This is a genomic window from Isoptericola halotolerans, from assembly GCF_013149785.1.
GTDB lineage: Bacteria > Actinomycetota > Actinomycetes > Actinomycetales > Cellulomonadaceae > Isoptericola > Isoptericola halotolerans.
The window spans coordinates 852,176-940,926 of the sequence record NZ_JABEZU010000002.1; the positions used below are offsets into that span (position 1 = coordinate 852,176).

The following is an 88,751-nucleotide window of genomic DNA, read 5'->3' on the forward strand; positions in this document are numbered from 1 at the left end:
GCTGGGTGCTGTGGGACTGGCCCGCCACGCTCTACCCGCCCCAGGACGCTGTCACGAACGACGACTACTGCCCCTCCGGCAAGCCGGCCGCCGCCGTCGTCGCGGAGACGTACCGGCGTCTGGCAGCGGGGCCCCGGCCGTGAGCATCGTCCACCTGCGGGCCGGCGGGGTGAGCCTGGTCCTGGACGTCACCGGTGACCGGCTGCCGGTGGTGGTGCACTGGGGAGCCGACCTCGGCGACGAGCCGGACGAGGTGCTGCAGGAGCTGCGGACCGCCACGCAGCCCCAGCCCTTCGGCTACCCGGTGGACGGCCCCATGCCGGTCTCGCTGCTGCCCGAGGCCTCGGCGGGCTGGCCCGGCGCGCGCGGGGTGACCGGTCACCGGGCCGGAGCGGCGCCGTCGACCCGGTTCGTCGTGTCCCGGGTCGACCACGCCGGACGGGACGCCCCGTGGGCGACCGGCGTCGTCGTGCACGCCGGTGACGACGCGGCCGGGCTCGACCTGGTGCTCGAGGTCGAGCAGGCCCGCAGCGGGCTCCTGCGGCTGCGGGCCACCGTGACCGCCCGGGGCGACGTGGCGGGCACGTACGACCTCGGCGGCGTCCTGCCCGCGCTGCCCGTGCCGGCCCGAGCCACCGAGCTGCTCGACTTCACCGGCCACCAGCTCCGCGAACGCGCCCCTCAGCGCCTGCCCTTCGCCCACGGCACCCACGAGCGCAGCGGCCACCGCGGCCGTCCGGGGTTCGACTCCGGGTACCTGCTCTGCGCCGGGGAGCCCGGGTTCGGCGCCCGCTCGGGCGAGGTGTGGGCCGTGCACGCCGGCTGGTCCGGCAACCAGCGGATGCACGCCGAACGCTCGTACCACGGTGTCTGCCTGCTGGCCGCCGGCGAGCTCCTCGAGCCCGGCGAGGTCCGGCTCGCGCCGGGCGAGAGCTACGTCGCGCCCTGGACGTACGCCACCTACGGCACCGGGCTCGACGACGCGAGCGCCCGCGTGCACGACTGGCTGCGTGCCCGACCTGGACACCCGCGCACACCTCGACCCGTGGTGGTGAACACCTGGGAGGCCGTCACGTTCGACCACTCCCTCGACCGTCTCACGGCGCTCGCCGACGCCGCCGCATCGGTCGGCGCCGAGCGGTTTGTGCTCGACGACGGATGGTTCGGCGCCCGGCGGGACGACCGGGCGGGGCTGGGCGACTGGACCGTCGCGCGCGACGTCTACCCCGAGGGGTTGTGGCCGCTGGTGGACCACGTGCGCGGGCTCGGGATGGACGTCGGGCTCTGGGTCGAGCCGGAGATGGTCAACCCGGACTCCGGCGTCGCCCGGGCGCACCCCGAGTGGTTGCTCACAGCGCCCGGGGGCCGCGCACCCGGACAAGCACGGCACCAGCAGGTGCTCGACCTGGCCGACCCGGGGGCGTACGCCCACGTGCTCGGTCAGCTCGACGCGCTCCTCGACGAGTACCCCATCGCCTCCCTCAAGTGGGACCACAACCGGGAGATCGGTGAGGCCGGGCTGCCGCCGTCGGGCCGCGGTGCGGTCCGGGGACAGACGCTGGCCGTCTACCGGTTGATGGACACCCTTCGCTCACGCCACCCGGGGCTCGAGATCGAGACCTGCGCCTCCGGCGGCGGTCGCGTGGACCTCGGGATGCTGTCCCGCACCGACCGCATCTGGGCGTCGGACTCCACCGACGCCCACGAGCGCGCCGCGATCCAGCGGTGGACCTCCCTGCTCGTGCCGTACGAGCTGCTCGGGGCGCACGTCTCCGCGCCGGTGGCGCCGACGTCGGACCGCGCGCTGCCGCTGGACTTCCGGTGCGCGGTCGCCCTGTTCGGGCACTTCGGGATCGAGTGGGACGTCACCGAGGCGACCGAGGCCGAGCGGGAGCGGCTCGCCGCCTGGGTGGCGTGCTACCGGGAGCGCCGCGGGCTGCTGCACTCGGGTCGGGTGGTGCACGCCGAGGTGCCGGACCCCGCGTACGACCTGCACGGTGTCGTCGCGCACGACGGCTCCGAGGCGCTGTACGCCTGGGTGTGCACCGCGTCGTCGGACACCTGGCCGCCGCCGGCGGTACGGCTGCCGGGGCTGGACCCGGACCGGACGTACCGCGTCGCGCTCGACGGCCCGGCGCGCGACCTCGAGGGTGTCGCCGCTCGTTGGGGAGTGTCGCTGCCGTGGGTCGACGCCGGGGGAGCGGAGCTGCCGGGACGGCTGCTGGCGGAGGTGGGGCTGGCGATGCCGGTGCTGTTCGCCGACCGCGCGGTGCTCCTGCGCGTCAGTGCGACCAGCTGAGCACCCGGTCGTCCGATAGCCACGCTGGCAGTGAACGCCGGCGGGATAGTCACTGCTCTCCGCCGAGGCCCATGTGGGTGCGTCGCCGACTAAGTTCGAAAGATTGCCCCATTCTCGCCACTATGAGCTCGGCCTCCGAGGCAGGCCTGGACAGCAGTCGTGGTGTCCTTCACGAGCCGTTGAAACGACGGCAGGCTAGAGACGGGACCGTCCGGGTCGAGGCGCTCCAGTAAGGTGCTGCGATGGAGTCCGAAGTCGCGGCGCACGCGCCGCAGACGCTTGCCGGAACTCTCGCTGGCGGCTACGCAGGCGCGCGCAAGTATCTCCTTCGGTTGCTTGGCGGCCTCAATGCGTTGGAGTTTCGGGAGTCCCAGCGGAGTCTTCCCGGACGGGCGCCCCACGACGTCGCGGATGGCCTGCTCATCGGTCAGGAGCCAAGCTTCCGTCTCCTGTACTGGAACAACGGGAACGCCGGCAACTCTGGCCTCCGCAAAAGCGCTGTTTACTTCGGCGAGGCGCGGGCCCGAGTCTTCAGTGTCTGCATCGCGATGTAGGAATACTAGGTCATACGGGGTTACCATCTCGGCGAGAAGGGAGTCGACCTTCTGTCGAGATGTCCCGCTGCACGGAAACGGCACACCGGTCACCTCGTCGGCGCCGGCGCGGCGCACTAGTTCCCGCAGTACGACCACCACGGACCGGTCGCTCGGACCTTCGCCGATGAAGGCGAATGAGATCGTGCTCGACGACATCAGGCGTCGTCCTCGTCTCCACCAGCTCCCAGCTGGAACGCCAACTGGTCTCCAAGGTTAGTCTTCAGGTAGTCAACTACGTTGGACTTTGTCATCACCGTCACTGCGGCTGATGCACGCCATGACTCTTGCATGGGATGTAGGCGAACTGTGGTCGCTGCACGTCCACCGCGCGTTACGGGTGTAGGCATCGCAAGGACTAGATCGTCCTTGTCCTGCTTCCGTACAAACATCGGTGAATGTGTGTTGACGATGACCTGACGCATTGGATTCTCGTCACCTGGCGCTTCGTCGGGATCAACGGCGAGATCGTGCACGAGGTCTACCATTGCTTGGATTCTCGCTGGATGGATCCCGTTCTCGGGCTCCTCCATGCAGATTACGCCATCGAATTCCGGGTCAGCTTCCATGATGCTCAACGCAAGAAACCGCAGTGTACCGTCTGAGAGGTTGCGTGCGGGGATTTCCGGGCCGGCACCGATGCCAGCCTTCAAGGTGAGGAGCTCACGACGCTCGTCGAAATCGACCCGAATACTCCGGACGTCAGTTAGGGCTGACGCTGCCGCGGCAACCCGTGAGTTGATGTCAGTATCGGCGGTACCCATGCGCAGTAGGGCCGCGGCCAAGTGGGCTCCGTTTGGCGATACCGATGTAGGCGCGGTAACCTCGTCCGGCTGTCGCATTGCGGAAGGTTCGAGTGCAAGCAAATGCCACCGCCTCATTTCGTTCCGCGCAGCAAGGATCGTCGGAGCATCAACAGTGGTAGTAGTGCTAACAAGCGTCCTTGGCGCGCTGGCCGCCGGTGATTTGCGTGGCTGTCCCCGGCTTCCGCCATCTTGGTGGACGTTAATCGTAATATCACCGCTGTCGGTCTCTGCGGTCGAGATGAAATCTGCGTTGCGGCGGCGGTTGTAGATTGCCGTATCTCGGAATGATTTCTTACCTCGCGTCCATGGCATACGTTGCACCGCTTGGCCTGCTCGCATGCTCTCCAAGTTTTCCTCAAGAAGTCTGATGGTTGCGCTCCGCCCGAGCGGTCCGGTTTGCGCGGCGGGATGATATTCAAGTACGAGTTCATAGCGGAGCCAGGTGGTCGTAGCAGAACCCTGTCGGCCGAAATCGTCCGTTACATCGCTCGGAACGATCATCTCTGCGGCGAGTCGCATGCGACGCGGGCCATTATTGCCATCGTCGAAGAAGAGCATGCCCGGGTCCGCAGGTCCCCCGTCGGTGGACCGGACCATAGCCGCTGCCTCGACAAAGGTCCGATCGGCAAGAAGTGAAAGAAAAACGATAGCGTCAAATATGTTCGACTTTCCGACTGAGTTTGGCCCCGCAATGCATGTATACGGGCCAAAGTCGGAACTGAACCCCAAAAGATTCTTGAACCCATCGACTTCGAGTCGCGTCAGCATGCCCATGACCCTACAGAACAATCTGGGCGCTCGGGAGTCCGACGCGCGCACCGTGAACCATGTTGCTGCGGCTTCCGTGTCGGCATCGGATCACTAGTGGGGTCGGCGTGTAGGTCATGTCCGGCGACCGGCGGGTAGAAGTGGGCTCGGGGCGATTCGGTGGGTGGTTCCCGTTCTGCACGATCGCGTGGCAGCACTAGTCTCGGCGTGGTCGTACCGCTCCAGCGTTGCTTGGGAGGGCGGTTTCCGACGGCGTGCCGTCAGGCAACGCCGTGTCGCGGACCTGCAGGGCGTCTTGCGGGCCAGGAGCACGGCTGGGAAGCACGACGTCGCACCGGGATCGGACCGGGCCAAGAACACCACAGAACCAGCATGGTTCGTTGTGGATGTTGGTGCGCGAGGTCTCCAGTCGGCCCGTTGCGACAGGTTCAACCCACCCTGTGTGACGATGTTGCAGAAGAGGGCTCTTTGCCGTGGCAGGTCAGATAGTCAGCACCCGGTCGACGGCGCCGAGCGGGATGGGCAGCCACTCCGGGCGGTGGTGGGTCTCGTAGACGACCTCGTACAGCGCCTTGTCCAGGACCAGCGCACGCAGCAGCAGCTCCGCGGTGCCGTCGTCCATCAGGGCGCCGGGCCCCGACGCCGTCGCCGCGGCCGTGCGGTACCCGTCCACGAACGCCCGGGTCGCCTCCGCCTGCCAGGCGGCCGGGTCCGGTGCCGCCCCGATCGCGGCCGCGTAGTCGAACGACCGCAGCATCCCGGCCACGTCCCGCAGCGGCAGGTCGGGTCGGGTCCGCTCGGCGACGGGACGTTGCGGCTCGCCCTCGAAGTCGAGCACCTTCCAGGCGCCGTCGCCGAACAACGTCTGGCCCAGGTGGAGATCGCCGTGGACGTGCTGGGTCGGCAACGGGTGGGGCAGGGCCGACAGCCGCTCGACGAGCCGGTCGAACAGCGCGGCGATCTCGTCGGCGCGGTCCGCCACGGACGGGGCGTCGCCGACCGCGCGCTCGGCCCGCGCACGCAGCCCTGACACGAACGACGCCGCGTCGAGGGAGGGGCCGGGCGGCAGCACCCGGACCATGCGTTCGTGCAGCTCGGCGACCAGCCGTCCGAGGTCGTGGGCATGACCCGCGAACGACTCGCCGCGGCTCGCCACGTCGCAGGCCAGCTCGAAGCCGTCGGCCGCGTGCGGCACCAGCTCCGACACGATGGCCAGGTGCACCGGCAGGCCCACCGAGTCTGCGGCCGCCACGTCGATCTCCAGCGCGCCCAGGAACCGGGGCACCCCGTCCCAGCCGTCCTCGGTCAGTGCCTGGGGGACCACGACGTCGGGGTGCGGCCCGTCGGCCACCGTGCGCAGGATCTTGAGCATCCCACCCGCTCCACCGGGCGACGGGACGCCGGGCAGGATCACCGAGGTGTTCGACTGCTCGCCGGCCAGCACCCGGCCCCGCTCCGTGAGGGACTCCGGCCGGCCCTCGACCCCCATCGCCCGCAGCAGCGTCAGCCAGCAGACCGGGTGGGCGCCGCCGTCGTGCACGGCGACCTCGCCGGACGCCGTGGTGACGGTGTCGATGAAGCCCGGGCCGGGCGTCGCCGGGTCGGTGAGCACCAGCGGGACCTGGACGGTCACCTCGCCGCCCGGCAGGGCGGCCCCGACCAGGCGGGTGAGAAGCAGCACGACGTCCGCCGACGTCGCGGCCAGGGCCTCGCCGTCGGGCCCGGTGGTGGTCTCTTCCTCACCGTTCGCCTCGAACGTGACGGCGAGCCACGGGTCGGCGCGGACCTCGCCGTGACCGGGGTACCAGCGCCGTGTGGGCAGCCAGGTGGCCAGCAGGGCCTCGATGTTCGGGTCGGGTCCCTCGGCTGCGGTCCGCACGGCGACGTCGATCATGGCGGTCAGGCCTCCGTGTCCGTCGCTGTGCGGGCCCCGCCGTCGGGCGGCGTGGCCACCAGCCAGTAGAAGTCGCGAGACCCCCAGGAGAGACTGACCCGCCCGTCGGGGCCGACGGGCGGGAACTTCCCGCCACCGAACAGGTCGGTGAGCGACCACCCCTCGAGGCCCGGCGCCTCGATCGTCGCCGACCGGGCGGTGGCCGACAGGTTCGCGGCCACCAGGAGCGTCTCGCCGTCGGTGCGGGTGAACGCGAGGACCGACTCGTCGTCGGCCGCCAGGGCCGCGAACTCGCCGGTGCCGAAGGCCGGGTGCAGACGGCGCACGGCGAGCATGCCGTGCACCCAGTGCAGCAGGGAGCTGGGCTGCGCCAACTGTGCTTCCACGTTCGTGTGCTGGTAGTGGTGCACCAAGGACTGGTTGAGCGGCAGGTACAGCTTGCCCGGGTCGGCCGTGGAGAAGCCCGCGTTGCGGTCCGGCGTCCACTGCATGGGGGTGCGCACGGCGTCACGGTCCGGGAGCCAGATGTTGTCACCCATGCCGATCTCGTCGCCGTAGTACAGGCACGGGCTGCCCGGCAGGGACAGCAGCAGGGCGTGCGCGAGCTCGATCTCCTTGCGGGAGTTGTCCAGCAACGGGGCGAGCCGACGCCGGATGCCGACGTTCGCGCGCATACGGGGGTCCTGGGCGTACCACCCGTACATGGCGGCGCGCTCCTCGGTGGAGACCATCTCGAGGGTGAGCTCGTCATGGTTGCGCAGGAACGTGCTCCACTGCCCGCCGGGGGCCGGGATGTCAGGGGTGTCCGCCAGGATGTCCAGCAGCTGGGTGGCACGCTGGTCCTTCAGCGCGTAGTAGATGCGTGGCATGACGGGGAAGTGGAAGCACATGTGGCACTCCGGGTCCTCGGCCGTGCCGAAGTACTCCACCACCTCCTGCGGCCACTGGTTCGCCTCGGCCAGCATGATGCGGCCCGGGAACTCCTCGTCGATCATCCGCCGGACGCGACGCAGGAACTCGTGGGTGCGGGGCAGGTTCTCGCAGTTGGTGCCCTCCTCCTCGAACAGGTAGGGCACGGCGTCCAGCCGGAAGCCGTCCACCCCGATCCGCAGCCAGAACCGCGCGACCTCGAGCATCGCCTCGGCGACCTTCGGGTTCTCGAAGTTGAGATCGGGCTGGTGGCTGAAGAACCGGTGCCAGAAGTACTGGCGGCGGACCGGGTCGAACGTCCAGTTCGACGTCTCGGTGTCGACGAAGATGATGCGCGCGTCCTGGTATCGCGTGCTGTCGTCGGACCAGACGTAGAAGTCGCCGTACGGCCCGTCCGGATCGGCGCGCGAGGCCTGGAACCAGGGGTGCTGGTCGCTCGTGTGGTTCATGACCAGGTCGACGACCACCCGGATGCCCCGGGCGTGGGCGGCCTCGATGAGCTGCTGGAAGTCCTGCAACGTCCCGTACTGGGAGGCGATCGCGGTGAAGTCCGCGACGTCGTACCCGCCGTCGCGCAGCGGCGACGGGTAGAACGGGGGCAGCCACAGGCAGTCGACACCGAGCCACTGCAGGTAGTCGAGCCGGTCGACGATGCCCCGCAGGTCTCCCGTGCCGGCGCCCTCGGTGTCCGAGAAGGCGCGGACGATGACCTCGTAGAAGACCGCCTTGCGGTACCAGTCCGGGTCGTCGGTCAGGCCTGGCTTGGCCAGCGGGGGCGGCTCCGGCTGCGCCCGCGGCGGGAGCGCCTGGACGGGGATCTGACGCGTGATGGGGCGCGGCACGTCGACGCCCCCTGCGTTCACCGAGGCGTTCATGCCGGGCCGATCCTCAGCACGTGGGCCACCTGCTGCTGCGGGTCGAGGCGGACGAAGGGGTGTGCGCCCCAGGGGTACGACTGCCCGGAGAGCAGGTCGTGGGCGGTGAAGAAGGGTTGGTCCTCGACGCCCTCGGGTCTGACCAGTCCGAGGGCCTCCAGGTCGAGAAGCACCGTGGACTCCTGCACCTCGTGAGGGTCCAGGGTGAGGACCACGAGGACGACGTCGTCCTGCGTCGCGCCGGGGCGGCCGGTGGCGGGCAGGTGCTCGGCGCGGACCCGTCGGGAGAACGCGACCACCTGGTCGTTCGTGGTGGGGTGCACCGAGAGGTTGCGCAGCTGCTGCAGGGCGGGGTGCGCCCGGCGGACCTCGTTGAGCTTGCCGAGCAGCATGGAGATGCCGATGTCGTCGGCCTGCGCCCAGTCCCGGGGTCGGTACTCGTACTTCTCGTTGTCGATCTGCTCGTCGGCGCCGGGACGCGGCACGTTCTCGACGAGCTCGTAGCCGGAGTAGATGCCCCACGTCGGCGCCCCCGTCGCGGCCAGGACGGCACGGATCGCGAAGCCGGCGACGCCGCCCTCCTGCAGGTACGGCGGCAGGATGTCGTGCGTGGTCGGCCAGAAGCTGGGTCGCATCACGGCACCGGCCTCGCCGGAGACCTCCTGGAGGTACTCCAGGACCTCCTCCTTCGTGTTCCGCCAGGTGAAGTACGTGTAGGACTGGTGGAAGCCGATGCGGGCGAGGGTGGCCATCATCGCGGGCTTGGTGAACGCCTCGGACAGGAAGATCACGTCGGGGTCGGTGGCGTGGACCTCCGCGAGCAGCCACTCCCAGAAGTCCAGGGGTTTGGTGTGCGGGTTGTCCACCCGGAACAGGGTGACGCCGCGGTCGATCCACAGGCGGACCACCCGCAGGACCTCGGCGTAGATCCCCGCCGGGTCGTTGTCGAAGTTCAGGGGGTAGATGTCCTGGTACTTCTTCGGTGGGTTCTCGGCGTAGGCGATCGACCCGTCGGCGCGCACCGTGAACCACTCGGGGTGCTCGGTCACCCAGGGGTGGTCCGGCGAGCACTGCAGGGCCAGGTCGAGAGCGACCTCGAGCCCGTTCTCGTGGGCCTCGGCCACGAACGCCTTGAACCCGCGCTCGGTGCCGAGCTCGGGGTGGATCGCGTCGTGGCCGCCGTCGGGCGACCCGATGGCGTACGGGCTGCCCGGGTCGCCGGGCTGCGCCTCCAGGGTGTTGTTGCGGCCCTTGCGGAAGGTCGTGCCGATCGGGTGGATCGGGGTGAGGTAGACGACGTCGAACCCCATGGCCGCGATCGCGGGCAGCCGCTTCGCCGCGGAGACGAACGTCCCGGACCGCCAGGTGCCGTCACGACGCTGCGTCGCGCCCTCGGACCGCGGGAACATCTCGTACCAGGCACCCGTCAGCGCCAGCTCACGATGCACGCGCAGGGGATAGGTCGGGCTCGGGCTCATCATCCGGCGCAGCGGGATCCGGCGCAGCGCGTCCCGCACGGCCGTGGTGGTGGCCATCGCCAGCCGGGCCTCGGCGGGCCGGGTGGTGTCGGCCAGCTCGCGGGCGACGTCAGCGAGCAGCTCGGCGTCCTCGGGTGTGCGGCGCCGCTGCAGGCTCTTGGCGGTGATCTGCTCGAACAGCAGGGCACCTTCGGTGAGCATCAGGTCGACGTCCTGCCCGGCACCGACCTTGATGACGGCGTCGTGCGCCCACGTCGCGTACGGGTCGGACCACGCCTCGACGCGGAACGACCAGTCGCCGGTCGCGTCCGGCTGCAGGAACCCGCGGAAGCGGTCCAGGCCGGGGGAGACGTCCTCCATGGGCGCCCACGAGTGGACCTTGCGGTCCGGGCCGAACAGGACGGCGGTGGCGTTCACGGCGTCGTGCCCCTCCCGGAAGACGGTCGCCTCGACGGGCACCACCTCGCCGGGGGTCGCCTTGGCCGGCCACCGGCCTCCTTCGATCACGGGCGAGACCTCGATCACGGGGATGCGACCGACGGGACGGGGTGGTGCTGGCTGGGGCGACGTCACACCCCCACGCTAGTCACGGCACCGCAGGTCTGCGCGACAACATGCCCGACGCGGCGTACCTTCCTTCGCCCGCCACCCGCCATCCGCGAAGTAGTACCTCCGGTTCTCCGGAAGTACACCGCGGGTACTTCCGGAGAACCGGAGGTACTACTTCGCGGCGTGCAGGCGGGTTGTCCACAGGCTGTCAGTGCCGACGGCGTCAGAACTGACAGCATCCCGGCATGGACGACACCGGCTCACCGACCCCCGGCCGACCGGAACGCGGGCCCTCCGGACGGCGCGGCCCCCGGCCCTCCATGACCGGCCCGCCGCAGGCGCCCGGCACCCGTCGTCCGGCTCGGCGACCCGGCGACACTGCGGTGCCGGAGCCACGCGCCCTGCCGGAGGTGGTGCGGTTCGACCCGGCTCGGCGCTCCGTCATCGAGCGATCGCTCCGGCGCGGTCAGCTGCGTCGGGTGCGGCAGGGCGTCTACCTCCCGGCGGTGGTGGACGACGGCGGCCCCGCGCTCCGGCGTCAGCGCCGCGTCCTGGAGAAGGCGGCCGCCGTCGCCGCGACCCTGAGGAGCGACGTCGTGTTCAGCCACGAGACGGCCGCGCTGATCCACGGCCTGGCTCTCTACCGACTCGCTGACGAGGTCCATGTCACCCAGCGGACCAAGCCGAGGGTGCGCAAGCGGTGGGACCCGGACCTGCGTCGGCACGCTGTCCCGCTGCCCGACCGGGACCGGACGGTGGTCCGCGGTCGGGCCGTCACGACGATCGAGCGCACCCTCGTCGACTGTGCGCGGTGGCTGCCCGGCCCGCAGGCGTTGGTGATCGCCGACTCCGCGCTGCGAGCCGGAGCCGACCTGCGTCGGGTCGGCAGGATCCTCGCCGAGGCAGCGGGCCGGCCAGGTGTCCGCCAGGCGCGGTGGGTGGTCGACCTCGCCGACGCGCGGGCGGAGTCGCCGGGGGAGTCCCTGGTGCGGTGGCACCTCCTGGACCATGGTCTGGCCGCTCCCGATCTGGCGGTCCCGGTCGCGACCCGACGGGGGACGAGCTGGATCGATCTCGGTTGGCCCGACCTCCGGGTCGGGATCGAGTTCGACGGTGCGGTCAAGTACTCGGGTGGAGACTACGGTGACCCGCACGAGCGGCTGGTGGCGGAGAAGATGCGGCACGACGCCCTCGTCGAGGCGGGGTGGTTCATCCTGCGTGTCACCTGGGCGGACCTCGGGGATCCGGCCGCGCTGGTGGGTCGCGTCCGCACCGCGCTCGCGGAGGCCGGGCGCCGTCGTCGCCTCGTGTCCGCGAAGTAGTACCTCCGGTCGCCCGGTAGTACGCCGTGGGTACTTCCGCAGCGCCGGAGGTACTACTTCGCGGTCAGGCGGTGGCCGCGAGCGCCCGCCCGGTGACCCGCCCGGTGTGCAGGCAGCCCCCGAGGAAGGTCCCCTCGAGCGCGCGGTGGCCGTGCACCCCACCGCCGCCGAACCCTGCGGCCTCCCCGACGGCCCACAGCCCGTCGAGCACCGAGCCGTCGTCGCGCAGCACCCGACCGGACGGGTCGCACCACAGGCCGCCGAGCGTCTTGCGCGTCAGCACCGACAGGCGCACTGCCAGCAGCGGCCCGTCCTTCGGCGTGGTCAGGGGCCGGGGCGGCGAGACACGGATCATCCTGTCCACGCGGAAGGTGCGGGCGGCGCGGGTGGCCATCACCTGGGGGTCCTTGCCGAGCCCGGAGGCCACCTGCGCGTCGCGGGCGCGGACGATCGCGGCCAGCCCAGCCGGGTCGACGTGCCCGCGGGACCCCGGGGTCGCCTCGGTCAGCGCGTTCATCCGCCCGGCCAGCTCCTCGGGGGTGTCGGCCCACAGGAACTCGGGGGACTCCTCGGCGAAGCGTGCCACCGGTCCGACGGCGCGGGGGAGCACGCGTTCGGCGAGCAGCCGCACGTCCTTGCCGGTCAGGTCCGGGTTCTGCTCCGAGCCGGACAGGGCGAACTCGGCGTCCATGATCGCCTTGTTGAGCACGAACCAGGAGTGGTCGTCGCCCCGGGTGGTGACGTGCTGCAGGGCACCCAGGGCGTCGAACCCGGGGAACAGCGGGGCCGGCAGGCGCCCGCCGTCGGCGTCCAGCCAGAGCGAGCTCGGTCCGGGCAAGATGCGGATGCCGTGGTTCGTCCACACCGGTGAGTGGTTCGCGATCCCCTCCGGGTAGTGCCACATGCGGTCCTCGTGGACGAGGGCGGCTCCGGCGTCCGCGGCGTGGCCGAGCATGAGGCCGTCGGTGGAGTCGGGGACACCGGAGAGCATCCGTTCGGGCAGGGTTCCGGCGTCCGGGCTCCAGCGGGCGCGGGCGGTGTCGTGGTTCGCCCCGATGCCGCCCGAGGCGACGACGACGGCGCCGGCCGAGATCTCCTCGGTGCCCACCGCCTCGCGGGACGAGGGGGCACCGCGCACCGCGCCGTCGTCGGCCAGGACCTCGGCGCGCAGCCCGGTGACGCGACCGTCGGTGACCACGAGGCCGGTGGCCCGACGGCGGAAGCGCAGCTCGAGCAGACCGGCCGACCGCGCCTGGAGCGCGGCGGCGACGAACGGCTCGAGGACGGCCGGGCCGGTGCCCCAGGTGACGTGGAACCGCGGCACGGTGTTGCCGTGGGCGGTGCCGTGGCCAGGGCCGAACGCATAGCCGCCGCGCTCGGCCCACTGCACGAGGGGGAACCAGCGCACCCCCTTGGCGTGCAGCCACGAGCGCAGGTCGCCGGCGGCGGCCTCGACGTAGTGCTTCGCCCAGGCGTACCCGTGGCGGTCCGGGCCGTGGCCGTCCTCGGCACCGGGGGCGAAGCGGGCAGAGCCCAGCCAGTCGGACCAGGCCAGCTCGGCGGAGTCGTGGACCCCGAGGCGGCGCTGCTCGGGGGAGTCCACGAGGAACAGCCCGCCGAACGACCACCAGGCCTGGCCGCCGAGCGAGGCCTCCGGCTCCTGGTCGAGCAGGATGACACGGCGTCCTGCCGCGGTCAGCTCGGTCGCGGTGACCAGACCGGACAGGCCTGCTCCGATGACGATGACGTCTGCGTCTGCCATGCGGGCAGTCTGTCAGAGGTCTCGGCGCGATCCCAGGGGTGGATCAGCGCCGCGCCACCAGCACCTCGACGCTCAGCGACTCCAGGGTCACGTGACCGGGTTCCTCGAACTCGTCGCCCTCCTCCGGTCCCGAGGGCGCGTCCCACGTCGAGCTCCACACGCGTTCCCAAGGGCCGGCGCCGGCCAGTGGTTCGGGGAGGGTGACGTCGGCGTCCTCCAGCCCGCCGTGGAGCAGCAGCAGCACGTCGGCCTCGTGGTCGTCGGGGCCGGGACGCAGCATCTGGATCACCCGGCGACCGCCCACGCCCCATGCCTCGTGGTCCATCGCGGCACCGGAGGCGTCGAACCACAGCAGGTCCGGCACCTGCTCACCGGGGCGTGGCGACCCGAGGAAGAACGACTCGGCGCGCAGGGCCGCGTGCTCGGCCCGCAGGCCCGTGAGGAACCGTGCCGTCGCGAGCAGCTCCGTGCCGGCCTCGTCCAGGTCCCAGTCGACCCACGACACGGGCGAGTCCTGGGTGTAGGCGTTGTTGTTCCCGCCCTGGCTGCGCCCCAGCTCGTCCCCGGCGGTGATCATCGGGGTGCCGGCCGCCAGGAGCAGGGTGGCCAGCAGGTTGCGCTGGGAGCGGCGCCGCAGCGGCACGACGGCGGACCACGGCTCGGTCGTCGCGTCGTCGCCGTCCGGCGCGTGCCCCTCCACGCCGTGGTTCCACGAGCGGTTGTCGTCCGTGCCGTCGCGGTTGTCCTCGCCGTTGGCGCGGTTGTGCTTGCGGTCGAACGCCACCAGGTCCGCCAGCGTGAAGCCGTCGTGGGCGGTGACGTAGTTGACCGAGGCGACCGGGCCGCGCATCAGGGGCGGGTCGGAGCGCCCGAAGAGGTCGGCCGACCCGGCCAGCCGGGTCGTCAGCTCCCGCAGGCCGTGCATGGGCTCACCGTGGGATCCCTGCCGGGGGGCCTCCAGCCAGAACGACCGGGCGGCGTTGCGGAAACGGTCGTTCCACTCGGCCATCGGCGCGGGGAACTGGCCCGTCTGCCAGCCGCCCGGCCCGACGTCCCACGGCTCGGCGACGAGCTTGAGGCCGGAGAGGACAGGGTCGGTCTGCAGCGCGACGAGGAACGGGTGGTCGGGGGTGAACCCCTCGTGGTCACGGCCCAGGGTCACCGCGAGGTCGAAGCGGAAGCCGTCCACGCCGACGACCTCGGCCCAGTAGCGCAAGGAGTCCAGGGCCAGCTGCACCACGCGGGGGCGCCGGAAGTCCAGCGTGTTGCCCGTCCCGGTGACGTCGGCGAGCGCGGCCGGGGAGCCGCCGTCGTGCAGGTAGTACAGGGGGTTGTCCAGGCCTCGCCAGGACAGGAAGAGCGCGTCGTCGCCGCCCTCGCAGGTGTGGTTGTAGACGACGTCGAGCAGCACCTCGATGCCCGCGGAGTGCAGCAGGTGGACCATGCCGCGCACCTCGTCGAGCACGGCGGCGGGGCCGGCCTCCTGCGCCGCGCGGGTCGCGTAGGCCGCGTGGGGCGCGAAGAACCCCATCGTGGAGTAGCCCCAGTAGTTGGACAGGCCGCGGCCCGCCAGCCACGGCTCGGCCGTCGAGGCATGGATGGGCAGCAGCTCCAGCGTGGTCACCCCGAGCGCGGTGAGGTGCTCGATCATGGCCGGGTGGGCCACGCCCGCGTAGGTGCCGCGCAGCTCCTCCGGCACGTCGGGGTGCTGCATCGTCAGGCCGCGCACGTGCCCCTCGTAGACCACCGTGTCCGCCCAGGGGACCCGGGGCCGGCTGAGCGCGGGCGGTTCGGGCAGGTCCGCGACCACCACGGCGTGCGGGACGAACGGCAGCGAGTCCTGGTCGTCCGGTCCGCCGTCGTCGGCCGCTCCACCGCCCAGGGTGGCCGGCACGTACGCCAGGTCCCCGTCATAGCCGCGGGCGTAGGGGTCCAGGAGCAGCTTGGCCGGGTTGTGCCGCATCCCGGCGCCCGGGTCCCACGGTCCGTGGACCCGGAACCCGTATCGCTGGCCCGCTGCGACGTCCGGGACGTGGCCGTGCCAGACGCCGTACGTGGGCCCGTCGAGGGGCACGCGTCGCTCGGAGTACCGCGCGGGGTCGTGCGCGTCCTTCTCGGGGGCGACGACGTCGATCAGGCACAGCTCGACGCCGGTGGCGTGGGAGGCGAGCACGGCGACGTCGATGCCGCCGTCCGGCGTGGTGCGCGCACCGAGCGGTGGGACGTGGCTGCGGGTCCGGTTGGGACGGCTCAGCGGGGTGACCTTGGGGCGGGCTTGCATGGGCCCATCCTGGACCAGCGGACCGACAGCCACGAACCGCACGGGCACGTGTCGCGCGATACGGACGACGGCAGGAGGGACGGTCCGGGCCGAGTAGGCTCGGCCCAGGCGGCCGCGCGTCGCCTGCGTCCATCCGTCGAGCACCTGGATCGGAAGGTTCCCCGTGCGCATCGTCGTTCTCGTCAAGTACGTGCCGGACATCAACGCCGAGCGGAAGTTCGCGGACTGTCGCGTGGTGCGCGACCCGTCCGAGGGGACGCTCAACGAGCTGGACGAGAACGCGCTCGAGGCGGCCCTGCGCATCGTCGAGGCCCTGCCCGACGACGAGCGCGAGACCAGCGAGGTCGTCGCCCTGACGGTGGCACCGCCCGCGGGTGACGTCGCCCTGCGCAAGGCCTACCAGATGGGGGTCGACCGCGGGGTCCGCGTCTCCGACGAGGCGCTGGCCGACTCGGACTACTTCGGTACGACGACGGCGCTCGCCGCCGCGGTCCGCCGGCTGGAGACCGAGGGCCCGGTCGACCTGGTCGTGACCGGCATGGCGGCCCTGGACGGGCTCGGCTCCGTGGTGCCGGCGCTGCTCGCCGCCGACCTCGGGCGGCCGTCGCTGACCTTCGCCAAGACGGTGACGGTCGCCGACGGCGCCCTGACGATCACCCGTGAGACGGACGAGGCGGCCGAGACGCTGACGGCGCCGCTGCCGGCCCTGCTGTCCGTCGCGGACACCGCGAACACCCCGCGGTTCCCCAACTTCAAGCTCATCATGGCGGCGCGCTCCAAGACGATCGAGGAGTGGTCGGCCGCCGACCTCGGCCTCGACGCGGCGACCGTGGGCGCCGCCGGTGCCCGCACCGCGACGACCCAGGCGGCGCCGCGTCCCGAGAAGCCCGAGGTCGAGCTGGTCCAGGACAAGGGTTCTGGTGGCCGCGAGCTGGCCGAGTACCTGATCCGCAACGAGCTGGTGTGAACGGAGTCGCCATGTCTGAGCCCACGCACAACCGCACCGTCCTGGTCCTGCTCGACCCTGCGACCGAGGTCCGCTCCAGCGTGCTCGAGCTGCTGACCATCGGCCGCTCGCTCGGTCGGGTCGAGGCCGTCACCCTGGAGGCTCCGAGCGTCGAGGCGCTGGCCCAGCTCGGCGCGTACGGCGTCGAGACGGTTCACCAGGCCGAGCTGCCCGCCGAGCTGCGCGGCGACGCCCGGCACCTGTCCGCCGTCGTCGCCGAGGTGCTGGCCGCCGCCGTGCGGCTCACCGACGCCGACGTCGTGCTGGCGCCCTCCACCTTCGCCGCCAAGGAGGCCGCGGCCCTGGCCGGACGCGCTCTCGGCGCGGGGGTCGTCATCGACGCCGCGGGGGTGACCTCGGGGACCGACGGCCGCGTCGTGGCGACCAAGCGTGTCTTCGCCGGGTCCTGGGACACGGCGTGCGAGGTCACCACCGACGTGGCCGTCCTGACGGTCCGCGCCAACGCCGTCGTGGCCCAGCCGGCCGAGGCCGCGGTGGCCACGGAGGTCGAGGGCTTCGCCGTCACCGTCGACGCCCCGCTGCCCGCGGTGGCCGCACGGACCGCCACGGCCCGTGACGCCGACCGGCCCACGCTGGAGGAGGCGGCCATCGTGGTCGCCGGGGGCCGGGGCACCGGCGGGGACTTCGGTCCGGTCACCGAGCTCGCCGACGCCCTGGGCGCGGCCGTCGGGGCCTCGCGCGACGCCGTATTCGAGGGGTGGTTCGACCGGTACGTCGGGCAGACCGGCGTGACGGTCGCGCCTCGGCTCTACATCGGTGCGGGCATCTCGGGCGCGCCGCACCACCGTGGCGGCATGCAGGCGTCGCAGGTGGTCGTCGCGGTCAACAACGACCCCGAGGCGCCGATCTTCGAGATCTGCGACTTCGCCGTCGTCGGTGACCTGAGCGACGTGCTCCCGCAGGCGGCCGAGGTCATCCGCGCCCACAAGCAGCAGGCCTGACCGCGAGATCGCAGGTGCGGCTCAGCCGCCGGCGAAGGGCGGCAGCAGGTCGAGTCGCGCACCGTCGGGCACGACGTCGCCCGGGGCCGCCCGGCGCCCGTCCAGCAGCACCGAGCAGCGGGACAGCACCGCCGCGGCCTCCGGCGACCTCTGCGTGAGCCGCCCGACGACGTCACCGACCGTGGCGCCGTCGTCGACCACCAGCGTCTCGCCGGGACGGCCCAGGGCTGCCCGGGCGGCGGCGAAGTAGCGCAGCTCCACCATGCCCCTAGCCCCCGATCGCGCTCATGGTCCGGTCGGGCTGGGTGAACGACGGGTCGTCCATCCCGTGCCCGGCGCCCTTGCCCCACATGGCCGTCCGCCACAGGTCGGCGAGCTGTGCGTCGGTGGCGCCGGCACGCAGCGGACCGAGCAGGTCGGTCTCGGTGTGCGCGAAGAGGCAGTCGCGCACCCCGCCCTCGGCGGTGAGGCGGGTGCGGCGGCAGTCGGCGCAGAACGGCTCGGTGACCGACGCGATGATGCCGACGCGCCCCCACCGCTGCCCGGTGGCGAGCGAGCGCACCTCGAAGCGCTCGGCGGGGGCGCCGTCGCGGGGCTCGTCGTCGGGCGCCAGCGCGAACCGGCGGCCCAGCAGCCCGCGCACCTCGGCCGCGGTGACCATCGCCGAGCGGTCCCACGAGTGGTCCGCGTCCAGGGGCATCTGCTCGATGAACCGCAGCTCGAACCCGCGCTCCAGGCACCAGGACAGCAGGTCGGCGGCGTGGTCGAGGTTGACCCCGCGCACCAGGACCGCGTTGATCTTCACCAGGTCGAACACGCGGGCGGCGGCGTCGATGCCGGCCAGCGTCCGCTCGAGGAACGGGCGCCGGGCGAGGGTGGCGAAGGTGTCCGGGTCGAGCGTGTCGAGGGAGACGTTCACGCGGTCCAGGCCGGCGTCGCGCAGCGCCTCCGCCCGCGTGTCGAGCCCGACGGCGTTGGTCGTCAGGCTGATCTCGGGCCGGGGCTCGAGGGCCGCGACGTCGCGGACGACGTCGACCAGGTCGCCGCGCAGCAGCGGCTCGCCCCCGGTGAACCGCACCTGGCGCACGCCGAGGTCGCGGGTCGCCACGCCCACCAGGCGCGTGATCTCGGCGCGCGCCATGACGGCGTCCCGCGGCAGCGCCGGCAGGCCCTCGGCCGGCATGCAGTAGGTGCAGCGCAGGTTGCACCGGTCGGTCAGGGAGACCCGCAGGTCGGTGGCGATCCGCCCGTACCGGTCCACGAGCCCGGGCCCGGCGGGACGTTCCGCGGGCAGGGTGCGCGACCGCCAGGCGGTGGGGACCTGCGGGATCCCGAGGTCGACGGAGGTCATGTGTCTCCTCGCGTCGACGCGGGCTCCCAGCCGAGTGCCAGCCGGGAGGCCTGGGCGGCGAGCTGGTCGTCGGGCTGGTCGTCGGGCAAGCGCGGGCCCGCCCCGGCGGCGAGCCCGCGCGCGTAGCCCACGAGGTAGGTGGTGACCGGGGCAGCGGGGCGGGCGACGTGGTGCGCGGCGTCGCGGGCGAGGTCGAGGACCTCGGTGACGTCCACGCTCCCGGCGGGCAGCTCGAGCTCTGCCTCGACGGCCTCGACCCACCGGGCGAGCACGGTCGGCGTCTCCTGCGTCATGGTGATCTCTCCTCGGCGTCGTCCGTCGCACGGCGGTCCGCCAGCCGTGCGGTGAGTCTGTCCCTATCGTCCCAGGTGTCGACGTCGTCGCTCATCCCCGTCTCGTCGGGCACCGTGACCAGGTGCAGGCCGGCGGCCAGGGTCCGCACCGGGGCTCCGTGCGGGTCCGTGCCCTGCAGGGCCGCGGCCAGGGCGTCACGGCGGTAGAGGCCGACGAGCCACTGGGCGCGGCCGGCCCGGACGAGGTGGGCACCGTCGGCCTCCGGGTGCCGTGCGACGGCGGCGTGCAGCGCGGGCAGGGCGGCGGCCGCCCCGGGGACGTCGACGGCCAGCACCAGCACCCACGGCGGTGCACCGGGCCGGCCCAGCGCACGCAGACCGGCGTCGATCCCGGCCACGGGGCCGCCGAAGGGCGGATCCTCGCGGGTGACGACGAGCGGCCCACCGCCCGTGCCGAGGATCTCGTCGGGTCCGACGACGGCGGTCAGCTCGGCGTCGGCGGTGGCGGCCAGGGCATGCTCCAGAAGGGTGGCGTGCCCGACGACGACGCGCGGTTTCGGGGTCCCGCCGAGACGGGCGGCGCGACCTCCCGCGAGGACGACGGCGTCGTACCTCATGGGCACCACGCACCCAGGGGGTGGACGGTCACCTCGTCGCCGACGGCGACGCCCAGCGTCCCGGCCGGGACCACGGCGAGGGCGTCGGCCCGGGGGAGCGCGGACAGGTGGTGCCCGTCGCGCGCGGCCGGGGTGACGCCGTCGGGGCCGGTGACGACGGGGAGCACCTGCTCGGCGTGCGGCGGGCACGACCACGCGCTCGCGGCGCGCACCGTGCTGGCCGGAGGAGGCCCGTCCCGGCCCGCGAGCCGTCCGACGGCGGGCCGGGCGAACAGCGCGAAGGACACGAGGGCGCTGACAGGGTTGCCGGGGACGGCGATCCACGGCACCCCCCGCCAGGTGGCGAGCGCCTGGGGTCGGCCGGGCCGCATGGCGACCGCCGCGACGTCCACGCCATCGGCCGCCCCGGAGGCCAGCACCTCGCGGACCACGTCGCTCGCTCCGGCGGAGACGCCCCCCGAGGTCACGATCAGATCCACTCCCGGATGTTGTGGGCGCGAAACCTGGCCCGAATCATCCCGTTCTGCGGCATGAATGGGCACGGAAATCGCGCCCACAACCCTGTCGAGGGCGGTAGTCAGGGAGTCGGCGGCGTCGGGGACCGCGCCGACGCGGACGACGTCCGCCCCGGCCTGCCGCGCGAGGGCGGCCAGCATGAGGGAGTTCGAGTCGGGGATCGTCCCCGGGGCGGTCGATCCGAGACCGGCGAGCTCGGTGCCGGTCGAGAGCACGGCGACGCGCGGTCGCCGGTGCACGGGCAGCGCGGTGAGACCGGCCGCGGCGGCGGCGGCGACGAGACCGGGGCCGACCGTGGTGCCGGAGTCGGCCAGCACCTCGCCGGCGGTGATGTCGGTACCGGCCCGCCGCACGTGGTCGCGCCGCTGGCGCCCCAGCGTCACCGTCCGCTCCGTCGTCGGGCGGCCCGCGACGAACCGGCCGGTCGAGGTGCGCTCGACGGGCACGACGGCGTCGAACCCGTCGGGCAGGGGTGCGCCGGTCATGATCCGCACCACCCCCGGATGTTGTGCACCCACAGCATCGAGGGGGTGGCCGGGGCGGGCGTCGGCGAGCACCGGCAGCGTGACGTCCGTGCCGTCGTCGGGCAGGTCGGCGCTGCGTACGGCGTAGCCGTCCATCGCGGAGTTGTCGAACGCCGGGACGGGGGCTGCCGCGACCACGTCACGTCCGACGACCAGGCCGATCGGGTCGGCTGCGTCCAGCGGCACGTCGATCACCTCGAGCGGGCGCACCAGGGCGAGCGTCGCCGTAACGTGCTCGGCGATCGTGCGCGGCGTCGGACCGGTCATGCGCTCACCGTAGGCCGCCGATGTGTCGCCGGTGCAGCGACGACCTCACAGTGCGCCCCAGCCCCCTGAGAGAATCGCCTCATCGAGAATTCACGGCTTCACACCGCGCAGCGAAACACCGCGTTCCTACTGTCGTCCTCACCGGCACGACGTCGAGCCGGTCCGGCTCCCGACACCTGTCGGTGGCCGCGGCCTCGCCCGGCGTCACCGGGCACGAGCACGGATGGGAGAACGACGATGGTTGCTCCGACGAGTGGGACCGCATCGTCCGACGCGGCGCCGACCAGCGCCGCCACCACGACGGCCGAGGCCACCGGCCCGGCCGGGACGGACGCTCCACCGCGCCGCCCCGTCCACCGCTCCGGGCGGTGGATCGACCACTGGGACCCCGAGGACCCGGTCTTCTGGCGCGACGGCGGACGCCGTATCGCCCGCCGCAACCTCGTGGTCTCGATCTTCGCGGAGTTCCTGGGGTTCTGCGTCTGGGCCATCTGGTCGATCGTCGTGCCGCAGCTGCCGGCCGCGGGCTTCGCGCTCACCGCCGACCAGATGTTCTGGCTCATCGGGGTCCCGGCGCTCGTCGGCGCCACCCTGCGCATCCCCTACACGCTCGCGGTGCCCGTGTTCGGCGGGCGCAACTGGACCGTCATCTCGGCTGCGCTGCTGCTCATCCCGACACTCTCCCTGGCGTTCATCGTGCAGCGTCCCGAGACGTCGTTCGGCGTGCTGCTGCTGGTCGCCGCGCTCGCCGGCCTGGGCGGTGGCAACTTCGCGTCGTCGATGGCCAACATCTCGTTCTTCTTCCCCGAGAAGGAGAAGGGTGCGGCGCTCGGCTGGAACGCGGCCGGCGGGAACCTCGGCACCGCCGTCGTGCAGTTCGTCGTCCCGCTGGTCATCGTCACCGCGGCCGGGATCTCGCTGGAACGCGCCGGGCTGGTGTTCGTCCCCTTCATCCTGCTCGCCGTGATCCTGTCGTGGCGGCTCATGGACAACCTCGGCACGGCCAAGGCAGACCCCCGGTCCTTCGGCGCGGCGGTGCGCGAGAAGCACACCTGGATCATCTCGTTCATCTACATCGGGACGTTCGGCAGCTTCGTCGGGTTCGCCGGGGTGTTCCCGACGCTGCTGGCCGGCCAGTTCCCCGAGGTGACCCTCTCGCTGGCCTTCATGGGCGCCCTCGTCGGGTCGGTGGCCCGTCCGGTCGGCGGCATCATCGCCGACCGGCTCGGGGGAGCGGTCGTGACCGTCGCCAGCTTCGCCGTGATGATCATCGGTGCCGTCGGCGCGATCCAGGCGCTCGGGACCGGGTCCTTCGCGCTGTTCTTCGGTTCGTTCATGCTGCTGTTCGTCGCGACCGGCATCGGCAACGGGTCGGTCTACCGCATGATCCCGATCGCGTTCCGGGTCGCCCGGGGCGGCGGCGCCGCGACGGCGAAGGCTGCCGCCGGGTGCATCGGGGTCGCCGGTGCCGTGGGAGCCTTCGGTGGCTTCCTCATCCCGCGCGGTTTCGCGATGTCGACCACGGCGACGGGCTCCCTGGTCCCCGCCCTGTGGGTGTTCGTCGGTGCGTACGTGGTGATGGCGGCCGTCACCTGGTTCGTCTACGGCCGGCGCAGCGGGGTCATGGGGGCGGCCCGCGTATGAGCAGGACCGTCGCCGAACCGGTCAGGACGCACTGCCCCTACTGCGCCCTGCAGTGCGGCATGCAGCTCACGCCCGGCCCGGTCCCGGCACCCGACGCGCCCGCCGCGTCGGTGTCGGCCCCGGCCGGGCGCGAGCCCCTGCCGGTCGTCGCACCGCGAGACTTCCCCACGAACGCCGGCGGCCTGTGCCAGAAGGGCTGGACGAGCGCCACGGTGCTCGGTGTGCCGGACCGCATCACCACGCCGCTGGTGCGCGGCGCCGACGGGGAGCTGGCCGCGGCGACCTGGGACGAGGCCCTCGACGTGATCACCGAGGGTGTGCGGTCCGTCCAGGCGGAGCACGGCCCGCAGGGCGTCGCGGTCTTCGGCGGCGGCGGCCTGACCAACGAGAAGGCGTACACGCTGGGGAAGTTCGCGCGGACGGTGCTGCGGACGCCGAACATCGACTACAACGGGCGGTTCTGCATGTCGTCCGCGGCGGCGGCCGGCAACCGGTCGTTCGGTGCCGACCGCGGTATGCCGTTCCCCCTGACGGACCTCGGTGGGGCCGAGGTCGTGCTGCTGCTCGGCTCCAACCCTGCCGAGACCATGCCGCCCTTCGTCCAGCACCTCGCCGGTGCCCGGGAGCACGGCGGCCTGGTGGTGCTGGACCCGCGCCGCTCGGCCACGGCCCGGCTCGCCGCCGACGGGCAGGGGATCCACCTGCAGCCCGTGCCCGGCACCGACATGGTCGTGCTGCTCGCGCTGCTGCACGTCGTCGTCGCCGAGGGTCTGGCGGACCGCACCTACCTCGCCGAGCGCACCAGCGGGTGGGACGACGTCGTCCGCTCGGTCGCCGCCTGGTGGCCCGAGCGCGCCGAGACGGTGTGCGGGGTCCCGGCCGAGGAGCTGCGCACGACGGCGCGGCGGCTGGCGGCCGCTGCCCCGTCACGCGGCGGCCGGGGTGCCTACGTGCTCACGGGACGGGGCGTCGAGCAGTCCTCCCAGGGGACGGCGACGGTCACGGCGGCCATCAACCTGTCGCTCGCGCTCGGGCTGGTCGGCCGGGAGGGGTCCGGCTACGGATGCCTGACCGGCCAGGGCAACGGTCAGGGCGGCCGCGAGCACGGCCAGAAGAACGACCAGCTCCCGGGCTACCGCAAGATCGACGACCCGGCCGCACGTGAGCACGTCGCCGGGGTGTGGGGCGTCGACCCGGCCGTCCTGCCCGGCCCGGGGCTGCCGGCCGTGGCGCTCCTGAACGCGCTCGGCACCCCGGGCGGGCCCCGGGCGCTGTTCGTGCACGGCTCCAACGTCCTGGTGTCGGCACCGAACGCCGACCGGGTCCGTGAGCGCCTCGAGGCGCTCGACCTGCTGGTGGTGTGCGACTTCGTGCCGTCGGAGACCGCCCGCATGGCCGACGTCGTGCTCCCCGTGACCCAGTGGGCCGAGGAGGAGGGCACGATGACGTCGCTCGAGGGCCGGGTCATCCGGCGCCGGCAGGTCACCACGGCACCGGGCGAGGCCCGCTCGGAGCTGTGGCTGCTCGCCGAGCTCGCGCGACGTCTCGGTTCCGAGGTGTCCTTCCCCACCGATCCCGCCGTCGTGTTCGACGAGCTCGCCCGGGCCTCGGCCGGTGGCGTCGCGGACTACTCGGGCCTGTCGCACGCACGGCTGGACGCCGCCGAGGACGCCGGCGCCCCGGGGCTGTTCTGGCCCTGCCCGGCCCCGTCGGCGGGGGAGCCGGAGCACCCCGGGACGCCCCGGATGTTCCTCGACCGCTTCGAGACACCGGACGGTCGCGCGCGCATGGTGCCGGTCGACCACGTCGGTCCCACCGACGACGTGCGCGGGGACGCCCCGACGTACCTCGTGACCGGCCGGGTGCTCCAGCACTACCAGTCGGGGGCCCAGACCCGCCGGGTGCCCGAGCTCGACCGGATCGTCCCCGAGCCGTACGCGGAGCTCCACCCGCAGCTCGGGCTGCGCGTGGGGGTCGCCGACGGCGCCCGGGTCCGCATCACCTCGGCTCGCGGGGTGGTGGAGGCCACGGCGCGGTGGACGGACGTCGTCCGCCCCGACACGGTCTTCATGCCCTTCCACTGGAGCGGGGCCGGCAGCGTCAACCGCATCACCAGCGACGCCGTCGACCCGATCTCCTCGATGCCCGAGTTCAAGGTGTGCGCGGTCAGCGTGAGCCCGGCCGCCCACGGCGAGCGCGACGTCCACGACAGCCAGGAGGTTCCGGCATGACTCTCCACGTGCCGCTCAAGATCGTCGTCGTCGGCCACGGGATGGTCGGCTCGCGCCTGGTGGACGAGCTGGTCCGCCGCAGCGCCGAGTCGTTCGACATCACGATCCTGGGCGCCGAGCCGTACGAGCCGTACAACCGGGTGCTGCTGAGCGACGTGGTCGCCGGCCGGACCGACGTCGCGGCGATCACCATGCCCGAGCCCTCCGGGGAGCACGTGACCACGCTCCGGGGCGTGTCCGCGGTGTCGGTGGACCGTCGAGCCCGCACGGTGACGGACTCGGCGGGCGCCGTGCACGGCTACGACCATCTCGTGCTCGCGACCGGGTCGCGGGCGAGGGTCTTCCCGGTGCCAGGGCTGGTGGACGACGACGGCGAGGTGCGGCTGCCGGCGGGCGTGCACGCCCTGCGCACGCTCGACGACGCCCGGGAGATCGTGGCGGCGAGCGTCAACACCCCCCGCGCGGTCGTGGTCGGCGGCGGGGTGCTGGGCGTCGAGGCGGCCTACGGCCTGGCGGGCCGAGGCCTGCAGGTCACGCTGGTGGACACCGCGCCGGCACCGATGGCCCGTCAGCTGGACTCGGCGGCGGGGTCGGTCCTCGCGGCCGGGCTGGAAGCATCCGGGGTGACCCTGCACAGCCGGACCAGCGTGAGCGAGGTGCTCGTCGCGGGCGGGCGCGCGGTGGGCGTCCGGCTGGCCACCGGCGGCGAGGACGGGGAGGTCGTCGCGGCGCGGCTGGTCGTCCTGACCACGGGGACCGTGCCCGAGGCCGGGCTCGCCCGTGACGCCGGCCTGAGCACGGACCGCGGGATCGTCGTCGGGCACGACCTGGCGAGCCCCGACGACCCGCGCGTCTTCGCGATCGGCGACTGCGCCCAGCCCCCGACGGGCTCCCGGGGCCTCGTCGCCGAAGGGTGGGACCAGGCCCGACGCCTCGCCGACCACCTCTCCTCGCTCGTCGCGGTCCGGGCCGAGCAGGCCAAGCGGGTCACCGCACCTCGCGAGCACCTGCGGTTCCCCCACGAGGGCGAGCGGCCCTCGATGGCGGTGCGGCTCGGCACGCTGATCGCCTCGCGCGCGGCCACGGACGCGGGCGTGGACACCCGCGGGACGGACGTGGTGAAGGTCAAGGCCGGATCGCTGAGCATTGTCGCGATGGGGGTGAGCGGCGCGCGGGACCGGGAGGTGCCGGGTCAGCGGGCCGTGACGCTGCACGACGCCGCGGCGGGCCGCTACGTCGAGGCGGTGGTCGCCGACGGGATCCTCGTCGGTGCCACCTGCGTCGGGGACCCCCGGGTCGCCGCGGACCTCACGGCCGCCTACACCCGCCGCACCCCGGTCCCGGTGGACCCGGCGTTCCTGCTCCTGACCCCGGTCATGCCGAGCGCGGAGCCGGCGTCGTCGCCGGAGCACATGCCCGACGACACCACCGTCTGCCGGTGCAACGGCGTCACCAAGCACGACATCACGCGCTGCTGGGACGACGGCGCCCGCACGCCGGAGGACATCGCGACCGCCACGCGCGCGACGACGGGCTGCGGCAGCTGCCGTGAGGCCGTGTGCGGGCTGGCGGACTGGCTAGCGGCGAGCCGCGCCGACGGCGGCGAGGCCGCGGACGCGGAGCCCGAGCCGGCCGGTCTCGCCAGCGTGTGACCACCCAGCCCCGGTGCGCCCGACGCATTCCCCTCGCTGTCGGGCGCACCGGACTCCAAGCATCCCGGTACGGTGGGTCGGGATGACCAGCGACGACGTGATGGATCGCCTCCCCGCGGAGGCTCGTGCCCGTGTGCTCATCGACACCCAGCTCGCCGCCACGGGGTGGGCGGTGCAGGACGCCAAGAACCTGAACCTGTTCGGGGGTCGCCCGGGCGAGCACGGCGTCGCGGTCCGCGAGGTGGTGATGGCGCCGGGTCACGGCCGGGTGGACTACCTGCTGTACGTGGACAAGAAGGTCGTCGGGGTCATCGAGGCCAAGCCGGTCGGCACCACGCTGAGCGGGGTGGAGTGGCAGTCCGCGATGTACGCCACCGGCCTGCCGGAGCGGCACCGCAAGCGGGCGTTCACCGTGGGCGGTCGGATCCCGTTCGTCTTCGAGGCGTCTGGCAGCGAGACGCACTTCACCAACGGCTACGACCCTGACCCGCGGGCACGCCGGCTCTTCGCGTTCCCCCGGCCGTCCACGCTGGCGCGCCTGGTCCGGGACGCCGAGACCGACCCGGACCGCCCGACCTGGCGGGCCAAGGTGCGCTCGATGCCGCCGCTCGACGTCGAGAGCCTGCGGCCGGCGCAGATCGACGCGATCACCAACGCGGAGCGGTCGCTGGCCGCGCAGCGGTCGGACCGCTCGCTGGTGCAGATGGCCACGGGCGCGGGCAAGACCTTCGCCGCCGTCACGCTGTCCTACCGGCTGCTCAAGCACGCCGGGTTCCGTCGCATCCTCTTCCTGGTCGACCGCAACAATCTCGGCGACCAGACGGCGGGGGAGTTCTCCAACTACGCGACGCCGGACGACGGGCGGCGGTTCACGGAGATCTACAGCGTCCAGAAGCTGCAGGCGGCGGGGATGCTGGCGAGCTCCGACGTCGTGATATCCACCATCCAACGTGTCCACTCGGTGCTGCGCGGCAAGGACGTTCCCGAGGGTGACGACCCGCAGCTCGACGACTGGGTGCCGGACGAGCCCGTGACGGTGCAGTACAGCCCTGAGATACCGCCGGAGTCTTTCGACCTGGTGATCGTGGACGAGGCACATCGGTCAATCTACGGCGTGTGGCGCGGGGTGCTGGAGTACTTCGACGCGCACGTCCTGGGCTTGACGGCGACGCCGGGCAAGCAGACGTTCGCGTTCTTCCGCCAGAACCTCGTCTCCCAGTACACGTACACCGAGTCCGTGGCAGACGGCGTGAACGTCGACTTCGACATCTACCGGATCCGCACCCAGGTGTCGGAGCACGGCGCGACAATCGAGGCGGGCACACACGTACCAAAGGTGGACCGCCGAACTCGTGTGCAGCGCATCGAGGCCATCGACGAGACGCTGGAGTACAAGCGCTCGCAGCTCGACCGGGCGGTGACGAACGTCAACCAGATCCGCCTGGTGCTGGAGACGTTCCGCGACCGGCTGTTCACCGAGATCTTCCCGGGCCGCACGACCGTGCCGAAGACACTGATCTTCTGCAAGGACGATGCGCATGCCGAGGAAGTCGTGACGCAGGTGCGGCAGGTGTTCGGCAAGGGCAACGACTTTGCCGCGAAGATCACGTACCAGGCCAAGGACCCGAAGGGTCATCTCCAGGCATTCCGTACCTCGGCGAGCCTGCGGGTCGCGGTCACGGTGGACATGATCGCCACCGGCACGGACGTGAAGCCGCTGGAGTGTGTGTTCTTCCTGCGTGACGTACGCAGCGCCCAGTACTTCGAGCAGATGAAGGGCCGCGGCGCGCGCACGATCGCATCGGCAGACTTCCAGGCAGTGACACCCGACGACGGCGCGACGGCGAAGACACGGTTCGTCATCGTCGACGCGGTCGGCGTCACGGAGCACGACTTCGTGGACCCTCCGCTGAACCGGGACCGGTCGGCCTCGCTGGAGCAGTTGCTGAAAAAGGCGGCGAGCCTCACCATCACCGAGCCGGAGACGGCGACCCTCGCGTCGCGGCTCTCGGCGCTGGAGCTGCAGCTCACGCCGTCCGAGCGGGCGGAGCTCGACGGCGTCGCGAGGCAGCCGCTCAAGCAGATCGCACGCGGGCTGGTCGATGCCGTCGACCCTGAGATCCAGCAGGACCGGCTCACCGAGGAGAGCGCGGCGGCGCTCGCGGCGGGGGATCCTGAGCCGACGATCGAGGATGTGGCCGAGCGGATGATCGAGGCGGCGATCGAGCCGCTGGCCGCTAACCCCGAGTTGCGCACCCGCATCCTGGAACTGCGCCGCCAGCACGACCTGATCATCGACGACGTCAACCCCGACGTCCTTGAAGACGCGTACGGCGTGGTCGATCCTCACCGGGCATGGACTGTGGTGGAGTCCTGGTTCGAGTACCTCACCGAGCACCGGGACGAGATCGCCGCGATCCAGGTGCTGCAGGAAGCGAAGGACGGTGGTGCACGACGCTCGGGCGTGACGTTCGAGCAGGTACAGGAACTTGCCGACCGTATCGCCCGGCCACCGCACCGCTGGACGCCCGACATCCTGTGGGCCGCGTACGAGCAGGTGGCGAAGGGTCGCGTACGTCACAACGCGCGGGCGCAGATCACGGACCTGGTCTCGCTCCTGCGGTTTACGCTGCAGGCCGACGACGAGCTGGTCCCGTACGCCGACAGGGTGTCGGAGCGGTACGCGGGCTGGCTGGCGCAGCAACAGCAAGCCGGGGTCGTCTTCACTCCGCAACAGAGGTGGTGGCTCGACAACATGGCGACTGTGATCGCCCACTCCGCAGGCATTGACGCCGACGATCTGGATGAGGCCCCGTTCACCGAGCGTGGCGGTGTCGACGGTGCGCTCCGGGATCTGGGCGATGATGCTGGGGAGCTGCTCAACGAGTTGAACCGGGAGCTCACCGCGTGATCGAGGTGCCGGCCGGGTGGTCGAGCGCGCCGTTGGGTGACGTCTGCAAGGTCGTGTCGGGCGGAACACCGAAGACCGCCGTAGATCGTTTCTGGGGTGGCGAAGTTCCCTGGATCACTCCTGCCGATATGTCGCGCGATCGGTCCCAGGTGCTGTATTCCGGGGCTCGCTCGTTGTCCGACGAGGGGTACAGATCGTGCGGCGCGACTCTTGTTCCGGAAGGCTCGGTAGTGGTCAGTTCCCGAGCCCCGGTCGGGTACGTAGCCATCGCAGGCCAGGAACTCAGCACGAACCAAGGTTGCAAGACTGCCGTTCCACCGTCGGGCATCGACTCGAAATACCTCTACTGGTTCCTAGTTGCGGCCAAGCCCGATCTCGAGGCGCGCGCCAGCGGGACGACGTTCAAAGAGATCTCCGCGAAGCGGTTCGCGGAAACGAGACTGTGGTGGCCTGAGCCGTCGGAGCAGGAGCGGATCGTCGAGATCCTTGAGGACCACCTCTCCCGCCTCGACGCTGGGGTGGACTACCTGCACGCGGTGCACAAGCGAGCAAACTCTCTGCGTCAGGCGTATCGACAGTCCGCGCTGGACGAGTTCGGTGCCGAACTCGTGCCGCTCGGCGACCTGGTCGCGAAGGTAGAGGCGGGCAGGTCCCTCGGTGGTGCTGCCCCGCCGGCGGCCGCGGACGAGTGGGGCATCATCAAGGTCAGTGCGATGACGTGGGGCGAGTTCCGTCCCAACGAGAACAAGCTCATCCCCGCAGAGAAGGCGAACGCCCGATACGAGATTCTGCCGGGCGACCTGCTCGTCAGTCGTGCCAACACATCGGCTTACGTGGGGGCGAGCGTCCTTGTGAAGGAGGCCAGACCGCGCCTGCTGCTCAGCGACAAGAGTCTTCGCCTCATGCCTGCGCCAGGCGTGTCCGCTGAGTGGCTCCACGAGGTGCTCCAGGCCCCCGGATCCCGCGATCAGATCTCACGGTTGGCGACGGGTACGAAGGACTCGATGCGCAACATCTCGCAGAAGGCCCTGCTGTCGATCCAGGTTCCCGTGATGGATGAGGATGCACAGACCGCCGTCGTCGAACGCTGTGCTCGGTCGGCCGAGATGGTTGGGACCGTTGTTGATGCCGTAGATCGGGAGCTCCGCCGGGCTGACCGCCTCCGCCGCTCCCTCCTGATCGCCGCGTTCTCCGGCCGCATGACGGGCGCGTCGTCGGACGTGGACCGCGTGGAGGAACTCGCGGAGGCGATGGCGTGATGGTGCGCACTCCAGGCAAGCAGGTGCGGCTGTTCCTGGTCGACGGCACACCCGGTGGCCTGATGACGGCCGAGATCATGAACTGGACGGGCCACGTGCTGCGCGGCAAGCACGACAAGCTGGGGGAGATCCGCCGTCGTCCGGAGGCACAGCGCACGTGTGTGTACATCCTGCTGAGCGACGACCCGGAGACCACCGGCGGTCGGCGTGCGTACATCGGTCAGAGCGACGACGTCGCGAGCCGGTTGACGCAGCACGACGCGCACAAGGAATTCTGGGACGAGGTCGTGCTGGTGACGTCCAAGGATGCCAACCTCACGAGCGCGCACGTGCGGTATCTGGAGGCGCGACTGGTCGCATTGGCGAAGGTGACTGGCCGTGCGCCGTTGCTCAACGGCAACGCGCCGACGGGTGGAGCACCCCTCCCCGAGGCAGACGCCTCGGACATGGACTACTTCATCGAGCAGCTGCGGATCCTCTTGCCGGTCCTCGGGATCGACCTGTTCCGTGGCCGTGACGTCTCGCCGTCGACCACGCGCAGTGCCACGCCGGCGGACATGGTGGCAACCGACGCTGCGACGTCGCCGGTGTTCCACCTCCGCAACCGCAAGCATGGCGTCGACGCGCGTGCCCAGCAGGTGGATGGTGTATTCACCGTGCTGACCGGATCGCGTATCCGGGCATCGATGCCGCCGCGCGCGGGCCACGGGACGAGCACCGCTCGTCAGTGCGCGGCTCGTCAGGAGCGGCACGCACAGCTGATCGCCGACGGGTCCGCGCACGTCGAGGGCACGTCGCGACGCTCATCCGCGACGTGGTCTTCAGCTCGTCGTCCGCCGCAGGAGCGGTGGTGCAGGGTGCCACGTCGGCCAACGGGCGCAAGGCATGGGTGGCGGACGACGGGACGACATTCGGGGGATGGGAGGACCGGGGCGTCTGATTCCGGTATTCGAACGTTCCGAAAGCGCGTACGATTGCTGCACTGAAGGAGGTCAACATGGCTGCCAGGTCGGTTGTTGCAGAGACGTACGTACCGCACGAGAGTGACAGCGCGCTCGCTGACGTGCGGAGCTTCATGGCCGCCCACGAGAGCAAGCACGGCAGCGCGCCGAACTCTCGCTTCCTCTTGGTCGGTGACAGCGAAGGCGACCAGGTCGAGCTGCCCGAGACGCTCTACCTGGTGCTCCGGCAGGCGGTCGATGCGATGGCCGCGGGCAAGGCCGTCACGATCAGCCTCCAGGAGCCACAACTCACCACCCAACAGGCGGCTGACCTCCTGGGGGTCTCCAGGCCGACGGTCGTCCGGCTCGTCGAGTCCGGTGAGCTGTCGGCGGAACGCGTGGGATCCCGTCGGCGGCTCGCGCTCGGTGACGTGCTCGCCTACCGGGAGAAGCGCCGTCGCCGCCAGTACGCGATGCTCGAGGCGACCTCGGTCGACCTGGATGATGAGGAGAACCCCGAGCTGATGATCGAAAGGCTCCGGGAAGCCCGCAAGGCCGTGGCCGGCAAGCGGGACGCCTGAGCCGACGTGTTTACCGCGCTCCTCGACACCTCCGTTCTCTGGCCGAGCCTGCAACGCGACGTCCTGCTCTCGATGGCGGCCGAAGGCCTCTACCGGCCCATCTGGTCCACCGCCGTCCTGCAAGAGTTGACGTGGGCGGAAGAGGCCAAACGTGTGCGCCGCGGCGCCACCCCGAAGAAGGCGCACGCAGCAGCTGAATGGCTCGTCACACAGATGACCCAAGCCTTTGACGATTCGTGCGTGCAGGGCTGGGAACCGCTCGTCGGTTCCTACGGCCTGCCCGACCCCGACGACGAGCATCTGGTGGCCGCAGCGGTCGTCGGCGGCGCCGGTGTGATCGTGTCGAGCAACCTCAAGGACCTCCCGGAAGATCGGCTGCCCGAAGGAATCGGCGCAGTCTCGGCGGCGCGATTCGCCGCCGACACGGTCTCGGTGTCACCGGGGTTCGCGCTGCGGGCGCTCGAGAACATCGCACAGCGCTACCAGAACCCGGCCCGGACGGTGCGCGAGCTCGTGGCCACGCTCGAGGCACGGTACGACATGACAGACGCGGCGACCCTCCTGGTCGCCGCCTTGGAACGTGAGGAGGACCGGCATGGCTGACGCTCGCCGTCTGGTCGACAAGATGTGGTCGTACGCGAACGTGCTGCGCGACGACGGCGTCGGCGTCATCGAGTACACCGAGCAGTTGACGTACCTGCTGTTCCTCAAGATGGCGCACGAGCGCGCCACTCGGAAGCTCAAGCCGGAGCGCGTGGTACCCGAGCGGTACTCGTGGCAGCGCTTGCTCGACGCCGACGGTGCCGCGCTCGAGACCGAGTACACGCTCATCCTGCAGGGACTGGGCCGTCAGCCCGGCACGCTCGGCACGATCTTCCGCAAGGCGCAGAACCGGATCCAGGACCCCGCCAAGCTGAAGCGGCTGATCCACGACCTCATCGACAAGGAGAACTGGTCGCAGTCCGGAACGGACATCAACGGCGACGCCTACGAGTCGCTGCTGTCCAAGGGCGCCAGCGACAAGGGTTCGGGTGCGGGCCAGTACTTCACGCCGCGGTCCATCATCTCGGCGATGGTCGATGTCGTGCAGCCCACCGTCGCGGACAGTGTGGTGGACCCAGCCTGCGGAACAGGCGGGTTCCTCCTCGCCGCGCACGAGTACGCCGCGCGCGACGCAGGGTCGATGACGCCGCCACAACGCGACCACCTGCGGGACACGTTCGTGCACGGAGTGGAGCTGGTGGACGGCACCGCGCGCCTGGCCGCGATGAACCTGTTGCTGCACGGCATCGGCGACGCCAACGGCGAGTCCGTGATCGAGGTCAAGGACGCGCTCATCGCCGACCCCGTGCGCCGCTGGTCCGTCGTCCTCGCCAACCCGCCGTTCGGCACCAAGTCGTCGGTCACGATGGTGGGCGCCGACGGCCGGGAGGCCCGCGAGGAGCGCGAGATCGAACGCCAGGACTTCGTCGTTACGACGTCCAACAAGCAGCTCAACTTCCTGCAGCACATCATGACGATCCTCGACATCAACGGACGGGGCGCCGTCGTGCTGCCCGACAACGTGCTGTTCGAGGGGGGCGCCGGCGAGACGCTCCGCCGTCGGCTGCTACGAGACTTCGACCTGCACACCCTGCTGCGACTGCCCACCGGCGTCTTCTATGCCCAGGGCGTCAAGGCGAACGTGCTGTTCTTCGACAAGAAGCCCGCGTCCGAGACGCCGTGGACGTCGAAGCTCTGGGTGTACGACATGCGCACCAACCAGCACTTCACGCTCAAGCAGAACCCGCTGACCCGTGCGCACCTGGACGACTTCGTCACCCGCGCTGCCGGGCCGCGCGAGCATCGGGTGGAGTCGGAGCGGTTCACAGCGTTCGCCTACGACGAGCTCGTCGCGCGTGACAAGGTCAACCTCGACATCACCTGGTTGCGCGACGAGTCGCTGGAGGACCTGGACGACCTGCCTGCGCCGGACGTCATCGCCCGCGAGATCGTCGAGGACCTCACCGCCGCACTGGAGGAGTTCGCCGCCGTCGCGGAATCGTTGGAGGCGGCGCGCAGCAGCGACCCCGTGTCCAGCTGACCTCGGCTCTGCGGCAGCCCCCGCTGCCGCAGAGCCGAAGGCCCTTCCTGCCGGTCAGCCGGCGGAGCAGCCGACCTCGGCGCCCGACGGCGCGGCGCCGGAACCGATGAACCCGTACGACGTCGTCGCCCCGGTGCCGAGCGTGCCGTTCCACGGCGCGTGCGTGACGGTGACGCCGTCGCCGGCGAGGGTGCCGCCCCAGAGCTGGGAGACCACGATGCCTGCGGGCAGGGTGGTGCTCCAGCCGTTCAGGGCGTCCCCGGCGGTGAGGGTGACGTCGGCCTGGTAGCCGCCCTGCCAGGAGCCGACGACGGTGAGCGCGGCGGTGCAGGAGCCGTCACCCGGGTCCTCGGTCGGGTCGGGGTCCGGGGTCGGGTCCGGGTCGGGCGTCGGGTCGGGGTCCGGGGCGCCGCCGAAGACGGAGGCCTCGACGGAGGTCTCCGAGAGACCGTCCGGTCCGGTGAAGATGCGCTCGCCCCAGGGCGACGGGTTCGTCACGTCGAAGCCCTCGACCAGGTCGAGGTACTCCACGGGGCTGCCGTTGCCGCTCCACGACCAGGCGAGCCAGCCGATCCCGAGGCGCTCGCTCTCGGCGAGGATCGTGTCCAGGGCGACGCTGCCGTCGGAGTGGTCCCAGCCGAACTCGCCGATCATCAGGGGCAGCCCGGCGTCGACGAAGTGCTCCAGGTACTGGGTGACGGTGGAGCCCTGGGCGTACACGCCGTACATGTGCACGGAGAAGATCGTGTTGGCGTCGGGGTCGGCCGCCGCGACGAGCGGGGCCTGGTCGCGCATGGTGTGCGTCCAGTCCTGCCCCCAGTTCGGGGCGTCGACCACCAGGACGTGCTCGTAGCCGACGTGGCGCAGCCGGTGGATGGCGGCGGAGGTGTCGTCGGCCCACCCGGCGTTGACCGCGGCGTCGTTGCCGTAGGGCTCGTTGCCGATGTTGACCATGATGTGGTCCTCGCTGCCGGCGAGCGTGGGGTAGAGGTACTCCCAGTAGTCGGCGGCCTGGTCGAGGGTGGCGGCGCCCGCCTGCTCGCCGTAGCCGGTGGTGTCGTGCACCTCGAGCTGGCAGATCAGCCGGTTCGCCTCGCACTGGTCGACGATGGTCGCGACCTCGGCGGAGTCGGTGCGGGTCCAGCGGTCGCCGCTGGCGAGCACCACGCGCACGGCGTTGGCGTCGACCGACTTGATGTCGGCCAGTGCCTGGGTGGTGGTGTGCGTGTACCAGGCGTGCGGGTGGTTGACGCCGCGCAGCACCAGGTCGGTGCCGTCGGCCTCGAGGAGGCGGCCGTCGGTGACGTGGAGGCCGGGTGGTTCGTCCGCGGCGGCCGACTGCGCGGCCAGCGCGGTCAGTCCTCCGGCCGCGAGCGCGGCTGCTGCGATGCCCGCGACGCTGCGGGTGCGAATGGTCGTCATGCGAGTTCCTCTCGGTCTCGTTGCCCTCTGCACGGTCACCGTGCAGGGGGAAGGGGCTCTGCCACCAGAGCATTAAGCGTTTAAGTTAGCATCGTCCGTCACCCGTGTCGGGTCCCACCCGGACGTTCTGTGTCCGGCGCCTCTCACGGCGCGCAGAGCGCGAGTGAGCAAGATGTTCCCGTGGGGTAACCACCACCTGACGGTGTGGTCACGGCCGCTGCCTAGGTTCGAGTCATGACCAGCGATCCCCCCACCTCAGGCAGCAGCACCCCGGGTGCCGACCGCCGTCACGTCGTCGTCGTCGGCGGCGGGATGGTCGCGCAGCGCTTCGTCGAGGCCCTGCGCGCCCGCGACACCGCCGGCGAGTGGCGCGTCAGCCTCTTCGCCGAGGAGCCGCGCAAGCCGTACGACCGCGTCGGCCTCACCCGCTACTTCGAGGTGCGCGACGCCGAGGAGCTCACCCTCGGCGACCCCGCGCTCTGGGACGACCCGCTCGTCGAGCTGCACCGCGACTGCACGGTCGTCGCCATCGACCGGGAGGCCCGGACGGTCACCGACCGCCTCGGCAACGTCCACCCCTACGACGAGCTGGTGCTGGCCACCGGGTCGAACGCGGCGCGCCCGCCGATCCCCGGCAACGACCTGCCCGGCGTCTTCGTCTACCGCACCATCGACGACGTCGCCGAGCTGCGCGGCTGGGTCGAGGCCAAGCGCGAGGCGGGCCGCGTCGAGACCCGGGGCGGCGTCGTCGAGAAGCCCGTCCGCGGCGCCGTGATCGGCGGCGGTCTGCTCGGGCTCGAGGCCGCCGGTGCCCTCAAGGCGCTCGGCGCCCAGGCCACGGTGATCGAGTTCGGCACGCACCTGATGGGCGTGCAGGTCGACCTCGGGGGCGGGCAGGCCCTCAAGCGCCTCATCAACGACAAGGGCATCGCGGTGCGTGCCGAGACCGCCACGAAGGAGATGAAGCCGCACCGCCGCACCGGCCACGTGGGACGCATGGACTTCGCCGACGGCGGCCGCCTCGACGTCGACGTCGTCGTCATGGCCACCGGCGTGCGGCCCCGCGACGAGCTCGCCCGCGAGGCCGGGCTGCCGGTCGGCGAGCGCGGCGGCGCCGTCGTCGACCTGTCCTGCCGCACCGAGGACCCGCACGTGTGGGCGATCGGCGAGGTGGCCTGCATCGAGGGCCGGTGCATCGGTCTGGTCGCACCGGGCAACACGATGGCCGAGGTCGTCGTCGACCAGCTCCTCGGCGGCGAGGCCGAGTTCCCCGGTGCGGACACCGCCACCAAGCTCAAGCTGTCCGGCGTCGACGTCGCCTCGTTCGGTGACGCGCACGGCCGCACCGAGGACTGCATCGAGATCGTCTGGGCCGACCCGACCGCGGGCGTCTACAAGAAGCTCGTCATGTCCGACGACGCGAAGACGCTGCTCGGTGGCGTGTTCGTCGGGGACGCCGCGCCCTATGCCTCGCTGCGCCCCATGCTGGGTGCCGAGCTGCCCGGTGACCCGGCCGCGTTCCTGCTGCCCGAGGGCACCGGCGGCGCCCCGGACATCGAGCTCCCGGACGAGGCGAACGTCTGCTCCTGCAACAACGTCTCCGCGGGCACCATCCGCGGTGCGGTCACCGACCACGACTGCACGTCGGTCGGCGACGTCAAGAGCTGCACCAAGGCCGGCACCACCTGCGGCGCCTGCCTGCCCCTGGTCAAGAAGATCACCGAGACCGAGATGACCAAGGCCGGCATCGAGGTCAGCACCGCGCTGTGCGAGCACTTCGAGATGTCCCGCGCGCAGCTCTTCGACGCCGTGCGCGTGGCGGAGCTGCACTCGTTCACCGAGATCATCGGACGGTTCGGCGTCGTGCCCGAGGGCGCCTCGAGCCCGGGGCGCGGCTGCGACATCTGCAAGCCCGTGGTCGGCTCGATCCTGGCCAGCCAGGGCAACGGCCACATCCTGTCCGGCGAGCAGTCGACGCTGCAGGACACCAACGACCACATGCTCGCCAACATGCAGAAGGACGGCACCTACTCGGTGGTGCCGCGGATGCCCGGTGGCGAGGTCACGCCCGAGGGGCTCATCGTCGTCGGGCAGGTCGCGAAGGACTTCGGTCTCTACACGAAGATCACCGGTGGGCAGCGCATCGACATGTTCGGCGCCCGCGTCGAGCAGCTCCCGCAGATCTGGAAGCGCCTGGTCGAGGCCGGCTTCGAGTCCGGACACGCCTACGGCAAGTCGCTGCGCACCGTGAAGTCCTGCGTCGGCTCCACCTGGTGCCGCTACGGCGTGCAGGACTCGGTCGGCATGGCCGTCGAGCTCGAGCTGCGCTACCGCGGTCTGCGCTCGCCGCACAAGCTCAAGATGGGTGTCTCCGGGTGTGCACGCGAGTGCGCCGAGGCGCGTGGCAAGGACGTCGGTGTCATCGCGACCGACAAGGGCTGGAACCTCTACGTCGGCGGCAACGGTGGCCAGACGCCCAAGCACGCGCTGCTCATCGCCGAGGACCTCGACACCGCCACCCTGCTGACCACCATCGACCGGTTCCTCATGCTGTACATCCGTACCGCGGACCGCCTGCAGCGCACCGCGCCCTGGGTGGAGGAGTACGAGGGCGGCCTCGACGCCATCCGTGACGTGATCATGGCCGACTCCCTCGGAATCGCCGAGGACCTCGACGCCGCCATGGCCGCTCACGTCGAGGGGTACGAGGACGAGTGGAAGGCCGTGCTGGAGGACCCGGAGAAGCTCGCGCGGTTCGGCTCGTTCGTCAACGCGCCGTCGACGCCGGACCCTGCGCTGGCCTACGTCCCCGAGCGTGGGCAGAAGCGCCCCGCCACCCCCGAGGAGATCGCCGCCGGGCCCGACGGCCCGGTCGACCCCTCGCTCACCGGACCGGTCCTCGTGGCCGGCGCCACGCTGGAGGTCCGCGCATGACCGTCACCGACAACCCGCCCGCGTCCCCGGTGGGGAGCGCCGTCGCCCGATGGGCCCCCGTCTGCCGGCTCGACGACCTCGTGCCCGAGCGGGGTGCGGCGGCCCTGCTGGAACGCACCGACGGGACGACCGTGCAGGTCGCCGTCTTCCGTCTGCTGGACGACACGGTGCGTGCCGTCCAGCAGCTCGACCCGTACTCCGGCGCGAACGTCATGTCCCGCGGCATCGTCGGCAGCCGGGGCGAGGAACCGACCGTCGCCTCGCCGATCTACAAGCAGGTCTTCGCCCTGGCCACCGGCCGCTGCCTCGAGTCGGGCGGCAAGACTCCGAAGCCGGGGCTGGACGCCCACCTGGAGCTCTTCGCCACCGAGGTGCGCGACGGCGTCGTGCACGTCGGGCTGGTCTGACATGACCGGCCGGGGGCGAGTCACCCTCGTCGGGGCGGGCCCCGGCGCCGCCGACCTGCTCACCTACCGGGCCTGGCGGGCGATCGCCCAGGCCGACGTCGTCGTCCACGACCGGCTGGTCCCTCTCGAGGTGCTCGACGACCTCGGCGAGGACGTGGAGGTCATCGACGTCGGCAAGGCGCCCGGGAAGCACAAGGTGCCCCAGGACGGGATCAACGCGCTGCTCGTGCAGCACGCCCTCGCCGGGCGCCGCGTGGTCCGGCTCAAGGGCGGCGACCCGTTCGTCTTCGGCCGCGGTGGCGAGGAGCACGCGGCCTGCACGGCGGCCGGGGTCGGCGTCGACGTCGTCCCCGGCGTCTCCTCGGCCCTGGCGGTCCCGGCGCTCGCGGGCGTCCCGCTGACGCACCGCGGCACGACGACGGCGTTCCACGTCGTCACCGCGCACACGCGCTCCGGTGAGCAGGAGCTGGACGACGTCGCGGTGGCCTGCGTCACGCAGCGGGCGGCTACGCTGGTGATCCTCATGGGGGTGTCCTCGCTCCCGGCGATCGTGACCCGGCTGCTCGACGCCGGAGCGGACCCGGACACCCCCGTGGCGATCGTGGAACGCGGGTCGACGCCGGAGCAACGGGTGACCCGTGTCGGGCTGGACCTGGCGGCCAAGCGGGCCGACGAGCTCGGGGTACGCGCGCCCGCCGTGATCGTCGTCGGGGACGTGGCGGCCGAGGGCCTGCTGGAGGGATCGAGTGAGCGAGGCGGAGAAGGCGTCCTGGGGGACCCGCGTGGCTGACACCTCGACGCGTCCTGCCCTGGGGCAGGTCATGGCGGGGTGCACCGTCCTGGTCACCGCGGACCGGCGCTCGGGCGAGCTCGCCGCCGCCCTCGAGCGTCGCGGCGCCGCGATCCGCCACGCGCCGGCGCTGAGCATGATCCCGCACGTGGACGACGACGCCCTCGTCGCGGCGACGGCCGACCTCATCGCGGACCCGCCCGACGTCGTCGTCGCCACCACCGGGGTCGGCTTCCGTGCCTGGGTCGAGGCCGCGGACGCGCACGGCCTGGCCGACGACCTGCTGCGGGTGCTCGGCGAGGCGCGCATCGTGGCCCGCGGTCCCAAGGCGCGCGGGGCGGTCCAGGCCGCCGGGCTCGCCGCCGACTGGGTCGCGGAGTCCGAGACGTCCGCCGAGGTGGCCGAGGTGCTGCTCAGCGAGGGCGTCGGTGGTCTGCACGTGGCGATCCAGCACCACGGTGCCGGGGCGGACGGTCTGGACGAGGTCTTCGCCAAGGCCGGGGCGCAGGTGTCCCCGCTGGTCGTGTACCGCTGGGGTCCGGCGCCGGACCCGGACGCGGTGCGGGCCTCGGTGCGCGCCGCGGCCGACGGCGAGGTCGACGCCGTGGTCTTCACCTCGGCACCCGGCGCCGAGGCCTGGATGGAGGCCGTGGAGTCCGCCGGTGTGCGGGACGAGGTGGTGTCCCGCTGCCAGACGGGCGAGATGGTGGTCGCCTCCGTCGGTCCGGTCACGTCGCGCCCGCTCGCGGCGCGCGGCATCACCCCGCTCGAGCCCGAGCGGGGTCGGCTGGGTGCGTTGGTCCGGGCGTTGGTGGGCCACTACGAGCACATCGAGTCCGTCGCGCTGAGCACCGTCGCGGGTCCGCTGCTGATCCGTGCCCGCGTGGCCGTGCTGGACGGGCAGGTGCTGCCGTTGTCACCGACGGGCGTCGAGGTGCTGCGGCTGCTCGCCTCCGCCGGCGGGGACGTCGTCTCCCGCGACCAGGTGCTCGAGGTGCTGCCCGGCGTCTCCCGCGACGGGCACGCCGTCGAGGTGGCCGTGGCGCGGCTGCGCGAGGCCGCCGGTCGCCGCGACCTGATCAAGACGGTCGTCAAGCGCGGGTACCGGCTCGAGCTCGCGCACGGCTGACCGCCGTCAAGGGCCCCGGTCCGGCGCGGGCAGCGTCACCGTGGCCCGCAAGCCGCCCAGCAGGCTGTCGCCCAGCGTGACGTCGCCCCCGTGCTCCCGGGCGATCTCGCGCGCGATGGCCAGGCCGAGCCCCGTGCCGCCCTCGTCCCGGCCGCGGGCCGACCCGAGCCGGGTGAACCTCTCGAAGACGCGGTCGCGGTCCGGTGCGGGGACCCCCGGGCCGTCGTCGTCCACCGTCACCACGCCGTCGCGCACCTCGACGACGACCCGCTCGCGGGCGAACCGGCGCGCGTTGTCCACCAGGTTGCGCACGACGCGCCCGACGGCGGAGGGGTCGGCCGTCGCGCGGCCCTCGCCGCGGACCTCGACGCCCGCCGCGGCCTCCCGGACCACCTCGGCCAGGTCGACCGCGCGAACCTCCAGGGGTGCGGCCCCGACCCGGGCCAGGACGAGCAGGTCGTCGGCGAGCGCCTGCATGCGGGCCACCTCGTGCTCCAGGTCCGCCGTCAGCTCTGCGCTCTCGTACGCCTCCGGGTGCGCCCGTGCGACCTCCAGGCTGGTGCGCAGGGCGGCGATCGGCGAGCGCAGCTCGTGGGCGGCGTCCGCCACGAAGCTCTGCTGCCGCTGCGCCGACGCGTCCAGCCGGTCCAGCATCTCGTTGAGGGTCCGGGCCAGGGCGGCGATCTCTCGGGCGGGGGGCACCGGCAGCGTGCCCGGCCCCCCGACGTCGCTGACCCGGGCGGCGCCGGCGCGCAGCTCCTCGACGGGCCGCAGCGCACGTCCGAGCACGACCCACGTGACGAGCCCGAGGGTGAGGGTCAGCAGCGGGACCACCACGCCGAGCGAGAGGCGCAGCGCGTCCAGCGCCCCCTCGATCGTGCCCAGCGGCAGGGCGGCCACCACGCGCTGCCCGTCGGGCGCCGTCCCGACGAGCACGCGCACCGGCCCGGTCCCGTAGGCCGCGTCGTCGCGGGTCGAGGTGCCGTCGGGGGTCTCCTCGAGCACCTCGGGCGCCAGGACGGGCAGCGTCCGGCTCGCGTTGGGCGACGTCGCCACCACCCGGCCCGAGGTGTCGACCAGCTGCACGACCTCGCCCGGCTCGTCGGCGGAGAGAACTCGCGGGACGCGGTCCTCGGCCACGAGCGTCGAGACCTGCTCGAGGGTGCCGACCAGGATGGCGTCGGTCGCGGCGATCCTGCTCTGGGAGACGACGGTGGTCAGCAGCAGCGCCCCGACCGCCAGGGTGATGCCGGTCAGCCCGGCCGCCGCGAGGGTCAGGCGCAGGCGCAGCGACCAGGCGCTCACCGCCCCACGACCCGGTAGCCGACGCCGCGCACCGTCTCGATCGTCTCCCGGCCGAGCTTGCGCCGCAGGTAGCCGACGTAGACCTCCACGACGTTGAGGTCGTCGCCCGCCGCGTCCCAGACGTGGTCACGCAGCTCGATCTTGCTCAGCACCTCGCCCGGCCTGCGCATCAGCTGCTCGAGCAGCGCCGTCTCGCGGGTGGTGAGCGCGACGGGTTCCTCGTCCCGGTGGACCTCGCGCGTGGCGGGGTCCAGCTCCAGGCGTCCCACCCGCAGGACGGCGGGCCGCGGCGGGGCCCCGCGTCGCAGGAGCGCACGCAGCCGGGCCACCAGCACGGTGAAGGCGAACGGCTTGGGCAGGTAGTCGTCCGCCCCGACGTCCAGGCCGCCGGCCACGTCGGCGTCGCTGTCCCGGGCGCTGAGGATCAGCACGGGCGTCCAGACCTGCTCGCCGCGCATCGTGCGGAGCACGTCGACGCCCGAGCGGCCCGGGAGCATGAGGTCGAGCACGACGACGTCGTGCCCTCCCTCCAGCGCCAGCTGCAGGCCGGTGTCGCCGTCGGAGGCCACGTCGACGGCGAACCCCTCGGCCTGCAGCCCCCGGCGCAGCGCCCGCGAGAGCACCTGCTCGTCCTCCACCACCAGTACGCGCACCACCGCAGCATGGCACCCGCGAGCACGGCGTGCGTCCTCAGCCCGTGCCTTCTCAGGCTCGTCTCAGGCGCCGTCACGCACAGTGGTCCCATGGACACCACGCGCACGCTCTCGCCCCGCGCCCGGTGGACGATCCCCGCGGTCGTCGCCGGGGCCGTCGCCGCCGCCTTCGTCCTCCCCGGCGCCCTCGGTGCGACGGCGGACGACGACCTGCCCGCCCTCACGGCCGACCAGCTGGTCGACCGGGTGGCGAACGCCGACCCGGTGCCGGTCTCCGGGACCGTCGTGTACACGGCCCGGCTGGGGCTGCCGGACGTGACCGTCCCGGAGCTGCAGGGCGCCGGCCCGCTCGACCTGCTCGGCGGCAGCTCGACGGTCCGCGTCTGGTCCGACGGCGAGGACTCCTCGCGCGCCGCGCTGCTCGGCCCCGTCTCGGAGTACTCCGTGGTCCGGGACGGACCGGAGGCGTGGACGTACTCCAGCGCGGACGACGAGGCGGTCCACTACGTCGTCGACCCCGCGGACCAGGAGCGTTACGACGAGCTCGCCGAGAAGGCGGCCGCACCGCCGGTCGACGGCGACCTGCCCACCCCCGACGAGGCCGCTGACCTGCTCCTCGCCTACGCCCGCACGACCACCGACATCGACACGACGGGGCCGGTCGAGGTCGCCGGGCGTGCCGCCTACCAGCTCGAGATGAGCCCGCGGACCGACGGGACGCTGGTGGACCGGGTGCGGGTCGCCGTCGACGCCGAGACGTTCGTGCCGTTGCGCACCCAGGTGTGGGGCGTCGGCGACACCGAGGTTCCGGCCGTGGAGGTCGGGTTCACCGACGTCTCCTTCGAGGCGCCCGACCCGAGCGTCTTCGACTTCTCCGCCCCGGCGGGCGCCGACGTCCGCGAGGTCGTGGTGCCGCTGCCGGAGCCCGGGGCGATGGAACAGCCGCCGGCTGCCGACCTGGGCGGCGGCGAGGGGTTCGCGGTGCGCGGCACGGGCTGGGAGACCGTCGTCGAGCTCACCGACGTCGACGTCGACGCGATCCTCGGCGCCGCGGCCGAGGGTCGGCTGCCCGAGGGTGGCACCGGGTCCAGCGGGGCGGAGGCCCTGCTCGACGAGCTCGCGCCGACCGAGGACGGCGAGATGCCCGGGCTGCCGGAGCTCGACACGCGGGCCCTGTACGAGCAGCTCACGACCGAGGTCGACGGCGGCCGGCTGCTGACGTCGGCGCTGCTGTCCGTGCTGGTGACCGACGACGGCCGCGTCCTGGCGGGGGCCGTGCCGCCGGCCACCCTCGAGGAGCTCGCCGGATGACGGGTGCCGGGGGCGCCACAGACTCTGCGGTGCGCACCCGCGGGCTGACGAAGAGGTTCCGCTCCGGGCAGGTCGGCGTCGACGGGATCGACCTGCTCGTGCCGCGCGGGGCCGTCTACGGGTTCCTCGGGCCGAACGGCTCGGGCAAGACGACCACGATCCGCATGCTGCTCGGCCTCGTGGCCCCCACGGCGGGGACGGTCGAGCTGCTGGGGGCGTCCGTCCCTGCGGACGCGCGCTCGGTGCTGCCGCGGGTGGGGGCGCTCGTGGAGGGGCCCGCCTTCCACCCCTACCTCGACGGGCGGGCGAACCTCGAACGGCTCGACGCCGCCGACGCGACCGCGGACCCCCGCTCCCGGGACCGCCGGGTCGGCGCCGCGCTCGAGAGGGTGGGCCTGGCCGCGGCGGCGGCCAAGCGCTACCGGCAGTACTCGCTGGGGATGAAGCAACGGCTCGGGCTCGCCGCGACGCTCCTGCGGCCTCGGGACCTGCTGCTCCTCGACGAGCCCACCAACGGTCTCGACCCCCAGGGCACGCGTGAGGTGCGGGCGCTCGTGCGCGAGGTCGCCGCGGCCGGCACGACCGTGCTCGTCTCGTCGCACCTGCTCAGCGAGATCGAGCAGGTGTGCTCGCACGTGGGGATCATGAGCCGCGGGTCGCTGCTCGTCCAGGGTGCCCGGGAGGAGATCGCGGACGCCGGGACCACCGAGGTGCGGGTCGCCGTCCGCCCGGACCAGCGCGACCACCTGGCCCGGGTCGTCGGGGACCTGGGGCTCGGCGAACCACGGGTCGACGGCGACGTCCTCGTCGCCCCTCTCGGCGGGGTGGCCGTCGAGAAGGTCGCCCAGGCGGTGGTCGGCGACGGGATCGACCTGCTGGGGCTCGAGGTCCGGCGGCCCACGCTGGAGGACGTCTTCGTGCGGCTCACGGGGGAGGGCTTCGATGTCGCTCGTTGAGGCACCGGCCGCCGCCCCGGCACGCCGCGGGGCCGCCACCGCGCGGCTGCTGCGCAGCGAGCTGCGCCTGGTGTTCGGGCGCCTGCGGAACCTCGTCCTGCTCGCCGGGCTGGCGGCCGTCCCGCTGCTGATCGGGACCGTCCTGCTCGTCACGCAGGACACCCCGGTCGCCGGGCAGGGGCCGCCGTTCCTCGACCGGGTGACGGGCAACGGCCTGTTCCTCGTGCTCGCCGCGCTGGTCAGCTGCCTGCCGTTCCTGCTGCCGCTGTGCGTCGCCATCGTCGCCGGCGACGCCGTGGCGGGCGAGGCGGCCACCGGGACGCTGCGCTACCTGTTGGTGGTGCCGGTGTCGCGCACCCGCCTGCTGCTGGTCAAGGCGGTCGCGGTGCTGGCGTTCGCCGGCGCGGCGGTCGCCGCGATCGCCGTCACGGGGCTGATCGCCGGGGCGGCGTTCTTCGGCGTGGGGGACGTGACCCTGCTCTCGGGGGACACCGTCCCGCTCGCCGACGGGCTGCTCCGCGCGCTGGGCGTGGTCGCCTACGTCGCCCTGTCGCTCACGGGTCTGGTCGCCGTGGGGCTGTTCTTCTCCACGCTGACCGAGGTCCCGGTCGCCGCGATGGCCTCGACCGTGGTGGTCGCGATCGTCAGCGGCGTCCTCGACGCGCTGCCGCAGCTCTCCGCCGTCCACCCGTGGCTGCTCACCCACCACTGGCTCGACCTCGGCGAGTTCCTGCGGCTCCAGGTGGACGTCTCGGTGCTGCTCGCGGGCCTGGCCGTGCAGGCCGCCTGGGTCGCGATCTTCGGCACCCTGGCGTGGAGCCGGTTCACCACGGCCGACGTCTCGTCCTGAGGCGTCAGCCGGGGTAGACGTCGACCTCGGCGGCCTTGACGGTCCCGATCACGGTGCGCCCGGGCACCAGCGCGAGCTCGGCCACGGCCTGCGGGGTCACGTCCGCGGCGAGCTGGTCGGTGCGCACCCGCAGCAGGTCGCCGCGCGGCTCCACCGACCGCACCGTCCCGCGGAAGGTGTTGCGCGGCGAGCCGTGCGGGTCCCTCAGGTGCAAGGACACCGCCGCGGGCCGGAACACGGCGGTCATCGGCGCTCCCACCGCGACCCCGGGGTGCGACGCGTACCCGTGCACGACGGCGCCGCTCGCCGTGGAGACGCCGTCACCGGTCCACGTCCCGGACAGCAGGTTGAGGCCGGCGACGGACGCGGCGAAGGCGCTGCGCGGGCGCGACAGGATCTCCGCCGTCGGCCCTCGTTCGACGACCCGGCCGCCGTCGACGACGGCGACCTCGTCGGCGAGCAGCAGCGCGTCGAGGACGTCGTGGGTGGCGACGACGGTGGTCTGGTCGTCGAGCAGGTGCTGGAGCGTCTGGCGCAGCGCGGGGGTGACGTCGACGTCGAGCGCCGCCATCGGTTCGTCGAGCAGCAGCAGCCGGGGTGCCGCCGCGAGCGCCCGGGCGATCGCGACGCGTTGTGCCTGCCCGCCGGACAGGCCGGCCGGCCGGCGCTCGGCGAGGTGCGCGAGCCCGATCGCGTCGAGCCACCGGTCGGCCGCCGTCCCGGCGCCGCGGCGGGACCGTCCCTGGGCGCGCGGTCCGAACGCGACGTTGTCGCGGACGGTCAGGTGAGGGAACAGCATCGGGTCCTGGGCGAGCAGTGCGACCTGTCGGCGGTGCGCAGGGACCCAGGTGGTCGTCCGGCCGGCTCGGGCTCCGGCGAGGACCCGGCCGTCCAGGGTGATCTCGCCGTCGTGCGGGCGCAGCGTCCCCGCCGCGAGGCCCAGCGCCGTGGACTTGCCGGCGCCGTTGGGACCCAGCAGCGCCAGGGTGCGGCCCTCGGGGACGTCGAGCGTGACGTCGACCCCGCGCGAGGGGACCGTCGCGGTGAGCGTGAACGTCATGGCGCAGCCCGGCGGTGGGTGACGGCGATGACGACGACGGCGATGGCCACCAGCAGCAGGGACAGCGCCACGGCGGCGTCGGGGTCGGTCTCGCGCTGCAGGTAGATCTCCAGCGGGAGGGTGCGGGTGACGCCCTGCAGGCTGCCCGCGAACGTGAGGGTGGCACCGAACTCGCCGAGGGCGCGGGCGAAGGCGAGCACCGTGCCGGAGACGAGCCCCGGCCACACCAGCGGCAGCGTCACCCGCCGCAGCACCGTGGTGGGGCCCGCGCCCAGGGAGGCGGCGACGACGTCGTACCTGCTGCCGGCCGTGCGCAGCGCCCCCTCGAGGCTGACGACGAGGAACGGCAGCGCCACGAACGTCTGGGCGAGCACGACCGCCGTCGTCGAGAACGCGACCTGCAGGCCGAGCACCTCGATCGACTCGCCCAGCAGGCCGCGACGCCCGAACGTGGACAGCAGCGCGATGCCCCCGACGACGGGCGGCAGCACCAGCGGCACGAGCACGAGGGACCGCAGGAGGTCCCGCCCGGGGAACCGTCCACGCGCCAGCACGAGCGCCAGGGGGATGCCGAGGACGAGGCACAGCGCCGTGCTCGTGGCCGCCGTCTGCAGGCTGAGCACGAGGGCGGCGCGGGCGGGCTCGCTGGTGACCAGCGTCCAGTAGCCGGTCCAGGGCACGCGGGTACCCAGGGCGAGCAGCGGCAGGACGACGAACAGGCCGCCGACGACGGCGGGGACGTACGTCCAACGGGGGAGCCCGGTGGGGGCGGCGGCCGGGTCGTGGGCGATGGTGGTGCGGCCGGTGCTCATGGCGCGGCGAACCCGAGGTCGGCGAGCGTGCTCCGGCCCTCGGAGGACAGGACGGCGTCGACGAACGCCTCGGTGAGCTCGGTCTCGTCGGCGGTCCGGCCCGTGCGTTCCACCGTGGCGATCGGGTAGGCGTTCACCGCGCCGTCGGCCTCCGGGAAGGCGACGCCCTCGACCTGGTCGCCGGCGCGGGCGACGTCGGTGACGTAGACCAGCCCGGCGTCGGCTTCACCGCTGGTCACCTTGCCGAGGACGTCGGTGACGCTCGGCTCCTCGCTGACCGGGTGCAGGGTGAGGCCGGCGTCGCCGACGACGGCGGTGGTGGCGGCGCCGCACGGCACCTCGGGGGCGCAGACGACCAGGCGCAGACCCGGTGCGGCGAGGTCGGTCAGCGCGGCGACGTCGGCGGGGTTGCCGGGCGGGACCGCGATCTGGAGCGTGTTGGTCGCGAAGACCTGGGGGACGCCGACGAGGCCGTCGGTGACGAGCCTGTCCATGGTCGCGGTGTCGGCCGAGGCGATGACGTCGGCGGGCGCCCCCTGCTGGATCTGGGCCGCCAGGCTCGACGAGCCCGCGAGGTTGAGCAGGACGTCCACCCCGGGGTGATCGGCCTCGAAGTCGTCGGCGATCTGCTCGAAGGCCTGTGCCAGGGAGGCTGCGGCGAAGACGGTGAGGGTGGTGTCCGCCTCCGCGGCGGTGCTGCACCCGGCGAGCGTGACGGCGGCGCTCGCGGCCAGCAGCGCTGCCCGTGCGGCCACGCGGCGGGGAGGCGTCATGCTCTGTCCTGGTCGGGTGCCTCGATGACGACGTTCGTCGACTTGATCGTGGCCACCGCGACGGAACCACGTTCCAGCCCGAGGTCGCGGACGGCCTCGCTGCTCATGAGCGACACGACCCGGAACGGGCCGCACTGCAGCTCGACCTGCGCCATCACGGTGTCCACCGTCAGATCGGTGACCAGGCCGACGAACCGGTTGCGGGCCGAGCTCTTCATGCCGTGGGGGAGTCCGGGCGCGGTGGCGTGCTCGCGCGCGACCATGGCCACGTCGTAGCCGTCGACGACCTGGCGGCCGGCGCCGTCGCGGGTGGCGGTCAGCGGGCCCCGCTCGACCCAGCGGCGCACGGTGTCGTCGCTGACGCCGAGGTAGACGGCGGCCTCACTGATACGCATCTGCGGCATGAGAGCGACGATATGCCCGTGCATGCGGACTCGACAAGGGCCGGGGATCGTCCTGCGTCGATGCCCCGACCTGGTCGCCGGGTGCCCCGTAGGCTGGCGCCCGTGCATCACGACACGACGACCCGTCGGCCGGTGGCGGAGCACGCCGCGGCCGTGGCAGGCCTGGTCGGCCCGGCGCTCCGGCGGGCAGCCGCGCGGCGTGCGGTCCCCGCCGGGCTCGCCGACCTGCTGGCCGTCGCCGCGGGGGGCGCGGCGTTGGCACCGCGAGTGCTCGCGCGGGACGCCGTTGCCGCCGTCGACCTGCCGGGCTTCGACAACTCGCAGATGGACGGCTACGCGGTCCGCGCCGCCGACCTGGCCGGCGCGGCGCCGTCGGACCCGGTCCCCGTGCCGGTCGCGGCGCCGGTGCCGGCCGGGACCCAGCCCTCTCCGCTGGCCCCCGGAACCGCGGCACCGGTGATGACCGGCGCCCCGGTCCCGGCCGGGGCGGACGCCGTCGTGAAGATCGAGGACGCCGACCCACCGGCCTTTCCGGCGCCGGGCACCACGGCGACCGTCCGGTTCGGCGCGCCCGTCGCGCCGGGGACCTTCGTGCGCCGGAGAGGGTCCGACGTCGTCGCCGGGGACGTCGTCCTCCCGGCGGGCACCCCGCTCGGACCGCCGCAGCTCGGCGTGCTCGCCGCGGCCGGAGTCGTCGAGGTCGCCGTCGCCGAACCACCGCACGTGCTGCTGCTCTCCACCGGTTCCGAGCTGGTGGCGGCGGGCGGACGGCTCGGCCCGGCGCAGGTGCACGACGCGAACGGGGCCGCGCTGACCGCCGGGCTCGCGCAGGCCGGGGCCCGCGCCACCCACCGCGTCGTCCCCGACGACCCGGCCGCCCTGCGCGCCGTCCTGGCCGAGGCGCCCGACGACGTCGCCCTCGTGGTCACGAGCGGGGGCGTCTCCGCCGGGGCGTACGAGGTGGTGCGCCAGACCCTCACGGACGCCTGGTTCGGGCACGTCGCCGTCCAGCCGGGCGGGCCGCAGGGGCTCGGCACCATCGCCCTGGGTGACCCGGCGGTGCCGCGGGACGTGCCGCTGGTCGCGTTCCCCGGGAACCCGGTCAGCGCCTACGTCTCCTTCGAGCTGTTCCTGCGCCCGGTGCTCGCGGCGGCCACGGGGTCGACGCCGGCCCACCGCCCCCGTGGCCGGGCGCCGCTCGCCGAGGCGATCGACTCGCCCGAGCACCTGCGCCAGGTGCGCCGCGCCCGCCTCGACGCCGACGGCCGCGTCGTCATGGTGGGCGGTCCCGGGTCCCACCTCCTGGCCCACCTCGCGGCCGCTACGCTCCTGGTGCACGTGCCACCCGGCGTCGCCCACCTCGACGAGGGCGACGACGTCGACTACTGGGAGATCCGATGAGCGACCTGTCCCACTACCGCGACGACGGCGCCGCCCACATGGTCGACGTCACCGCCAAGGACGTCACCCAGCGCCGGGCCACCGCGCGCGGGGTCCTGCGCACGCGGGCCGACGTCGTCGACCGGATCCTGTCCGGCGACCTGCCCAAGGGCGAGGCGGTCGCCACCGCGCGCATCGCCGGGATCATGGGCGCCAAGCGGACACCGGACCTCGTGCCGCTGTGCCACCCGCTGCCGCTGTCGGGGGTGGACCTCGAGATCGTCCCGACGGGCGAGGCGGCCCTCGAGATCACCGCGACCGTGAGGACCACGGGCCGGACCGGCGTCGAGATGGAGGCGCTCACCGCCGTGACGGTGGCGGGCCTGACGCTCTACGACATGATCAAGGCGGTCGACAAGGCCGCCGTGCTGACCGACATCGCGGTCGTGGCCAAGTCGGGCGGGAAGTCCGGCGACTGGGTCCGCGGCGAGGAGCAGGCATGAGAGCCGCCGTCGTCGTCGCCTCCGACCGTGCCGCCGCAGGTGTCTACCCGGACCGCTCCGGGCCGGCCGCCGCCGCGTGGTTCACCGACCGTGGCTGGGAGGTGCTGCCCGTGGTGGTGGTGCCCGACGGCGAACCCGTGCGCGAGGCGCTGCTCGAGCTGCTCGACGGGCACGACGGCGAGGCCCCGGACGTGATCGTCACCTCCGGCGGGACCGGGGTCGCGCCGTCGGACGCCACCCCCGAGGTGACGCGCGCCGTGGTGGACCGCGAGGTGCCGGGGATCGCCGAGCTGGTGCGGGCCCGCTCGCTCGCCCCGACCGACCCGGCGAAGCCTGCGGTGCCCGGTGCTGCGCTGTCGCGGGGGATCGCCGGGGTCGCCGACAGCACCCTGATCGTCAACCTGCCGGGTTCGAGGGGCGGTGTCCTCGACGGGCTCGACGCGCTCGCCGACGTCCTGCCGCACGCGGTGGACCAGCTCCGCGGCGGTGACCACCCCGCCGTCGCCCGCCCCACCACTTCGCAGGAGGGGAGCGCCACGGTGCTGCGCGCCGACGTCGTCGAGTCACCGATCGACGACCGCCTCGTCGCGCTGAGCGACCTGGTCCGCGACGACGCCTGCGGGGCCGTGGCCACCTTCGTCGGCCACGTGCGCGACCACGACGAGGGTCGCGGGGTCACAGCCCTGCGCTACGAGTCGCACCCGGACGCCGCCCGGATCCTGGGGGAGGTCGCCCGGCGGGTGGCGCACCGCACGGCGGACGCCACCGGTGACACGGTGCGTGCCGCCGTCGTGCACCGGGTGGGTGACCTCGCGATCGGGGACGTCGCGGTCGTCGTCGCCGTCGCCTCCGGGCACCGGCAGGCCGCCTTCACGTGTGCGAGCGACCTGATCGAGGAGCTCAAGGCCGAGGTGCCGATCTGGAAGGAGCAGGGCTTCACGGACGGCTCCAGCGAGTGGGTGGGCTCGCTCGGCTGACGCGCCCGTCGGTCATCGGCTGTTTACCGGGGCGACAGCCTCGGGACGCACGGCAGTCATCGAGCGTTCCTAGCGTCTGTCGCGACCCCCCGGTCCCGAACCTGGAGTGCACCGATGACGATCGCCCCCGAGTCCCGCCCCACCCTGCCGCTCACCGTCGGGCCGCACTACGCCCGCGGCAAGCGGGCCGCCGCGACCTGCCGTTACAAGTGCGCCGACGCGTGCGCCCACCCCGCGCCGAACACGAGCGCCAACGAGTACTTCCGCGACGTCGCCTCCCGTGCCCTGAGCCGGCGCGTCATGCTCGGCGGCATGGCCGCGGCCGCGGCCGTCGTGGTGGTCGGCGCCGAGGTGGTCGGCGCCCAGCCGGCCGCCGCGACCGCCGCCGGCAAGCCCGGCGGCAAGGGACTCGCCTTCGGGGCGATCGAGCCGCAGCCGATGACCGTCGACGACCTCGTCGTCCCCGCCGGCTACGAGTGGTCGGCCATCGTCCGCTGGGGCGACCCGATCCTGCCCGGCGGCCGGGCGTTCGACGCCTCGGCGCAGACTCCGGAGCGTCAGGCCAAGCAGTTCGGCTACAACTGCGACTACCTCGACATCCTGCCCGACGACCCGAAGCACATCACCTCCATGGTCGAGACGCGGCGGGGCAAGCGCGGGCTCCTCGTGGCCAACCACGAGTACACCAACCCGGGCATCATGTTCGACGGCTCCTACGACGCTGCCACCCGGCGCGCGATCGAGCGGGCCGCCCACGGCATGTCCGTGGTCGAGCTGACCCGCGCCAAGGAGGGCACCCCCTGGGAGTACTCCCGGATCGCCCCGCGCAACCGGCGCATCCACATGGACACCGAGTTCGTCATCGACGGCCCGGCCGCCGGGCACGACCTGATGAAGACCGTCGAGGACCCCACCGGGACCCGGGTGCGCGGCACCCTCAACAACTGCGCCGGCGGCACCACGCCGTGGGGCACCGTGCTCTCGGGCGAGGAGAACTTCCACGGCTACCTGCGTGTCGACGGCGCCGACCCGCGCGATGCGCGCTACGGCCTGCGCAACGCCGCCACGGGGTACGGCTGGGAGAACGACGACCCGCGGTTCGACGGCAACAACGCCGGCTACGAGAACGAGAACCACCGTTTCGGCTGGATGGTCGAGCTCGACCCGTACGACCCCGACGCCGCACCCGTGAAGCACACCGCGATGGGCCGGTTCAAGCACGAGGGTGCGAACGTCATCCTCGCGAAGAACAAGCGGGTCGTGGCGTACATGGGCGACGACGAGCGGTTCGACTACGTGTACAAGTTCGTCTCGAAGCACGCGATGCGACCCGGCAACAGCGCCAAGGCCCGTGCCTTCAACAAGACGCTGCTCAGCGAGGGCGACCTCTACGTCGCACGGTTCGACGGCAACTCGCCCGGCGAGATCGACGGCTCCGGGGCGCTGCCCAGCGACGGCGCGTTCGACGGCACCGGCGAGTGGCTCCCGCTCGTGCTCGACGGCGAGTCCCAGGTCGAGGGCATGTCCCTGGCGGAGGTCCTCGTCTTCACCCGCCTGGCGGCCGACGCCGTCGGCGCCACCAAGATGGACCGCCCCGAGGACGTCGAGCCGAACCCGTTCACCGGTCACGTCTACGTCGCCTGCACCAACAACTCGAACCGCGGGACGGGCAGCAACGCGCCCGCCGACGAGGCGAACCCCCGTAGCTCGAACCGCCACGGCCACATCGTGGAGATGATCGAGGACGGCGGCGACCAGACCGCGACCACGTTCACCTGGAACCTGCTCATCGTGTGCGGGGACCCCGAGGTCGACGACACCACCTACTTCTCCGGCTTCCCGGCGGACAAGGTCTCGCCGATCTCGTGCCCGGACAACGTCGCCTTCGACACCGACGGCAACCTGTGGATCTCGACCGACGGCCAGCCGTCGTCGATCCAGAAGTGCGACGGCCTGTTCAAGGTCACGCTCGACGGGCGGCAGCGGGGGCGCGTCGAGCAGTTCCTGTCCGTGCCCCGTAGCGCCGAGACCTGCGGGCCGCTCGTGGACGTCCGCGACTCCATGGCCTACGTCAACGTCCAGCACCCCGGCGACGACGGCTCGTTCGCCGCGCAGACCTCCTACTTCCCGGACTACCTCGGCGCGGACGAGGAGGTGCCCGCCGGTGCCTGGCGCGGTCCGCGTCCCTCGACCGTCCAGGTGTTCCCGGCCGGTGCCGGGGAGAAGCCCGGCAAGGGGAAGGGCAAGGGCGGCAGGCACGACGGCCCCGGGCCCTTCCCTCCTGGTCGGGGTGGCCGGGGCAAGGGGTCGAAGAACCGCAGCTCGTTCCGTCCCGGGCCGGGGGAGCAGTTCCGCGGCTGACCCCCGCGAGTCAGCGAGTCCCCAGCAGGTAGCGCACGGCCTGGTGCGCCGTGCGCTACCTCGCACCGCCGCTGGGATGAGAACGGACCTCCACGGGGTTCGTAGACTTGATGACCGTGACAACCACCGAGGCGCCCGGCGCCTACCTCGACCACGCCGCCACGACACCCATGTCGCCGGCGGCGCTCGAGGCGTTCGTCGCCGAGGCGGGCCGGACGGGCAACGCCTCGTCCCTGCACTCCGCGGGCCGGGCCGCCCGTCGGGTGGTGGAGGAGTCCCGCGAGTCCGCCGCCGCCGCGCTCGGCGCGCGCCCCAGCGAGGTGATCTTCACCGGGGGCGGGACCGAGGCGGACAACCTCGCGATCAAGGGGATCTTCTGGGGACGGCGGTCCCAGGACCCGCGGAGGCGGCGCGTGCTGGTCTCGGCGGTCGAGCACCACGCGGTGCTCGACCCGGCGTTCTGGCTCGCCGGTCACGCGGGTGCGGACATCACGCTGCTGCCCGTCGACGGCGAGGGGCGCCTCGACCTCGACGCGCTGACCGACGAGCTCGCCGCCCACGGCGACGAGATCGCCCTCGTCTCGGTCATGTGGGCCAACAACGAGGTCGGGACGCTGCAGCCCGTGCGTGAGGTCGCGCGGATCGCCCACCGGCACGGAGTCCCGGTGCACACCGATGCCGTGCAGGCCGTCGGGCAGGTGGAGGTCGACTTCGCGGCGTCCGGCGTCGACGCCCTGACCGTCACGGGCCACAAGCTGGGCGGGCCCGTCGGCGTCGGTGCGCTGCTCGCCCGGCGCGACCTGCCCCTGGAGGCCGTCTCGCACGGCGGCGGGCAGGAGCGCGGCGTGCGCTCCGGGACCCTGGACGTCGCGGCGATCCGCTCCTTCGCCGTCGCGCTCCGCGAGGCCGTCGACGCACGCGGGGAGCGGGCGACCGCGCTGGCCGACCTGCGTGACGTCCTCGTCGCCGGTGTGCGGCGCGTCGTTCCCGACGCCGTCCTGCGAGGGCCCGCCCCGGATGCGACGACGCCGTCCGGCGACATGGCCCGGCTGCCTGCCAACGCGCACTTCACGTTCCCCGGCGCGGAGGGTGACTCGCTGCTGTACCTGCTCGACTCGGCCGGGGTGCAGGCCTCGACCGGGTCCGCCTGCCAGGCCGGGGTGCCGCAGCCCAGCCACGTCCTGCTCGCGATGGGCGTCGAGGAGACGGACGCCCGTGGCGCGCTGCGCTTCTCGCTCGGGGCCTCGTCCACGCGCGACGACGTCGACCGGCTCCTCGAGGCGCTGCCCGGCGTGGCCGAGCGTGCGCGAGCGGCCGGCCTGGTGTCGACCCGTCCGGGAGGTGTCGCATGAGGGTGCTCGCCGCCATGTCCGGTGGGGTCGACTCCGCGGTCGCCGCCGCGCTCGCCGTCGAGGCGGGGCACGACGTCGTCGGGGTCCACATGGCCCTGAGCCGCAACCGGGACCAGTTCCGCACCGGCTCGCGAGGATGCTGCTCGATCGAGGACGCCGGTGACGCGCGTCGTGCCGCCGACGTCCTCGGCATCCCGTACTACGTCTGGGACCTGTCCGAGACGTTCGAGGAGACGGTCGTCGCGGACTTCCTGTCCGAGTACTCGGCGGGTCGCACGCCCAACCCGTGCGTGCGCTGCAACGAGCACATCAAGTTCGAGGCGCTCCTCGACAAGGCGACGGCCCTGGGCTTCGACGCCGTCGCCACCGGGCACTACGCCCGGATCGAGACCCACGAGGCCGATGACGGCACGCGCACGCCCGAGCTGCACCGGTCGCCCAACGACGCGAAGGACCAGTCGTACGTGCTCGCCGTGATGGGGCGCGAGCGGCTCGCCCGCTCGATGTTCCCCCTGGGCGGGTTCGCCAGCAAGGACGAGGTGCGCGCCGAGGCGGAGCGCCGGGGGCTGTCGGTCAGCGCGAAGCCGGACTCCTACGACATCTGCTTCGTGGCCGACGGCGACACCCGCGGCTTCCTGCGCTCGCGTCTCGGTGAGCAGCCGGGCGAGGTGCGGGACACCGACGGCAACGTCGTCGGCGAGCACCAGGGCGCCTACGCGTACACCGTCGGCCAGCGCAAGGGCCTCGGCCTCGGCAAGCCTGCGCCCGACGGCCGGGCGCGCTACGTGGTGGACGTGGACACCAGCTCCAACACCGTCGTCGTCGGCGCGGCCGAGCTGCTCAGCGTCGACCGCATCGCGGGTCAGAAGGCGGTCTGGCTGGCCGCGGCACCGGACGACTGGACCGCCTGCGAGGTGCAGGTCCGGGCGCACGGCCGGGCGGTGCCCGCCCACGCACGGGCGGTACCAGGGCCCGACGGCGCCGCGTCGGGCCTGGAGGTCCGGCTCGGCGAGCAGCTGCGCGGGGTCGCGGCAGGGCAGTCGGTCGTCGTCTATCGCGGGACGCACGTGCTGGGGCAGGCGACCGTGACGCGCGCCTGGCGTGACGCGTCGGCACTGGCCGGCGCGTCGGGCACGGGGTCCTGAGAACGGACGCCCGTCCGCCCACGGGGGAGCGGTGGGCCGTGCGTACCTTCGCGAGTGGGACTACGTGGACCAGTTCTGGCACACGCTCGTGCAGGTCGGTCTGGACCTGGTGGACGAGGGAGTCGCCGACCCCTTCTTCCTGGACCAGTCGATGCCGATCCGTGCTCGCGTGCCCCGGCGTGAGCCGGAACGGGTCCTCTTCACGGTGGTGGACACCACGGTACGGGTCGGGCGTCGGGCCTTCCTCCGTCAGCTCGCGGAGCACGCCCTGTGGTTCGACGACCGGCACCGCCGGGTGACCGGAGACGTGATGAGCACCTACCGGGCGGACGCGGAGCGGGTGCGCGCGGCAGCAGAGGCATGGTGAGGTCCACGCCCTCGCCGCGTAGTCTCCCGGTGTGAGCTATTCGAGCAAGGCCCGTCAGGCATCGGCGCACCGCCGGCCCGGCTGCTGGGACGTCGTCGAACCCGTCTTCCGGGTGGGGGAGGCATGACGGCGGTCAGCGGCCACGGGCCGTGGCCGGGCGGCGAGCGGGAGGAGCTCGAGGCGCAGCAGCAGGTCTTCGGCGACCTCGCGGAGCTGCCGACCGGCGTCGACGCGATCCCGTTCCTCACCCAGCTCACGGACCGGGGCCCGGGGGCCGCGCCGACCGGGCGCACCGCGACGCTCCTGACCGAGATGCCGGTCGAGCTCGGCCCGCACGGGTGGAAGCTCACCGACCGCCCAGGGATGGACGAGCGCCGTGCGCGGGCCTTCCTGCGCGAGGACCTGGGCGCTCTCGCGATCGCGGCCCACGGGTATGAGGGACCTCTGACCGTCGAGGCCACCGGTCCGTGGACCCTCGCCGCCGAGCTGTGGTCGGCTCGCGGGGACCGTGTGCTCGCCGACGTCGGCGCGCGCCGTGACCTGGCGTTGGCGCTGGCCTCGGGCCTGGCGGACCACGTCGCCGAGGTGCGCCGCCAGGTGTCGGGTGCTGAGGTCGTCGTGCAGCTCTCCGAGGCTCTCCTGGGTCAGGTGCATGCCGGTGTGCTGCCCACCTTCTCGGGCTACTCGCGGATCCGCGGCGTGGACGGCCCTGCCGTGGTCGAGGGTCTGCGGCCGGTGATCGAGGCCGTGCACGACGCCGGAGCGACCGTGGTCGTGCACCTGGGCGGCACGTGGGTGGGCATCCCGCCGGTGGTGCTGGCCGGGGCCGACGCGATCGGCCTGGACCTGTCCGCCGTCGGGCCCGAGGGGTGGAACGAGCGGGCGTGGGAGCTCGTCGCCCGCGCGACCGAGCGCGACGTCATGCTCTGGGCGGGGCTGCCGCCCGCTCGGGTCTCCCAGTGTGCCGGCCCCGCGCTGGGCGAGCTCGTGGGCCTGGTGACGGAGCCGTGGCGCCGTATCGGTCTGCCGGCGGCCGGGCTGGCCGGGCTCACCCTGCTCGGTGCCATGGCGCCGGGGGGCGGGTCGACCGGTGGGGCGCCGGAGGAGCATCGAGCGTTGCTCGCGAACCTCGGGCGCGTGGCCGAGGCCGTGACCGAGCGCGCCCACGCCTGAGGCCTGCCTCCTACCACCTGCGACCGTCGTGGTTGCCACGTCCCGGCCGGACGGCTAGCGTTGCCGTCACCCGATCGTCGATGCGCATCGATGATCCGGCGCGGACCGATCCTCGAGGAGGCGACCATGCCCAAGGCTCCGACGAGCGCCGACGTGGCGCGCGAGGCCGGGGTCTCGCAGTCGACCGTCTCCTACGTGATGAGCGGCAAGCGGCCGATCTCGGAGAAGACCCGCCGCCGTGTCGCCGAGGCCATCGACCGGCTCACGTACGAGCCGCACGCGGGAGCCCGCGCCCTGGCGGGGCATCGGACCAGCACCATCGCCGTCGTCATGCCGCTGCGGCAGGCCTCCAGCGCGGAGCGGCTCATGATCTTCGTCGAGGAGTTCACCTACGCGGCCCGTCGGCGCGACCACGACGTCCTGCTCGTCACGGCGGACGAGGGCGCCGCCGGACTGCGGCGGGTCGCCGGGAGGTCGCTGTGCGACGCGATCGTGGTCATGGAGGTCGGCAGCCACGACGCCCGCGTGGAGACCGCGCGAGGCCTGGCGGTCCCGGTCGTGTTCGTCGGGATCCCCGACGACGGCGAGGGCCTGGACTGCCTGGACTTCGACTTCGAGGGCGCCGGCGAGGTGATCGTGTCCGAGCTCGCCGGGCTGGGGCACCGCACCGTCGACGTGATCGGGTGGGGTGAGGACGTCCACGCCCAGGGCTTCAACTACATACCGCGGTTCACGGCGGGCGCCGAGCGCGCCGCGCGGCGGTCGGACGTCCGGCTCCGCTGGCACCGTGCGAGCACGGGGGAGGACGTGCGGCGGGCGGTCGACAATGCCCGCGCGGCCTCCGGGGTGCCCGCCCTGGCAGTCGTGACGGCGATCCCGGAGACCCTGCATGCTCTGTCCGAGCGAAGGTTGCGCCCCGGCCGGGACGTCGACGTCGTCGCCCTCACGACGGGCTTCGTGTCCGAGGCCGACGGGCTGACGAACGTGTCGACCCGCCCGCGAGACGTCTCGCGCCGGGTCATGGAGCGGGTGTTCGGGCTGATCGACGGCGACCTCGCCACCAGGGGCGGTGCCGACCTCGTCCCCGCCTCACTGACGCGCGGCGGATCGACACGGTCCCGCCCGGCCGACCGACCGGCAGGGCCGGCGGACAACCACCGAGAGAAAGAGGCATCATGACCGCACCGATCCGCGTCACCGTCTGGGGCGAGAACCGGCACGAGCAGCTCGAGCCCTCGGTGGCCGCGCGCTACCCCGACGGCATGCACGGCGCCGTCGCCCAGGGCATCGAGCACCACCTCGGTGACGGCGTGCGCGTGCGCACCGCGACCCTCGACGACCCGGAGCACGGCCTCACCGAGGAGGTCCTGCGCGACACCGACGTCCTGACGTGGTGGGGGCACGCCGCGCACGGCGAGGTCTCCGACGAGGTGGTCGACCGGGTGCACCGGCACGTGCTGGCGGGCATGGGCCTGATCGTGCTGCACTCCGGGCACTGGTCGAAGATCTTCATGAGGCTCATGGGGACCAGCTGCACGCTGCGCTGGCGCGCCGAGCACGACCGCGAGCTCGTGTGGACGGTCGACCCGACCCACCCGATCGCCCAGGGGATCCCGCACCCGATGATCATCGAGGAGGACGAGATGTACGGGGAGTTCTTCGACGTCCCCGCTCCCGACGAGACCGTGTTCCTCAGCACCTTCTCCGGCGGCGAGGTCTTCCGCTCCGGGATCACGTACCGCCGTGGCTACGGCAAGATCTTCTACTTCCGCCCCGGCGACCAGGAGTACCCCACGTACTTCCACGACGGTGTGCGCCGGGTGATCGCCAACGCCGTGGAGTGGGCCGTCACGGTGCGCCCGGAGCGCGCCGCGCCCACCCTGCTGCGCTACGACACCGACGACTTCTACCGTGGCCACGGCTACGAGGGTCCGCTCGATCCCGAGGCCGAGGCGGCCCTCGCCGAGCCTGCGGCCACGACCTCGGACGAGGACGCCCGATGACCGTGCCGCTGGTCCTGGTCGGCGCGGGCGGGATGGGACGGGCGTGGCTCGCCGCCATCGAGGCCGACCCGGGGGCGCAGCTCGCGGGCGTCGTGGACCTCGACGTCGACGCCGCCCGCAGGGCACTCGCCGACGCCGGTCTGCCGGACGTGCCGGTGGGCACGGACGTGGTCGACCTGGCCCGGGAGACCGGCGCCCGCGCCGTCGTCGACGTCACCGTCCCGGCGGCCCACCACCCGGTGACGACGGCAGCCCTGTTCGCCGGCCTGCCGGTGCTGGGGGAGAAGCCGGCTGCGTCGACGGTCGCGCAGACGCTCTCTCTCGTGGCGGCCGCCGAGGTCACGGGCCAGCTGTTCATGGTCAGCCAGTCGCGGCGGTACAACCACCAGCTCGCGGTCTTCCGGGAGCAGGCGCGGTCGCTGGGAGCGCTCGGGGTGCTGACCACCGAGTTCTTCAGGGCGCCACGCTTCGGCGGCTTCCGCGAGCGGATGGCGCACCCGCTGCTGGTGGACATGGCGATCCACCCGTTCGACAGCGCGCGCTACCTCACCGGTGCTGAACCGGTGTCGGTGTACTGCGAGGCGTTCAACCCGTCCTGGAGCTGGTACGACGGCGCCGCCGCGGCCGGCGCTGTGTTCGAGATGACCGGTGGCCTGCGCTACGCCTACACGGGGAGCTGGTGCAGCCCTGGTCGGGAGACCTCGTGGAACGGCTCCTGGCGGCTGTCCGGCGAGGGCGGCACCGCGCTGTGGGACGGCGACCACGACCCGGTCGTCGAGCACGCCCCCGGCACCGAGCCCGCGGTCGGGGCGGCGGCTGCCCCGGGCGACGGGATCGCCGGGTCGCTGACGTCGTTCCTGGCCGCGCTCGACGGCGGCCCCACGCCCATGGGCGAGGTGCACGAGAACGTGCTGAGCCTGGCCATGGTGGAGGCCGCCGTGGAGTCCGCGGAGTCCGGCGTGCGCGTGCGGATCGACGACGTGCTCGACCGTGCCCACGAGCGGGCGCTGGCCGACGAGTCCCGCAGAGAGGTCCGCGTGCAGCTGTCCTCCTGGGGGTCGGCCCGCACCGCGCTCGGCGTCTAGGTGAGCCTGGCGCGCAGGAACGTCCAGGCCAGCGCCGTCATGTAGGCGGCCTGCGCGTTGTTGGCCGCGCCGCCGTGGCCGCCCTCGATGTTCTCGTAGTAGGTGACGTCCTTGCCGGCGGCGAGCATCTTCGCGGCCATCTTGCGGGCGTGGCCCGGGTGGACGCGGTCGTCCTTGGTCGAGGTCGTGAACAGCACCGGCGGGTAGTCCTGGTCGGCGTCGAACAGGTGGTACGGCGAGAACGTCTGCAGGAACTCCCAGTCCTCGGGGACGTCGGGGTCGCCGTACTCGGCGACCCAGGAGGCACCGGCGAGAAGGTGGGAGTACCGCTGCATGTCGAGCAGCGGCACCTGGATCACCACGGCGCCGAACAGGTCGGGGTACCGGGTCAGCATGTTGCCGGCGAGCAGCCCGCCGTTGGAGCCGCCCTGGACGCCGAGGTGGTCCGGGGCGGTGATCCCACGCGCCACCAGGTCGCGGGCGACGGCGGCGAGGTCCTCGTACGCCCGGTGCCGGTTCTCACGCCGTGCGGCCTGGTGCCAGCGCGGCCCGTACTCGCCGCCCCCGCGGATGTTCGCCACGACGCGCACGCCCCCGTGGGCGAGCCAGGCGCGGCCGGCCGTCCCGGAGTAGCCGGGCAGCAACGGGATCTCGAACCCGCCGTAGGCGTACAGCAGCGTCGGGGCGGTGCCCGGCGTCGTGGGGTCGGCCGGCCGGACGAGGTCGCCGCGACCCACCACGAAGTACGGCACCCGGGTGCCGTCGTCGGACGTCGCGAAGTGCTGCTCGACCACCATCTCGCTCGCGTCGAAGAAGGTCGGGGAGGACTTCAGGGGCTCGGGGTCGGCGGCGTCGCGCCCGGGGCCGACGACGGTGGTGAGCGCGAGGGTGGCCGGCTCCAGGAAGCCGCTGCTCGTGACCCACACGTCGTCGCTGTCCACGGGCGAGACGGCGCGGACGCCGACGGTCAGCAGCTCGCCCCCGACGGGCAGCGACGATCGTGACCACGGCGCGCCGGGGTCGTCGCCGGCCGCGAGGTCGGGAGGGGTGAGCACGTGCAGCGCGCTCTTGACGTCGTCGAGGACGTTGACGACCAGGTGGTGGCGCGTCCAGGTCGCCCCGACGAGCGACGTCGAGGCCGAGGGCTCGAACAGCACGGTGAGGTCGCGCGACCCGGCGACGTACGCGTCCACGGGTGCGGCCAGCAGCGAGCCGCCCGCGTAGCGGCGGTCGGCCACCGTCCAGTCCTCGCGCAGCTCGACCAGCAGCCACTCGCGGTGGAGACCGACCTCGGCGGAGTCCGGGACGTCGAGGAGGACGAGCTCCTGGTCGGGCTTCCCCACGTGGTGCACCAGGTACGTCTCGGAGCGGTAGAACTCGATCGCCCGCTCCACGACGTCGCGCTCGAAACCTGGCGTACGGGACCGGCGTCCCATGATGTACATGTCGTCGTCGGAACCCTCGTAGACCACCGTCGCCTGGTCCAGGGTGTCCCCGCGGCGCCAGAGCTTGACGATCCGGGGGTATCCCGACGCCGTCATGGTGCCCGGCCCGAGGTCGGTGTACACGTAGACCGTGTCCTCGTCCGCCCAGGAGAGACCGCCCTTGGCCAGCGGGCGCGCGAAGCCGCCCTCCTCGACCGGCACGAACCGCTGGTCGACCAGGTCGAACTCCCGGGTGACGTCCGCGTCCGAGCCCCCGGGCGACAGGTCCACCAGCGCGCGACGCCAGGGCTCTCCCGCAGCGAGCTGGTCCGGTGTCGGCCGGAGCACGGACGCACCGTGCCAGACCCACGACTCGCCCTCCGCGGCCGCGAGCGCGTCCAGGTCGAGCACCGTCTCCCAGCGGGGCTCCTCGGTGCGGTACTCCGCGAGGGTCGTGCGTCGCCACACCCCGCGCTCATGGTCGCCGTCGCGCCAGAAGTTGTAGAGGTGGTCGCCGATCCGGGAGACCTCGGGGATGCGGTCGTCGGAGTCGAGCACCTCGAGCACGGAGTCGCGCGTCCGGTCGAGCTGCGGGCCGCCGAGACCGGCGTGGCAGTGCTCGTTGCGGGCCCGCACCCACGCCAGGGCCTCGTCGCCGGTCACCTCCTCGAGCCAGCGGTACGGGTCGGCGACGGCCGTCGCGTCGGTCCGGAGCAAGGGGTCGGCACTCATGGCTGGGACCCTAACCCGCTGGTCCGACACCCCGTGCGCACGACGCCCGGGCCGGGGCGCTGCTCTTTCACCCTCGGCAGCGCTGTGGTAGAAACTCCTGGTCAGGGCTTCGTTGCCCGCTTTCAGGCCTTCCCACGGGTTCGCGGAGAAAAGTCGTTGCCGGGCGATCTGGTGCGCGACGCCGCGGGACCCGACCTCACACCGACGGAGGTGCGGTGAGCACGACGAACCCGACCCGACCCGGTGCGACCGGGCGTGTGCTGCCGTGGGTCCTCGTCGCGGCCATGGTGCTGTGCGTCGCGGCCCTCCCGCTCGTCGACCCGTCGGTCGCCTCGTGGTCGCTGTGGGTGCTCGGTGGGGCGGCGGTGGTCCTGCCGGTCAGCGCGGCCGTGATGCTCTCCCGCGCCGCGCGCCGCGAGGACACCGCCTTCCGCGCCCTGCTCGCCGAGCGCGACGGGCTGGCCACGAGCCTCCACCAGACGGCCCAGGCGTTGCAGGGGACGACGGCGGCGCTGACGGCCGAGCAGGAGGCGAGAGCCGACCAGCGGGCGGCCGTCGAGACCGCCGTCGTCTCGCTGAGCCGCAAGGTCCAGTCGTCCGCGCACCGCATCCAGGAGGAGGCGGCACGCATGGTCCAGCGGCACGCCACCGACCCGGACGTCCTGCAGACCTCGATGCGCATCGACCATGCCGCAGCGCAGCACGCCCGGCAGGCGCAGAGCCTCGTCGCCCTGTGCGGGAGGCGTCCCGGTCAGACCTGGGAGGACGCCCTGCCCCTGCCGGACGTGGTGAAGGCCGCCGCCGGTCGGATCACCGCGTTCCACCGCGTCGAGGTCTCCGGCGACCCCGGGCTGGCCGTCACCGCCCGCGCCGTCGAACCGCTCGTGCACGTCGTGGCCGAGCTCCTCGCCAACGCCACGCAGAGCTCGCCGCCGAACACCCAGGTCCTCGTCGTGATCCGCCAGGTGCAGCGTGGCGCGGTCCTCGAGATCGACGACTGCGGGGTCGGCATGGACCCGCGGGAGCTCTCCAGGGTCCGCGCGGTCGCCGCCGGCGAGCACCCCGTCGGGATCGCCGACCTCGGCGAGGTTCCCCAGACCGGCCTGGCCGTGGTCGGGACCTACGCCCGGTTCCTCGGGCTGCGGGTCGACCTCACCGAGTCGGTGTACGGAGGGCTGCGCGCCGTGGTGATGGTCCCCGGGGACCTGACCGAGGTCGCGGCGACCGCACCGGACGTCCTGGCGCCCAGCGTCGACGAGGCGTGGGCGGCCGACGCGGGGCCCGCGTCGTCGACCCCGCGGCAGCCCGCCCGGGGTCGGTCGGAGTCCGGTACGGGTCCGGGCAGGAGTGCCGAGCCGTCGGCTCCCGGGGCCGCGGCAGCACCTCCGGCGCTGCCTCAGCGCCGCTCCCGTCGAGCGGCGATGGACCGTGCGCCCACCTCGGGGAGCGGTCTGCCCCAGGTGGTGCCGCCGGACACCGACCCGATGTCGGACCAGACCGCGCAAGAGGCGGGAGCCTGGATCGGCGCCTTCTTCGCCGCGACGGCCGACGCACCGCAGGACGACCCTGATACCCACCCGTCCGTCGTGACGGACGGGACCTCGGAGGACAGATGACCACCCAGACGACCGGAGCGACACCCGGGACCGAAGACCCCGACAGCTGGATGCTGGACCTCGTCTCTGGGGTGCGCGGCGTGCAGCATGCCGTCGTCCTCAGCTCGGACGGGCTGGTGAGGGTCCGGACGGACGACACCGACCCGGACACGGCCGACAAGGTCGCAGCGGCCTGCGCGGGCCTCGTCGCCCTCGGGATGAGCATGGGCCGCGAGTTCGGGGCCGGTGACCGTCTGCGCCAGGTGGTCGTGGAGTTCGACGGTGGGTTCCTCTTCGTGCGGGGCGCCGGCGACGGTTCTCGCCTCGCGGTCGTCACCGACGCGACCGTGGACCCGGGGCTCGTCGCCCAGCAGATGCAGGCACAGGTGCTCATGATCGGCGAGCACACGCTCGGTACGGACGCGGTCAGCTGAGGGATGGTGCCATGCGCTCGGACGGATATCGCGACCACCCGGTACGTTCCTACGTCCTGACCGGCGGTCGGGCGCACCCGACCCGCAACACGCTCAGGCCGGAGACGCTGCTGCGTGCCGTCGACGACGGCCGCGAGCTCCCGGCGTCAGCGGGTCGGCACGAGCGCACGCTCGTGCGGACCTGTCGGGGCACCCTGGCCCTCGCCGAGCTGGCGGCGCACGTCCACCTGCCGGTGAGCCTGGTCGCGGTGCTGGTCTCCGACCTGGTCGACGGTGGATACCTGGCCGTGCTGTCGACCCCGGCCCACGACCTGCCCGCGAAGGATCTGCTGGAGGAGGTGCTCGATGGGCTCCGCCGCCTCTGAGCCCGGCACGGCACGGCACCTGGCCCCGACCGTCGACAGGTCGGTCAAGGTCCTGGTGGTCGGCGCGTTCGGCGTCGGCAAGACGACGCTCATCCGTGCGGTGAGCGAGATCCCCATGCTCAGCACGGAGGAGTCGATCACGACGGCCAGCGTGGGCGTGGACCCACGCCGGGGCGAGAAGCGGACGACGACGGTCGCGATGGACTTCGGCCGTGTCACCGTCGGCTCGAGCACGGCGCTGTACCTGTTCGGCACCCCCGGTCAGCGCCGGTTCTGGGACCTGTGGTCCGGGCTGGCGGACGGCGCGGTCGGGGCCCTGGTGATGGTCGACACCCGCGACCTCGCCCAGAGCTTCGAGGTCCTCGACCAGCTCGAGGAGCACACCCGGTTGCCGATCACGGTGGTCGTCAACGAGTTCCCGGACTCGCCGCGGCACGGTGTCGACGAGGTGCGCGCGGCGCTCGACCTGCCCGCCGGCACCCCTGTCGTCGCCGGTGACGTCCGGGGGCGCACGGGGGCGGTCGAGGCGCTCACGACGCTCGTCGCCCACGCGTTGCAGCGGGCCGAGGGCGTCGCCGCATGAGCGTCACCGCCGCCGGCCGTGTGGTGCGGCTGGAGGAGGTGGCGGACCGGCCGCTGCTCGCCGACCTGGCCGGGCGGGCGGACGCCCGTCAGGGCTACGCAGACCTGCGGTCCCGCTGGGGTGCCGTCGCACCGGTGGACCTGGAGCCGGGAGTCCCGGCCTGGCTCGTCCTCGGCTACGACGAGGTCAGCACCGTCCTGCGCAACGAGGTGCTGTTCTCCCGCGACTCCCGGGACTGGCGGTACGAGGCCGAGCGGCTCGTGGCCTGGCGCTCCCCGGCACGTGCTGTCCTGGCCCAGACGGACACCGCCCACGACCGCGACGGCGCGGAGCACCGTCGTCTGCGTGCCCCGCTGGCCGACGCGCTGGCCGGCATCGACCACAAGCGGCTCACGCGGACGGTCGCCGTGGCGTGCACGTCGACACTGGACCGCCTCGCCGCCCGGGGGAGCGCCGACCTCGTGGCGGACTACGCGGTGGACGTCCCTGTCCGGGTCCTGGCCGACCTGCTCGGCATGACGCTCGCTGACGCCCGGCGACTGCGCGAGCTCACCGTCGCCCGACGGTCGGGGACGGAGGCCGCCTACCCTGCGCTCGCCGAGACCGAGAACCTGCTCGCCACGTTCGTGGCCGGGCGACGGGCCGAACCGGGCGACGACCTGACGTCGCAGCTGCTGGCTCACCCGCAGCACCATCACGACCTGGAGGTGATGGGCGCCGTCGGGCTGCTCTTCCGGACGGCCCACGACGCGGAGATCTCCTGGATCGCCACGGCGCTGCGCCGCCTGCTGGTGGACCCGGGTTTCGCGGCGACGGTGCACGGTGGGCGGTTGTCGATCGATGCCGCCCTGGACGAGATCGCGCGTGACACGCCGCCGGTGCCGCACCTGATGCCGCGGTACGCGCTGGAGAACTGCGACCTCGGTGGGCAACCGATCGCTGCCGGGGACGCCGTCGTCCCCGCTGTCGCCGCCGCCAACGCGGACGGCGCGGTCCAGGCGGCCGACCCGTGGGAAGAGGTCGACGCGCGGTTCCACCTGACCTGGGGGGTCGGTGCGCACGCCTGTCCGGCGCACCGGACCGCCCCGTTGCTCACCCGGCTCGTCGTCGGACACGTCCTCGGTCGCCTGGCCGACCTAGAGCTCATGGTCCCGCCCGAGGACATCACGCCCGTCCGGTCGGCGTGGACGTGCTATCCCCGAGAGCTACCGGTCCGGTTCCGCTGAGCGACCGGCCCGGGAGTCCGTGCTCCCGGGCCGGTCGCTCAGGCGGTGACGCGGGTCCGCAACCGGCCCGCGACCCGGCGGTACGCCGTCGGGTCGACAGGCAGCAGCCACTGCTTCACCCGGGCAGGACCTGAGAGGTTGAGGTCCAGGTCGTCCAGCAGCTCGTCGACCTGGTGCAACGAGAACGGGATGATGTTGGTGCCCCGGGCGTGCTTGCCCTCGGTCCGCTTCTCCATCCAGTCCACGCGGTCGGCGACGTGCTCGCGTCGCACCTCGACCGGGGGGAGGTCCAGAGCGCCGGCCAGGTGGGCGGCGGTCCACACGGCGGCCATCTCGGCCGACAGCGGGCTGAACAGCGAGGAGTTGTAGCCGGCGAACGTCAGGTGCGGGACGTCGTGCGGGAGTATCTGACGGTAGAGCTGGAAGTTGCCCCGGTCGTCGAGCAGCCGGTCGGTGACCTCCTGGTCCAGGAACGGCACCCGCTGGTGGAACCCGGTGCCGCACACGACCAGGTCGGCGCGCACCATCCTGCCGTTGCTGAGCACCGCCGCCGGGGCGCCGTCGTCGTCGGTGGTGAAGCGCTCGACCTCGGTGTCGCGGTGCACGGTGATGGCGCCGTCGGCGACCTGGTCGTAGAGGGCGTCGGACGCCAGCGAGACGGTGGAACGGGCGATGTCCTCGAACTCGCCACGAGGGACGAGGCCGAGCTCCTTGAGCCGGAGCTGCTTCGTGGTGACCGCGGCCACGGAGGAGAGCATGGACTTGCGCACGGCGTTGCCCGGGCCGTGGAGGAACTTCTCCACCCCTGCGAGGTCCTGGTAGCGGAAGAGGGCCTCGCCCAGCCGCGTGAGCAGCAGGTACTTCATGTTCACGGCGTTGCCGAGCTTCTTGGGGACCTTCCACAGCAGCTTGCGGGCCACCAGGTGGGTGTCGGCGGCGACCGGGCCGATCTCCGCGGCGACGTCGCAGGCCGACTTGCCGTAGCCGACGACGACGACGTTCTTGCCGCGGGCGTCCTCCACCGAGCCGAGCTGGCTCGCGGCCACGACCTTCCCGCCGGCGCGCAGGAGCTGCGCGAGCCCCTCGAACGCGGGGATCACCGGGTCCGAGAAGATGCCGTTGGCGACGACGACGTGGTCGAACCGCTCCGGGTCACCGACCGCCTCCCCGGAGTGCCGGGACGTCACGAGCCAGCCGTCCTCGGCGTCGGTGAGCTCGGCGCGCACGACCTCGGTGGACAGCCGCAGCGCCTCGGACAGGCCGTGTGCCTCGACGTACTGCTCGAGGTAGGCCTGGACCTGCTCGCCGCTCGGCCACTCCGGGTAGTGCTTCGGCATCGGCAGGTCGGAGAACGAGTAGGAGCCCTTGTTGTTCTGCGTGTACAGACCCGTGTACCGGCGGGTGGCGCTCCAGACGCCTCCGACGTCGGGGGCCTTGTCGAACACGGCGACCTGGTGGCCGAACTCGGTCAGGACCTTGGCGCTGGCCAGACCGGCGAATCCGGCGCCGACGACGGCGATCTTCATGGAGGCGTCCTTGCTTTCGGTCGGTGCGGGCGATCGGATGGATCGTAGCGGTCCGGACACACCGGGCGATAGACCCCGAGAGCGGACTAATCGGTCGGTGTGCCGGACGGGATCACCGGTCGCCACGACGGCGGCTGCGGGTGCCGCGTCAGGTCTGCTCGTGTCGGCGTCCCACGGCAAGATGGGACCGTGACCGAGACGAACGACCCCGCCGCCGACCCCTCCGCGCTCGACGAGCCCACCGCGCAGCGCCGGTGGGCGGAGCTGGTGGCTCTCGTCGAGGAGGACCAGCGGGCCTACTACCAGCACGATGCCCCGCGGGTCTCCGACGCCGCGTACGACGCGCGCCTGCGGGAGCTGGAAGCGCTCGAGGCGGCCCACCCCGCCCTCCGCACGCCGGAGTCCCCGACGCAGCGGGTCGGTGGTCAGGCGGCCTCCGGGTTCGCCACCGTCGAGCACCTCGAACGGATGCTCTCCCTGGACAACGTGTTCAGCGTCGACGAGCTGCGGTCCTGGGACGCGCGGATCGCGCGCGACGTCGGGGTCGAAGGAGGTGACGTCGGCTATCTGTCCGAGGTCAAGATCGACGGGTTGGCGATCGCGCTGCTGTACGAGCGGGGACGGCTGGTGCGCGCGGCGACGCGTGGCGACGGCCAGACGGGTGAGGACATCACGGCCAACGCGCGGCGCATCGCGGAGATACCGCAGCGGCTCGCCGGCGACGACCTCCCGGAGGTCGTCGAGGTGCGGGGCGAGGTCTTCATCCCGGTCTCCGCCTTCGGTGAGCTCAACGAGCTCCAGGAGGAGCTGCGCGAACGGGCGCTGGCCGAGGCCCGGGAGCGGGCGGACGGGCGGGCCGCCGCCACCCGCGCGTTCGACGAGGAGAAGGCGCGGGTGGCCGCGCTGCGCCGGTTCCCGCAGTTCGCGAACCCGCGCAACGCCGCTGCCGGAGGCTTGCGACAGCTGTTGGACAAGAAGGCGGGCCTCGAGCTCGAGGCGGGCCTGGCTCGCGTGAGGTCCCTGCGGATCTATGCGCACGGTGTCGGCGCGCTGCAGTGGACCGAGGGCGAGCACGCGGAGCTGACGAACCTGTCGGACGCGTACGAGCTCTTCGCACGGTGGGGCATCCCCGTCTCGCCGCACAACCGCGTCGTGGAGGGTGTCGACGGGGTGGTCGAGATGATCACGTACTTCGCGGAGCACCGGCACGACATCGAGCACCAGCTCGACGGCATCGTGGTCAAGGTCGACGCCCTGGCCGACCAGCGGCGGCTCGGGGCCACGAGCCGGGCCCCGCGATGGGCCACCGCGTACAAGTACCCGCCCGAGGAGGTCAACACCCGCCTCGTCGCCATCCAGGTGGGAGTCGGGCGGACCGGCCGCGCCACGCCGTACGCCGTGATGGAACCGGTCACGGTGGCCGGGTCCACGGTCCGGCAGGCCACCCTCCACAACCAGGACGTCGTCAAGGCCAAGGGGGTGCGCATCGGCGACATGGTGGTGCTGCGCAAGGCCGGCGACGTCATCCCCGAGATCCTCGGTCCCGTGACGGCGCTGGCCGACGACGGCTACCCGCGCGAGGACTTCGTCATGCCCGAGGCCTGCCCCGAGTGCGGCACGCCGCTGCGCGCCATGAAGGAGGGGGACGTCGACCTGCGCTGCCCGAACGCGGAGTCCTGCCCGGCCCAGGTGCGGGGACGCGTGGAGCACATCGGGTCCCGGGGCGGCCTGGACGTGGAGGCCCTCGGCGAGGTGACGGCGGCCGCGCTCACGCAGCCGCTGGAGCCGAAGGAACCGCCGCTGCGCACCGAGAAGGACCTCTTCGACCTGACCGTGGAGCAGCTCGAACCGATCCGGGTGGTCGTGCGCGACAGCGAGACGGGGCTGCCCCGGGAGTGGGACGGGCGCGGCGAGTCCGCCGAGCTGACCATGCCCGACGGGTCGACGGCGGTGGTCAAGGTGGTCCGGCCCTTCCAGAAGAAGCGCAAGCTGTCCAAGGCTGCCGAACGTGAGGCGGTCGCGGCGGGGGAGTCGCTCTACGAGCCCTCCACGCAGGCGACCAAGCTCCTCGAGGAGCTCGAGCGCGCCCGGACCAAGGACCTGTGGCGGATCCTCGTCTCGCTCAACATCCGGCACGTCGGCCCGGTGGCGGCGCGGGCGCTCGCGGACTGGTTCGGCTCGTTGGACGCGATCCGTGCAGCCTCCCGCGAGGAGCTGGCCGCGGTGGAGGGCGTGGGCCCCGTGATCGCCGACGAGGTGCTCGCCTGGTTCCGGGTCGACTGGCACCGCGAGATCGTGGAGGCGTGGGCCGGGGCGGGCGTGCGGTTCGCCGTCCCCGGCCACCCCGGCCCGGCCGTCATGGCCGAGAAGGCTGCCGAGGGGCCCACCGGTCCGCTCGCCGGGCTGACCGTCGTCGTCACGGGGTCGCTCGAGGGGTACACGCGCGACGGGGCCAAGGAGGCGGTCATCGCGGCCGGCGGCAAGTCGTCCGGGTCCGTCTCGAAGAAGACCGACTACGTCGTCGTGGGGGAGAAGGCCGGGTCGAAGGAGACCAAGGCACGCGACCTCGGTCTGCGGATCCTCGACGAGGGGCAGTTCACCCGACTGCTCGAAGGTGGCCCGGAGGCGCTCGAGGGCTGAGGCGCCGCCGGATCAGGGCGTCGAAGGCTCCCGCGCGGCCCAGAGGAGCCCTCGTTCGATCATCGTGCGGATCTGGGGGACCTGGAGGTCTTCGACGCCGTGCCCGATCGTGCAGGCAAACACCTTGCCGCGGCCCCAGCGCCGGGTCCACGCCACCGGGATCGTGACCGGCTCGTTCCACGGCGCGTCGGGGTGCACGGCGTGCGTGGTCGTGGCGAGCACGTCGCACAGCGCGTCGGTGTGGAGCCAGTACTGCTCGGTGGTCAGGCGGATGCGCGGGCCGATCCCCTCGACCACCGGGTGGTCGGCGCGTTCGGGCCGGATGAGGATCTCGTGGTCGACCATGTCGCCCGGGTGCGCGACGAACTGACCACCCACGATGTGCTGGTAGTCGGTGGCGCCGCGGAAGGCGTCGAGCAGCCCACCGTGCCATCCGGCCAGGCCGGTGCCGTTCTCGACGGCGAGGCGCAGCCCGTGCATCTCGTCGGCGAGGATGTCGCCCATGGTCCAGCTCTGGACGATCAGGTCGGTGCGGGACATGACGGTCTCGTCGGCGTACACCTCGAGCGATTCCTCGACGGACACGTCGAACCCGGCGTCGTCCAGGAACGGGAGGAAGAGGTCCGTGGAGCCGACAGGGTCGTGTCCCTGCCAGCCTCCGCGGACCACGAGGGCCCTACGCTTGCTCACTGGTCCTCCTTGACGGTGATGAGGGCGTCGATCGAGTGCGGTGCGAGGAAGCGGTCGGTGACCAGGGTGGCGGCGCCGACGACGCCGGCGTGGGCGCCGGCCTGCGAGGTGACGATGCGCAGGTGCTGGGTGGCCAGCGGCAGGGACCGCTGGTAGACGACCTCGCGGATGCCGGCCACGAGATGCTCGCCCGCCCCGGCCAGGACGCCACCGATGATGATGCGTGACGGGTTGAGCAGGCTCACCGACGCCGCCAGGACGGTGCCGATGTCCCGTCCGGCCTGGCGTACCGCCTGGCCGGCTGCGACGTCGCCGGTGCGGACCAGGTCGACGATGTCCTGGGTGGTCCGGATCCGGGCACCCCCCTCGCGCAGGGCGGAGGCGATCGCCAGCCCGCCGGCCACCGCCTCGAGGCAGCCGGTGTTGCCGCAGCGGCAGGGGGTGTCGGCGGCCCCGGACACGGCGACGTGCCCGAGGTCGCCGGCGGCCCCTTGCGCGCCTCGTCGTAGCTCGCCGTCCATCACGACCCCGGCCCCGATGCCGGTGGCGACCTTGACGAAGAGGAGGTTCTGCTCGTCGGGGCACACGGTGCGGTGCTCGCCGAGCGCCATGACGTTGACGTCGTTGTCGACGACGACGGGCGCACCCAGGAGCCGGTGCAACGTGCCGGGCACGTCGGCGCCGTCCCACCCGGGCATGATCGGCGGGTTCACGGGCCGGCCGTCGGCGTGGTCGACGGGCCCGGGGAGACCGATGCCGATCCCGGCGAGCTCGTCGAGCTGCCGTCCCGCGTCGGTGACGAGCTTGGCACCGGTCTCGGCGACCCAGGACAGCACGTGGTCGGGACCGTCGGCGATGGCCAGCGGTTCCTGCGTCGAGGCGAGCGAGTTGGCGGCGAGGTCGGTGATGGCGAGACGCGCGTGCGTGGCCCCGAGGTCGACCCCGAGCACGATCCGGTTGGACGGGTTGAACGCGAACGTCGACGGGGGCCGTCCGCCGGTGCTGGTTGCCTCGCCCGCCGGGACGAGCAGCCCGATCGCGGTCAGGGCGTCGATGCGTGCGGCGACGGTCGACCGGGACTGCCCGGTCTCGGCGACGAGCGAGGCGCGCGTGTGCGGGGTGCCGTCCCGGAACAGCTGGAACATCTCGCCGGCCCCGGTGGGACGTGGCGGGAACTTCTGCAGCCCTTCCATGAGCACAGTGAACCACGCCCCTTTGCGGTGTGTGTTTTGGTCGCTCGGTGTCTATCACGAGCGGGTAACGATCACAAAGTACCCGCACTTTTGCTTGACGGCCAACATAAGTCCGTCTACGTTCGTCACATGGTCACAGAAGACCCCCCAGCACCGCTGCTGCAGATGCAAGGCATCGTGAAGACGTTCCCCGGCGCCCGAGCGCTCGACGGGGTGGACCTCGACGTCCTGCCCGGCGAGGTCCACTGCCTCCTCGGCCAGAACGGCGCCGGGAAGTCCACGCTCATCAAGGTCCTCGCCGGCGCCCACCAGCCGACCGACGGCACGATCCTCATGGACGGCGAGCCGATCGACATCCCCCACCCGGTGGCGGCGCTGGAGCACGGCGTCGCCACGATGTACCAGGAGCTCGACGTCGTCGACGGTCTCACCGTCGCCGAGAACATCTTCCTCGGTCACGAGCTGGCGACCGGCGGGTTCACCAGGCGCCGCGAGCTCGTGCGCCGCACCCGCGAGATCCTCGCGCGCCTCGGCCACAGCGAGATCTCGCCGAACCGCGAGGTCAGCTCGCTGCCGGCCGCCGGCAAGCAGGTCGTCTCGATGGCGCGTGCCCTGTCGCACGACGCTCGCGTCATCGTCATGGACGAGCCGTCCGCCGTGCTGGACTCCGGCGAGGTCGACAACCTCTTCCGTGTGGTCGAGGAGCTGACCAACCAGGGCATCGCGATCATCTACATCTCGCACCGGCTCGAGGAGATCCGGCGCATCGGCGACCGGATCACCGTCCTCAAGGACGGCAAGACGGTGGGACGCAACCTCCGCGTCGCCGACACCCCCACCGACGAGCTCATCCGACTGATGACCGGTCGCGACGTCGAGTTCGTCTTCCCCGACAGCCCCGGCGTCGCCGAGGACGCTCCCGTCCTGCTCGACGTCGACGGGCTGGCTCTGGACGGGACGTTCCACGACGTCTCGTTCCGGGTGCGCTCGGGCGAGATCGTCGGGCTGGCAGGTCTGGTCGGCTCGGGGCGCTCGGAGATCATCGAGACGGTCTACGGCGCGCGGCGCGCCTCCCGGGGCACCGTCACCGTGTCGGGCAAGAAGCTCCGCCCGGGTGACGTGCCCGCCGCGGTGGACGCCGGGATCGGCCTCTGCCCGGAGGAGCGCAAGAGCCAGGGGCTCGTGCTGGACGAGCCGGTCTACCGCAACATCACGCTGTCCTCCTTCGCGAGCCTCGCCCGGGCCGGCTGGCTCGACGAGCCTGCTGAGAAGAAGGCCGCGACCGTGCAGATCGAGGCGCTCGACCTGCGGCCCCGCGACGCCGGACGCGCCGCACGCACCCTCTCGGGCGGGAACCAGCAGAAGGCGTTGCTCGCCCGCTGGCTGGTGCACGGCTGCGAGGTGCTCCTCCTCGACGAGCCCACCCGCGGCGTCGACGTCGGAGCCCGGTCGGAGATCTACGCGCTGATCCGCCGCCTCGCGGACGCCGGGAACGCCGTCGTCGTGATCTCCAGCGAGATCCCCGAGGTCCTCGGGCTGGCCGACAACGTCCTGGTCGTCTCCGACGGCGAGGTCGTCCACCGGTGCCCGGCGAAAGACATCAACGAGCACGGTGTGCTCGACCTCGTCATGGAAGGAAGTGTCGCGTGAACACCCAGACATCAGCACCACCGGCCGAGGAGCACGCCTCCCGGTCGTCGTGGCTGCGCGGCTCCGCCGGGCGCAATCTCGGGCTGGTCCTGGCGCTGGCGCTCATCTGCGTGGTCGGTGTGATCACCGGCGGCGAGCGCTTCGCCGACTGGGGGAACATCCTGACCATCCTGCGGCTCGCCGCCGTGCTGGGCGTGGTGTCCATCGGGATGACCTTCGTCATCACCTCGGGCGGCATCGACCTGTCGGTCGGTTCCGTCCTGGGGCTCGCGACGGTCTGGGCGACGACGCTCGCCACCCAGACGATGGCCGACAGCTTCCACTGGATCGTCATCGTCTTCACCGCCCTCGCGGTCGGCACCGCGGCCGGCCTGATCAACGGGGCGATCATTGCCTACGGCAAGGTCGTGGCGTTCATCGCCACCCTGGCGATGATGGCCGGCGCTCGCGGTCTGGCCGAGATCATCTCGGACCGGCAGACCCAGCGCGTCCAGTCCAACGAGTTCACGGCCTTCTTCCGGGCGGACTTCCTCGGCGTGCCCGTGCTCGTGTGGATGTTCGTCGTGGTGGCGATCGCCGGCTGGTTCCTGCTCAACCGCACGACCTTCGGCCGCCGCACCGTGGCCATCGGCGGCAACGCCGAGGCAGCCCGGCTGGCCGGCATCAAGGTCAAGCGTCACACGGTGTACATCTACGGTCTGGCCGGGCTCACCGCCGGCATCGCCGCCGTCGGGATGCTGGGCCGGACCACGGCCGGCACGTCCACCAACGGGTTCCTCCTGGAGCTCGACGCCATCGCCGCCGTCGTCGTCGGGGGCACCCTGCTCGCCGGTGGTCGCGGCACCATCTTCGGCACCGTCCTCGGCGTCCTCATCTTCACCACGCTCACGAACGTGTTCGTGATGAACAACATGTCGTCCTCGGCCCAGCTCGTGGCCAAGGGCCTCATCATCGTCGTCGCCGTGCTGCTCCAGCAGCGTTTCGCCAACAAGCCGTCGTCGACGACCTAGCCGCGACAAGCCTCTCCCATCAACACCGGATCGAATCGAGGAAGATTTCATGTCCGCACGAATGACTCGAAACCACCGTCTGCTCGGCCTGACGGCCGCCGCAGCGACGACTGCCCTCCTGCTGAGCGGTTGCGTCAGCAACGAGCCGCCCGAGGAGGAGAACGACTCCGACTCCATGAGCGCTGACGAGGGTGCGGCGGGCGGCACCGCGAACGACGAGCCCGGTGAGACCATCACCATCGGCTTCTCCGCCCCCGCCGCCGACCACGGCTGGATGGGTGCGATCACCCGCGCCGCGCTCGACGAGGCGGAGGGCTACGAGGACGTCGAGCTGCGGCAGGCCGAGGCCACCAACGACGTCAACATGCAGATCAGCCACATCGAGCAGTTCATCAACGAGGGCGTCGACGCCATCGTGCTGCTGCCCTTCGACGGCGACGCCCTGACCGAGATCGCCATCGAGGCGATGGAGGCGGGCATCCCGGTCGTCAACGTGGACCGCGAGTTCTCCAGCCCGTTCGCCGCCCGCGCCACGATCCTGGGCGACAACTACGGCATGGGTGTCTCGGCCGGCACCTACATCTGCGAGCAGCTCGGCGGCCAGTCGGACGCCGTCGTCGCCGAGATCCAGGGCATCGCCAACCTGCCGTTGACGCAGGACCGTTCGGAGGGCTTCGCGGACGCGCTGAGCGACTGCGGCCTGTCGGTCTCCACGCAGGTCTCCGCCGACTTCACGATCCAGGGCGGCGAGACGGCGACGTCGAACCTCCTGCAGGCCGAGCCGGAGATCGACGCCATCTGGAACCACGACGACGACCAGGGCGTCGGCGTGCTCGCCGCGATCGACAACGCCGGTCGCGACGAGTTCTTCATGGTCGGCGGCGCCGGCTCGCTCGACGTGATGGAGGAGATCCAGTCGGGTGACTCGGTCCTGCAGGCCACGGTCATCTACCCGTCCACGCAGGCGGCCGACGGGATCAAGATGGCCCGCCTCATCGCCCAGTCCAAGAACATGTCCGACCTCGCCTCGGCGGGCGTGCCGCGCACGACCCAGCTGTTCGCGCCCGTCGTGACGGCGGACAACGTCGACCAGTACCTGGAGATCGGCTTCCGGTCCTGACGGACGCACACCTCGACCCGGCGGCGGGGCCCTGTCCCCGCCGCCGCGGCCCTGGCCGCCTCGCGGGCACGGGCCGTGCCCCACGAAGGAAGGACCACACACATGGGTGATGCAGCACGCGCCCGTCTCGGCGTCGGGATGGTCGGCTACTCGTTCATGGGCGCCGCGCACTCGCAGGCGTGGCGTACCGCACCCCGATTCTTCGACCTGCCGCTGCGCACGGAGATGACCGCCGTCGTCGGACGTGACAAGGAGCGGGTCACCGAAGCCGCCGAGCGGCTCGGGTGGGAGTCCACCGAGACCGACTGGCGACGACTGCTGGAGCGGGACGACATCGACCTCGTCGACATCTGCACGCCCGGCAACACGCACGCGGAGATCGCGATCGCGGCGCTCGACGCCGGCAAGCACGTGCTGTGCGAGAAGCCGCTGGCGAACAGCGTCGCCGAGGCCGAGCAGATGACGGCCGCCGCCGAACGGGCCGCCGCCCGGGGCGTGCGCTCCATGGTGGGCTTCACCTACCGGCGTGTCCCCGCGATCCAGCTGGCTCGCCAGCTCGTGGCGGAGGGCCGGATCGGCGAGGTCCGCCACGTCCGGGCCCAGTACCTGCAGGACTGGCTCACCGACCCGGCCGCACCGCTGTCATGGAGGCTGGACAAGGCGAAGGCGGGATCGGGCGCACTGGGCGACATCGGTGCCCACGTCGTCGACCTGGCCCAGTTCGTGACCGACCAGTCGGTGGTGGGGGTCAACGGCACGCTCGAGACCTTCGTCACCGAGCGGCCGGTGGCGGCGTCGTCGAGCGGGCTCACCGGCGAGGCCGGCGAGGGCACGGGCCCGGTGACCGTCGACGACGCGGCGCTGTTCTTCGGCCGGCTGTCCGGTGGCGGGCTCGCGAGCTTCGAGGCCACCCGCTTCGCTGCGGGCCGCAAGAACGCGATCCGCCTCGAGATCAACGGATCCCGCGGTTCGGTGGCGTTCGACTTCGAGGACATGAACGTCCTGCACTACTTCGACGGCGACGAGCCGGGCGCGACGGCCGGCTTCCGCCGCATCGTGGTGACCGAGCCGGAGCACCCGTACGTCGCCGCCTGGTGGCCCCCGGGCCACGGGCTCGGGTACGAGCACGGGTTCACCCACCAGGTCGTCGACCTCGTGGAGGACCTCGCGGCAGGCAGGGCGCCGACGCCCTCGTTCGCCGACGGGCTGGCGGTCCAGCGCGTGCTCGACGCCGTCGAGCGGAGCTCGGACTCGGGCGGTGCCTGGACCGAGATCTGACGGCACCACCGGTGGCCGGCGACGACGCCGGCCACCGGTGAGCCTCGCCCCGGCAGAGGAAGGAGGCACGACGACGCCCGTCCGCGGGCAGGACGACCGGCGACACCGTCGCCGTCAGGCAGACGAGAGCTCAGGGCCGAGCTCTCGCCACGCCTCGGAGCGCAGCACCACTGACCCACCACGAAGGAGATCTTGGTGATACACGTGCTCTCGCGCAGACCGCGCGCAGCGACTCGCCTCGTCGCGAGTGCCGCCGCCGCAGCGGTGTGCCTACCCCTGATGCTGGCGACGGCGGCGAGCGCCGCCGTCCCGGCTGCCGCAGACGAAGCCGTCGACGTCGACGTCGCGGCCGAGACCGACCCGTTCGACGTCCTCGTCTTCTCCAAGACGGCGGGATTCCGCCACGGCTCCATCCCTGCCGGCATCGCCGCGATCGAGCAGCTGGGAGTGGAGAACGGTTTCTCGGTGGACTCCACCGAGGACGCCGGGGCGTTCACCGACGAGAACCTCGAGCAGTACGAGGCCGTCGTCTGGCTCTCCACCACCGGTGACGTGCTCAACGACGAGCAGCAGGAGGCGTTCGAGCGCTACATCGGCAACGGCGGCGGCTACGCCGGCGTCCACGCCGCCTCCGACACCGAGTACGACTGGCCCTGGTACGGCGAGCTGGTCGGTGCGTACTTCGCCTCGCACCCGGCGAACCAGGACGCGACGATCAAGGTCGAGGACTCCGTCCACCCCTCCACGGACCACCTGCCCGAGCGGTGGGAGAGGTACGACGAGTGGTACAACTTCCGCTCCAGCCCGCGGGACGAGGTCCACGTGCTCGCGTCGCTGGACGAGTCCACGTATCAGGTCGGCAGCGGCGCCATGGGCGCCGACCACCCGATCGCCTGGTGCCACGAGTACGACGGCGGCCGGTCCTGGTACACGGGCGGCGGTCACACCAACGAGTCGTTCGCCGAGCCGGACTTCCTGGAGCACCTGCTCGGGGGCATCCGCACCGCGGCCGGGGTCGTCGACTCCGACTGCTCGGCCACGCAGAGCGACAGCTTCGAGATGGTCCCGCTGGACCAGAGCACCGCGAACCCGATGATGCTCGACGTCGCACCTGACGGCACGGTCTTCTACGTCGAGAGGGACGGGCGGCTGCGGGTCATCGACCCCGAGACCAACGTGACCTCGACGGCGATGACCCTCGACGTCACGCAGTCCAACGAGGACGGTCTCACGGGTGTCGTGCTGGACCCCGACTTCGCCGAGAACGGGTGGCTGTACCTGTTCTGGTCGCCGCGGGTCGTCGGTGACCAGGGACCGCACAACCGGGTGTCACGCTTCGACGTCGACCTCTCCACGGGGACGGCAGACCCGGCGAGCGAGGAGACCGTGCTGGTCATCCCCACGCAGCGCGAGACGTGCTGTCACGCGGGCGGTGACATGGTCTTCGACGCCGAGGGCAACATGTACGTCGCCACCGGCGACAACACCAACCCGTTCGAGTCGCAGGGCTTCACCCCGACCGACGAGCGCAGCGGTCGGCAGAACTACGACGCGCAGCGCACGTCGGCCAACAGCAACGACCTGCGGGGCAAGATCCTGCGGATCACGCCGCAGCCGGACGGCAGCTACACCGTGCCCGAGGGCAACATGTTCGAGGCCGGCACAGCCGACACGCTGCCGGAGATCTACGCGATGGGCTTCCGCAACCCGTTCCGCATCGGTGTGGACCCGGCGACCGGGAACGTCCACGTGGCCGACTACGGGCCCGACGCGAACAGCGCCAACCCCAACCGCGGCCCTGCCGGGACCGTCGAGTGGAACGTGGTGAGCGAGCCGGGGTTCTACGGGTGGCCGTACTGCACCGGCCCGAACGAGGACTTCCGTGACTACAACTTCGCGACCGGTCAGTCGGGAGCGGCGTTCGACTGTGCCGGGGGAGCGGTCAACGACTCCCCGAACAACACGGGGATCGAGCAGCTGCCGCCCGCGATCGGTGCCGAGGTCTGGTACGGGTACGCGGCGAACCCGCTGTTCCCGGAGATCGGTGGCGGTGGTGCCCCGATGGGCGGCGCCGTGTACGAGTACGACGCCGAGCTCGACTCGGACGTCAAGTGGCCCGCGTACTGGGACGGCAAGGCGTTCTTCGGGGAGTGGAACCAGGGACGGATGTACTCGTTCCAGCTCACCGGCGAGCAGCGCGACGACATCGTCAACATCAACCGGGTGCTCCCGGGGATCCTGGACCCGTCCGAGGGCTTCAACCGTCCGATGGACTTCGACTTCGGGCCCGACGGCGCGCTCTACGTCATCGACTGGGGTGCCGGCTTCGGTGGGAACAACGACACCTCGGGCATCTACAAGGTCAACTACGTCAAGGGCAACCCGGCGCCCATCGCGCGGGCCTCGGCCGACGTGACCTCGGGCCACGCCCCGTTGACGGTGCAGTTCTCCTCGGAGGGCACCCGGCACCCGGGTGGCGAGGAGTACACCTTGCAGTGGTCCTTCGGTGACGGGTCCGAGCCGAGCTCGGAGCCGAACCCGACGCACACCTACACCGAGAACGGCGCCTACACGGCCCAGCTCGTCGTGACGGACACGGCCGGCCAGGTCGGCGTCGCGAACGTGTCGATCGTGGTGGGCAACGAGGCGCCGAGCATCTCGATCACCTTCCCGGAGAACGGCGGGTTCTTCGAGTGGGGCGACCAGGTCCTGTACGAGATCGAGGTCGACGACCCGGACGGCGAGGTGGACTGCAGCGACGTCACGATGTTCACCTCGCTCGGTCATGACTCGCACGCCCACCCGTTCGACGAGCTCGAGGGCTGCTCCGGCTCGTTCCAGACGGCGCGCGACGAGGGCCACGGCATCGAGGCGAACATCTTCTGGGTGATCGAGGCGACCTACTCGGACGACGGCGGGGAGGTCGGGGTGCCGCTGACGGCCAACGACCTGCAGGTGCTGCAGCCGAAGCTGCTGCAGTCCGAGTTCTACACCTCGACCGGTCGGCTCGAGGGTTCCACGAGCGGTGGTGACCCCGGTGTCGTGGTGGAGACGACCGGTGACTCCGCCGGTGGCGGCCAGAACATCGGCTACATCGAGCCGGACGACTGGTGGGCGCACGAGCCGATCAGCCTGGCGTCCGTCGACGGCATCTCGCTGCGCGCGGCATCGCCGAACGGTGGACAGGTCTCGGTGCGCTGGGACGCCCCCGACGGCCCGGAGATCGGCAGCATCGAGGTGCCCGCGACCGGTGACTGGCAGGCCTACACGCTGGCGGGCACGGAGCTGTCCGACGTCCCGTCGGGCACGGGCACGCTGTACTTCGTGCTCGTCTCCGGGCAGGCCAACGTGAACTGGATGGAGATCGACGGCCGGGGCGTCACGGACAACGTCCGGCCCGACGTCGAGCTCACCGTGGAGCCGACCTCCGGCACCGCACCGCTCGACGTGGTCGCCACGGTCGTCGCCGACGATCCCGACGAGACACCGGGTGACCTCGAGATCGCGTGGGACGCGGGCTTCGGTGACGGCTTCGAGGCCGGTGCCGAGACGTTCGAGGTGACCTACGACGAGCCGGGCACCTACCGGCTGCAGGTGCGTGTCACCGACGGCGGCGGTGCGTTCGCCGTCGAGTACGCGACGATCGAGGTCGACCGGGAGACGTCGGAGCCGGGTCTGTGCTTCACAGGGCGGTCCGACGACTTCCTCGGGGACGAGCTCGATCCTGAGCGGTGGGACGTCCTGAACCGTGACCAGGGTCTGCAGGTGGCGGACGGCCACCTGACCCTCCCGGCCACGCGGAGCGACTTCTACGGGACGAACAACGAGGACGTCCCCAACCTGGTGCTCCAGGATCTGCCGGAGGGACCGTTCACCGCGACCGCCAAGCTGACGGTCGAGGCGAACGCCCAGTACCAGCAGGCAGGTCTGCTGATCTGGGACGGTCCGGACGACTACGCCAAGATGGTGATCCAGGGCAGGTCCGCGCCGGCCGACCCGGCCACACGGGTCTTCCAGTTCATCCGTGAGGAGGGCGCAGACCCGCAGGAGGTCGGTGACTCGAACACGGCGGCACTGGGCGCCGCGTACCCGTCCACGGTCTACGTGCGACTGGCGAGCTCGGACGGGAGCGACCTGAACGCGTCGTACTCGGCCGACGGCGTCACCTTCACCGAGATGCCGCAGACCAAGTCCCTCGACGGGCTGGACGACCCCCAGGTGGGTCTGTTCGCGCTCGCCGGCTCGGGGACCCAGGCGGACATCGTGGAGGCGCAGTTCGACTGGTTCCACATCGTGCCGGACGACACGGCGTCGACCCCGGGACCGGACGACGAGTTCGAGGGCGACGCCCTGGACACGTGCCGGTGGGAGGTCGTGCGCGAGGACCCGTCGGGCTACCGGGTGACCGGGGGCGCGCTGGAGATCGACACGACCGCGACGGACATCTACGGCACGGACAACAGCGACGTGCCGAACATCGTGGTGCAGGACCAGCCAGGTGACTCCTGGACGGTCCAGACCCTGGTGGACGGTTCGGCCCTGGACGAGCAGTACCAGCAGGCCGGGCTGATCGTGTACGGGGACGACGACGAGTACGTGAAGTTCGACTACGTCGTCGACAACGCCCCGGGAGCCGAGGTCAGTCGTCGTCTCGAGCTGCGCAGCGAGGTCGGCGGTGCCGTCCAGAACCCGCAGCCGGGTGTGGACAACCTCGACTCCGGCACGTGGTGGCTGCGGCTCACCCGCGACGGGGACACGTTCACCGGGTCCTACTCGGCGGACGGGGAGGAGTGGTCGACGCTCGGCCAGACGGTGTCGCACGCCGGTCTGGACGACGCCCGCGTGGGGCTGTACGCCCTCGGCGGGCCGCAGACGGCGTCCAGGACGGCGTCGTTCGACCACTTCCGTGTCATCGGCGACTCCGCACCGCTGACGGTGACGGGATCGATCGATCCGGCGGAGCCGGACGGTCCGGACGGGTCGTGGCTGGGACCGGTGACGGTCACGGTCGAGACCGACGGTGGCCCCGAGGGCGCCACCGTGTACCGCGAGGTCAACGTGGACGGCGCCGGCTGGGCGGAGTACACGGCCCCGGTCGTGGTGTCCGAGCCGGGCGAGCACGAGGTGCAGATCCGGGCCTCGGCCGGTGACCAGGAGGTCGTCGGCGAGACGGTCACCTTCACGATCGCCGAGCCGGAGACGATGACGGCCACCCCGGCCGTCACCGTGACGCAGGCGACCTGCGACGCCGGTGGCTCGATCGCCGGCGTGGCGGTCGACGGTGTCAAGGGGTACGTCTTCCACAACTGGGTGGACGGGGCGCTGGCCGGAAAGCCGGCGAACCTGTCCGACCTGGCGCCGGGGCAGTACCACGTGATCGCCACCCCCGAGGACGGGTACGTGCTGGAGCTCGACGGTGACTGGAAGTCCAGCCCGTCGGGGAAGGCCACGCTCGTCGTCACGATCGCCGACCCGGAGTGCGCCACCGAGGTGACACCGTCGGTGGAGGTCACCCAGGCGACGTGCACCTGGGCGCCCGACGGCACCCTGGCGACGACCGGCGGCTCGATCGTCGGTGCGGAGACCGAGGGGCTGCGGTACGTGATCCGTCCGGTGACCGACGACGGCGCGGGTGCGGTCGTGACCGACCCGTCCGACCTCGAACCCGGCACGTACCGGGTGGCCGCGAGGCCGTCCGACGGCTACGTCGTCGCACCGGAGGGTGCCTGGAGGGTGAACGCCAGCGGTATCGGCGTCCTCGTCGTGACGATCGACGAGCCCGAGTGCCCGGTGGCCGGTTCGCCGGCTGTCGTGGTGACCCAGCCGCAGTGCGGCGACAAGGGCAGCATCGTCGGGGTACCGATGGACACCGTCCGGAAGTACGACCTGCACCACTGGGACGACGGCAAGCGTGGTCGCAAGGTGTCGGGCTCGGCTCTCGCGCCGGGAACGTACCAGGTGACCGCGTCGCCGGGACCGCGTGTCTCGTTCGTCCTGTCCGGCGACTGGGAGGAGTCGAACGGACGCCGTGCCACCCTGCTCGTCACCCTCGAGGAGGTGACGTGCGGGTGATCTGATCCCGGTGCCACGAGGCACCGGGCACCGTGGGCGGGCGCGCGTCGACCTGCAGGTATCCCTGGCCCGGGACCTGCAGGGAGCGGGTCCGCCCACGGCAGGCCGGCCCCGAGGGGCCGGTGCCTCGGCACAGGGCGGGTGCGCTCCGGTCCTGTGCCGAGGCTTCCGCTCCGGTCGCGAGAGAACCCGGGCGCTCGACGATCGTGAAGACGTGAAGAGATGAGGGAGACCGAGATGAACCAGGTGGTCGACGCCGTACCGGTGGGTGCGGCACGCACGTGGTGGGCGCGGCTGGTCCTGGCCGCCCTGCTGGCGCTCGGCCTGGCCGCTGTGCCGGCGCCGGGTCTGGCTCACGGCGGCGACGTCGCCGCCGAGCTCGGCACGGACGGTGCCGGGGGCGTGACGGTGCTCCTCACCTGGAAGAACGACGGGCATCCCGTCGAGGAGTCGGCGGAGGTCGTCGTGACCGGCCGTTCGAGCGCAGGTGAGGAGGTGGGCCCGCTGACCCTCTTCTCCGCCTCCTCCGGGGTGGGCTGGTACAAGTCCGAGCCCGGCGAGCTCGGTCCTGGCCACTGGACCCTGGAGGTCGACGTGACCGGCCCGGACGAGTTGTCCGCCTCGGCGTCCGTGGACGTGCTGCCGCCGCCGAGCGCCGCGCCGGTGGCCGACGACCAGACCGATACCGATACCGACACCGGGACGACGGGGGCCGACGCCGCGGGCGCGCCGACGTCGTCGAGCGACGGCTGGGCAGGCCGCGGCTGGATGCTCGCCGCCCTGCTGGTGGCGGGCGCGGTCGCGGTCGTCCTGATCCTGCGTGCGCGTCGCGCACGAAGCTGACCCTGGCCCGACGTCGTCGGGCCCCATCCGAGAGGAGCCGAACATGGCACGACCGATCAGTCTCTTTACCGGTCAGTGGGCCGACCTGCCGCTGGAGGAGGTCGCCACGCTGGCCTCCGGCTGGGGCTACGACGGCCTCGAGCTGGCGTGCTGGGGAGACCATCTCGACGTCTCACGCTGGGACGACGCGGAGTACGTCCAGGGGCGTCTCGACCTGATGGCCCGGCATGGCCTGAAGATCGTCGCGATCTCCAACCACCTGACGGGCCAGGCGGTCTGCGACGACCCGATCGACCGCCGGCACCAGGAGATCCTCTCGCCGGAGGTCTGGGGCGACGGCGACCCGGAGGGTGTGCGCCGGCGGGCCGCCGAGGCGATCAAGGACACGGCGCGGATGGCGGCCCGGTTGGGCGTGCGCACGGTGGTGGGCTTCACGGGGTCCTCGATCTGGAAGACCGTCGCGATGTTCCCGCCGGTGCCGGCGGACATGGTCGACGCCGGGTACCAGGACTTCGCCGACCGGTGGAACCCCATCCTCGACGTCTTCGAGGAGGAGGGGGTGCGGTTCGCGCTCGAGGTGCACCCGAGCGAGATCGCCTACGACTACTGGACGGCGCAGCGGACGCTGGAGGCCATCGGGCACCGAGAGTCGCTCGGGCTCAACTGGGACCCGAGCCACATGGTCTGGCAGGACCTGGACCCGGTGAGCTTCCTGTGGGACTTCGCCGACCGGATCTACCACGTGCACTGCAAGGACACGAAGAAGCGGCTCAACGGTCGTAACGGGCGGCTCTCGTCGCACCTGGCCTGGGCGGACCCCCGCCGTGGTTGGGACTTCATCTCCACGGGCCACGGTGACGTGCCGTGGGAGGACGCGTTCCGGATGCTCAACGCGATCGGCTACGACGGCCCGTTGTCGGTGGAGTGGGAGGACGCCGGCATGGACCGGCTCGTCGGGGCCGCCGAGGCCGTCGGCTTCGTCCGCCGGCTGGCGTTCGACGCCCCGGACGCCGCGTTCGACGCAGCGTTCTCCTCCAAGTAGCGGCGCCGGCCGCGCCGGCGAGTGCGTGCGCGGGACGACCCCTCGTCCCGCGCACGCCCCGGCGAGCGACCGCGCCAGGGGCGTCGTCGACCGGCCGGCCGCGCCCGCACGACCACAGTGAGAGGAAAGCCGTGCGCCACCCCAGATCGTCGGCCCGCGTGGCCGAGTCCACGAAGCGCCCCGTGCCACGCCTCGGACCACGGCGTGTGGTCGCCCTCGTCGCGGGGGCGACGGTCGCGGCGGTGCTCGTCGTGATCGCCGTCCTGTCGTGGGGTGACGACGACGGCCCGACGTCCGGCGCCGCCGTCGACCCCGCACGGGTCGCGGAGCTCGAGCGCGCCGAGGTCGAGCGGAACGAGCAGACCCTGGAGGCGCTGGCGGAGTTCGGCCTCGAGCTCCAGGACGAGCTCTCGCCGGTGCTCGAGGGACTGCAGGCGGCGGAGCCGCCGGACGGGTCGTCCCGTCGAGAGCCGACGGCGGAGGAGCTCGACCGGTGGCGCGGCGTGCTCGATGCGCTGGCGACCGACGCCGAGGCCCTCCCCCTGGGCGCGACGGAGCACAACATGGTCCGTCGGGGCTTCGCCCTCACGGTCGAGATGCTGGGCAGCTCGGTCGACCTCGTCGAGCAGGGGTCTGCGGCCGACCCGCCGACCGCGGGCACGCTGTACGGGCTCTCGGGCGACGTCCGGGGACAGGCCGTCGATGCCTTCGGCATGGCCGCGATGCAGCTCGACCTGCTCTACATCGCGGCGGACAAGGGGCACCTGCACGTCGTCCTGCGCGCAGGGGAGGACGGCGCTCCGATCGACGACCCGCACGCGGGCCACGGGCACTGAACGGTGCCGTCCGCGACCGCCCGTGTCAGTGGATGTCGCCGCGGAGCATGACGATGTCGTCGTGCTCGACCCCACCGACCACGTAGGTGCGACGCCCGACGACGTCGAAGCCGTACCGTCGGTAGAACGCCTGGGCGCGGGTGTTCTCGCTGTTGGTCCCCAGCCAGTACGGGAGGCCGGGCGCGAGCTGCGCCGCTTCCTCGGACGCCGTGGCCATCAGCCGGGCGGCGGTGCCGGCCCCGAGGTGGTCGGGGCGCACGTAGATCTTGGACAGCTCGACGTAGGGGCCCGGCCCGGCGGCGGTCCGCAGCGCGGCGGCCTCCTCGTCGCCCGGCTCCCCCCGGGCGAGCAGCGCGTAGCCGGCAGGCGCACCGCCGTCGTCGGCGACCAGCAGGCGGTGGTCGGCCGACAGTGCCCAGTCGGTGAAGCGCGCCGGCGTGAGATGGGCGGCCACGTGCGCGGCCATGGTGGCGACCGGTGTGCCGGGCGGGCACGCGAGCGGGAAGGTCAGCGCGGCCAGCCAGGCGATCTCGGCGGCCTCGGAGGGGCGGGCGGGGCGGACGACAGCGGTGGTCACGCCCTCGAACCTAGCGTGCTGCGGTGCGCACAGGAGGGGTCGCGTCGGCGTGTGCCGGGGGTCACGGTCACCGGAGTTGGCGCGGCCGACATCGGCGTGTAACGTTCTCGACGTCAGCCCGACAGGGAACGGACACCGCGAGGTGGCCGCCGGGGCTGGAACTCACATCGAACAACCAGGACCCGCCTTCGTGCGCGGTCAGGTCAGAGATGTGGGGCCTTCCGAGAGTCAGCCTCCGGGCCGCGAGAGCGGGTTGGACAGGGCGAGGCGAAACGGGTAAGGTTGAAGGGTTGCCCCGGATGGGGCCGGAGCGGTTGTTCCGGTGCTGGATGGTGTGCGTCGGTTGTTTGAGAACTCAACAGTGTGCT

Annotated in this window: 70 protein-coding genes (1 of these 70 cut by a window edge); 46 read left to right on the plus strand and 24 right to left on the minus strand. The window is 72.5% G+C overall.

Features of this window, described 5'->3' with window-relative positions:
- Nucleotides 1-143: the end of a glycoside hydrolase family 113 gene (locus HDG69_RS11570; protein ID WP_425484026.1), read on the plus strand. Its footprint begins 829 nt before the window's first position; only the last 143 of its 972 coding nucleotides appear in the window; its start codon lies beyond the left edge, outside the window; the stop codon is at nt 141-143.
- Nucleotides 140-2,299: an alpha-galactosidase gene (locus HDG69_RS11575; protein WP_171783913.1), complete on the plus strand. Its 2,160-nt coding sequence runs from the start codon at nt 140-142 to the stop codon at nt 2,297-2,299. Before HDG69_RS11570 ends, HDG69_RS11575 begins: the two co-directional genes overlap by 4 nt.
- An 89-nt stretch (nt 2,300-2,388) precedes the next feature.
- Here HDG69_RS11575 and HDG69_RS19690 read toward each other — a convergent pair whose 3' ends face one another.
- From HDG69_RS19690 to HDG69_RS11600, 5 genes are all read right to left on the minus strand, one after another.
- Nucleotides 2,389-3,051 carry a DUF4276 family protein gene (locus tag HDG69_RS19690; RefSeq protein WP_171783914.1) on the minus strand — a complete coding sequence of 221 codons (663 nt, stop codon included), beginning with the start codon at nt 3,049-3,051 and terminating at the stop codon, nt 2,389-2,391.
- The gene (locus tag HDG69_RS11585) at nt 3,051-4,466 is read right to left on the minus strand and encodes an AAA family ATPase (RefSeq protein WP_171783915.1); all 1,416 of its coding nucleotides are present in this window, start codon (nt 4,464-4,466) and stop codon (nt 3,051-3,053) included. The genes HDG69_RS19690 and HDG69_RS11585 overlap by 1 nt, the downstream gene beginning before the upstream one ends.
- A 481-nt stretch (nt 4,467-4,947) precedes the next feature.
- A complete protein-coding gene (locus HDG69_RS11590; RefSeq protein WP_171783916.1) occupies nt 4,948-6,360 on the minus strand; it encodes a phosphotransferase in 1,413 nt (470 codons plus the stop codon).
- A 5-nt stretch (nt 6,361-6,365) separates the two neighbouring features.
- Nucleotides 6,366-8,165, minus strand: a complete 1,800-nt coding sequence (gene treS, locus HDG69_RS11595; protein ID WP_171783917.1) for a maltose alpha-D-glucosyltransferase — start codon at nt 8,163-8,165, stop codon at nt 6,366-6,368.
- The gene (locus HDG69_RS11600) at nt 8,162-10,216 is read right to left on the minus strand and encodes a maltotransferase domain-containing protein (protein ID WP_171783918.1); all 2,055 of its coding nucleotides are present in this window, start codon (nt 10,214-10,216) and stop codon (nt 8,162-8,164) included. Before HDG69_RS11600 ends, treS begins: the two co-directional genes overlap by 4 nt.
- A gap of 359 nt (nt 10,217-10,575) precedes the next feature.
- On the opposite strand from HDG69_RS11600, the gene HDG69_RS11605 reads away from it, so the two are divergent.
- Complete coding sequence (locus HDG69_RS11605) at nt 10,576-11,514, plus strand: hypothetical protein (RefSeq protein WP_171783919.1); 939 nt, start codon at nt 10,576-10,578, stop codon at nt 11,512-11,514.
- Nucleotides 11,515-11,578: 64 nt separating this feature from the next.
- Here the strand turns inward: HDG69_RS11605 and HDG69_RS11610 are convergent, their stop codons facing one another.
- Both HDG69_RS11610 and glgX read right to left on the minus strand, forming a co-directional pair.
- Nucleotides 11,579-13,276 (minus strand): FAD-binding dehydrogenase, encoded by a 1,698-nt coding sequence (locus HDG69_RS11610; RefSeq protein WP_171783920.1) that lies wholly within the window; start codon nt 13,274-13,276, stop codon nt 11,579-11,581.
- A 43-nt stretch (nt 13,277-13,319) separates the two neighbouring features.
- The gene (gene glgX, locus HDG69_RS11615; protein ID WP_171783921.1) at nt 13,320-15,557 is read right to left on the minus strand and encodes a glycogen debranching protein GlgX; all 2,238 of its coding nucleotides are present in this window, start codon (nt 15,555-15,557) and stop codon (nt 13,320-13,322) included.
- 163 nt (nt 15,558-15,720) lie between these two features.
- On the opposite strand from glgX, the gene HDG69_RS11620 reads away from it, so the two are divergent.
- Entirely contained in the window at nt 15,721-16,524 is an 804-nt protein-coding gene (locus HDG69_RS11620; RefSeq protein WP_171783922.1) for an electron transfer flavoprotein subunit beta/FixA family protein, read from the plus strand.
- Nucleotides 16,525-16,535: 11 nt separating this feature from the next.
- Complete coding sequence (locus HDG69_RS11625) at nt 16,536-17,525, plus strand: electron transfer flavoprotein subunit alpha/FixB family protein (RefSeq protein WP_171783923.1); 990 nt, start codon at nt 16,536-16,538, stop codon at nt 17,523-17,525.
- Between the two features lie 21 nt (nt 17,526-17,546).
- Here the strand turns inward: HDG69_RS11625 and HDG69_RS11630 are convergent, their stop codons facing one another.
- Genes HDG69_RS11630 through HDG69_RS11650 form a run of 5 tightly spaced genes read right to left on the minus strand, consistent with a single transcriptional unit; the run spans nt 17,547 to nt 21,093 of the window.
- A complete protein-coding gene (locus HDG69_RS11630) occupies nt 17,547-17,789 on the minus strand; it encodes a MoaD/ThiS family protein (RefSeq protein ID WP_171783924.1) in 243 nt (80 codons plus the stop codon).
- Between the two features lie 4 nt (nt 17,790-17,793).
- Complete coding sequence (gene moaA / locus HDG69_RS11635; RefSeq protein WP_171783925.1) at nt 17,794-18,876, minus strand: GTP 3',8-cyclase MoaA; 1,083 nt, start codon at nt 18,874-18,876, stop codon at nt 17,794-17,796.
- Complete coding sequence (locus tag HDG69_RS11640; protein WP_171783926.1) at nt 18,873-19,169, minus strand: DUF6457 domain-containing protein; 297 nt, start codon at nt 19,167-19,169, stop codon at nt 18,873-18,875. The genes moaA and HDG69_RS11640 overlap by 4 nt, the downstream gene beginning before the upstream one ends.
- Nucleotides 19,166-19,786 (minus strand): molybdenum cofactor guanylyltransferase, encoded by a 621-nt coding sequence (gene mobA / locus HDG69_RS11645; RefSeq protein ID WP_171783927.1) that lies wholly within the window; start codon nt 19,784-19,786, stop codon nt 19,166-19,168. Before mobA ends, HDG69_RS11640 begins: the two co-directional genes overlap by 4 nt.
- Nucleotides 19,783-21,093, minus strand: coding sequence for a molybdopterin molybdotransferase MoeA (locus tag HDG69_RS11650; RefSeq protein ID WP_171783928.1), 1,311 nt, complete (start codon nt 21,091-21,093; stop codon nt 19,783-19,785). Before HDG69_RS11650 ends, mobA begins: the two co-directional genes overlap by 4 nt.
- Before the next feature lie 237 nt (nt 21,094-21,330).
- Between HDG69_RS11650 and HDG69_RS11655 the strand changes: the two genes are divergently transcribed.
- The 9 genes from HDG69_RS11655 to HDG69_RS11695 all read left to right on the plus strand — a co-directional run bounded on the left by HDG69_RS11655 (nt 21,331) and on the right by HDG69_RS11695 (nt 34,395).
- Nucleotides 21,331-22,737 (plus strand): MFS transporter, encoded by a 1,407-nt coding sequence (locus HDG69_RS11655; RefSeq protein WP_171783929.1) that lies wholly within the window; start codon nt 21,331-21,333, stop codon nt 22,735-22,737.
- Nucleotides 22,734-24,968, plus strand: coding sequence for a molybdopterin oxidoreductase family protein (locus tag HDG69_RS11660; protein ID WP_171783930.1), 2,235 nt, complete (start codon nt 22,734-22,736; stop codon nt 24,966-24,968). The genes HDG69_RS11655 and HDG69_RS11660 overlap by 4 nt, the downstream gene beginning before the upstream one ends.
- On the plus strand, nt 24,965-26,620 hold the full coding sequence (locus tag HDG69_RS11665; protein WP_171783931.1) for an FAD-dependent oxidoreductase: 1,656 nt from the start codon (nt 24,965-24,967) through the stop codon (nt 26,618-26,620). Before HDG69_RS11660 ends, HDG69_RS11665 begins: the two co-directional genes overlap by 4 nt.
- Before the next feature lie 598 nt (nt 26,621-27,218).
- Entirely contained in the window at nt 27,219-29,531 is a 2,313-nt protein-coding gene (locus tag HDG69_RS11670; RefSeq protein WP_246256424.1) for a DEAD/DEAH box helicase family protein, read from the plus strand.
- Nucleotides 29,528-30,790, plus strand: a complete 1,263-nt coding sequence (locus HDG69_RS11675; protein WP_171783933.1) for a restriction endonuclease subunit S — start codon at nt 29,528-29,530, stop codon at nt 30,788-30,790. Before HDG69_RS11670 ends, HDG69_RS11675 begins: the two co-directional genes overlap by 4 nt.
- The gene (locus HDG69_RS19080) at nt 30,787-31,776 is read left to right on the plus strand and encodes a GIY-YIG nuclease family protein (RefSeq protein ID WP_246256426.1); all 990 of its coding nucleotides are present in this window, start codon (nt 30,787-30,789) and stop codon (nt 31,774-31,776) included. Before HDG69_RS11675 ends, HDG69_RS19080 begins: the two co-directional genes overlap by 4 nt.
- Nucleotides 31,777-31,787: 11 nt before the next feature.
- Nucleotides 31,788-32,312 (plus strand): helix-turn-helix domain-containing protein, encoded by a 525-nt coding sequence (locus tag HDG69_RS11685; protein WP_171783934.1) that lies wholly within the window; start codon nt 31,788-31,790, stop codon nt 32,310-32,312.
- A gap of 6 nt (nt 32,313-32,318) precedes the next feature.
- Nucleotides 32,319-32,915, plus strand: coding sequence for a VapC50 family PIN domain-containing toxin (locus HDG69_RS11690; protein ID WP_171783935.1), 597 nt, complete (start codon nt 32,319-32,321; stop codon nt 32,913-32,915).
- Nucleotides 32,908-34,395 carry a class I SAM-dependent DNA methyltransferase gene (locus tag HDG69_RS11695; RefSeq protein ID WP_171783936.1) on the plus strand — a complete coding sequence of 496 codons (1,488 nt, stop codon included), beginning with the start codon at nt 32,908-32,910 and terminating at the stop codon, nt 34,393-34,395. Before HDG69_RS11690 ends, HDG69_RS11695 begins: the two co-directional genes overlap by 8 nt.
- 54 nt (nt 34,396-34,449) lie before the next feature.
- On the opposite strand, the gene HDG69_RS11700 is transcribed toward HDG69_RS11695, so the two are convergent.
- Entirely contained in the window at nt 34,450-35,817 is a 1,368-nt protein-coding gene (locus HDG69_RS11700; RefSeq protein WP_171783937.1) for a cellulase family glycosylhydrolase, read from the minus strand.
- 234 nt (nt 35,818-36,051) lie between these two features.
- Between HDG69_RS11700 and nirB the strand changes: the two genes are divergently transcribed.
- From nirB to HDG69_RS11720, 4 genes are read left to right on the plus strand one after another with little or no spacing between them, the layout of a single operon-like run.
- Nucleotides 36,052-38,751, plus strand: a complete 2,700-nt coding sequence (nirB, locus tag HDG69_RS11705) for a nitrite reductase large subunit NirB (RefSeq protein ID WP_171783938.1) — start codon at nt 36,052-36,054, stop codon at nt 38,749-38,751.
- Entirely contained in the window at nt 38,748-39,158 is a 411-nt protein-coding gene (gene nirD / locus HDG69_RS11710) for a nitrite reductase small subunit NirD (protein ID WP_171783939.1), read from the plus strand. Before nirB ends, nirD begins: the two co-directional genes overlap by 4 nt.
- A gap of 1 nt (nt 39,159) precedes the next feature.
- Nucleotides 39,160-39,948: a uroporphyrinogen-III C-methyltransferase gene (cobA, locus tag HDG69_RS11715; protein WP_171783940.1), complete on the plus strand. Its 789-nt coding sequence runs from the start codon at nt 39,160-39,162 to the stop codon at nt 39,946-39,948.
- A 31-nt stretch (nt 39,949-39,979) separates the two neighbouring features.
- Complete coding sequence (locus tag HDG69_RS11720; RefSeq protein WP_171784058.1) at nt 39,980-41,077, plus strand: uroporphyrinogen-III synthase; 1,098 nt, start codon at nt 39,980-39,982, stop codon at nt 41,075-41,077.
- 6 nt (nt 41,078-41,083) lie between these two features.
- Here HDG69_RS11720 and HDG69_RS11725 read toward each other — a convergent pair whose 3' ends face one another.
- Together HDG69_RS11725 and HDG69_RS11730 are read right to left on the minus strand one after the other, a co-directional pair.
- Nucleotides 41,084-42,382 carry an ATP-binding protein gene (locus HDG69_RS11725; RefSeq protein ID WP_171783941.1) on the minus strand — a complete coding sequence of 433 codons (1,299 nt, stop codon included), beginning with the start codon at nt 42,380-42,382 and terminating at the stop codon, nt 41,084-41,086.
- Nucleotides 42,379-43,035, minus strand: coding sequence for a response regulator (locus tag HDG69_RS11730; RefSeq protein WP_171784059.1), 657 nt, complete (start codon nt 43,033-43,035; stop codon nt 42,379-42,381). Before HDG69_RS11730 ends, HDG69_RS11725 begins: the two co-directional genes overlap by 4 nt.
- Before the next feature lie 90 nt (nt 43,036-43,125).
- Here HDG69_RS11730 and HDG69_RS11735 point away from each other — a divergent pair, with 90 nt between their 5' ends.
- From HDG69_RS11735 to HDG69_RS11745, 3 genes are read left to right on the plus strand one after another with little or no spacing between them, the layout of a single operon-like run.
- Complete coding sequence (locus HDG69_RS11735; protein ID WP_171783942.1) at nt 43,126-44,346, plus strand: LolA family protein; 1,221 nt, start codon at nt 43,126-43,128, stop codon at nt 44,344-44,346.
- Complete coding sequence (locus tag HDG69_RS11740) at nt 44,343-45,302, plus strand: ABC transporter ATP-binding protein (protein ID WP_171783943.1); 960 nt, start codon at nt 44,343-44,345, stop codon at nt 45,300-45,302. Before HDG69_RS11735 ends, HDG69_RS11740 begins: the two co-directional genes overlap by 4 nt.
- Nucleotides 45,289-46,152, plus strand: coding sequence for an ABC transporter permease (locus tag HDG69_RS11745; RefSeq protein ID WP_171783944.1), 864 nt, complete (start codon nt 45,289-45,291; stop codon nt 46,150-46,152). The genes HDG69_RS11740 and HDG69_RS11745 overlap by 14 nt, the downstream gene beginning before the upstream one ends.
- A 4-nt stretch (nt 46,153-46,156) precedes the next feature.
- Here HDG69_RS11745 and HDG69_RS11750 read toward each other — a convergent pair whose 3' ends face one another.
- The 4 genes from HDG69_RS11750 to HDG69_RS11765 are packed head-to-tail and all read right to left on the minus strand — an operon-like array spanning nt 46,157 to nt 49,201.
- On the minus strand, nt 46,157-47,212 hold the full coding sequence (locus HDG69_RS11750; RefSeq protein ID WP_171783945.1) for a sulfate/molybdate ABC transporter ATP-binding protein: 1,056 nt from the start codon (nt 47,210-47,212) through the stop codon (nt 46,157-46,159).
- Nucleotides 47,209-48,024 carry an ABC transporter permease gene (locus HDG69_RS11755; RefSeq protein WP_171783946.1) on the minus strand — a complete coding sequence of 272 codons (816 nt, stop codon included), beginning with the start codon at nt 48,022-48,024 and terminating at the stop codon, nt 47,209-47,211. Before HDG69_RS11755 ends, HDG69_RS11750 begins: the two co-directional genes overlap by 4 nt.
- The gene (gene modA, locus HDG69_RS11760; RefSeq protein WP_171783947.1) at nt 48,021-48,797 is read right to left on the minus strand and encodes a molybdate ABC transporter substrate-binding protein; all 777 of its coding nucleotides are present in this window, start codon (nt 48,795-48,797) and stop codon (nt 48,021-48,023) included. The genes HDG69_RS11755 and modA overlap by 4 nt, the downstream gene beginning before the upstream one ends.
- Nucleotides 48,794-49,201, minus strand: a complete 408-nt coding sequence (locus HDG69_RS11765; protein WP_171783948.1) for a TOBE domain-containing protein — start codon at nt 49,199-49,201, stop codon at nt 48,794-48,796. The genes modA and HDG69_RS11765 overlap by 4 nt, the downstream gene beginning before the upstream one ends.
- A 102-nt stretch (nt 49,202-49,303) precedes the next feature.
- On the opposite strand from HDG69_RS11765, the gene HDG69_RS11770 reads away from it, so the two are divergent.
- From HDG69_RS11770 to HDG69_RS11820, 11 genes are all read left to right on the plus strand, one after another.
- Nucleotides 49,304-50,602 carry a molybdopterin molybdotransferase MoeA gene (locus HDG69_RS11770; protein WP_343036402.1) on the plus strand — a complete coding sequence of 433 codons (1,299 nt, stop codon included), beginning with the start codon at nt 49,304-49,306 and terminating at the stop codon, nt 50,600-50,602.
- Entirely contained in the window at nt 50,599-51,084 is a 486-nt protein-coding gene (gene moaC / locus HDG69_RS11775; RefSeq protein ID WP_171783950.1) for a cyclic pyranopterin monophosphate synthase MoaC, read from the plus strand. Before HDG69_RS11770 ends, moaC begins: the two co-directional genes overlap by 4 nt.
- Complete coding sequence (locus HDG69_RS11780; protein ID WP_171783951.1) at nt 51,081-52,061, plus strand: molybdenum cofactor biosynthesis protein MoaE; 981 nt, start codon at nt 51,081-51,083, stop codon at nt 52,059-52,061. The genes moaC and HDG69_RS11780 overlap by 4 nt, the downstream gene beginning before the upstream one ends.
- Before the next feature lie 114 nt (nt 52,062-52,175).
- Nucleotides 52,176-54,422 (plus strand): PhoX family protein, encoded by a 2,247-nt coding sequence (locus tag HDG69_RS11785; RefSeq protein ID WP_171783952.1) that lies wholly within the window; start codon nt 52,176-52,178, stop codon nt 54,420-54,422.
- A gap of 110 nt (nt 54,423-54,532) precedes the next feature.
- Nucleotides 54,533-55,774, plus strand: coding sequence for a cysteine desulfurase family protein (locus tag HDG69_RS11790; protein ID WP_171783953.1), 1,242 nt, complete (start codon nt 54,533-54,535; stop codon nt 55,772-55,774).
- The gene (gene mnmA / locus HDG69_RS11795) at nt 55,771-56,919 is read left to right on the plus strand and encodes a tRNA 2-thiouridine(34) synthase MnmA (protein ID WP_171783954.1); all 1,149 of its coding nucleotides are present in this window, start codon (nt 55,771-55,773) and stop codon (nt 56,917-56,919) included. The genes HDG69_RS11790 and mnmA overlap by 4 nt, the downstream gene beginning before the upstream one ends.
- A gap of 31 nt (nt 56,920-56,950) precedes the next feature.
- Nucleotides 56,951-57,286 carry a hypothetical protein gene (locus HDG69_RS11800; RefSeq protein ID WP_171783955.1) on the plus strand — a complete coding sequence of 112 codons (336 nt, stop codon included), beginning with the start codon at nt 56,951-56,953 and terminating at the stop codon, nt 57,284-57,286.
- Between the two features lie 123 nt (nt 57,287-57,409).
- Nucleotides 57,410-58,459: a uroporphyrinogen decarboxylase/cobalamine-independent methonine synthase family protein gene (locus HDG69_RS11805; protein WP_171783956.1), complete on the plus strand. Its 1,050-nt coding sequence runs from the start codon at nt 57,410-57,412 to the stop codon at nt 58,457-58,459.
- A gap of 126 nt (nt 58,460-58,585) precedes the next feature.
- The gene (locus HDG69_RS11810) at nt 58,586-59,638 is read left to right on the plus strand and encodes a LacI family DNA-binding transcriptional regulator (protein ID WP_171783957.1); all 1,053 of its coding nucleotides are present in this window, start codon (nt 58,586-58,588) and stop codon (nt 59,636-59,638) included.
- On the plus strand, nt 59,635-60,462 hold the full coding sequence (locus HDG69_RS11815; RefSeq protein ID WP_171783958.1) for a ThuA domain-containing protein: 828 nt from the start codon (nt 59,635-59,637) through the stop codon (nt 60,460-60,462). The genes HDG69_RS11810 and HDG69_RS11815 overlap by 4 nt, the downstream gene beginning before the upstream one ends.
- Nucleotides 60,459-61,547 (plus strand): Gfo/Idh/MocA family protein, encoded by a 1,089-nt coding sequence (locus HDG69_RS11820; RefSeq protein ID WP_171783959.1) that lies wholly within the window; start codon nt 60,459-60,461, stop codon nt 61,545-61,547. The genes HDG69_RS11815 and HDG69_RS11820 overlap by 4 nt, the downstream gene beginning before the upstream one ends.
- Here the strand turns inward: HDG69_RS11820 and HDG69_RS11825 are convergent.
- On the minus strand, nt 61,544-63,703 hold the full coding sequence (locus HDG69_RS11825; protein WP_171783960.1) for a prolyl oligopeptidase family serine peptidase: 2,160 nt from the start codon (nt 63,701-63,703) through the stop codon (nt 61,544-61,546). The two genes, HDG69_RS11820 and HDG69_RS11825, sit on opposite strands and share 4 nt — an antisense overlap.
- Nucleotides 63,704-63,918: 215 nt before the next feature.
- Between HDG69_RS11825 and HDG69_RS18695 the strand changes: the two genes are divergently transcribed.
- From HDG69_RS18695 to HDG69_RS11850, 5 genes are read left to right on the plus strand one after another with little or no spacing between them, the layout of a single operon-like run.
- Complete coding sequence (locus HDG69_RS18695) at nt 63,919-65,319, plus strand: ATP-binding protein (protein ID WP_216645458.1); 1,401 nt, start codon at nt 63,919-63,921, stop codon at nt 65,317-65,319.
- Complete coding sequence (locus HDG69_RS11835) at nt 65,316-65,732, plus strand: roadblock/LC7 domain-containing protein (protein ID WP_216645459.1); 417 nt, start codon at nt 65,316-65,318, stop codon at nt 65,730-65,732. Before HDG69_RS18695 ends, HDG69_RS11835 begins: the two co-directional genes overlap by 4 nt.
- Before the next feature lie 11 nt (nt 65,733-65,743).
- Nucleotides 65,744-66,097, plus strand: a complete 354-nt coding sequence (locus HDG69_RS11840; protein ID WP_171783961.1) for a DUF742 domain-containing protein — start codon at nt 65,744-65,746, stop codon at nt 66,095-66,097.
- Nucleotides 66,078-66,680, plus strand: coding sequence for a GTP-binding protein (locus tag HDG69_RS11845; RefSeq protein ID WP_171783962.1), 603 nt, complete (start codon nt 66,078-66,080; stop codon nt 66,678-66,680). Before HDG69_RS11840 ends, HDG69_RS11845 begins: the two co-directional genes overlap by 20 nt.
- The gene (locus HDG69_RS11850) at nt 66,677-67,906 is read left to right on the plus strand and encodes a cytochrome P450 (RefSeq protein WP_171783963.1); all 1,230 of its coding nucleotides are present in this window, start codon (nt 66,677-66,679) and stop codon (nt 67,904-67,906) included. The genes HDG69_RS11845 and HDG69_RS11850 overlap by 4 nt, the downstream gene beginning before the upstream one ends.
- 38 nt (nt 67,907-67,944) lie before the next feature.
- Here the strand turns inward: HDG69_RS11850 and HDG69_RS11855 are convergent, their stop codons facing one another.
- Complete coding sequence (locus HDG69_RS11855) at nt 67,945-69,432, minus strand: flavin-containing monooxygenase (protein ID WP_171783964.1); 1,488 nt, start codon at nt 69,430-69,432, stop codon at nt 67,945-67,947.
- Between the two features lie 189 nt (nt 69,433-69,621).
- Between HDG69_RS11855 and ligA the strand changes: the two genes are divergently transcribed.
- Entirely contained in the window at nt 69,622-72,072 is a 2,451-nt protein-coding gene (gene ligA, locus HDG69_RS11860) for an NAD-dependent DNA ligase LigA (RefSeq protein ID WP_171783965.1), read from the plus strand.
- A gap of 12 nt (nt 72,073-72,084) precedes the next feature.
- Here ligA and HDG69_RS11865 read toward each other — a convergent pair whose 3' ends face one another.
- On the minus strand, nt 72,085-72,762 hold the full coding sequence (locus HDG69_RS11865; protein WP_171783966.1) for a ThuA domain-containing protein: 678 nt from the start codon (nt 72,760-72,762) through the stop codon (nt 72,085-72,087).
- Nucleotides 72,759-73,955 carry an ROK family protein gene (locus tag HDG69_RS11870; protein ID WP_171783967.1) on the minus strand — a complete coding sequence of 399 codons (1,197 nt, stop codon included), beginning with the start codon at nt 73,953-73,955 and terminating at the stop codon, nt 72,759-72,761. The genes HDG69_RS11865 and HDG69_RS11870 overlap by 4 nt, the downstream gene beginning before the upstream one ends.
- Before the next feature lie 129 nt (nt 73,956-74,084).
- Here HDG69_RS11870 and HDG69_RS11875 point away from each other — a divergent pair, with 129 nt between their 5' ends.
- From HDG69_RS11875 to HDG69_RS11910, 8 genes are all read left to right on the plus strand, one after another.
- On the plus strand, nt 74,085-75,605 hold the full coding sequence (locus HDG69_RS11875) for a sugar ABC transporter ATP-binding protein (protein ID WP_171783968.1): 1,521 nt from the start codon (nt 74,085-74,087) through the stop codon (nt 75,603-75,605).
- Nucleotides 75,602-76,615 carry an ABC transporter permease gene (locus HDG69_RS11880; RefSeq protein WP_171783969.1) on the plus strand — a complete coding sequence of 338 codons (1,014 nt, stop codon included), beginning with the start codon at nt 75,602-75,604 and terminating at the stop codon, nt 76,613-76,615. The genes HDG69_RS11875 and HDG69_RS11880 overlap by 4 nt, the downstream gene beginning before the upstream one ends.
- A 49-nt stretch (nt 76,616-76,664) precedes the next feature.
- A complete protein-coding gene (locus HDG69_RS11885) occupies nt 76,665-77,735 on the plus strand; it encodes a substrate-binding domain-containing protein (RefSeq protein ID WP_171783970.1) in 1,071 nt (356 codons plus the stop codon).
- A gap of 102 nt (nt 77,736-77,837) precedes the next feature.
- Complete coding sequence (locus tag HDG69_RS11890) at nt 77,838-79,013, plus strand: Gfo/Idh/MocA family protein (RefSeq protein ID WP_171783971.1); 1,176 nt, start codon at nt 77,838-77,840, stop codon at nt 79,011-79,013.
- Between the two features lie 279 nt (nt 79,014-79,292).
- Entirely contained in the window at nt 79,293-85,085 is a 5,793-nt protein-coding gene (locus HDG69_RS11895) for a ThuA domain-containing protein (RefSeq protein ID WP_171783972.1), read from the plus strand.
- A 222-nt stretch (nt 85,086-85,307) separates the two neighbouring features.
- Nucleotides 85,308-85,928, plus strand: a complete 621-nt coding sequence (locus HDG69_RS11900) for a hypothetical protein (protein WP_171783973.1) — start codon at nt 85,308-85,310, stop codon at nt 85,926-85,928.
- Nucleotides 85,929-85,971: 43 nt separating this feature from the next.
- Nucleotides 85,972-86,970 carry a sugar phosphate isomerase/epimerase family protein gene (locus HDG69_RS11905; RefSeq protein ID WP_171783974.1) on the plus strand — a complete coding sequence of 333 codons (999 nt, stop codon included), beginning with the start codon at nt 85,972-85,974 and terminating at the stop codon, nt 86,968-86,970.
- Nucleotides 86,971-87,152: 182 nt separating this feature from the next.
- Entirely contained in the window at nt 87,153-87,806 is a 654-nt protein-coding gene (locus HDG69_RS11910; protein WP_171783975.1) for a hypothetical protein, read from the plus strand.
- A 25-nt stretch (nt 87,807-87,831) separates the two neighbouring features.
- Here the strand turns inward: HDG69_RS11910 and HDG69_RS11915 are convergent, their stop codons facing one another.
- Nucleotides 87,832-88,383 (minus strand): GNAT family N-acetyltransferase, encoded by a 552-nt coding sequence (locus HDG69_RS11915; protein ID WP_343036403.1) that lies wholly within the window; start codon nt 88,381-88,383, stop codon nt 87,832-87,834.
- Between the last annotated feature and the right edge of the window lie 368 nt (nt 88,384-88,751).

Coding starts and splice junctions, on each gene's coding strand:
- treS (WP_171783917.1), bottom strand. CDS start 8,165: ATGAACGCCTCGGTGAACGCAGGGGGCGTCGACGTGCCGCGCCCCATC.
- HDG69_RS11745 (WP_171783944.1), top strand. CDS start 45,289: ATGTCGCTCGTTGAGGCACCGGCCGCCGCCCCGGCACGCCGCGGGGCC.
- HDG69_RS11905 (WP_171783974.1), top strand. CDS start 85,972: ATGGCACGACCGATCAGTCTCTTTACCGGTCAGTGGGCCGACCTGCCG.
- HDG69_RS11625 (WP_171783923.1), top strand. CDS start 16,536: ATGTCTGAGCCCACGCACAACCGCACCGTCCTGGTCCTGCTCGACCCT.
- HDG69_RS11590 (WP_171783916.1), bottom strand. CDS start 6,360: ATGATCGACGTCGCCGTGCGGACCGCAGCCGAGGGACCCGACCCGAAC.
- mobA (WP_171783927.1), bottom strand. CDS start 19,786: ATGAGGTACGACGCCGTCGTCCTCGCGGGAGGTCGCGCCGCCCGTCTC.
- HDG69_RS11790 (WP_171783953.1), top strand. CDS start 54,533: ATGACCGTGACAACCACCGAGGCGCCCGGCGCCTACCTCGACCACGCC.
- HDG69_RS11895 (WP_171783972.1), top strand. CDS start 79,293: ATGCTGGCGACGGCGGCGAGCGCCGCCGTCCCGGCTGCCGCAGACGAA.
- HDG69_RS11685 (WP_171783934.1), top strand. CDS start 31,788: ATGGCTGCCAGGTCGGTTGTTGCAGAGACGTACGTACCGCACGAGAGT.
- HDG69_RS19690 (WP_171783914.1), bottom strand. CDS start 3,051: ATGTCGTCGAGCACGATCTCATTCGCCTTCATCGGCGAAGGTCCGAGC.
- HDG69_RS11805 (WP_171783956.1), top strand. CDS start 57,410: ATGACGGCGGTCAGCGGCCACGGGCCGTGGCCGGGCGGCGAGCGGGAG.
- HDG69_RS11720 (WP_171784058.1), top strand. CDS start 39,980: ATGGCGGGGTGCACCGTCCTGGTCACCGCGGACCGGCGCTCGGGCGAG.
- HDG69_RS11875 (WP_171783968.1), top strand. CDS start 74,085: ATGGTCACAGAAGACCCCCCAGCACCGCTGCTGCAGATGCAAGGCATC.
- HDG69_RS11780 (WP_171783951.1), top strand. CDS start 51,081: ATGAGAGCCGCCGTCGTCGTCGCCTCCGACCGTGCCGCCGCAGGTGTC.
- HDG69_RS11750 (WP_171783945.1), bottom strand. CDS start 47,212: ATGACGTTCACGCTCACCGCGACGGTCCCCTCGCGCGGGGTCGACGTC.
- nirB (WP_171783938.1), top strand. CDS start 36,052: ATGACCAGCGATCCCCCCACCTCAGGCAGCAGCACCCCGGGTGCCGAC.
- HDG69_RS11655 (WP_171783929.1), top strand. CDS start 21,331: ATGGTTGCTCCGACGAGTGGGACCGCATCGTCCGACGCGGCGCCGACC.
- HDG69_RS11755 (WP_171783946.1), bottom strand. CDS start 48,024: ATGAGCACCGGCCGCACCACCATCGCCCACGACCCGGCCGCCGCCCCC.
- HDG69_RS11585 (WP_171783915.1), bottom strand. CDS start 4,466: ATGCTGACGCGACTCGAAGTCGATGGGTTCAAGAATCTTTTGGGGTTC.
- HDG69_RS11735 (WP_171783942.1), top strand. CDS start 43,126: ATGGACACCACGCGCACGCTCTCGCCCCGCGCCCGGTGGACGATCCCC.
- HDG69_RS11695 (WP_171783936.1), top strand. CDS start 32,908: ATGGCTGACGCTCGCCGTCTGGTCGACAAGATGTGGTCGTACGCGAAC.
- cobA (WP_171783940.1), top strand. CDS start 39,160: ATGACCGGCCGGGGGCGAGTCACCCTCGTCGGGGCGGGCCCCGGCGCC.
- HDG69_RS11810 (WP_171783957.1), top strand. CDS start 58,586: ATGCCCAAGGCTCCGACGAGCGCCGACGTGGCGCGCGAGGCCGGGGTC.
- HDG69_RS11885 (WP_171783970.1), top strand. CDS start 76,665: ATGTCCGCACGAATGACTCGAAACCACCGTCTGCTCGGCCTGACGGCC.
- nirD (WP_171783939.1), top strand. CDS start 38,748: ATGACCGTCACCGACAACCCGCCCGCGTCCCCGGTGGGGAGCGCCGTC.
- mnmA (WP_171783954.1), top strand. CDS start 55,771: ATGAGGGTGCTCGCCGCCATGTCCGGTGGGGTCGACTCCGCGGTCGCC.
- modA (WP_171783947.1), bottom strand. CDS start 48,797: ATGACGCCTCCCCGCCGCGTGGCCGCACGGGCAGCGCTGCTGGCCGCG.
- moaA (WP_171783925.1), bottom strand. CDS start 18,876: ATGACCTCCGTCGACCTCGGGATCCCGCAGGTCCCCACCGCCTGGCGG.
- HDG69_RS11785 (WP_171783952.1), top strand. CDS start 52,176: ATGACGATCGCCCCCGAGTCCCGCCCCACCCTGCCGCTCACCGTCGGG.
- HDG69_RS11900 (WP_171783973.1), top strand. CDS start 85,308: ATGAGGGAGACCGAGATGAACCAGGTGGTCGACGCCGTACCGGTGGGT.
- HDG69_RS11855 (WP_171783964.1), bottom strand. CDS start 69,432: ATGAAGATCGCCGTCGTCGGCGCCGGATTCGCCGGTCTGGCCAGCGCC.
- HDG69_RS11825 (WP_171783960.1), bottom strand. CDS start 63,703: ATGAGTGCCGACCCCTTGCTCCGGACCGACGCGACGGCCGTCGCCGAC.
- HDG69_RS11765 (WP_171783948.1), bottom strand. CDS start 49,201: ATGCCGCAGATGCGTATCAGTGAGGCCGCCGTCTACCTCGGCGTCAGC.
- glgX (WP_171783921.1), bottom strand. CDS start 15,557: ATGCAAGCCCGCCCCAAGGTCACCCCGCTGAGCCGTCCCAACCGGACC.
- HDG69_RS11640 (WP_171783926.1), bottom strand. CDS start 19,169: ATGACGCAGGAGACGCCGACCGTGCTCGCCCGGTGGGTCGAGGCCGTC.
- HDG69_RS11665 (WP_171783931.1), top strand. CDS start 24,965: ATGACTCTCCACGTGCCGCTCAAGATCGTCGTCGTCGGCCACGGGATG.
- HDG69_RS11700 (WP_171783937.1), bottom strand. CDS start 35,817: ATGACGACCATTCGCACCCGCAGCGTCGCGGGCATCGCAGCAGCCGCG.
- HDG69_RS11845 (WP_171783962.1), top strand. CDS start 66,078: ATGGGCTCCGCCGCCTCTGAGCCCGGCACGGCACGGCACCTGGCCCCG.
- HDG69_RS11835 (WP_216645459.1), top strand. CDS start 65,316: ATGACCACCCAGACGACCGGAGCGACACCCGGGACCGAAGACCCCGAC.
- HDG69_RS11870 (WP_171783967.1), bottom strand. CDS start 73,955: ATGGAAGGGCTGCAGAAGTTCCCGCCACGTCCCACCGGGGCCGGCGAG.
- HDG69_RS11670 (WP_246256424.1), top strand. CDS start 27,219: ATGCCGCCGCTCGACGTCGAGAGCCTGCGGCCGGCGCAGATCGACGCG.
- moaC (WP_171783950.1), top strand. CDS start 50,599: ATGAGCGACCTGTCCCACTACCGCGACGACGGCGCCGCCCACATGGTC.
- HDG69_RS11890 (WP_171783971.1), top strand. CDS start 77,838: ATGGGTGATGCAGCACGCGCCCGTCTCGGCGTCGGGATGGTCGGCTAC.
- HDG69_RS11815 (WP_171783958.1), top strand. CDS start 59,635: ATGACCGCACCGATCCGCGTCACCGTCTGGGGCGAGAACCGGCACGAG.
- HDG69_RS11660 (WP_171783930.1), top strand. CDS start 22,734: ATGAGCAGGACCGTCGCCGAACCGGTCAGGACGCACTGCCCCTACTGC.
- HDG69_RS11610 (WP_171783920.1), bottom strand. CDS start 13,276: ATGGCAGACGCAGACGTCATCGTCATCGGAGCAGGCCTGTCCGGTCTG.
- HDG69_RS11850 (WP_171783963.1), top strand. CDS start 66,677: ATGAGCGTCACCGCCGCCGGCCGTGTGGTGCGGCTGGAGGAGGTGGCG.
- HDG69_RS11840 (WP_171783961.1), top strand. CDS start 65,744: ATGCGCTCGGACGGATATCGCGACCACCCGGTACGTTCCTACGTCCTG.
- HDG69_RS11740 (WP_171783943.1), top strand. CDS start 44,343: ATGACGGGTGCCGGGGGCGCCACAGACTCTGCGGTGCGCACCCGCGGG.
- HDG69_RS11820 (WP_171783959.1), top strand. CDS start 60,459: ATGACCGTGCCGCTGGTCCTGGTCGGCGCGGGCGGGATGGGACGGGCG.
- HDG69_RS11630 (WP_171783924.1), bottom strand. CDS start 17,789: ATGGTGGAGCTGCGCTACTTCGCCGCCGCCCGGGCAGCCCTGGGCCGT.
- HDG69_RS11650 (WP_171783928.1), bottom strand. CDS start 21,093: ATGACCGGTCCGACGCCGCGCACGATCGCCGAGCACGTTACGGCGACG.